This is a genomic window from Pseudomonas sp. MC6, assembly GCF_054790575.1.
The window spans coordinates 3,279,426-3,394,768 of record NZ_CP186504.1 but is presented as its reverse complement, the minus strand read 5'-3'; the positions used below and the strand labels follow the sequence as shown (position 1 = coordinate 3,394,768).

The window sequence follows — 115,343 nt, the reverse complement described above, 5'->3', positions numbered from 1 at the left end:
CACCGATGACGAGCAGCGCCGCCGTCAACAACGGCGCCGGTAACGCCCCCGATCCGAGATCAAAGGATTCAAGATCAAGAGATCGCAGCCTTCGGCAACTCCTGCATAAAACAGTGTAGGAGCTGCCGCAGGCTGCGATCTTTTGCTTTCAGTGCCGCCCGATCTCGAGCAAAAACCGGCTCAAGTCATTCGCCGTCTTCGCGGTCTTGAGCATGCGGTCTTCCTCGGCGGTGAACGCCGTCAGCCCGAATTCATCTTCCAGATGAAAGATCAGATCCTCGATATCCGCTTTTTCCAAGCCCAATTGCACCAGGCTGGTGTTGTCGTTGAATTCGCGGGTTTCCAGCAGACGCCGGATATACCGGTGCACGGCGGCACGTACGGCAGCTCTTCTCATGGCAGATTTTTCTGATGGTTGTTGTGCTTGAGTGAAGCAGACCTCAGGCGTGGCCGCGCAACCACTGGTCAATCATCGAGCGCAAATGCTCCCCGGAAAAACTGCCAAAGTGCCCGCCATGCACCGTGCGGATCGGCAACGCCTGCAAACGCCGCAGACTGGCGGCGTAATCCTCAAGATTGGAGTGGTAGGCGTCTTCGATCAGCGGCCCGTCGTAGATGATGTCGCCGCTGAACAGCGTCTCAGTCGCCGCCTCATACAGGCTGATGCCGCCTGGCGAATGCCCCGGTGTGTGCAGCACTTGCAGCGTGCGATTGCCCAGATCGAGCACATCGCCGTCCTCGACAAATCCGGTGGCCGGCGCGGCTTTGACCCGGTATTCGGCGTAGCACAACGGGCAGTCCGGATGCGCTTCAAACATGTCGTCGCCGACGAAGGCGCGGCTCAAATCGTTTTCGCCATCCGGCGCTGCAAGGATGTCCGCTTCGGCGCGATGCACCAGCCGTTCAGCAAATTCATGATGCCCGGCGATGTGGTCGAAGTGACAATGACTGGCCACCGCCACCAATGGCCGCTCGGTGATCCAGGGCAACTGCTCGCGCAGGCTCACCAGCCCCGAACCGCTGTCCAGCAACAGGTCTTTGTCGCGCCCCTGAATGTGCCACAGGTTGCAGCGGTAGAACGGTCGAATATACGGTTCATGAATAAGCCGAATGCCATCGCTCAAACTCTGCACTTCAAACCAATGATCACGCGATACGATCTTCATCAGCCATTTTCTCCAGACGTAAAAAAACGGGTGTGGCAACCGACGCCACACCCGTCGAAGAAAGCATCAAGTTGTTACATCAGAGCTTAGATCGCACTCGCCACCGTCGCCGGGCGAGGGGAGAGCAGGCTGACCACCACAAAACTCACCAGACCCACGGCCAGGCTGTAGTAGATCGGCGTGTTCGCGTCCAGACCGTCCTTGAACATGAACAGCAGTGCGGTGGCGAAACCCAGGCCCATGCTGGCGATGGCGCCGGCAGTGGTCGCGCGTTTCCAGAAGATCGCACCCATCAGCGGGATCAGCATGCCGCCCACCAACAGGTTGTAAGCGAGAGTCAGCGCACTGATCACATCGTTCACCACCAGCGCGATACCCAGCACGACGATGCCGGTGAGCAGGGTGAACAGGCGGTTGATGCCCAGGCTCGACTGTTTGCCGCCACGCAGTTTCGGCAGCAGGTCTTCAGTCAACGTGGTCGCCGCAGCGAGCAGGCCGGCGCTGGCAGTGGACATCATCGCGGCGAGTGCCGCAGCGATCACCAGACCACGGATGCCGTCCGGAAGCGACAGTTTGACGATGGCGGCGAAGGCGTTGTTGACGTTGTCCAGATCCGGGATCAGCACATGCGCAGCCATGCCGATCAGCGCGCAGGCCAGGCCGTAGACGATGCAGTAGATGCCGGCGATGCTGCCGGCGTATTGCGCGACTTTCGCGGTTTTGACGGTGAACACCCGTTGCCAGATGTCCTGACCGATCAGGATGCCGAAGAAGTAGATCATGAAGTAAGTGATGATCGTGTCCCAGCCGATGGTGGTGAAGCTGAAGGCAGTCGCCGGCAGTTTCAGCACCAGTTCGTCCCAACCGCCCACGCGGTACAGGCAGATCGGCAACAGGATGAACATCAGGCCCACGGTCTTGATGATGAACTGGACGATGTCGGTAAGGGTCAGCGACCACATGCCGCCGATCGCCGAGTAGATCACCACGACGCCACCACCGACGAGTACCGAAACCCAGAATGGCAGGTCAAACAGTACTTGCAGGACGGTGCCAATCGCCAGGATCGAGGTCACGCCGATCATCAGTGCGTAGGCCAGCATGATTGCCGCGCTCGCCGAACGGGCCATCGGATTGTAGCGTTTTTCCAGGACCTGGGTAACGGTGTAGATCTTCAGTTTCAGCAGTGGTTTGGCGAGGAACAGGTTCAGCGCGACGATGCCGCAACCCAGTGCCGCGCACAGCCAGAAACCGGAAATGCCATGCACGTAGCCCAGACGCACGGTGCCGACGGTGGACGCGCCACCGAGTACGGTCGCGGCCATGGTGCCCATGTACAGGCTTGGGCCCAGGTTACGACCGGCGACGAGAAAGTCCTCGTTGGTCTTGGCCTTGCGCATGCCGAAGTAGCCGAGCAAGAGCATGCCGGCGGCGTAGATGAGGACGACGAATAAATCCAAAGCCATGATGGCGTGTCTCCGATTGTCTTTTTTATGTTGAGGCCAAAATCATTTTCCTTGTAGAAGTGAGCCTGCTCGCGATAGCGGTCTGTCAGTCACATCTTTATTGGATGTGCTGAAGTCATCGCGAGCAGGCTCACTCCTACAGGGATCGGCGTCAGGCGGCCTGGCGCAGTTCAGGTTTTCCCACGATTTGGCTGCGGGCATCCTTCGGGCCGAACACTTCGCGCGGTTCCGGGAACAGGCTCAGCAGCGTCAGATACACCACCGAAGCCAGGCCCAGGGTCACCGGCAAACTGATGTCGATGCCGCCGGCCATTTCACCCAGCGGGCCGACGAATTGCCCCGGCAAGTTCACGAAGCACAGGCCAACCGCCGCGCTCGGGACCCAGGCGCCCAGACCACGCCAGTTCCAGCCGTGGCTGAACCAGTAGCGTCCGCCCTGTTCGCCGCGCGTGAACACTTGCAGGTCATCCGGGCAATAGAAGCCACGACGCACCAACAGGCCGATGATCATGATCACCATCCATGGCGTGGTGCAGGTGATGATCAGCACGGCGAAGGTCGACACGCTCTGCACCAGGTTCGCCGCAAAGCGCCCGATGAAGATGAAGGCAATCGACAGCACGCCGATCAGCAGCGTCGCCTTGACCCGCGACAGCACGCGCGGAAACACGCTGGACATGTCCAGCCCGGTGCCATACAGCGAGGTGGTGCCGGTGGACATGCCGCCGATCACCGCAATCAGGCACACCGGCAGGAAGAACCAGCTCGGCGACACCGCCAGCAAACCGCCCACATAGTTGTTCGCCGCGATGTAGTCCGGCGCCTTGATCGCGACGATGGTCGCTGTGGTCAGGCCGAACAGGAACGGGATGAACGTGGCGATCTGCGACAGCACCACCGCCGCCATGATCCGTTGCTTGGAAGTTTCACGCGGGATGTAGCGCGACCAGTCGCCGAGGAACGCGCCGAAGGAAATCGGGTTGCTCATCGCCACCAGCGCGGCACCGATGAACGCCGCCCAGAAGCCCGGCTGGCCGAAGCTGACGGTGCCGGCGTAATGCGCGTCGAAAGGACCGGCGAAGGCGAAGATGCCCAGCAGGAATAACAGGCTGGCGCTCCACACCGCGATCTTGTTCACCCACAGCAAAAAGCGGAAGCCGTAGATGCACACGGCCAGCACCAGAATCGCGAACAGACCGTAGGGTCCAGGCCCAGAGTCAGGTCGGTTTCCGGCAGACCGATCAGGCGTTTCGCACCACCGATCAGCGCATCCCCCGAACTCCACACCGAGAGCGAGAAAAACGCGATAGCGGTCAACAGCGACAGGAACGAACCGACGATCCGCCCGTGCACGCCGAAGTGCGCACCGGACGACACGGCATTGTTGGTGCCGTTGAGCGGACCGAACAGGCCCATCGGTGCGAGGATCAGCGAGCCGAGCAGTACGCCCAGCACAATCGCCCAGACGCCGGCCTGAAAAGACAGGCCGAACAGCACCGGGAAACTGCCGAGCACGGCGGTGGCAAAGGTATTCGAACCGCCGAAGATCATCCGGAACAAATCCGTCGGGCCTGCGCTGCGTTCGTGGTCCGGGATCTGTTCGACCCCGTGGGTTTCAATCTGCGTAAGGCTTTGGTCGTTGTTGTTGTTATTCATGATCTGCTCCGATCATAAAGGCGCGCCTCATCGTGCGTGAGGCGTCACCTGTTTGGCTAAGGGGATGGCAGCCCTTCCGGCATTGCGGACAAATGTTCGTGGCAGGCCAGCCAATGGCCTTGTTGTTCTAGGCTCGACGCTTGTTTCCTGAAAACAATCGTCTCGCGCTCCTGGCTGAAGTGTTGCTCCCCTTGCATGCGCAGCTCGGTGGCCACGTCATGGATGAAAATCGCCACGTCACCCTGCAGGCTGACGAAGGCGTTGCTCGAGGTGCACGCAAGCACCTCGAAGCCATCCTCGGCGCGCCAGCTGTCCCACAAGGCCTGATAGGCATCGCGCGACAGCAATGGCTGTTCGAGGGTGTAGAAAACGAAACTTGCATCGGCGCTGAAGGCGCCGAAATAAGCCTCGCGATCATTACGGGCGAAGGCGGACACCAGATCGGCGGCCGCTTGCAAAACCTGATCACGTTCGTTCATGACCCGATCCTCAGCGATGGACCACGCCAGGCAGTACGCAGAGCATTTCGTACAGCAGGTTGGCGGCCAGCAGCGAGGTGTTGCCGGTGGTGTCATAAGCGGGCGAGACTTCTACCAGATCGCAACCGATCAGGTCGAGGCCTTGGCAGCCACGGACGATTTCAATCGCCTGAATGGTCGTCAGACCACCGATTTCCGGGGTGCCGGTGCCCGGTGCCCAGGCCGGGTCGATGCCGTCGATGTCGAAGCTCAGATACACCGGACCACCGCCGACTTTCTCGCGCACTTCGGCCATCAGCGGCGCCAGCGACTTGTGCCAGCACTCTTCAGCCTGAACCACGCGGAAACCCTGATCGCGGCTCCAGTTGAAGTCATCAGCGGTGTAACCCTGAGCGCGCAGACCGATCTGTACGACGCGGTCGCAGTCCAGCAGACCTTCTTCGACGGCGCGACGGAAGGTGGTGCCGTGGGCGATCTTCTCGCCAAACATGTGATCGTTTACGTCAGCGTGGGCATCGATGTGCACCAGACCGACCTTGCCGTGCTTCTTGTGAATCGCCCGCAGGATCGGCAGGGTGATGGTGTGGTCACCACCCAGGGTCATCGGGATCACGTTGTGCTCGAGGATGTTGTCGTAGGCTTCTTCGATGATGCGCACGGCGTCGAGCAGATTGAAGGTGTTGATCGCCACGTCACCGATGTCGGCGACCGACAGCGAGTCGAACGGCGCAGCGCCGGTAGCCATGTTGTACGGGCGGATCATGACTGATTCGGTGCGGATGTCGCGTGGCCCGAAGCGGGTACCGGGGCGCAGGGAAGTACCGATGTCCAGTGGCACGCCAACAAAGGCAGCGTCCAGGCCGGCAGCGGTCGGTACATGGGGGAGTCGGAGCATGGTGGCGATGCCGCCGAAGCGCGGCATTTCGTTGCCGCCCAGTGGTTGGTGAAGAATCTTGTCCACGGGTAAGGCCTCATCGTCTTTGTTTTATTTATGTCGGCGCGCCGTTGAGCACAGGTTCGGGCGCCGCTGTGGGGCCGATGATGCGAAATGTAGTGAGGGGAAAGAATCGCTACGGGCAAAAACTTAGTTCAGATTTTTCTAAACTAATGGGCGAGGGGCGATTAGACTTTGTCGGGTTCGGGTCGTGTGATCGACAGGGAATCGTTGCCCTCACCCCAGCCCTCTCCCAGAGGTAGAGGGGGCCGACCGAGTTGTTGGCGGAATCTGCATCGACCTGAAAAATCAAGTCGAACTCAGGATTTGAAAGCCATAGAGATCAGCCCCCTCTCCCTCACGCCCAGAGGTAGAGGGGGCCGACCGAGTTGTTGGCGGAATCTGCATCGACCTGGAAAATCGAGTCGAACTCAGGATTTGAAAGCCATGGAGATCAGCTCCCTCTCCCTCGGGGAGAGGGCTGGGGTGAGGGGCTTTTCCCACAGACACACAGTTGCAAAGCCCGGAGCAGACATGGCCAACGCTTTACCCGACCTGAAACTGTTGCGCATCTTCGTCAGCGTCGTGCGTCATCAGGGTTTCGCCAACGCCCAACAGGAACTCAACCTGTCGACCTCGGCGATCAGCACCTACATGAGCCAGCTCGAAGCCGCGCTCGGCCTGGTGCTGTGTCATCGCGGGCGCGGCGGGTTCAGCCTGACCAGCAAGGGTGAACTGTTCCATCAGGAAACCCTGCGCCTGCTCGCCGAGCTCGAAGGTTTCGAGCAATACGCCGCCGCGCTCAAGGGCGAACTGCGTGGCACGCTCAACCTCGGCGTGATCGACTCCACCGTCAGTGACAAGGCCTTGCCGTTCGCCGAAGCCATCGGCGCCTACAGCCAGGAACACCCGGCGGTGCATTTGCATTTGTCGGTAATGAGCCCATATGAACTGCAACTCGGCGTGCAGGACAACCGCCTCGATCTGGCCATCGGTGCGTTTTCCACGCGCATGAGCGGTCTGATCTACATGCCGCTGTACCGCGAGCAGCATTGGCTGTACTGCAGCAGCCGCCATCCGTTGTTCAACGAACGGCGTATTCCCGAACAAGTCATCACCCAGCAACGCATGGTCGGACGTGGTTACTGGAGTCAGGCCGAACTGGCGCGACACGGCTTCAAACACAGCGCGGCGACGGTGGAAAGTATGGAGGCGCAGCTGATTCTGGTGCTGTCCGGCGCCTACATTGGTTACTTGCCAGAACACTACGCTCAGGCCTGGGCCGACAAGGGTGACCTGCGCGTGCTGCTGCCGGCGACCTTCGGTTATCAGGCGCCGTTTTCGATGATCATGCGTCGCGGCCGTAGCCGCGAACCGCTGATCCAGACCTTCCGTGATCTGCTCAAAGCACAGCTCAATCAGGCTTAAGACCGATGTCCAGAATTCAATGCCCGCGCTGCCTGCGCCCCCAAACCCATTGCCTGTGCCCGTTGATCCCGAGCCTCGACAGCCGCACGCGGGTATTGCTGTTGCAGCATCCGAGCGAGGTCAATCATGCGTTGAATACCGCGCGGTTGGCGGCTCTGGGGTTGAGCAATGCCGAGTTGATTGTTGGCGAAGTGTTCGAGGATTTGCCGGCGCTGCTGAACCGTCCGGGCTATCGGGCGCGGTTGTTGTTTCCCGCTGATGATGCGCAGCCGATGCAGGCTTACGGCGAGTCCGATGGACCCCTGTTGCTGGTCGTTCCGGATGGCACGTGGCGCAAGGCGCGCAAGATGTTGCACCTCAATCCGCTGCTGGCGGCGTTGCCAAGGGTGACGCTGGCCGAAGGTGGGGTGTCGCGCTATCGCTTGCGCAAAGCACCGGGGCCGGGGGCGTTGTCGACCATCGAGGCGATTGTGCAGGCGTTGCAGACGCTGGAAGCACCGACGTCATTCGAGCCGTTGCTCAAGCCGTTCGAGGCCTTGATCGAGGGGCAGATTGCGGCGATGGGGGAGGAGACGTTTCAGCGTAATCATGGCGATAGATAAGTTTTGTTTGGACTGGCGCCATCGCGAGCAGGCTCACTCCTACAGGGGAATGCATTCCAAAGGTAGGAGTGAGCCTGCTCGCGATAGCAATTGTTCAGTCAACACAGGTTATGGCGAAATTTACCGTTCGCGCATCGCCTCGGTCCGCGCTTTCAGTACCGGTTTGAGCAGGTAATCCAGAACACTTTTCTCCCCGGTAATAATGTCCACCGTCGCCACCATCCCCGGAATAATCAGCAGCGGTTTCACATCCCCGCCCAAGTGGTTTTTATCGGTACGCACCTGAATCAGATAGAAGCTGTTGCCCTTGTCATCGGTGATCGTGTCGGCACCGATCAACTCAAGCTTGGCGCTCAGCCCACCGTAAATCGTGTAGTCGTAGGCACTGAACTTGACCATGGCTTTCTGGCCCGGATGCAGGAACGCGACGTCCTGCGGCCGCACTTTGGCCTCGATCAACAGGTTGTCTTCCAGCGGTACGATTTCAACCATGTCGCTGCCCGGTTGAACCACGCCGCCGATGGTGTTGACCTTCAATTGCTTGATCACCCCATGCACCGGTGAGGTCACCGTTGTGCGGGTGACGCGGTCGTCAATGGCGATGCTGGTGGCGGTGATTTTCGACAGGTCGGTGCGTTTCTCATTCAGCTCTTTGGCAGCTTCGGAGCGGAAGGTTTGTTCCGACTCGTCGATCTTGCTGCGGATCTCGGCAATTGCCGATTCGGCGCGGGGGATAGCCAGCGTTGTCGCGTTCAATGAGCCGCGGATTTCTACGGCGCTGCGTTTGAGTCGGAGGATTTCCACCGGTGATACCGCACCGGTTTTCACCAGCGGCTCGGACATGTTCATTTCTTGCTGCAGCAACGCCAGACTTGAGCTGAACTGACCCTGCTTGGAGCGAAACTCGGCGAGTTCCTGAGTCTTCTGCCGCAGTTGTTCGCTGAGCGTGCGCTGCTCGCTGGCCAGCCGTCGCTGACGTTGTTCGTACAGCGAGCGCTCGTCTTCGGCGACTTGCGGGGCTTTGGCGATGACTTCATCGGAGAGCTTGAACGGCCGGCCCTCGGCCTCCGCCGACAGCCGTTCGACCTGCGCGGTCAACGCATAGCGATCGGCCTCGCTCTCGCCCTTGTTCGAGCGAAAGCGTGTGTCATCCAGACGCAGTAAGGTGTCGCCCTTGTTCACCATCTGCCCTTCACGAAAGAAAATCTCGGTGACGATGCCGCCCTCAAGGTTCTGGATCACCTGAATCTTGCTCGAAGGAATCGCCTTGCCTTCGCCCATGGTCACTTCTTCGAGCACAGCGAACTTGGCCCAGACCACCGCGCTGATCAGCAGCGCCGCCGCCAGCCACACGGTGATCCGCGACCAGCGCGGCGAATCCTGCAAGGATGCGCCGGCGGTTTCCGGCATGAACTCGGCTTCGGCGCTTTTGCCGAAACTGTCGAAGTAGCCGCGATCTTTGCTATCGGTGGAAGCAGACATGGGGCAACTCCTAGACTGCCGCCGAGCCAACACGGCCCTTGCGCAGTGCATCGATGACCGCTTCTTTCGGACCGTCGGCGACGACCCGGCCGTTGTCCAGCACCAGCAAGCGGTCCACCAGACTCAGCATTGAAGTGCGGTGGGTGACCAGCAGCAGTGTCTTGCCTTGCACCCAGCCGTGCAGCTTCTGCCGCAGTTGGTCTTCGCTGCTGTTGTCCATGGCACTGGTGGGTTCGTCGAGCAGCATGATCGGTGGATCGAGCAACAAGGATCGCGCCAGCAACACGGCCTGACGTTGGCCGCCGGAGAGCAATTGCCCGCGCTCGCCCACCGGACGATCGAAGCCTTGCGGGTGCTGGCGAGCGAGTTCGGTAACGCCGGTCAGTTCGGCCACTTCGAGCATGCGTGAATCGCTGATGTAGCGTGCGCCAAGGGTGAGGTTGTCGCGCAAACTGCCGGCCAGCAGCGGCAGATCGTGGGCGACGTAACCGATCTGTTGGCGCAGGTCGGCGACGTCGAGTTGGCGCAGGTCGAGGCCGTCGAGCAATAGCTGGCCTTCCTCGGGTTCATAAAAGCCCATGACCAATCGCGCTAACGTGCTTTTGCCCGACCCGCTGCGACCGATGATGCCGACCCGCTCACCGGGTTTCAGGCTGAAGCTGACATTGCTCAGCGCCGGCGCATTCTGGCCGTTGTAATGAAAGGTCACGCCGCTGACGTCCAGCGCGCCTTGCAGTTGCGTGCGTTCCAGCGGCCGTTGTTTGCCGTCGCGTTCCTGCGGCAGAGCCATCAGCGCATCGGTGCTTTTCATGGTCAGTTGCGCTTGCTGATAGCGGGTGATCAGCCCGGCAATCTGCCCCAGCGGCGCGAGCACGCGGCTGCCGAGCATATAACTGGCGACCAGCGCACCGACGCTGAGGTTGCCGGCGATGATGCTGTAAACCCCGGCGACAATCGTCGCCATACCCGAGAACTGCTGAATGAACAGGGTGCCGTTGGTGGCCAGCGCCGAGAGATTGCGTGCGTGGCTGTCGAGGCGGGTGAGGGCGCCGTGAGTGCTTTCCCATTTGTGCTGGCGCTCGCTTTCGGCGCTGCAGGCCTTGAGGGTTTCCAGGCCGCCGAGGGTTTCGATCAACACCGCCTGGCGTTCGGCACCGAGGCTCAGGCTCTTTTGCACGGTGTCACGCAGGCGCACCTGAATGATCATTGCGAAGATGATGGTGATCGGAAACGCCAGCAGCGGAATCACCACCAGCCAGCCGCCGAGCAGGCCGATCACCACCAGCATCAGCACCACGAAGGGCAGGTCGATCAGGCTGGTCAACGTCACCGCCGTGAGAAATTCACGCAGGCCCTGAAAGTCATGAATGCTCTGCGCGAAACCGCCGATGGTCGCCGGCCGTGCCTTCATCGACATACCGGTGATGCGCTCGAACAAAGTCGCGGAAAGGATCACATCGGTTTTCTTGCCGGCGGTGTCGAGCAGGTGCGCGCGCACCACCCGCAGCACCAATTCAAATCCGGTGCCGATCAGCAAACCGATCGACAACACCCACAGGGTCGAGGTGGCCTGATTCGGCACCACGCGGTCGTAGGTCTGCATGACGAACAGCGGCACCATCAGGCCTAACAGGTTGATCAGGAAACTGGCGAGAATCGCATCGCTATACAACCATTTCGACAGCTTCAGGGTGTCGCGAAACCACGCATGCACCCGTGGCACCAGCGGTGATCGCAGGTCTTCGAGTTCATGGCGCGGACGGGCGAACAAGGCCTGGCCGCTGTAGTGTTCAGTGAGTTCGTCGCGGCTGATCCATTGCTCGCCGCCATCGGCTTCGCTGGGCAGGATCAGTGCTTTGTCGTCGTCGCCGAAGCGCCGTAAAACAGCAGTGCGACCGTCGTTGAGCAGCAGCAGAATCGGCAGGTTGAGTGGCGAGATGTCTTTCAGCTCTCGGCGCAGAATACGCGCCTGCAACCCGGCCCGGGCCGCTGCGCGCGGCAGCAGGTCGAGGCTCAGGCGTTGTTTGTTCAGCGGCAGCCCGGCGCTCAGGCTGGCGCGACTGACCGTCGCGCCATGCAGTTTGCAGAGGATCAACAGACCGTCGAGTAACGGATCATCGAAGCTCAGCCGCGGATCGATCCCGGTGTGGCCGGGTTCCATGCTGGTCATATTGATCGCTCCCCTGTTACCGCTTCATTGATCGTTCCCACGCGGAGCGTGTGAACGATCAGGGCAAAGCTAACTCCTGCGTTGGTTACTTCAGCTCGGGCAGGCGCGCTTCGTTTTTCACTTCGGTCGCAGCGATCGCATCGGCTGGCAGCACCACCCGCTGTTTGCTCAGCAATTGGCCCATGTTTGCCAGCACGCGGTACATCGAATATTCCTCGGTGTAGCGGATTTCGGTGTAGCGACGGTTGGCGTTGTAGAGCTCGTTTTCACTGTCGAGCAAGTCGAGCAGGGTGCGTTGGCCGAGGCCGAACTGATCCTGATACGCGGCGCGTACGCGTTTGGTGGTTTCGGCATATTCGCGGGCGGTCGGGGTTTGTTTCTTCGCGTTGACCATAGCGTTCCAGGCCAGACGAATGTTCTCGTTGAGCTGACGCAGGGCGTTGTTACGGATGTCCATCGCCTGGTTGATCTGGTGCGCATCGGAGGCCAGGCGCGCCTTGTCGCTGCCGCCTCGGAACAGGTTGTAGTTCATCACCACACCCACGCGCCATTCGTTGTCGTGGCCTTCATCGCCCTGCACGTTGTTGTTCGCGCCGACGGCCGCTTCCGCGTCGAAGCGTGGATAGAACGGCGACTTGGCGACTTCGTACTGGCTCTCGGCCGATTGCACGTCAGCCTGGGCGGACTTCAGGTACGGGTTGTTGTCGACCATGCTCTGCTGGGCTTCACGCAATTCGGTTGGCAGTTCGCCGCGGGTCGAGGCCGGGGTTTCCAGCTCATCGGGCATGCGCCCGACCACGCTGTAGAAGTTGGCTTCGGCGTCAGACAGATCGACTTCAGCAGTGTCGAGGTTGTTCTGCGCCAGCGCTTTACGGGCGACCGATTGATCGGAGTCGGCGGTGCTGCCAACACCGCGTTCGGTGCGCAAACCGATCTGATCGTTGACGCGCAAGTGTGCCTGCAAGTTGTTGCGGGCAAGGGTCACCAGTTCGCGACGCTTGAGCACTTCGAGGTAGACCTCGATGGTGCGCAAGGCCAGATCCTGGGCGGTGCCTTGCGCGTAGTAAGCGCGCGAATTGGACACGCCTTTGGTGCGCTCGACTTCGTTGGCGGTATTGAAGCCATCGAACAGCATCTGCCGCAGGCGCAGCTCGGACTGCGTGTAATTGAGAATTTCGGTGTGGTGATTACCGAAGGCCCGGGTGTTGGTGTTGTCGCTGTAGCCACGGCCATACGCGGCGTTCAAATCGACGGACGGATAGAAGCCGCCCTTGGCGACTTTGACTTGTTCATCAGCCGACAGGCGAGCGTCCACCCGCGAGGCCAGTTCTGGGTGAGTGGCGATGGTGCTTTGAATGGCTTCGGTGAGGTTCATGGCCTGGGCTTGGGAAGTGCAAGCCATGGCCAGCAAAACCGCGCTGCAGAGGGGGGTTAGAACGCGCATGGGTGCATCTCCCTGAGTCCTGATGGTGTGTTACTGTCGCCAAATATTTGACGATATTTTTAGGTGTAAGCGTTTCACTCTTGTAACAACAGAGCTAAGAACATCCTGAAGCGTAGCTAAGAAAAAATTTTCATAAGGCTTATGCCGAAAAAAACTTATGCGCTTTGTAAAAACCGGCACATTGTTCAGCATGAAAGCCTTTGTTTTATGCGCTTTAGGGAGCGCAGGAAGGCTTGAGGAAAGTTCCACTCACTTTGCGACATACGGCGAAGTAATGCTGAAGGGGAGGGACGCGTAGCGGTTGATGAGCGACATTTTTTTGTCACTCAAGTGATTCACCACCGTTACGTAGCGTTAGTGGGCGTATGGCTTTGATCAGGATGCGGAAGTGCTTGATAGCACTGATGTTTCCGAGTAAAGCCGCCTGCGAAACGAACTGTTGAAGGTGCGAGCGTTGCCTCCAACAACCCGATTGAGCCATGGGCTGCTTCGCTTACCAGTGCCGACGGTGGTCGGCAGCGGAGGATTTCACATGGCAACGCTCATCGGTACAGTCACTAAAGTCATTGGCCAGGTTTTCGCCCAGTCAGCCGACGGCACTAAGCGCGCACTGGTTGAGGGGGATCACCTGTTTGCCGGCGATCAACTGATCGCCGGCGCAGAAGGCGCCGTCGCCGTTCATCTGCAAAATGGCCAGGAACTGACCCTCGGACGCGGCAGCAGCATGACCATGACCGGTGAACTGCTGGCGGGTCAGGCGGCGCATGTAAATGCCGCTGAGGCAGTGACCCCGAGCGACGCGCAATTGACCGACGTTGAGCAGATCCAGAAAGCCATCGCCGCCGGTGATGACCCAACTAAAAATGCTGAAGCTACTGCCGCCGGCCCGAATGCACCCGGTGGTGCGCCGGGTGAGTTGGGTGGTGGGCATAGTTTCGTCTTGCTGACGGAGGTCGGCGGCCGGGTCGACCCGATCATCGGTTTCCCCACCGCCGGGTTCGGCGGTATTCCCGAATTCCCTGAAGAACGCCACAACGCGGTGATCGACAACGGTGATGACACCCCGGCTGTCGTGGTGCCGCCACCGGTCAACAATCCGGTGACCCTCACAGGCCTGAACGTGGCTGGTGGCGAACTCAATCTCAATGAAGCCAATCTGCCTGCCGGCTCGGCGGCCAATCCTGGCGCACTCACGCAAAGCGGCAGCTTTACCGTGTCGGCGCCGGACGGTCTGACCAGCCTGAGCATCGGTGGCATCAACGTCATCGTTGGTGGCGTGCCGATCGGCTTTCCGCAATCGATCACCTCGCAACTGGGCAACACACTGACCATCACCGGTTACAACCCGGCGACTGGCGTTGTCAGCTACAGCTACACCCTCAACGGCAACGAAAGCCACGCGGCCGGTGACGGCGCGAACAATCTCAGCGAACAGTTCACGGTGATTGCCGGCGACAGCAATGGCGACACCGCGACCGGCACGCTCGACGTCAACATCACCGACGATGTGCCAAAAGCCTTTGATGACAACAATGGCACGGCGTCTGAAACGCAGCTGACACTCACTGGCAACGTGTTGACCAATGACGTGCAAGGTGCTGATCGCGTGCCAACCGGCCCGGTCACTGCCGGTACTTTTACCGGTACTTACGGCACCTTGGTGCTGAATGCCAACGGCACATACACCTACACGCTGAACACCAACGACGCCGACTTCAAAAATCTGCACGGTGGCGGTAACGGCACGGAAACCTTCGCCTACACCATCACCGATTCGGACGGTGATACCAGCACGGCGAATCTGGTGCTGCAGATCCACAACAACGACGATCCAGTGGTCATCAATGGCCTGAACGTCGAAGGCGGCGAGCTGACGGTCTACGAGAAAAACCTCAGCGACGGCAGCACACCGGATGCTACCGCGCTGACCCAGAGCGGCACGTTCACCATCACTGCACTCGATGGTGTAACGACGCTCACTGTCGGTGGCATCGCCGTCGTCACCAACGGCGTGGCCGCAGGATTCCCGCAATCAATCACCACACCCTTGGGCAGCACGCTGACCATCACCGGTTTCAACGCTACCACCGGCGTGGTCAGCTACAGCTACACCCTGGTCGACAATGAAGCGCATCCAACCGCCAACGGTGCGAACAATCTGCCTGAGCAATTCGCCGTCACCGTGGTCGATGACAACGGCAGCACTGCCAACGGCACGCTCGACGTGAACATCACCGACGACGTGCCGAAAGCCTTTGATGACAGCAATGGCACGGCGTCTGAAACGCAACTGACACTGACCGGCAACGTGCTGACCAACGATGTGCAGGGCGCCGACCGCGTGGTGACCAACGAAAGTGCCGGGCCGATCACCGCCGGTACATTCACCGGGACTTACGGCACCCTGGTGCTCAACGCCAATGGCACGTACACCTACACGCTGAACACCAACGACGCCGACTTCAAAAACCTCCATGGAGGCGGCAACGGCACGGAAACTTTCGCCTACACCATCACCGATTCAGACGGCGATACCAGCACTGCCAACCTCGTGCTGCAGATCCACAACAACGACGATCCGGTGATCATCAACGGCCTCGACGTGAATGGCGGCGAACTCACCGTCTACGAGAAAAATCTCCCTGAAGGCAGCGCGCCGGATTCCACCGCGCTGACTCAGAGCGGCACGTTTACCATCACCGCACTCGATGGCGTGACGACCCTGACTGTCGGCGGCATCGCCGTCGTCACCAACGGTGTAGCAGCAGGTTTTCCACAATCGGTCACCACGCCATTGGGCAGCACACTGACCATCACCGGTTTCAATGCCACCACCGGCGTCGTCAGCTACAGCTACACCCTGGTCGACAACGAAGCGCATCCAACCGCCAACGGCGCGAACAATCTGCCCGAGCAGTTCGCCGTCACCGTGGTCGATGATAACGGTACCACCGCTAACGGCACGCTCGACGTGAACATCGTCGACGACCTGCCCAAAGCTGTGGATGACAGCAACACCGGCACCGCATCGGAAACCCTGCTGACCCTGACCGGTAATGTCCTGACCAACGATGTGCAAGGCGCCGACCGCGTACCGACTGGGCCGGTCACTCCGGGCACTTTCACTGGGACTTACGGCACCTTGGTCCTCAACGCCAACGGCACCTACACCTACACGCTAAACACCAACGACGCCGACTTCAAAAACCTGCACGGCGGTGGCAACGGCACGGAAAACTTCGCCTACACCATTACCGATTCCGACGGCGATACCAGCACCGCCAACCTCGTCCTGCAGATCCACAACAACGACGATCCGGTGATCATCAACGGCCTCGACGTGAATGGCGGTGAACTCACCGTCTACGAGAAAAACCTCACTGACGGCAGCACGCCGGACGCCAACGCGCTGACCCAAAGCGGCACCTTCACCATCACCGCACTGGATGGTGTCACCACGCTGACTGTCGGCGGCATCGCCGTGGTCACCAACGGTGTAGCCGCAGGTTTCCCACAATCGGTCACCACGCCATTGGGCAGCACACTGACCATCACCGGTTTCAACGGCACCACCGGCGTGGTCAGCTACAGCTACACCCTGGTCGACAACGAAGCGCACCCAACCGCCAACGGCGCGAACAATCTGCCTGAGCAATTCGCCGTCACCGTGGTCGATGACAACGGCACCACCGCCAACGCGACCCTCGATGTGAACATCGTCGACGACCTGCCAAAAGCCGTGAACGATTCCAACACCGGCACCGCATCGGAAACCTTGCTGACACTGACCGGCAACGTCCTGACCAATGACGTGCAAGGCGCCGATCGCGTACCGAGCGGACCGGTAACCCCGGGCACATTCACCGGCACTTACGGTACCTTGGTCCTGAACGCCAATGGCACCTACACCTACACGCTGAACACCAACGACGCCGACTTCAAAAACCTCCACGGCGGTGGCAACGGCACGGAAAACTTCGCCTACACCATCACCGATTCGGACGGTGATACCAGCACCGCCAACCTGGTGCTGAACATTCACAACAACGACGATCAGGTCTACCTCAATGGCCTTGACGTCAACGGCGGCGAGCTGACGGTCTACGAGAAAAACCTCAGTGACGGCACCAGCCCCAACGCCCCGGCGCTGACCCAAAGCGGCACCTTCACGGTCACCGCCCTCGACGGCCTGCAAACCCTGACCGTAGGCGGTATTAGCGTGGTGACCGGTGGCGTGGCCGCAGGCTTCCCGCAATCGATCGTCACGCCGCTCGGCAGCACGTTGACCATCACCGGTTACAACCCAGCCACCGGCGTGGTCAGTTACAGCTACACCCTGGTCGACAACGAAACTCACCCGAACGCCAACGGCGCCAACAGCATCACCGAGAACTTCAATGTCGTTGCCAGCGACACCGATGGCAGCACGGCCAACGGCCAGATCAACGTCAACATCGTCGATGATTTGCCCAGCGCCCACCCTGACGCCGCATCGGTGGCGGAGGGCGGCACGGTCAGCGGCAATGTCCTGAACAACGACATCGGCGGCGCCGATGGCCCGGCCGTGACCGGTGCCGTGGTCGGCGTGCGCGCCGGCTCCGATACCTCGACCTCGGCCATCGGCGGCCTCAACAGCAACATCAATGGCACCTACGGCTACCTGACCCTGGATGCCAACGGCAACGCGGTCTACCACAGCAATCCCAACGTCGTGAACGGCCCGGGCGCAGTGGATGTGTTCACCTACACCGTGCGCGATTCCGACGGTGATGAAAGCACCACCACCATCACCATCGATGTCGCCAACAGCAAGCTGTGCGCGACCAGCGACACCGACGTCACGGTCTTCGAGAAAGCCCTCGACCTGACCAAGGACGGCGCGGATCTGGCCGCTGGTACGGTCACCGGCAGTGACCCGACCAGCACCGGCGAAACCGCGTCCGGCACCTTGGTCGGCTCGGTCACCGGTGCGGTCGGCGCCATCAGTTACGCGCTGGTCGGCAGCGCCACCGGCAACTACGGGCAGATCGTCCTCAACCCCAACGGCACATATACCTACACGCTGACCTCGCCGGCGAGCACCACGCCACATGCCGACGATGGCGCCAACACCCTGACCGAAACCTTCTCCTATCAGGCCACCGATTCACTGGGCAACATCGTCACCAGCAGCATTGTTGTCAGCATCGTCGATGACGTGCCGAAAGCCGTGAACGACAGTAACGCCAACACGGTTTCGGAAACGCAACTGACCCTGACCGGCAATGTGCTGAGCAACGATGTGCAAGGCGCCGACGTGGTCGCGACCGGACCGAATGCCGGCCCGATCACCGCCGGCACCTTCACCGGTACTTACGGCACGCTGGTGCTCAACGCCAACGGCACGTACACCTACACGCTGAACCCCAATGACGCAGACTTCAAAAACCTGCACGGCGGCGGTAACGGCACCGAGACGTTCACCTACACCCTGACCGATGCCGACGGCGATACCAGCACCGCCAATCTGGTGCTGAACATCCACAACAATGACGATCCGGTGGTGCTCAACGGCCTCGACGTCAATGGCGGCGAACTCACCGTCTACGAGAAAAACCTCGTTGATGGCACCAGTCCCAACAACCCGGCGCTGACCCAAAGCGGCACCTTTACCGTCACCGCGCTCGATGGCTTGCAAACCCTTACTGTGGGCGGCATCACCGTGGTCACCAACGGTGTCGCCGCAGGCTTCCCACAGTCGGTCGTCTCGCCGCTGGGCAGCACCTTCACCGTCACCGGTTACAACCCGGCGACCGGTGTCGTCAGTTACAGCTACACCTTGGTCGACAACGAAACCCACCCGAACGCCAACGGTGCCAACAGCCTCACCGAGAACTTCAACGTGGTGGCGACCGACACCGATGGCAGCACTGCCAATGGTCAGATCAACGTCAACATCATCGATGATCTGCCGACCGCCAAACCCGACACCGGTTCGGTGGCCGAGGGCGGAACGGTCAATGTCAGTGTGCTCGGCAATGACATCAGCGGTGCCGATGGCGCCGCCACTGTGGTCGGTGTGCGTGCCGGCAGCAACACCGGCAGCTCGGCCATCGGCGGCCTCAACAGCAACATCAATGGCAACTTCGGTTACCTGACCCTCGATGCGGCGGGCAATGCCGTCTATCACAGCAATCCGAACTCGGTGAGCCCACTGGGCGCTACCGACACTTTCACCTATACGATCCGCGACAGCGATGGCGATGAAAGCACCACGACCATCACCATCAACGTCGCCGACAGCAAACTGGTGGCCTCGGTCGATCAGGACGTGACGGTCTATGAAAAAGCCCTCGACCTGAGCAAGGACGGCGCGGATCTGGCCCCCGGTACGGTCACCGGCAGCGACCCGAGCAACACCGGTGAAACCGCGACCGGCACGCTGGTTGGTGCGGTCGCTGGCGGCACTGGCGCGATCACCTACACCCTGGTCGGCAGCGCCACGGGCACCTACGGGCAGATCCAGCTCAATGCCGACGGCACCTACACTTACACGCTGACTTCGGCGCCGAAAACCTCGCCGAGCGCCAACGACGGGGCGAACACCCTCAGCGAAAGCTTCACCTACAAAGCCACTGATGCACTGGGCAACAGCACCACCAGCACCCTTGTGGTGAACATCGTCGATGACGTACCAAAAGCGCTGCCCTCCGATCGCTCGGTGGCGGCAGTGGAGATCGATTCCAACCTGCTTATCGTGCTCGACATCTCCGGCAGTATGGCCGACGCCTCCGGTGTGCCGGGTCTGTCGCGGCTGGCGCTGGCCAAGCAGGCAATCAGCGCCTTGCTCGACAAGTACGACGACCTCGGGGATGTCAAAGTCCAGCTCGTCACGTTCAGCAGCAACGCCACTGACCGAACCTCGGTGTGGGTCGATGTGGCGACCGCCAAGACGATTCTCGCCGGCCTGACGGCGGGTGGCGGCACCAACTACGACGCCGCGGTGGCGGTGATGCAAACCGCCTTCAACACCTCGGGCAAACTCACCGGGGCGCAGAACGTCGGTTACTTCTTCTCGGACGGCAAACCCAACGAAGGCGACATCAACGCCGCTGATGAAGCCGCGCTGAAAAACTTCCTCGATGCCAACAACATCAAGAACTACGCGATCGGCCTCGGCAGCGGCGTGAGCAACGCCAACCTCGACCCGCTGGCGTATGACGGCATCAGCCACACCAACACCAACGCGGTGGTGGTCACCGATCTCAATCAACTCAACTCGGTGCTGTCCGGCACCGTACAGGGTGCGCCGGTCACCGGTTCGTTGCTGGGCGAGGGCGGCACCTTTGGCGCCGATGGCGGTTTCATCAAGTCCATCGTGGTTGACGGCACCACTTACACCTACGATCCGAAAGCCCTCAGCGGCCAAGGCTCGTTGACCCCAAGTGGCGGCATCAATCACGGCACCTTCAACACCGCCAACAACACGCTGAGCATCGCCACCAATAATGGCGGCACACTGCTGATCAACCTCGACAGCGGCGACTACACCTACACCTCGCAGAAAACCACGGCGGTGGTCATCACCGAAAACATCGGCTTCACCGTCAGCGACAATGACGGCGATCTCGCCAGCTCGACGCTGACCGTGAAAGTGATCCCTAATGCGCCGCCCGTGGCGGTCGATGACCACGTCATCACCAACGTGCTGTCGGGCAATATCGTCGTGCCGGGCGAGCTGTTGCTGGCCAATGACACCGACCCCAACGGCGATACGCTCAACGCCACGCCGACCAGTTTCAACACCGGCTGGATCTCGAAAGCGGCGGATTTCACCGGCACCGGTGCGATCAACTTCACCGGCACCAACGTCAACACCGCCGCCAACCAGAACCTGGCCAACGTGCGTAATTCGTTCAGTGCCAACGCCGCGACAATGACTGCCGTGCTGGTGGTCAGTGGCTATCTCGGTGCGGTGACCAACAGCAACGCCAACGATGAAGACCGCATCACCGTCAACCTGCGCCAGGGCGAAACACTCAACCTCGATCACAACCTGGCGGCCGGTCACGTCAGCATGGAGTACTCGATCAACGGTGGCGCCTACACAACCCTGGCTGACGGGCAAACCCTCACCGCGACGTTGGACGGGGTCTACCAGATCCACATCACCAACATCACCAATCCCAGCGGCGGCGGTAACCCCAACGCGGCGGAAAACTATCAACTGACCATGACCCTCAACTACGCCGGGGCGCATGACATCACCCCGGACTTCCACGGCACTTACACCGCCAACGACAACCATGGCGGCAGCGACACCGCCAACGTCAGCATCAGCTATCAGGACGGCCACACCCTCACCGGCACCTCGGGGGATGACGTGCTGGTGGCCGGCACTGGCGACAACATCATCAACGCTGGCGATGGCAATGATGTGCTCAGCGCAGGTTCAGGCAACAACGAACTGCACGGCGGCGCCGGTAACGACTTGCTCTACAGCGGCCCGGGCAACGATCTGCTCGACGGCGGCACTGGCAGCGACACCGCCAGCTATGCCCACGCCACCGCCGGGGTGACGGTCAACCTCGGCCTGCTCGGTGCGCAAAACACGATCGGCGCGGGGACGGACACCCTGACCGGCATCGAAAACCTCGTCGGCTCGAACTTCAACGACACCCTGACCGGCGATAACAATAACAACGTGATCAACGGCGGTCTGGGCAACGACATCCTCAACGGAGGCGGCGGTGATGACCTGCTGATTGGCGGCATGGGCAACAACACCATGACCGGTGGCGCAGGGGCCGACACCTTCCAGTGGCTCAAAGGCAACAGCGGTCATGACCTGATCACCGACTTCACCCCCGGCACCGACAAACTCGACTTGTCGCAACTGCTGCAGGGTGAAAACGGCACCACCGCTTCGCTGGATGACTACCTGCACTTCACCGTCAGTGGCAGCGGCGCCTCGGTGCTCACCAGCATCGACGTCAGCGCCATGGCCGGTGCCACGCCGAACCAGACCATTGACCTGGCCGGCGTCAACCTCGCCAGCCATTACGGCGTGACGCCGGGGGCGGGCGGGGTGGTTGCCGGGGGGCATGACACGGCAACGATCATCAGCGGGATGTTGAATGATCATTCGCTGAAGGTGGATACGGTGTAAGCGACGCCGGAAACGACAAAACCCGCCGCCCCGGTTGATGGGGCGGCGGGTTTTTTCTGTCTGATGGTATGGCATTGCTCATTCTGGCCCCTTCGCGAGCAGGCTCGCTCCCACATTGGAGTGCGGTTAACTGTGGGAGCGAGCCTGCTCGCGAAAGCGCCAGATCTGGCGCCGCATAACTCAGCGGTTGATCACGCCTGCATCAACCTGGCAACTCCAGATTATCCAGCACCCGATTCACCGCGAGCTCCCCGAGCATGATCAATTGCGCGATACCCAGCAGCGTCCTGCGCTGCGACGCGGGTATGAGGTGGGCGAAGTCATGAGCGATGGTTCTGGCTGAGGCGAGTGTTTCGCTGGCATCGGCCAGCAGTTCTTCATTTTTGAAGTCTGCGGTCACGGCGTACATCCGGCGGGTTTTTCGGGGCGGTGGGGTGGAGCCGGGTGGGCAGAGATAGTGGTCGAGGGCGCGCTCGGCGGCGTCGTTGAGCTTTTTTGAATCGAGGGATTCGTAGGGGGAGGCGAGGTCGGTTTCGGGTGGGTTGGGTGTTGGTTTGATCATGGTGAGACTCCGTGGTTGATTTGGCCGCCACGGCTCATCGCTAAACAAGTAAAGGTGGCGGCTGTACGCAGGTTAGCGATCCGGGTCACAGAAACCCCGGGTAGACCCGAAGGTCTCCCACGCACAGCCACCATGACGCCAAGTGCAGATAGACAAAGCTGCAATTGAGACTGGGGATTGAGCGTCTGTAGGGTATCGGATCGCTAAACCCGATCGCTGATTCGTCAGCGACCGACCCACAATAGAACCCGAGCCCAAGGCGCACAAGCCGGCGGATTCTGGCGTAGCTGTAGGCAATGGCGCAAGAATTTGTAGCCTGAAAGGCGTGTCTGAAGGTGTCTTTTAAACGCCTGAGTTTAAAAGGCGATTTGCGCTGACTTCAGTGACCTCTTCGCGAGCAAGCTCGCTCCCACATTTGGAATGCGTTTCCCTGTGGGAGCGAGCTTGCTCGCGAAGGGGCCAGAATTGTCACGGCATCAACCAGCGCTTTTCCCCGTGCCCGCGTCAACCGGCTACTCCAGATTATTCAGCACCCCCGGTCCGTCAGCCGATTCTCAGCACAGCAATCCGGCTGTTGGAGGTGTTGCACACATATGCTCTGCGCCCGTCAGGGCTCAAAGCGATGCCGTACGCGGTTCCTCCGCCCAATGGCAGGGTGCCAACCACTTCTTGACGTGAAAGGTCGATCACCGAGACCGAGCCGGGTAAAAAGTTCGTGACGTAGGCAAGCGTCCCTTGACTGTTAGTTACGATCGCGTAGGGGAAGCTTCCAACCGGGATGTATTTCAAAACACTCATCGATGCCGTGTCGATAACGGCAACCTCATTTTTGGAGTAGAGCACGACATATACAAAACGCTCATCGTTGCTGGAAGCCACGTGAATGGGGTTTGATCCTGAAGGCAGGCCGATTTGTCTGATCACACTGAGACTGACAGCATCGAGGATGTCCAGTCTGTCAGGGGTGCCGTTGAGTGCGACATATAGGCGTCTGCCATCGTTGCTGAAGTGCAACCATGAAGGCCTATTGTGCAGATTGGTTTCCTTGATTTTCGTCGCTGTCTTCGCGTCGTAAACATGAAGTTTTCCGTATTCCCATGTGCTGATGTACGTTTTTGAGCTATCACGGCTCACCGCCGAGACAAAGGCGAGTTCGCTGCCAACCGAGAGTCTGCGGGTGATTGCTTGCTGACCTATATCGATTTCATAAACGTTGTTGTTTCGGTTCGTGGTGTAGGCGCGTGTTCCATCGGGACTGATAGAAATAGTCTGCGGCCCAATCTCTACGGGTATGTTTCTGATGACTTGAAGTTTCTGTGTATCAATGACAGCGACAGTACTGATGGACGCAAGAGGTGCGTAAAGGTGCTTGCCGTCGGGTGTTATCACGATATCAACTGGCGCGCTGTTCATCTCTATCCAGTCAACCACGCCCGGATGTTCCACCTCTACCGTCGCCGTAGCCGTTTGCCCTTCGCTGCTGGCAGTCAACGTGTAGCTGTCTATCACGCTCGGTGTCCGCACGTCCCCGACAGTGACGATGCCCAGGCTATCAGTGGTGAATGTGCGTGAGCCGGTTCCGCCATCGCCGTAGGCAAAGCCGAGGGGAAGGGTGATCACCACGTTTTGCCCAGGCTGAGGACTGCCATTCTTCAACAGTTCGAGACTGATGTCCGTGAGCAGGCCATCCGTTACCGCTGAATAGGGTGCATCCCTGAAATTCAGGTCCAGCAGCGGTGCAGGTATCCTCACGCGTAAAATGGGAGAGGTGTGCTCCGCGCCATTGTTGTTCAGTACACACTGAAGTCTGAGAACTCTGCCTTGATGTGCCGTTAGTAACGCTTGGCTAAGGTTGAAGTTCGCGCGCAGGTTCTTGTTCAATTTAAGTGGAGCAGCCGGTGGAGTGCCAGGTAATGGGTTGAGCATCTGTAGTTCGACAACATCACCCACATTTGCCGCTTTAGCTTCAAATCGAGTGATGACTCCATTCGGATCGATCGGCACAGCGATCGGATTCTCAGACGGCACTAACACGAGAGTGCTGATCAGGTCCTTCTGGGCGAGACGAATCTCGAGCGTCTGGATTGCAGACTCCGCGAAATTGTTCAACTGATCTTCGACCGTAAACCAGGCCTGAACGGTGCCGTCGATGATGTCGATGAGGTCAGCGGTGTACAGCGTTATCGTCAGCGGCTTGGTGGGGTCGGTTACGGGTATGGGGAACCTTTTGTCGGCGATTTTCAGAGACAAGGCATCATGAAGCTCCACCGGTACATATCTGCACTCGAACTTGATTCCTTGCGCAGCCAGTTCAGGGGTCACGCCCTTGGCAATCACCTCAGGCGGAATCACCAGCTCAAGGTTGGCATGGGGGCGCTGGTGATAGAGCACACGCAAAATATCCGATGACTCCGTGTTACCACTGAGTCGTTCCACCTCGTACTGGATTTCGTTGACGCCATCTACAAACGATCCTTGGCGTGCGAAGAGTAGGACTCGTTTGCTTTCGTCACCCTCAAGGACAGTGGAACTGTCGACAAACGTCCTGTTGACATACAACTTCACCGTATCGAACGCGGCCATGGGCTGGGCTTTCCGGCGTTGCAGTGCAGACCATGGATCCACCACACACGGCAGGCGTTTTGGTTCGCCGACAAAAAGATGTCTGCCAACGCCTCCGTGGGCGAGATCAGAAGGCTCCACCGGCGTTACCAAGCCAGGTATGAAAGCCGGATACAGTTTGAGGGTTTCAATAAGTTCGTCAGACTGGATGTCTATAGCGGATTGAGAATCCATGGCGCGCTCCTGGCCATGACCGGCCGGCAAGTAGGTGTTGGGCTATCACACACCTGCCGGGGGGGGTTGCCTACTGTCATATCTGACAGGTGAGCCTTGTTTTCAGATGAATGGTCGACTTGAGTGCATCAGGATTTGTGCAAGGTTTTCTGGCGCAGGATGTAAACCGTCACCAGCACCGCACTGGTCAACATGAACCCCCGCGCCCACGGCAGTGGCACCAGGTAGCACGAGAACAGAATGCTCGCCCACATCAGCCCGATCGCGTAGACCTTGCCCTTGAGCGGTATGCCGTTGCCATCGAGGTAATCGCGGATCCATGGCCCCAGCCGGGGATGCTCGACCAGCCAATGATAGAAGCGCGGAGAGCTGCGCGCGAAACAGGCCGCGGCGAGCAGAAGGAAAGGGGTGGTGGGCAGGACGGGCAGGAAAATCCCGATCACCCCCAATGCCACGCTGAGCCAGCCGACGGCCAGCAAGAAGTAGCGCAACATCAGGGGGCGGTTGCCTATGGGGTTGTCCATAGGCCGGATCTTAGTGGTGACGTGGCTTGAGGATCGCCGGTTTTTCGTCGGGCGCCTGGCACAGCAGGTACAGCGCGGTCAGGGCTTCCGGGATCTGTACGATCATGTCGTCCATCAGGTTGGCGTCTTTGGCGATGTCTTCGAATTCTGGCTGTTCGTCGAACAGGCCCGAACCGACCATGATCGGCAGCAACATTTCGCTGACTTCTTCCTCGGCAGTTTCGAACCAGGCGGCCTCACGCAGGAACACGCCTTCCATGAAACCAATGCACCAGCCGCGCAATTCGGAATCGTCCGGCTCGTCGCCCAGATCCAGTTCGCATGGCAGTTCGAACTCTTCATCCGAGGCCAGTTGACGGGCGATGTGCGCCTTGAGGCCGATCAGGGTGGCTTCGATCTCTTCGCGCTGGGCGTCGCTGCTGTAATGCGGCTCTTCGGCGAACAGGGCGTCGATCCACTCACGCTCCGGTACGTCTTCAGCGCAGATCGACAGCGCGGTGAGGTAGCCGTGAGCGGCCACGTAATCCAGCGCCTCGTCATGCAGCTCGTCGGCGTCGAGGAAAACTTGCAGGCGGGTCAGTTGCTCAGCGAAGGACATTACGGGGCTACCTTGGGGAATAAACAATGCGGGAATTCTAGGCCTTCTTGCGCGCTCAAGCCAGCCGCATGGCAGATTTGACCTGCCATACCCTGCATACACCCTGTAGGAGCTGCCGAAGGCTGCGATCTTTTGATTTGCTTTTAATAAAGACAAGATCAAAAGATCGCAGCCTTCGGCAGCTCCTACACAGGTATCAGCGATTGTATCGACGGGTGTCGCCCTGCGCAGGGGAGGCCTCGGGTATACTGCCGCGTTTTGCGATCCCTGCCCGCATTACGCGTGTCACGTAGTGCGCTCTTACGTTTTGTTTAAGCAGCCCTGGCTGTTCTGAACCAGCCTGCGCAGGGATGTATCGGTAGATTTTTGGAGTTTTTATGCTCGAACAGGCTCAACGCGTCCTCAAGGACATCTTCGGCTACGACAGTTTCCGTGGCCGTCAGGGTGCAATCATTGAGCGCGTAGCCAGTGGCGGTGATGCGCTGGTGCTGATGCCTACCGGTGGCGGCAAGTCCCTGTGCTTTCAGGTGCCGGCGCTGTTGCGCGATGGCCTGGCGGTGGTGGTGTCGCCGCTGATCGCACTGATGGACGATCAGGTCGCCACCCTCGAAGAGCTGGGTGTGGCCGCTGCCGCGCTGAACTCCACCTTGAGCGCCGAGCAGCAGCGTGATCTGGCGGCGCGAATCAAGCGCGGTGAAGTGAAGATGTTGTATCTGGCGCCCGAGCGTCTGGTGCAGCCGCGCATGCTGTCGTTCCTGCAAGGCTTGAACATTGCGTTGTTCGCCATCGACGAAGCGCACTGCGTATCGCAATGGGGTCACGATTTCCGTCCGGAATACCTGCAACTGGGCCAGTTGGCCGAGATGTTTCCCGACGTGCCGCGCATCGCCCTGACCGCCACCGCCGACAAGCGCACCCGTGAAGAAATCGTCACCCGCCTGCACCTGCAAAATGCCGAGCGCTTCCTGTCGAGCTTCGACCGTCCGAATATCTTTTACCGCATCGTTCCCAAGGAGCAGCCGCGCAAGCAGTTGCTGGCGTTTTTGGCCGAGCGACGCAGCGATGCCGGCATCGTCTATTGCCTGTCGCGCAAGAAAGTCGAAGAAGTCGCAACGTTTCTGAGCGAGCAGGGCTTCCCGGCGCTGCCGTATCACGCCGGTTTGCCCAATGAGCTACGTGCCTTCAACCAGAAGCGCTTTCTCAACGAGGAAGGTCTGATCATGGTCGCCACTGTGGCGTTCGGCATGGGCATCGACAAGCCCAACGTGCGCTTTGTCGCCCACCTCGATCTACCGAAATCCCTTGAGGCGTATTACCAGGAAACCGGGCGCGGCGGCCGTGACGGCCTGCCGGCGGATGCGTGGATGGCCTACGGTCTGCAAGATGTGGTGATGCTCAAGCAGATGCTGCAGAACTCCGAAGGCGACGAGCGGCACAAGCGCCTGGAGCAACACAAGCTCGACGCGATGCTGTCGCTGTGCGAAGAAACCCGTTGCCGCCGTCAGACCCTGCTTGCGTACTTCGATGAAGACATGCCCGAACCGTGCGGCCATTGTGATAACTGTGTCGACGGCGTGCAGACCTGGGATGCCACCGAGCCAGCGCGTCAGGCGTTATCGGCGATTTTCCGCACGGGTCAGCGTTATGGCGTCGGTCATCTGGTTGACGTGCTGCTGGGCAAGGAAAACGAAAAAGTCCGCAGTTTTGGCCATCAACACCTGTCGGTGTACGGCGTCGGCAAGGCATTGAGCGAAAGCGAATGGCGCTCGCTGTTCCGCCAATTGGTCGCGCGCGGTCTGGCGGATGTCGACCACGAAGGCTATGGCGGTCTGCGTCTGAATGACAGTTGCCGGCCATTGCTCAAGGGCGAAGTCACGCTGGAACTGCGCCGCGACCTCAAACCGCAGGTCACCGCCAAAACTGCGAGCAAGAGCCCGGCCAGCCAACTGGTGCGTGGCGAAGAGCGCGAACAGTGGGAAGCCCTGCGCGCGCTGCGCCGCAAACTGGCCGAAGAACATGGCGTGCCGCCGTACGTCATCTTCCCCGATTCGACGTTGCTGGAAATGCTCCGCAGCCAACCGACTTCGCTGGCGGAAATGGCCCGGGTCAGCGGCGTTGGCGCGCGCAAGCTGGAACGCTATGGCGATGCCTTCCTCGAAGTGCTCGGCGGCGAGGTCGAGGCGCCGAAAGCGGTGGCCGACGTGCGCCACGAGTTGATCACTTTGGCCCGTGCGGGCATGACACCGCTGCAGATCGCCGGTCAGTTGCAGTGCTCGGAAAAGAACGTCTACACCATGCTCGCCGAGGCGATCGGCAAGCAGCAGTTGTCGCTGGAACAGGCGCTGGATTTGCCGGAAGAGCTGATGGGTGAAGTGCAGGATGCGTTCCTCGATGGTGAAGGTGAGCTGCCGTCCGTTGCCGAAGTGGCCGAGCTGTTTGCCGGGCGTGTTCCGGAGGGCGTGCTGTATTGCGTGCGGGCTGCATTGCAATCGGAATTCGAGATGTAATTTGGCCGTCGCCCCTCACCCCAACCCTCTCCCGGAGGGAGAGGGGGCCGACCGAGATGTCTTGCGCTATACATCGACCTGAGAACCCGAGTCGATTATGGGTTCAGCGCCGATTTGCCACGTCGGCGTAATTCCCGAATATCCCCCATTCAGTCCCCTCTCCCTCCGGGAGAGGGCTAGGGTGAGGGGCCTCAAGATGTAACGATTCAGTACAGACCGCCACTTGCCTATAACTGCAGCTCATGCTTAGCTGGCTAATAATTAGAAATTCTTTATTTTCAGTCTAACCGTGAGTGTTTTATGCCGTTAACCGATCAACACCGCTTTGGCATGCAACTGGCCCAGATGTCCCGTGGCTGGCGTGCCGAACTGGATCGCCGACTGGCCGGGCTGGGGTTGTCCCAGGCGCGCTGGCTGGTGCTGCTGCATCTGGCGCGTTTTGAAGACGCGCCGACCCAGCGTGAGCTGGCGCAGAGCGTCGGCGTCGAAGGTCCGACCCTTGCGCGCTTGCTCGATAGTCTGGAAAGCCAGGGCCTGGTGCAACGCCAGTCCGTGATGGAAGACCGCCGGGCGAAAAAGATCGTCCTCTGCGCACCAGCCCTGCCGTTGATCGAACAAATCGAAACCATCGCCACACAGCTGCGTCATGAGTTGTTCGAAGGCGTCGACGAAGCGGATTTGAAGGTGTGCATGCGGGTTCACGGGCATATTCTGGCCAACCTGGAAAAATCTTGAGGCACATCCACGTGCCGGATCTTTGAGAGATCGCGCTGAGCCGACTATAAGAACTACTGGGCAATATCGTGTTCGTACCGGATGTGCGAACGCATAGAAGTCGGTTTTGCTTATTTAAGGGATGCTCATGCTCGCAAGTCGGCACGTGGTACTGCGCGGTGGCGCCAAATGGTTGCTGGTCGCCGGTGTTTTCAGCTATTCGGCCTGGTCGATGGCCTTGGGGCTGGGTGATATCACTGTTCATTCAGGCCTCAATCAGCCGCTCAAGGCCGACATTGCGTTGGTCGATGTCGGCGGGCTGACGCAAAACGATCTGGCGGTGCGTCTGGCCACGGCGGATGAATTCGCCGAGGCCGGGGTCGAGCGGGTGTTCTTTCTCAACGACCTCAAGTTCATCCCGATCCTGCATGGCAATCGCCAGATGATCCGGGTGACCTCCAGCAAACCGGTCAACGAACCCTTCCTGAATTTCCTCGTGCAGCTCGATCAGCCCAATGGCCGTTTGCTGCGTGAGTACACGGTGTTGATCGATCCGCCGGGTTCACCGGGTATCGTGCCGGCCACCGATGAGCCGGATCCGCGTGCGCAATCCTCCGCGTTTCCCACTGTCGAGCCTGTCGTGGCGGCGCCACAGGCGCCTCAGGCCAAGCGCGATACCGTGCCAGCACCCACGCAGGCAACTTCGCCCGCCAACGATGCACTGGCCGAACAATTGGCGGCCAGTGTTCTGCTCAATCAGCAACAGCAGAAGACCATTGATGAACTGAGCGCAAAACTGCAGACACAGGATGTGCAGATTGCCGACGGCAAAAAGCAGATCAGTGACCTGCAAACACGCTTGGTCGAGCTGCAGAAAACGCCGCCACCGATCGTGCAAACCCCGGCACCGACTCCTGCGCCGGCTGTGGCGTCAGCGGAATCCAGCAATGACGGTTTGAACTGGCCATTGCTCGGCGGCCTGTTGCTGTTGTTGGGGGTGTTGGCCGGGTTGTTGGTACACCGTCGACGGCAGCAACAGCAACAGCAAGTTGCCGAGCCGCTGCCCCAGTTGCCGCAAGGCAATGAGGTAGACGTCGCTGAGGCAGAGAACGCCGATCCCGTCAGATCCCACGCTTCAGCCGAACACCGGGAAGAGCCGGCGGCTGGCGATGTGCTGGAGGCGGTGGGGATCTATCTGGCCTATGGCCGACTGGGCGAAGCGGCGGGTTTGCTGCGCGATGCCTTGCACAAGGAGCCTGCGCGCAGCGATATCGGTTTGCAGTTGCTTGAAGTCCTGGGGCGCCAGGGTGACAGCGCCGCGTTTGAGCAACAGGAAAGTCATTTGCGTGAGCTGGGCGTTGATGCCCAGACGTTGCAGGATGTTCGCACGCGGCACCCGAAACTGGCGGTTGCGGCACCGTTGGTCGCGGTGCCGCCCATTATTGCAGCGGCCCCGCTTGTCGCTGCTCCACCGGCACCTGAAGATGATTTCGAGCTGAATCTGGGCGAGCTGTCGATGGATTCCAGCTGGGACCTGGAAGACACTCGCCCGACTTCCGATGAGCCGCAGGCAGACACCTCGGCGCTCGGCTCCGGGCTGCAAGTCCTGCCTCAGGATTTCGAATTGCCCGAGCCCGAGTCCAGCGAAGAGGCCGAGTTGGAGTGGATCCCTGAATCGGATGCCGAGCCGCTGGATGAAGATTTTCTCAATGAGTTTGCTGATGCCAAGCCGTCACTGGCGTTGCAACCGCTGGATCTGCAGACACCAGAGCCGGTACATGACGAAAATTCCGGAAAGCTCGAACAGGCGCAGACGTGCATTGATGACGGCGATATCGACAGTGCGGTTGCGTTGCTCAATGAATTGCTCAAGGAAGGGGATGAGCCGTTGAAGCAAACGGCGAGGACGTTGCTGGCGGGGATTCGCTGAACCCCTGATCGATTTGCGGTGGATCCGATACCGCCTTCGCGAGCAGGCTCGCTCCCACATTGGAATGCGTTCCCCTGTGGGAGCGAGCCTGCTCGCGAAGACTGACCTTCAGTCAATATCAATTCCGAATCTGGATCAGAAGGTCTGCCCCAGATTCAGATAAACCGCCTGCTCATTCGCATCATTCAACCCATAACTGAAATTCAACGGCCCCAGCGGTGTGTCAAAACCGATAAACACGCTGGCGGCGTTGATGTAGCCACTGTCGAACTCATTGTCGTTGTTCCACGCCCGTCCACGCTCCAGCGAGGCACCGGCGTACAGCGGAAAATCCAGCGGCAGGTACGAGCGCGGCGTCAGACGGCGGTAATACACCGCGCGCATCAGGCTGATGTTCTGCCCGGAAATCGCGTCTTCACGGAAGCCCGACAACTGCCGCGCACCGCCGAGCAGGAAGCTTGAGGTCACCACGTTGGCATCATCCAGCGTACGCCCGTAGCGCCCGCCGAGTATCAGCGTATCCGGGCCATGGCTCATGGCCTTATCGACTTTAAAGTCCCACTGTCGATAGCGCGTGTCCGACCCCAGGCCCGGTTCAAACTGCGTCAGCGTCAGGCTGACGTCCTTGCCTTCGTGAGGGAAATACACGTTATCCAGCGAGTCGTACGAATACTTCAGCGCGTAGAAGCCTTCGTTGAAGTTTTCACTCGGCAGGTCCTGATCGCCAATCCGCACATCTGCCTTGCCCCAGGCCTCGCCAACACCGAAACGCACTTCGCCGTTGTTGCCGATCTGTCGGCCGAAGTTGAGGCCGAAACCGTAGCGCTCGACGCGATACTGCGCGATCGGGTCGTTGTCGAGTACCGCTTCAACGTTCTGCGCTTCGAACGAGGCGTACGGCGCGACGAAGTAGCGCGAGCCGACGTCCAGCGGTTGATAGAACTCGCTGTACAACTCTTGTTTGTCACCGATTTGCGCCCGAGTCAGCCATTCCGCACCGAGGCGGTTGATGCCATTGATGCGATAACTGGCGCCAAGGTTGAAGGCGCTGTCGCCGCGCATGTCGTCCGACAGATTGAGGCCGACCCGCAAGTAATCGGTGCCGCTGCGTTTGCCCCGGGCACTGATCACCAGTGTGTGATCCTGGCCTTTGTGCACCACGCGGTATTGCACCTGCTCGAAGTAGTCGAGGCCATACAAGGTGCCCATGTCCGAGTGCAATCGAGCCAGATCCAGTGGCTCGCCAATGTGCTGGCGTATGTAGTAGCGGATCACATCGTCGTCGACTTTTGAGTCGTTCTCGACGCGGATCGCGGTGATGATCGGCGTGCGCTGACCCGGCGAACGCGCGGCGTTGAGTTCGGCGTCCTGGGATTCTTTGGGTTTGAGGACGGCGAGGCGTGCGTCGAGGATTCGGGTGGCGCGGTAACCGGCGTCGATCATCTCCTGTGCCTTGCCGAAATCGGTGACACCGAACGCTGCTAGCGCGGGTTGGATCAGCACATCGGAGGATTTCAGCGCGGCCAGTTGTTCTTCAGAGTTACTGCGGGTCATCAGGGTGATCGACTGGTTCAACACATCGACCACGGTGGTCAGTTGCTTGCGGTTGCGCAGTGGTGTGCCGATATCGACAACGATGGCCACGTCGACGCCCATTTCTCGCGCGACATCCAGCGGGATATTGTCAGTCATACCGCCGTCTACCAACAGTCGGCCGTCGAGCTCGACCGGGGCGAACACCGCCGGGATCGACATGCTGGCGCGGATCACCTGGGGCAAGTGACCTTTGCGAAACACCACTTTTTCGCCATTGGAAATATCGGTGGCGACGGCGCGGAACGGGATCGGCAGTTTGTCGAAATCCCGGGTGTCGCTGGTGTGAGCCAGCAGGCTTTCCAGCAACAACGAGAGGTTCTGCCCCTGAATCACACCCAGTGGCAGACCAAGACTGCCGTCGTCACGGAAGCTGAGTTTCTGTTTCACCAGAAAGTCGCGGTCATCCTGTTTGCGTCGAAACGGTACGTCTTCACGCGGCGGGGCGTCGGACAGCGCGGCTTGCCAGTCGATGTTCAGCGCGAGTTTCTCCAGCTCATCGATCTTGTAACCTGAGGCGTACAGACCACCGACCACCGCGCCCATGCTGGTGCCGGCGATCGCATCGATCTTGATGCCTTGCTCTTCCAGCGCCTTGAGCACACCGATATGCGCCAGCCCGCGCGCGGCACCGCCGGACAGCACCAGGCCGACTTTCGGTCGTGACGCCTCACTGGCATGGACAAGCAGGGGAAGGAAACCAAGCATCAGGCAGAACAGCAGACGGCGCATTGTGAGTCTCGGGGCAAGCGTTAAAGCCGGCTATTATAGCGGCGCCCTCTGTCTCAGGAGTTCCAGCGAACATGACTGTCGCAAAAGCAGAAGTTGTCATCACCTATTGCACCCAATGCCAGTGGCTGCTGCGCGCCGCGTGGCTGGCGCAGGAGCTGCTCAGCACCTTTGCCGACGACCTCGGCAAAGTCTCGCTGGTGCCAGGCACCGGCGGGGTATTTCACATCACCTGCGCCGGCGTGCAGATCTGGGAACGCAAGGCCGACGGCGGTTTTCCCGAGGCCAAGGTCTTGAAGCAGCGGGTTCGCGATCAGATCGATCCTGACCGCGATCTTGGTCACAACGACCGCACTCAGTGAGACCCAGCCTCGGCGGCGACGGTTTTCTTGTCGGCATGGCCGGACATCCGCGCTGACACGACGATGGCAACAATGATCAACGCACCGCCGATCAACATCTTCGACGTCGGGTTTTCATTGAACAACAGCCAGGCGACGGTGATGCCGTAGACCGGCTCCAGCGCAAACACTACCGCCGCCGTGCGCGCCTTGATCACCGCCAGACTGGCAACGAACAGGCTGTGCGCGACGCCGGTACAGAACACCCCCAGCAGCGCAATCCACAGCCAGTCGAGTGCGCGCACTTCGCTCAGTTGCGGCGCTGCAACCGGGAGTAGGCACAGCGCCACCACGACGTTTTGGCACAGCGCCGCTTGCACCGCCGGAATCCGCCCGGAGCTGGCGCGGTTAGTTAGTGACAACAGCGAGAACAACAGTCCCGACAGCACCGACCAAAGCAAACCGATGGTCGCGCCGCTGCCCAGGTCGAACGCCGGGGTCACCAGAATCAGGCCGATGCTGACCAACACCACCAGCACAATTTCATTGGCACGGATGCGTTCGCGGAAAATCAGCCCTTCGAGAATCACCGTGAACGCCGGGAAACTGGCAAAGCCCAAGGTTGCGATGGCGACACCGGCGATCTTCACCGACAGGAAGAAACTCACCCAGTGCCCGGCCAGCAACACACCGCTGAGGGCCAGGCGCCGCCAGTCCATAGCCTGAAGTTTCTGCCAGCCGTGCTGTCTGGCAAAACGGGCGAAAAACGCCAGGGCGAGCACGGCGAAAGCCGCGCGACCGAAGACGATCACGGCGGGGGACGCAGCGGCGAGTTTGCCGAACACACCGGTCAGGCCAAACATCAAAGCACCGATATGCAGAGCGCCGAGGGCGGTACGCGGAGTCATTGCAATCCTTCTATCTTAAACGCGATTTCAACTGGAGGAGCAGCCTCCTGCAGCTCCTACATATTGAACCGGGTAACAGCCAGAAGTCTGTCGGCAGGCTATCGTCTTTTGTCGCCGGAATCGCGGCGAAGCTGGCCGGGCGACGAACCGAACTCGCGCAGGACGGCAGCCGAGAAGGCACTCTGCGAGCTGTAGCCGACGCGACTGGCAATCTCGCCAATCGGCAGTGCGGTGTCGCGCAGCAGTTGCACCGCCAGATGCAAGCGTCGACTGCGGATGTAATCCATCGGCGTCTGCCCGCATTCGGCCATGAACCGTGCATGCATGCGGGCATTGGACAATCCGGCGACCCGTGCCAGATCGGCGACTTGCAGCGGATAAGCGGCGTGTTGTTCGATGTGTGCATCCAGCGCGGCATAGGGCAGGCGGCGGGCGGCAACTTCGGCAGGCTGCGAGTGATTAAGACTGGCCAGCAGCAACACTGCGCCTTGTTGCGCGATCAACGGATCGCTCACCGGACTGTTCGCCAGCCAGCTGACCAACTGGTTTTGCCCGGAATCCAGCGACAGGCGCGCGGGCTGATCGAGCAAACGATGACTGGCATCGGCATGCTCGCCCAATGAGTCCGTCACCCACTGCCCATTCGGGATATCCAGCACCAGACAGCGGCTGCCGTCGGGACTGCCGCAGGCATGATGCGCACCGGACGGAATCACCACAAAACTCTGCTGACGCACCTGGCTGCCGCAACCCTCGACCTCGAAATCCAGCGCACCGGACAGCCCGAACACCAATTGCGCGTGGTCGTGGCTGTGGACGATCAGGTCGTGGGTGTACTGACGCAGGGTGAGGATCGGTCGCATGGCAGGTTGTCTCCGAAGTGATCGCCAGTCTACACCGACGCACGCGCAATGCGTTGTCACACGACTGACTCACGCTTGTCATGGTCGATTAACCGGGCAGGCGCACAGTGGCGAAAACATCGCAGAGGGTTGCCCATGACCAGCGCCGAGCTCGCCAGACCCAGTCGCAAACAACGGGTGCGAACCCTGTGGATCTCCGACGTGCATTTGGGCACGCGCGATTGCCAGGCCGAGCACTTGTCGCAATTTCTCAAGGGCTACCATGCCGACAAGATTTATCTGGTCGGCGACATCATTGACGGCTGGAAACTGCGCGGCGGCATGTACTGGCCGCAAGCGCATACCAACGTGATCCGTCGTTTGTTAACCATGAGCAAGCGCGGCACCGAGGTGATCTACGTCACCGGCAACCACGACGAATTCCTGCGGCGATATTCGAAGCTGATCCTGGGCAATATCCAGTTGGTCGACGAGGCGGTGCATGTCACCGCAGACGGTCGGCATCTGCTGGTGATTCACGGCGATCAGTTCGATGTCATCACCCGATATCACCGCTGGCTGGCCTTCCTTGGCGACTCCGCCTACGAATTCACCCTGACCCTCAATCGCTGGCTCAACCACTGGCGGGCGCGCTATGGCTACGGTTACTGGTCGCTGTCGGCGTACCTCAAGCACAAGGTGAAAACGGCGGTGAGTTTCATCAGCGACTTTGAAGAAGCCATTGCCCATGAGTGCGTGAAGCGCGAGTTGCATGGCGTGGTGTGCGGGCACATTCACCACGCCGAGATCCGCAAGGTGGGGGAGGTGGATTACCTCAATTGCGGCGATTGGGTGGAGTCGTGCACGGCGTTGATCGAGCATTGGGATGGCACGATCGAGTTGTATCGGCTGGCGGATGCGCAGGCGCGGGAGGCGGAGCTCAAGGCTGCCAAAGTCGCTGAACTCGCATAATGCTCTGGTGATTGAGAGGGCCTCATCGCGAGCAGGCTCACTCCTACAGGGGTACGCATTTCAACTGTAGGAGTGAGCCTGCTCGCGATGAACCGCGCAGCGGTTCCCGAGGATGATTACGCTGGCGAGAGTTCCTCCATCGCCGCTTTGTAAATCGAGTTCTTCGGCTGCGCAAACAACCGTTCCATCATCGGCTCAAAGAAGCTCAACGGCAGCGTGTCATAGTCAGGATCAAACGCCGCCGCATCGTATTTGGCACAGAACTCGGCGGTCGCCTGAAACTGCGGATGACCGGCGAACTGCTCACGCAGATGCCGATCCATGCCCAGATGATGAAAGAAGTAATACCCCTGAAACACCCCGTGCTTCTCGACCATCCACAGATTTTCGGCACTGACGAACGGCTTGAGAATCGCCGCAGCAATGTCCGGATGGTTATACGAGCCCAGTGTGTCGCCAATGTCATGCAGCAGTGCACAAACCACATATTCTTCGTCGCGGCCATCACGAAAGGCGCGGGTCGCGGTTTGCAGTGAGTGGGTCAGACGATCCACCGGAAAGCCGCCGAAATCGCCTTCCAGCAGTTTCAGGTGAGTCAGGATTCGCGAAGGCAGTTGTTTGGCGTAGGCACTGAAATCCGCAGCGATGATCGCCCAGTCTTCTTGGGTGCCGTCTTTCATATGGGTGAAGCGGGCATTGGCATTCATTGGCTGACCCTCATTCAGAACGCCACGCGACCCAGAATCATGTCGCGGTACATGACGAAGTCGCCGAGCAGGCTGTACAGCGGATGCTGGAAAGTCGCCGGGCGGTTCTTTTCAAAAAAGAAGTGCCCGACCCAGGCAAAACTGTAACCGGCCAGCGGCACCGCCAATAGCAGCAGCCACGCGCCTTTGGCGATGGTCATCGCCAGTATGAAAATCACCAGTGTCGTGCCGATGAAATGCAGGCGCCGACAGGTGCTGTTGCTGTGTTCGCTGAGATAATACGGATAGAACTCAGCGAAGCTGTTGAAATACTTGATGTTTTCCACGACCGCGTTCTCTGTGGTTATTGTTCTGGCGACGAGTTGTTCTGCGGGTAGCTTATTTGAGTCTAGAGTGATCATTGGCGTGGGCCAGTGACAATCGGCGCCACTTTAGTATCCTTCGCAAATCAGGCCGTAACATGCGGCCCCTCATGTAAAAGAAAAACGCCATGAGCGAACGAACGACTTCTGCAAGCTGGGCGATGGGGATTGTCAAAGCATTGGAGATGGACGGCCTGGATTGCCGGGTTCTGTTCAAGCAGCTGGGGCTTGATTACACGGCTCTGGATGATCCGGATGCGCGCTTCCCGCAAGATTCCATGACCCGCCTCTGGCAACGGGCAGTCGAGCTGTCCGGCAACCCGGCGATTGGCCTGAACATGGGCAAGGTGGTGCGACCGGCGTCGTTTCATGTCGCCGGCTATGCACTGATGTCGAGCAATACCCTGGCCGAAGGCTTCCAGCGACTGGTGCGTTATCAGCGCATCATCGCCGAGAGCGCCGATCTGAGTTTTCGGTTACTTGATGAAGGTTATGCGCTGATTCTGACGGTGCACGGCGATCATCTGCCGCCGACCCGGCAAAGTGCCGAAGCCTCGCTGGCCTGTGCACTGGGCCTGTGTGGCTGGTTGAGCGGGCGTACCCTGCATCCGGTCAAAGTCTTGGTGCAGGGCGCTGAGCCGGATGACCTGGAACCCTATAAACAAGCTTTCCACGCACCGCTGATGTTCAACGCGCCCTACGATGCGCTGATCTTCGAGCGTGCCGACATGGAAGCACCGCTGCCCACCGCCAACGAAGCCATGGCGCTGTTGCATGACCGCTTTGCCGGGGAGTATCTGGCACGGTTTTCCGAAAGCCGCGTGACCCACAAGGCTCGACAGGTGCTGTGCCGGTTGCTGCCACAAGGCGAGCCAAAGCGCGATACCGTGGCGCAAACCCTGCATTTATCGCAGCGTACCTTGCAGCGGCGCTTGCAGGAGGAGGGCACCAGTTTTCAACAGTTGCTCGATGACACCCGCCGTGAACTGGCCGAGCAGTATCTGGCGCAGCCGAGCATGACCTTGCTGGAAATCGCTTATCTGTTGGGCTTCGCCGATCCGAGCAACTTCTTTCGCGCGTTCCGCCGCTGGTTCGACACCACGCCCGGTGACTACCGGACGCGGTTGTTGCAGGCGCCGGCTGCGGTCAGTGACGCCAAAAGGCCGGAATACACAGCACAAACACCGTAATGATCTCCAGTCGACCGAGCAGCATGCCGAACGACAGGATCCACTTGGCCGCATCGGGAAGGGTGGCGAAGTTGCCCGCCGGGCCAATGGTTTCGCCAAGGCCCGGGCCGACACCGGACACGGTGCTGGCGGCACCGGTCAGTGCGGTCATCCAGTCGACACCGAGCAGCGACAGCAGCAGGGCGATCACGCAGATGGTGATGGCGAAGAAGAACGAAAACGTCAGAATCGAACGGACGATCTCTTCGTCGAGGCGGTGACCGTTGTACTTCTGCTTGATCACCGCGCGCGGGTGAATCAGCTGATTAAGGTTGGCCTTGAGCAGGATGTAGGCGACCTGGAAACGGAAAATCTTGATCCCGCCCGCTGTCGAACCGGAACAGCCGCCGACAAAGCCCAGATAGAAAAACAGCATCAGCGAGAAGTTGCCCCACAGGCTGTAGTCGCCGAGGGCGAAACCGGTGGTGGTGACTACCGAGGTCACGTTCAGTGCGACGTGGCGTAGCGCATCGAGCCAATGCAGATTGGTCGTCCACCAGTACCAGGTGCCGAGCACCAGCCAGGTCACCAGCAACATGCCGAGCAAACCCTGCACCTGCTGATCCTTGATCAACGCCTTGCGGTTGCCGCGCAGCGTCGCCACGTACAGGGTGAACGGCAGGCTGCCGAGAATCATGATGACCACCGCAACCCAGTGCACCGCCGGTTGCGTCCACTTGGCCAGCGACTGATCGGAGGTCGAGAACCCGCCGGTGGAAATCGCTGACATCGCGTGGTTGATCGCATCGAACGGGCTCATCCCGGCCCACCAGAACGCCAGGCTGCCAAGAATGGTGATGCCGACATACGCCGCGACGATCAGCCGCGCCACCATGTGCGAACGCGGCATGACCTTTTCCGAGCGGTCCGAGGATTCGGTCTGGAACAGGCGCATGCCACCGATGCGCAGCAGCGGCAGAATTGCCACCGCCATACCGATAAAGCCGATGCCGCCGATCCAGTGCAGCAACGAGCGCCACATCAGGATGCCCGGCGACATGTCGTCGAGATGATTGAGCACGGTCGAGCCGGTGGCGGTAATGCCCGACATACTTTCGAAGAACGAGTCGGTGTAGCTGATGTGCTGAGTCAGCAAGAATGGCAGCGCGGCAAAAATGCACACCACCAGCCAACTGCTGACCGTCAGCAGGTACATGTCGCGCGGGCGCAGATGAATGTGTTCGGGCCGGCCGGGAATCACCAGCGCGAGGCCGGCGACGAAGGTGATCATGCTCGCCCAGAGGAACGACGGCAGGTCGCTGGTGCGTTCAAAAATCACCAGGGTGGCCATCGGCACGACCATGGCCACGGCCAGGGTGATCAGGAAGATGCCGATGATGAAACCAATGATCCGTAAGGTCGGCAACGCCATGAAGTCCGCTCGGGCTGATGTGGGAAGGGCGCCATTCTACCCGTGGGGCAGGGCATGTAAACCGGCATCCTGTTGGCAGATAAAGCTAGAATAGCCGCACATATTTTTCAGGAGGTGGCCGATGCAGGCTCTCGACGCGTTGCTCAACCGTGTTTCCGTTCCACGACTGGTCGAACCGGCCCCCACTGCCGAGCAGCGCGAAGCTCTGTTTGGTGCCGCATTGCGCGCGCCGGATCACGGGCATTTGCAGCCGTATCGCTTTCTGACCGTCGAAGGCGCAGCGCGCGAGCAGATGGGCGAGTTGTTGGCCGAAGCGGCGCAAATGCAGGAAGGCGAGGTCACCGAAGCGATGATCGACAAGGCCCGTAACGGTCCGCTGCGTGCACCGCTGGTGGTGGTAGTGATCGCCAGATTGCAGGAACACGTTAAATATCCTAAGGCCGAGCAGTTGCTCGCGGCCGGGTGTGCGGCGCACGGGATTTTGCTGGCGGCGTATGCGCAGGGGATTGGTGCGGTTTGGCGTACGGGGGATTTGGCTTATTCGCAGCATGTGGCTAAAGGCTTGGGGCTGGCGGAGGGTGAAGAGGTGATTGCGTTTCTTTACCTTGGCACGCCGCAGAAGGAGCCTCGCGTAGCTGAAAAGGTCGACCTGACCGAGTTCGTTAGTGTCTGGCCTGGTAAAGCCTGAAGATCAAAAGCCCCTCACCCTAGCCCTCTCCCGGAGGGAGAGGGGACTGATTTGGGGGATGCTGTAGAGGTACGCCGACCTGAAAGTGCTCGGCTGAATCCAGAGTCGATAACGGTTCCGATGCATTTCGAGCTCGGAGTCGATAACGGTTCCGATGCATTTCGAACCCAGAGTCGGCGACGATTCACGTGCCTTCCGGGCCCATAATCAACTCGGTTCTTCAGGTCGATGTAGGGCGCAAGACACCTCGGTCGGCCCCCTCTCCCTCCGGGAGAGGGCTGGGGTGAGGGGCTTTTCTGGGGTGAGGGTGGCTTTTAGGGTTGCACCACCGCTCCCGGCACGAGCGGCAATTCCAGACTGGCAATAAACCCGCCCTGCGGATGATTGGCCAGCGTCAAACTCCCACCATGGCGCTCCGCCGCCCTTCGTGCAATCGCCAGGCCCAGACCATGTCCCGCCGCCGTCTGCCCCGGTGCCCGGTAAAACGGCTCGCCCAGCTGACTCAAATGTTCCGCCTGCACCCCCGGCCCATGGTCGCGCACGCTGACGATAATTTTCTCGCCCTGACGCGAAGCCTGCATTTCAATCGCCTGACCTTCAGGGTTGAAGCGCTGGGCATTGCGCAACAAGTTATCGACGGCGCGCTCGATCATGGTCGGCCAACCCTTCAGGTTCAGCTGCGGTTCGGCATCAAGACGCACGATCTGCTCGGGCGATGCAAGTTTCGCATCCTTCTGCAACGTGCCGAGCAAGGCATTCAGATCCACCTCTTCAGCACTGGCATTGTCAGCATCGACTCGCGCCAGCACCAGAATTTCACTGATCAAAGCTTCCAGCCGATCGCACTCGCGGGTCAGTCGTGGCCAGAGTTTCTCGCGTTCTTCGGGGTTGGCCCGTTCCGCCAGCGCCAAGGCAATGCGCAGCCGCGCCAACGGTGAGCGCAATTCGTGAGACACGTCGCGCAACAGCTGCCGTTGGCTGCCAATCAGGCTCTGCAGACGCGCCCCCATGCGATTGAAGTCATTAGCCAGTACACCAAATTCATCGCGACGGTTAGCCAGTTTCGCCAAGCTGTTCTGCTGATAAGTCGTCTGCCCGAGATCATGCACTGCGCCGCGCAAACGGCTGAGCGGGCGGGTGATGGAGAAGGTCACCAACAGACTGAACAAGGTCAGCACCACCAACGCGATGCCCAGTGCACTCAGCGGCCAGAGCAGGCTTTCGCGGTGCCAGGCGTCGAGTTCCGGGTGCGGGATGCGGTAGATGAACAGGTAGGTGTCACCGGTTTTTTCACTGGTGAATTCGTCGGTCAAACGTCGCCATGGCAGACGTCGGTCATCGTTGTTCTGCCGCGCTTCGAAGGCGGCGGCGCGGCGCGGGAACGTCCCACGCACCAGCGGATCGCCGCTTTCGTTGAGCACTTGGACGTCGATGTGATATTGGCGTTTGCGCTGTTCGAGGATGTCCTGGGCGGCTTCTTCGCCCTGGGCTTCGTAGGTTTGCGTCCATTCGCCGGCGAGGCTGTTGAGGCCCGGATGGCGGCTGAGGATCCACGCGTCCTGGTTGAGCATGTGCCCGAGCAGAATGGACAACCCGGCCACCAGCGCGATGGCCAGCCAGAAGCTCGCGAGAATACGCCAGAACAATGAACGCACAGAAAATCCTCAATCAAACACAAATCCCTGTAGGAACTGCCGAAGGCTGCGATCTTTTGACTTTGTTTTTTAAGATCAAGATCAAAAGATCGCAGCCTTCGGCAGCTCCTACAGGTTCCGGGTTGCAAAAGACCCGACGGGTTAACCGTCGGGTCCGGGGTCAGAACATTATTGCGCTTTTTGCGCCTGTTGCGCTTTCCACGCCTTGAACTCGGCCCATTCGGCGCGACGCTCGGCCTGTTTCTTCTGGATCTCGTCGAATTTCTTCTGTTGATCCGGTTTCAACACGGCGCGCACATCGGTCTCGGCTTTCTTGTGGTTGGCGGCCATCTCGTCTTTCATGGCTTTCTGGTCAGCCGGCGAGAGTTTTTCCAGGTACTTGTCGACCACTTGCTTACGCTCGTGCATCTGCTCGCCCATGATCTTGCGGATCTGCTCGCGCTGTTCACGAGACAGGTCGAGTTGGCTGTACGGGCCTTTGCCGTGCATGCCGTGCATGCCGTGCATCTGACCGCCGTGGCGTGGGCCGTCAAGCGGGCCACCCATCGGGCCGCCGTCTTGCGGCATGGCCATGGCGACGGTTGGCAGAGCGGCAGCGAACATCAGAGCGATAAGAGTCTTGCGCATGGTGTATCTCCTTGTCTCGTTCCCGGTACGTTCCGGATGAGTACAGATTACGGAGATCAAGGTCAGCGGCGGTCAGCACAGCGTAAAGCTTCGGTAAAGACGCTTCGGGTCCAACCTTACACATGCCCTGTGTAGGAGCTGCCGAAGGCTGCGATCTTTTGATCTTGTTTTTAAAAGACAGATCAAAAGATCGCAGCCTTCGGCAGCTCCTACAGTGGGAATGGGCGCGGTTCAGAGGCTATAGAAGTAACCGCGGCTACGCAGAGCGACGATGCGCGGGCGGCCGTCGGGGTGCGGGCCGATCTTTTTGCGCAGATTGCTGACGTGCATGTCGAGGCTGCGGTCGTACAGGGTCAGCTTGCGACCGAGGGCGATCTGCGCCAGTTCCTGTTTGTCCAGCGGCTCGCCCGGCTGTTTTAGCAGCGCTTCGAGCAGACGGCTTTCGGAAACAGTGAGGGTCAGTTCTTTCTCGTCGATGCTGACCACGCCGCGCACCGGGCTGAAACTCAGATCGCCCAGCTCAAGCTGAGTCGACACCGCCGCCGGATGGCTGCGGCGCAGTACAGCGCGCAGACGTGCGGTCAACTCGCGCGGATCGCACGGTTTGGCCAGATAATCGTCGGCGCCCAGTTCCAGGCCAAGTATACGATCCAGCGGCTCGCCGCGGGCCGAGAGCATCAGCACCGGCAGATCAGCGTGATCGTTGCGCAGTTGCTTGAGCAGTTCCAGACCGCTGCCGTCGGGCAGCATCACGTCCAGCACCACCGCCGCCGGGGCCGTTTCAGCCAGTGCCTTGCGGGCGCTCTGGCCATCGTGGCAGGCACGCACATGGAAGCCTTCCTGGCTCAGCCAGCTACTCAGGAGTTCGCACAACTCCTGGTCATCATCAATCAGTAACAGCTCGCTCATGACTCACTCAATTTAGCCATTGCCGACGTTTTCGGCTTGCTCCACTGGCAAAGATACCGCAGAGCAGCGCCAATAGCGCTACTCCGGCGCCCGTGACGAACCACTGCTGCTGATCGGTCAGCAGACGCGGCAGCGGGCTGGCCTGGGCTTCCTTGAGTTGCAGCTTGAGACGCTGGTTCTCCTGGCGCAACCGGGCAAGCTGGGCACTTTCGCGGGTGTTGTCGGCATTTTGCAGTTGTTTGCTCAATTCTTCCCGTTGCTGCTCGCTGGCCTTGAGGCGCTGTTGCAACTCGGTGATCTGGCTGCCGGCGCTTAACGACAATGGCATGGAGCTGCCGCCTTCGGTGGTTTCCTCACCATGGGCGGGTGCCATGATCGACAACGTGACCAACATCAGACACAACGGACCCTTGCGCATCGCGACACCTGTTTCCAAATGGATATTGGGCAGGTTGTCGGCAGGCAAACGAGAATAATGAGCGATTGAGAGCAGCAAGAACCAGGAAGGTTCAGTGTCAGCGGCAATGTCGCGGGTGATGAGGGGAGAAATCCCCTCATCACCGGACTTTCAAGGCAGGACTTGTTTGAACGGTTTCACGAGCACATTGGCGTAAACGCCAGCGGCAATATACGGATCGGCATCTGCCCACGCTTGCGCTGCACTCAGCGAATCGAATTCGGCGACGATCAGGCTGCCGGTGAAACCCGCTTCGCCCGGATCATTGCTGTCGACGGCCGGGTGTGGGCCGGCCAATACGATGCGGCCTTCGCCCTTGAGCGCTTGCAGGCGTTCCAGATGCGCAGGACGCGCGGTCAGGCGTGCTTCGAGCGAGTTGGCGACGTCGGTGGCAATGATTGCGTAGAGCATGTCAGTCCTCGGTTTTTGGTGTTGTTGTGGTATCGGCATCGTGCAGGTGGCGCGACAGGTAAATGCCCTGTGCGACCAGGAACACCAGAGTCATGCCCAGGCTGCCGAACACCTTGAAGTCCACCCAGTAGCTCTGGAAGGTGAAGGCGACGAACAGGTTGGCAGCGCCGCAGAACAGGAAAAAGGCGATCCAGGCGATGTTCAGGCGGGTCCAGACCGGATCCGGCAGGGTCAGCGCGTGGCCCATGATGCGTTTGATCAGCAGACGGTCACCGATGAAGTGACTGCCGATGAAGGCGACGGCGAACAGCCAGTTGACCACCGGCGCTTTCCATTTCAGGAAGGTCTCGCTATGGAAAGCCAGTGTCAGGCTGCCGAACACCAGGCAGGCGATCAGGGTCAGCCATTGGCTCTTTTCCAGCTTGCGCTGTTTGATGAACAACGCGCCATACACCACCAGGGAACTGATGATCAGCATCGCCGTGGCGCTGTAAATACCGCCTACAGTCACTTCATGGCCAGCGATGTCGACGACCCGTGGATCAAGTTTGTAAACGATGAAGAACAGCAGAAGCGGGATGAAATCGATGAATTGTTTCACAGTGAGAGCCAGAAGCTGGATGTGGCGGCATAATAACAAACATATGGGCGCGCGATAGCGCCAGCTGATTTGAGGTTACAACTCCCCGTGAATGTTGATTTGCACTGCCATAGCACGGCCTCCGATGGCGCCCTGGCGCCTGCGGTTCTGGTTGCGCGTGCGTTCGAGAACGGCGTGCGAGTCCTGGCGTTGACCGACCACGACACCCTCGAAGGCCTAGCCGAAGCGCGCGTGGCTGCCAATGAGTTGGGCATGCAACTGGTCAACGGCGTCGAATTGTCCTGTACGTGGGGCGGCGCGACCATTCATGTGTTGGGCTACGGTTTTGATGTCAATGCCGCGCCGTTGGTCGAGGCAATTGCCAAATTGCACGATGGCCGCTGGCTGCGGTCGGAAGAAATAAGCCGCAAGCTCGCCCTCAAGGGCATGCCCGGTGCCCTCGAAGGCGCCCGGCAGGTTCAGCAGGAACTGGGCGACAGCGGCAACGCCCCGGCCCGTCCGCATTTCGCCGACTGGATGGTGCGTGAAGGTTTTGTAATGGATCGCGCCGAAGCCTTCCGCAAATGGCTCGGCGCCGGCAAGCTGGGTGACGTCAAGTTGCACTGGCCGACGCTGGAAGACACCGTTGGCACACTGCGCGCCGCCGGGGCCTGGGTCAGCCTGGCGCATCCGTGGCACTACGATTTCACCCGCAGCAAGCGCCGGAAGCTGATTGCCGACTATATTCAAGCAGGCGGGCATGCGATCGAGGTGGTCAATGGCTATCAGCCTGCGGAACAGGTGGGCAGCCTGGCAATCCTTGCCCGTGAGTTCGGTCTGCTGGTCAGCGCCGGCAGTGACTTCCATGGCCCTGGCGGCTGGTCCGAGATCGGCCAGTACCGGCCGGTTCCCGAGGACCTTCCACCCCTGTGGTGTCGGTTCAAACATGACACAGATATTGCCGCCGTCTGAACAGGTAGAGAATGTGAGTCAATTTTTCCAGATTCATCCGGAAAACCCGCAAGCGCGCCTGATAAAGCAGGCGGTCGAGATCATCCGCAAGGGCGGGGTGGTGGTTTATCCCACGGACTCTTCCTACGCGATCGGTTGCCAGATCGGCGATAAAACCGCGATCGAGCGTGTTCGTCGCCTGCGTCAGCTCGATGAAAAGCACAACTTTGCGCTGATCTGCAGCGACCTGTCGCAACTGGGCAACTACGCCAAGATCGACACCGGCACCTTCCGCATTCTCAAAGCACATTTGCCGGGGCCATACACCTTCATTCTCAACGCCACCCGCGAAGTGCCGCGTCTTTTGCTGCATCCGAAGAAGCGCACCATCGGCCTGCGTGTGCCGAGCCATCCGATTGCGCTGGCGCTGCTGGCCGAACTCGGCGAGCCGCTGATGAGTGTGACCCTGATCATGCCTGGCGATGAAGACCCGCTGAGCGATCCGTACGAAATGCGCCAGTTGCTTGAGCACCAAGTGGACTTGATCGTCGATGGCGGCTTCGGCGGCATCAAGGCCTCCACGGTGATTGACTTGACTGGCGACGACCCGGAAGTGGTTCGCGTCGGTTGCGGCGATCCGACGCCGTTCATGGTCGAGGCCTGAATGTCCGCAGTGGAAACCGTTGTCGATCCCCAGGCCGGCGCTCAGCAAGAGCTGCCGTTTGCCATGGTCTATGGCCAGGCGGTCATGGAAATGCCGCTCGACCTGTACATCCCGCCGGATGCACTGGAAGTCTTTCTCGAAGCGTTTGAAGGCCCGCTTGACCTGCTGCTGTACCTGATCCGCAAACAGAACATCAACATCCTCGACATCCCGGTGGCGGAAATCACCCGTCAGTACATGGGCTATGTCGAGTTGATGCAGTCGGTGCGTCTGGAGCTGGCCGCCGAGTATCTGGTGATGGCCGCGATGCTCGCCGAGATCAAGTCGCGCATGCTCCTGCCGCGCGCCGAAACCGTCGAAGACGAAGAAGACGACCCGCGCGCCGAACTGATCCGCCGCTTGCAGGAATACGAGCGCTTCAAGGCGGCCGCCGAAGGTATCGACGGCTTGAGCCGGGTCGGTCGTGACGTGATCGTGCCCAAGCTCGACGCCCCGGAAGCCCGCGCGCGCAAGCTGTTGCCGGATGTCGCGCTGGAAGAGATTTTGATGTGCATGGCCGAAGTGCTGCGCCGTGGCGATATGTTTGAAAGCCACCAGGTCAGCCGCGAGGCATTGTCCACCCGCGAGCGCATGAGCGATGTGCTGGAACGGCTCAAGGGCGGCGGTTTTGTGCCGTTCGTCGAGTTGTTCACTGCCGAAGAGGGCAGGCTGGGTGTGGTGGTGACCTTTATGGCAATCCTTGAACTGGTCAAGGAATCCTTGGTCGAGCTGGTGCAGAATGAGCCGTTCGCCGCGATCCACGTGCGAGCCCGAGCCGAATAACGAGTCGAAACATGAACCTGACTGAACCCCGCGAGCTGGCCTCCCTGCTTGAAGCCTTTCTGTTGGCCTCGGGAAAGCCGCAATCCCTTGAGCGCCTGTTTGAACTGTTTGAAGAAGGCGAACGGCCCGAGCCTGCGGTTTTCAAGAAAGCCCTGACCCTGTTGGGCAAATCCTGCGAAGGCCGCGCGTTCGAGCTCAAAGAAGTCTCGTCGGGCTATCGCTTGCAGATTCGCGAGAAGTTTTCGCCATGGGTTGGCCGACTCTGGGAGGAACGCCCGCAGCGTTATTCCCGTGCGTTGCTGGAAACCATTGCGCTGATCGCTTATCGCCAGCCGATTACTCGGGGCGAGATCGAAGACGTGCGTGGCGTGGCGGTGAACAGCAACATCGTCAAAACCTTGCTGGAGCGCGAGTGGATTCGCGTCGTTGGTTACCGCGACGTGCCGGGCAAACCGGCGATGTTTGCCACCACCAAGATGTTTCTTGATCACTTCAACCTGAAAAATCTCGAAGACCTGCCGCCGCTGGCCGAACTGCGCGAGATGGAAACCGACCCGGTACTCGATTTCGACGACGCCCCGGTGCCGCAGGGCCTGCAGGAACTTGCCGACGCCAGCGCCGAGCCGGAGGAGGAGAAGGAAGAGACCAGTTTCCACACCTTGCTGTTGGAGCTGGACAGCATGGAGGAGGGGATCAAGACCGACTTCGACGACTTGCTGCGGGATGCGGCGGATGGTGAGGCGCCGACGCCTGAAGCAGAAATCGAGACTGAGCCTGAGCCGCAGATCGCCCAGCCAACCATCGAAGTTGAACTTGGAGCCGAGCCCGAAGCCGAACCGGACGAGGACATTCTTGGTGTCGCTGAGGCCCGCGAAAAGCTGTTGGCCGCCGTCGCCGCCCTCGAGCAACCGGCGCCAGAACCTGAACCGGAGCTAAGCGAAGAAGAAGCCGAAGCCCGCGCCCTGGCCGAAGCCATCGAAGCCGAACGCCGCGAATTCGAAGACTGAGCCGCCCTCAAAACCACCGCGATCCCCTGTAGGAGTGAGCCTGCTCGCGATAGCGGTGTATCTGCCAAGAAGATGTCGACTGACACACCGCTATCGCGAGCAGGCTCACTCCTACAGGGATTTGTGTGTTTCTGGAGACTGCGATGAGTTCCACCAAAGACCCGTGCATCAGCGTTTGCAAATTCAGCGACGACATCTGCCTCGGCTGCGGTCGCAGCAAGCGCGAAATCAAAGCCTGGAAGAAACTCGACAAGGACGACAAGCGCAGCGTACTGGCCGAAGCTGCGCTGCGCCTGATCAAACTCGGTGGCGCCGGTCGGCGGAAAAAGAAATAACTGTCGATCGATCAGCTAGTCTCTGATGCGCGACGGCGCACATCCGCGTATGATTCGCGACCCTTCGCCGATCCCTTCGGCCGAGAACCCAGATTTCAATGCTTCAGGCGCCGCCTGAACAGACCACACCGGGAGGTGCCCAGATGAGCGACATCATTCAGAAAGACGACCAGGAAATCGGCCCCGCAGGCGAAAAACTGCAGAAAGTCCTCGCCCGTATCGGCGTCGGCTCGCGCCGTGACGTGGAGTCCTGGATCAGCCAGGGCCGGATCAAGGTCAATGGCAAAGACGCCACCCTCGGTCTGCGCGTCGACATGCACGACGCCATCACCATTGATGGCAAGGTCATCAAGCGTGAAGAGGCGGCCGAATCGGTACGCCGCGTGATCATGTACAACAAATCCGATGGCGAGATCTGTACCCGTGACGATCCGGAAGGCCGTCCGACCGTGTTCGACAAGCTGCCGCGTCCGAAAGAAGGTCGCTGGATCAACATCGGTCGTCTCGACATCAACACCACCGGTCTGCTGATGTTCACCACCGATGGTGAGCTGGCCAACCGCCTGATGCACCCGTCCTACGAGATGGACCGTGAATACGCCGTGCGTGTACGCGGTGAAGTCGACGACGAAATGATCGAGCGTCTGAAAGCTGGCGTGGTGCTGGAAGACGGCCCGGCGAAGTTCACCGACATCAAACAGGCACCGGGCGGCGAAGGGTTCAACCACTGGTACCACTGCGTGGTGATGGAAGGCCGTAACCGTGAGGTTCGTCGTCTGTGGGAATCGCAAGGTCTGGTGGTCAGCCGTCTGAAGCGCGTGCGTTTCGGCCCGGTGTTCCTCAACTCCGACCTGCCGATGGGCCGCTGGCGCGAAATGAGCCAGTACGAAGTCGACATCCTCAGTGCTGAAGTCGGCCTGACGCCGGTAGCGATGCCGCAACTGAACGCCAAGAGCAAAGACAAGCTTGAGCGTATGCAGCGCAAATCGTCGCGTCCGATGGGCAAGACCGAGCGCGTACGCACGTTGCGTCCGGCTGCTGGCGCGCCGACTGGCCCACGCCCGAGCCGTGAGCCGCAGATCGAAGGCGAGCGCCCAGGTCGCAAGCCAGTTGCCGCCCGTGACGGCGAGCGCGCTCCGCGTCCGGCCAACGGTCGCACCGAGCGTGGCGAACGTGGTGCACCTGCCGGTCGTGGCACGCCTGTGGCGGATCGTCCAGCGGACACCACCAACAAGCGCCCGGCCAAGCCTGCGCCGAAGCGTCCGGGGATCAAGCTGGTTGACGGCGACAAGCCGTCGGGCAAGCGCCGTGGCGCACCGGCCGGTTCCGGTCAGCGTCCGGGTTTCGGTCGTAAAAAGCCGGAATAAGGCAGGTGTGAGCTTCTACCGGCAAGCTTCAAGCCAAAGCAGAAACGCCAATCTCAGGGTTGGCGTTTTTTTTCGTCTGGCGAAAGAGTTGTAGTGGTTGAGAGATTGCTATCGCGAGCAGGCTCACTCCTACAATTTGAAATGCGTTCCCCTGTAGGAGTGAGCCTGCTCGCGATGACGTCGGTGGCATCAACACAAAGCTTAAAGTCAGAACACAAACCGTCCATCAAACACCGGCTTGTCATCCAGCGCCAATACCCCGCCAGAAAAGATCAGATCCAGATGATGACTACCCTTGGCGCCACCACCCAACCCAAGGTGCAAACCACAATGCCGTTCCTCAAACCCGGCATTGCGCGCATACAGATCCTTCACACCTTCATTGGTACCAATCCCCAACTCCTCAATCCGCCGGTTCGACGGATTCGCATCCAAGTACTTGTTGAAATCATGCTCCAGCCCCGGCACCTCGGTGGCGATGCGGCTGATGGTCGAGTTCTCGATCCACAGTTCCAGCGGTGATTCCAGCACGCCGTATTTGCGCGCAAACGGGATGGTGCTGAGGAATGTGCCCTTGAACTTCACATGGCCGTTGATTTCCTCACTGTGAGTAGCGATCTCACCGGGCGCCAAGTCAAAGTTGCCGACACCGTTGATGTCAGTCCACTTCTTGATGCTGCTCAGCGGTGTTTCAAACCATGAGCCTTCATCGTCCTTGAAGCTCAGCGTGGTCGCTTGGGACATACGCTGGATCAAGTGGCTGTTCAGGCCGGCAATCCGCTGCGGCGTGACGCTGAAGGTGTCGTAGAAATAATCGCCGTAATCCTTGAACAGCAGCGACTTTTTCCAGTTTTCTGCCATCACGCCTTGCAGCGCGCGGACGAATTCCGGGCCGTCGGGGCGTGGGTTGGGGAGGGTGGAAGAGTCGTAGAAGAAAATGTACAGATCGCTGTCGGTGATAGCCGAGGTCAGCGCTGTGGTGCTTTCCAGGTCCAGGCGTCGGGCACTGAATTGGAAGCGTGGATGATCGCCAGCCTGTTCGGCGATGGCGCCGGTCAGCGCTTGGTAATCAGCTGTGTGGCCGAGCAATACCTTCGCCGAGTCGAGGCCGGCAAGGGCAGGGTGATGTTCGAGGTAGTAAAGGAAATGCGAGATCGCGCGGGGCTTATCCATGAGTCCTCCCTGACTGACCGTGAAGAAAGCGGCAGGCACGACCGGCCGGATCGTGCCTGCCCGGGGATGTCTTACAGAGGCCACATCGCCGTGCCGAACGGAACTACCGCATCGGCTTGCATCATTTCCACTGCTGCCTCATGGGTCGGTGCTTCAAACCATTCGTCCAGTTGCAGTTCGGTATCCAAGTCTTTTTCCAGTGCTTGCATGGTCGATCTCCTAGATGACTTTCACGGTTGTGACTGGCCGGTCGAGGTGGCCGGCAAGACGTGAAGAACCTAGTTCAGAGTTTTTTGTAATGCAAAAAATTATTCATTTAATTTTTAAATAGACTTTTTATTCTGTTTTTCAGCGTAAGTTTTCTTATTTGAAAACAAAAAACTAAATAGCGCGTTTCATTAGCAAGCTAGCGACCGTCAATTTGCAGACGTCTGACAGATATTTCTGAAATGGAAACTTTGCGTTACGCATTGTAAATAAATATTTACGAAAAACCCGGTAAACCTGAGTGAATCCAACCCGCCATGGCCGCTGTAAGGAAAACCTGCCGCAGCCTGCTCCGCCGCGGGCTGGGCAGGGCTCTGGCGCGCTTGTTTCAGCGGCGTTTGCAGGGTGATATGCGCCCCATGCCTGTCGTGCAGGTGCATAACAAGAAGGAGGCGCAATGAACGCCGTGACTGATCTCCACCTCTCTCCGTGGGACGGTTTTTTCCTCGTCCATGCCGATGGCCTGCAAAGGCCTGACTCAATTTTTGCAGCCGCTCGAGTGTCTCGAGGCGGACACACGCAATCCCGGCAACCGACACGCTGATCCAGCGGGGTCTGGCAGCAGGGGGTTAGCGGTGTACAATGCGCCGCGTTTTAACTGTGACCCTCTGCGTAATCGCGCAAATCTCAAGGCTATCCGCCTTGTTCACTCCGTTGCGCCACAAGCGTTTCGGGTTCGATTTCGTCACAGATAAAAACAAACAGGTGACGCATGACCGTTGTAAACAAGCTGAACTCCTGGTGCCTGCGCTGGGGTTTGATCGGGGCTGCCTGAAATCGCAACCTTGCAGCAACGTCTACTGAACACCATCAAACCTTGCGTGAGACCTTTTTCATGAGTGGACAACCCTCGCAATCAGGCGAGCTGAAACGCGGCCTGAAAAATCGCCATATTCAACTGATCGCCCTCGGTGGCGCGATCGGTACCGGATTGTTCCTCGGCTCGGCCGGGGTACTGAAATCCGCCGGCCCGTCGATGATCCTCGGCTACGCCATCTGCGGCTTCATCGCCTTCATGATCATGCGCCAGCTCGGCGAGATGATCGTCGAAGAGCCGGTGGCCGGTTCCTTCAGCCATTTCGCGCACAAGTACTGGGGCGGCTTTGCCGGCTTCCTGTCGGGTTGGAATTGCTGGATTCTGTACATTCTGGTGGGCATGTCGGAGCTGACTGCGGTCGGCAAATACATCCACTACTGGGCGCCGGACATCCCGACCTGGGCCTCTGCGGCAGCCTTCTTCGTGCTGATCAACGCGATCAACCTGGCCAACGTCAAAGTCTTCGGTGAAGCCGAGTTCTGGTTCGCGATCATCAAGGTCGTGGCGATCGTCGGCATGATTGCGCTCGGCAGCTACCTGCTGGTCAGCGGCAACGGCGGCCCGCAAGCGTCGGTCACTAACCTGTGGTCGCACGGCGGATTCTTCCCGAACGGGGTGAGCGGTCTGGTGATGGCCATGGCGATCATCATGTTCTCCTTCGGCGGTCTGGAAATGCTCGGTTTCACCGCCGCTGAAGCGGACAAACCGAAAACCGTGATCCCGAAAGCGATCAACCAGGTGATCTACCGGATCCTGATTTTCTACATCGGTGCACTGGTGATCCTGCTGTCGCTGACGCCATGGGACAGTCTGCTGGCAACCCTCAACGCGTCCGGCGACTCGTACAGCGGCAGCCCGTTCGTGCAAGTGTTCTCGATGCTCGGCAGCAACACCGCCGCGCACATCCTCAACTTCGTGGTCCTGACTGCTGCGTTGTCGGTGTACAACAGTGGCACCTACTGCAACAGCCGCATGCTGCTGGGCATGGCCGAGCAGGGCGATGCGCCGAAAGGTCTGGCGAAGATCGACAAGCGTGGCGTGCCGGTGCGGTCGATCCTGGCTTCGGCTGCTGTGACACTGGTTGCGGTGCTGCTCAACTACCTGATCCCCCAACACGCGCTGGAACTGCTGATGTCGCTGGTGGTTGCAACGCTGGTGATCAACTGGGCGATGATCAGCTTCTCGCACTTCAAGTTCCGTCAGCACATGAACAAGACCCAGCAGACGCCGCTGTTCAAGGCGCTGTGGTACCCGTACGGCAACTACATCTGCCTGGCGTTTGTTGCGTTCATCCTTGGTGTGATGCTGCTGATCCCGGGCATTCAGATCTCGGTGTATGCGATTCCGCTGTGGGTGGTGTTCATGTGGGTTTGCTACGTGATCAAGAACAAGCGCGGTGCGCAGCAGGCCGTGCACGCGGCAGGTGCTGCCAAGTAAGCGCTGACGCAGAAACACAAAACCCGGCCTGAGTGCCGGGTTTTTTTATGGATGCAAATGTTGAAGCGCTATTGATAGTCGGCGAAAGGATAGTCCCTGCACAGGGTTTCGACCTCTGAGCGAAACTGCGCAAGGAGCAAGGGCTCCAGGGTGTAATCCTGTTCGCCGAGCGGCGCCACCGTGTTCAGAATCCGCACGATCAAATCGACGATCTGGCGGCTGCCGTGGACATCGACCCGGCGTTGCGCCAGAGCAGCCGTGCCGATTCGAAGCCCGCTGGTGACAAGTGCCGAACGGTGATCGTCGGGTACGCGATGTCTGTTGACGATGATCCCGCAGTGCCCCAGCGCCGCCTCCGCGATAGCTCCCGTGATGCCACCCCGCAAGCGAATCAGCACCGTATGGTTTTCACTGCAGCCGCCAACCACTTCATAATCCTTGGCCTGAAACGCTTTGGCCATTTCATCGGCCGTGCTGCGGATCTGCGCCATGCAGGCGTCGAATGCTGCGGACATTGCATAACCCAGCGCTGCAGCCTTCGCAGCGATCATGTTGGCAGCAGGCGCGCCCTGCATTCGCGGGTAAACGGCTTGATCAAGCAGGCGACTGAAGGTGGTCCGCAAACCGGGAATCTTGGTGTTCGCATCAGCACCGCTGAGAATCACTCCGCCGCGAGGCCCGGCGAGTTGCTTGTGCGTGCAGGTGACGGTGACATGGGCGGCGTCGATCGGACTTGGATGGCGCCCGGTGGCGACCAGCCCGGCGATATGCGAAATGTCGGCGAGCAGGATGGCCCCGGCTTCATCGGCAATTTCGCGAAAGCGCTTGAAGTCCACTTCGCGCGAATAGGCGCTGGCGCCGCAGAGGATGACGCGTGGGCGATGGGCGAGTGCGAGCAGGCGCACTTTGTCGTAATCGATCAGACCGTCTGCTGTCGTGCCGTACTGGATCGCCTTGTAGTAGGCGCCGGAAAACGCGGCGAGGCTGCCATGCGTCAGATGACCGCCGTGTTCCACCGCCATGCCCAGCAAGGTATCGCCGGGCTCAAGCAAGGCCGTGAGCACTTGGTAAACGGCGTTCGACGCTGAGTGTGGCTGCACGTTGGCGTATTGCGCGCCGAACAGTTGCCGCGCCCGGCGGATGGCCAGCGATTCGACCAGCTCGACATTTTCGCACCCAGCGCTGTGACGCTTGCCGGACATGCCTTCTGCGGTCACGTTGACCAGCACAGAGGCGGAGGCCGCCAAGGTTCGCGGCTGGACTGCGCAGGAGGAGGAGACCAGTGAAAGCGTGTGCTGTTGACGCGTGATTTCAGCGTCGAGAATTGCCGCCAGTTCGGCGTCTTCTGCGCGAAGATCCGCCAGGCCGCGTCGCAGCAAGTCAGCCTGGTTCTTGAGCGGTTCAGTAATGACGGCCATTGCTTGATTCCTTCCCTGGTTTTGCGTGATTTGCGCATGTCCTTGCTTGCCAGATCTGTACAGGCGAATCCGTGTTTTGACCGCTGTGCGTGCAAAACTAAACCCTGTACAGGCCTCCCGGTTTTTCGTTCTTTCACTCTTGAGAATGCGACGCCGGATTGACGCATCATAGATTTTTCAGTGAGGAACGCCACAGAATTAATCAAAAAAATGAACATTCTTCAAAGAAAATGATTCTTTTTGTAGTCGCGTCGGGTGTAAAACAGGCATTGCCCGGAGCCGATTTTCAGGCCAAGGGTGGAAGTGGACAGGAACTGACGAGTCATTAGCGAGGCTGAAAGCCCCGCATGTTGGCGGAAGCAGCCTGTGAAAGCTGACTTTTTATACCGAGCCCAGGGAGGGAGAATGCTATGATCCTGCGCGGCACTGACAGGGATATAACTGCAATTTCCTACCTCACTTGTGTATGTCCGGAATGATCATTCGGGGCGTGACATTGATTGCAGTTAAAAATGGATGATAAGCATGTGATGCACAGAAGAGAAAGATCGGAGAATCTGAAGAACAACATCAAATACCTGATAAAGAGTCGCGGGGAGACGCAACTGTCCTTGTGCAACTCCAGTGGTTTGACCCGAACGACCATCTACAACATCCTTGAAGGCAAGGTGGTCAATGTCCAGCAGTCCACTGTGCGCAAGATTTCTGATTTCTTCGGGGTGTCTTACGAAGAAATAGAGACGATTGATTTTGAAGAGAAGGAAATCATCGAAAGCAGTATTTCGCCACAGGGGAACATGAATCCGGCGGCGGTGCCTGTCATCAAGGAAAGTATGCTGCTGCAAAGTCTGGATAAAAGAATTGGCGAGTTGGCCACTATTTATCCCCTGACTTACTATTTTGGCGCGTCCTTTAACCTGATTGGCGTACTTCTGGAAAATGAAATCAGTGGCATGAATGAACCCGGCGATCTATTGATCGTGCAGAAAGGAGCATCGACCAGCGACAGGGAAAAGCTGGTGTATGACAAAATCACAACGAAGTTATCTATAAGCCATGAAGGCAGCTTTGATACGGATCGTGTATGCGTGATCGGAGATGTAATCGAGGAACGATTTAATGGATTGCAGTGTTGACGTTGAAAACAGCAAGTACAAGTTGCTGGGGTTCGAAAATGGTAAAAGCCTGGCCGTCATCATGGTCATCGCGACAGGCAAAATAATTAAAATAAAGCTAAGTGAAGTTTTGAATAGTGAGATTATGGATAATCTGAATAAGATCGAAGTGAAAAACCTCTACAAGAAGTTTTACTCCCAGGGCGGAGCACTCACCGCTTACGAAATAAATGACCGCCATGAGAGTTCCTGGATGATCTATATCATCCTGAACCTGATGCTGTTCACGCTTTACATTTTCACCAGTATTGCTGCGACAAAACCGATCTACCTCGAGTATTTCGATATTGTCGTAACGCCGGGCACCTTCCTCTACCCGCTGACATTCCTGATCGTCGACTTGCTTAACGAAACGTTTGGCCTGAGGCTCGCGCGAAAAGCGATCCTGTTCGCGTTCATCAGCAACGCCGCGATTATCATTCTGCTGGCCATCACTACCCATCTTCCGGGTCTGCCGGGTTGGAAACTCGATGGCGCTTATAATGATGTTATCAGTCAGTTATCAGCAGTTCTGGTAGCGTCTTCTATATCGTTTCTGGTTTCCGAGAACATAAACTCGTACCTGTTGTGCAAGATTAAAGAGCTGACAAATTCCAGGTTTCTGTTTTTGCGAGTGTTTTTAAGCACATTGTTTGCTGTGATCATCGACAGTTTTCTGTTCTGCTATATCGCGTTTTACGGAACGATGGAAAATAGCGCGATACTGGGCATGATCTACGTTCAGATCGCAATCAAGGTAGGTTTTGCTTTCTTTAATATCTTGCCGGCCTACGGTGCAAGATCATTGTTCAAGAAGTACCTGACGGGTGCGCAAACGCAATAAAGAGAGGAGGGCGCTCACTCGGCATGCTTGAGTGAGCGCTTGTTGTTGCAGTATTACTTTAAGCCTAGTTTCTCTTTCAAGCGTTGAGTCACCTGTACTTTATTGTTCAGGAACTCATTCAAGCCTTTTGCGCGAAGATTGCAGGCATCGCAATCGGAGCATCCAGTGCCTTTGATGCCGTTGTAGCAAGTCAGTGTTTCTTCGCGAACCAGATCCAGTTGATGGTGGTAATCAGCCAAGGCCCAGGTTTCTGCCTTATTCAGCCACATCAATGGCGTATCCAGTTGCAGCTTGTAATCCATGCCTAATTCAAGGGCTTTATTCAGCGCCTTGACGAATTCATCCCGGCAATCGGGATAGCCCGAGAAGTCGGTTTCACAGACACCGGTAATGACCGTTTTGGCCTGGACTTGATAGGCATAGATAGAGGCAAGGGTCAGAAACAGAATGTTCCGTCCCGGAACGAAGGTGCTTGGCAGACTCTCGCCGGAGCTGTTAACGGTCGGGACCGGAATGTTATCGCGTGTCAGGCTGCTGATGGCCAGCTCATTGAGCAAGGACACATCCAGCGTTTTATGCACGGTCACGCCGAGCTTTTTCGACAGCTGCTGCGCCACTTCAATTTCCGCGTGATGACGCTGACCATAGTCGAACGTGATGCAGTGGACTTCATCGTAGTGGGTCAGGGCGTGGATCAAGCACGTGGTGGAGTCCTGCCCGCCGCTGAATACGATAACTGCTTTGTTGGTCATGGTTATGCTTCCTGCATTGAGGTCTTTAGGGCAAAGGGGGGAGATGATACTCGAAATGGAGATGGAGTTCGGTGCAGAGTCCAGAGGCGCTCGTGAGTCCGTGAGCGGCTATTTTAAGATGGAGTGAGGCTTCAATCCCTGAATAATAGGCATGTTAAATTGGAAGCGTTTTTAGATCGGTGCAAAAAGCAGAGGGATCTAAACAACTGGCACGGCGCCCGGTGTGGCTAGCGCCACTTGCTCACCGCACTTGTGCCCAAACACTAGATTTTCCATCGCCTCGACAAAAGTTCTGCCCTGCAACCAGAACCCGTCATGAATGAAACTCAAGGCGTAGCAGCGACCTTTTTCGTCCATCAACAGTGCAGCGTGGCCATGATGAATTTCGGCGATGTTCACCAAGGTGCTGCCCAAGCGTTGCTGCCAAGCCAAGAAGTCTTCATCTCCATACAGGTGTTCAAAGGCGCCAAACGCTACATCGCTGGTAGCGCAGTCTTCGCCTGTGCCGCAGGTGCCGACGGTCAGGTCGGCCAGTTGTTCGAGCAGAGCAGCGGCCGGATGCTCGCGCGGGACGAAATCCGGCAATGGCTCGATATGGGGCACAGGCCAACCGGCAGCCAGGAACAGTGGGTGGAGAGTCTCGGGAAGTTCGATCAGCGGGTGCATTGGGAGCGTCCAGGCTTAGGCAGCGATCTGCATTAACGGTCTTTTTTCATTGCGCTGAATCGTTTGTCGACTTCTGGTGGTACTGGGATGCCACGATTCTGAGAGGTGTCTCCATTCCTCAACCCCAGGCGCTGGCCGGCCTGGAGTCTCCATTGGTTTACCGCATGTGCATGTCGAGCTAAAGCTTTTCAATCAAACGATTAAACGCACGTGAGCAGCCTCGTTGCTTTGCATCTCTGATCATCGAATCGTGAGTGGACGGTTCAAACGTTTCGCGAACCGCTTTCTTTGCTATTTCATTGAACTGCACATTATCAAAATCACACTCTACTGTTGAAACCATATAAGAATTGCGCTTGGACCACTGGTCAAACCTTATGACGATTTTTTCATCGAAAATCAGTGCCCCATCACTTTTATCCTCGAAGAAAAAGAACACCATAAGATTCGTATCGACATGCCCCATTGATGTAGCAAATGGCTGTTTTCTCAAAAGCGATGTCAGCCTTACCCCACCTGCAATACCAAGACCTCCCCCCAAACTCTCACGCGCAAAAAAATACTGCTTGAACACTACCGTTATTTTTCTACGAAAATAAGGAACGTCGTATGCTTTCTCGAAAGAATGAAAACCATTCGGATCGCCGATCAGTTCAAAACCGGCGCTTATGAAATCCGACTCGGAAAAGCTGTCCAACCCAAAAATACTTGGCTGAAGATTACCCGATCTCTCTATGAGCAACTCAAAAAGTTGATGGAAATCAGTAGAAATCATACTAGAAGAGTTGTTGCGCCTTGATCCACGCGGAAATCATTTTCTTTATTTCATCCATCAAGGAGAGATTTCCGAATATAACAAGCTCACATCCCGCCTCTTTGTCTTGATACGAGGAAAGCTCATCAACCTCCTCGTCTAATACTATTCTAAGAATCTGGCCATTCACCTCATTTCTTACAGAAAAAATTGGATTTCCATCCATGAACGGCGTGCCGTTTGAAAAGAATGTATTGTAAAAAGGCGCCTTGAATATTTCACTAGCGACTTCGTTTTTCTGAACCTCTAGATAAAAGAATTTATAAAAATCCTGCTCTAGTTGAAAATAGCTGTCTTTGTTGCTCAGGTAGTCATCAAACATTTCTCTACTCCACAAATGCTTTGCCAGTAATTACTTCGATATCAACGCGCTCACTTTTGGTATCTTTTACCTTGAACGTCTGACTGATATGCGCATCCGCTCCGCCGCACTTAGCCGCATTGTCAATATATTTGTCCGCCTTCTTGAATGCATCCTGTCGGGCTGCGAGGTCTTTTTTATTGAGTTTTCCTTTCAACTCCTCAAGCTTTTTCTTAGCGTCGCTAGCGGTCAGAGGCGTATCTTGGTTCCATGCGACAGACTCTTCAAGCTTGGCACCTTGAGCTTGAATACGTCCTCTGTGGGCTGCCAATCCTAAAGGATCGACCCACCCCATAGGATTCGGGGCATACTGATAAATATTTATGCCACCCTCATAACTTATTGGGTCCTTACTGATGAACCGCCCAACCCCCGGATCATAGTACCGATGCCGATTGTAATGCAGCCCCGTCTCATGATCGTGATACTGCCCCTGGAACCGTATCGGGTTCATCACGCCATGCTGCCGCGCCCACTCCGAACGCTGCTCCGTCACCTGTCCCCACGCCTTGTACTGCGCGGTCCAAGCGAGGTTGCCTTGCGAGTCCGTCAACTCCTGCGGCGTACCGAGGTGATCACACTGATACCAGGCCAACGCATCAAACGGTAAAGCCGTTGCCTTGTGATTCCACACCGGGTCTTCATCGAGGCTGTATTCACCGCTGTAATCCGGCAGCCCAATCAGATCGATTGGCGCGTGCCGTACAGCCTGTGCCACAGGGACAAAAGTGCCCGGTTCGAAGACGTAGTGCACCGTGCGACCCGGTTCACCATCGCTTTGCGCTGGGCTGCTTTCCCAGGCGAGGTTGTCGCCATCCCAGCCGTACAAGGTGAAGCCGCAGCCGAGTTCGCGTTGTTTGCGCGCGTGCTCGTTTCTGTTCCAGAGGGAACCTGCTTCAGGACGTTGTTTGTAATGCGCGCGGGATTTTTTGTGCAGGCGGCGTCCCAGTGCGTCGTAGGCGAAATCCACGCTTAGGCGCGGGTCTTCGAAATGCACAAGTCGATCAAACAAATCCCACTGTAGATCGCTGCGTTGGCCGTTGTGCCAGCGCTGGATCTGGTTGCCGCGTTCGTCGTAGTCGTAGTGGGTGCCGGCGTATTCGCGCAGCAGGTTGTCGACCAGTTTGCTGCGTGGTGGGGTCAGGTCCAGTGGGCGGCGAATCTCTGTCGCCTTGTCGTCGAGCAGGTTGCCGGCCGGGTCGAAAGCGAAGGTTTCCACGCCTTGACGTGTGGTGGCGCTGAGCAGTCGGCCGACCGGATCGTAGCGATAGGCGAGCGGCCCGCGGCGGCTGTCGTTGATGTCGGTCAGTTGGCCGGCGGCGTCGTAGCTGTACTCGCGTTTGAGCAGGGTGGATTTGTCGTCGCTGCGTCCCAGCAACTGTTCCTGCAAGCGGCCGGCCGGGTCCCAGCTTTGGGTTTGCAGCAGGTGGTTGCCTTGATGGCGGGCGACTTCGCGGTGCAGGTCGTCACGCTCGTAGCCGATCAGTTCGTGTTCATCGAGGCGCAGGCCCAGCAGGTGGCCGCTGCCGTAAGTCAGCCAACTGACGCGGTGGCCGTCGGGGCGCACGCTGGCGACTCGTTGGTTGAGTACGTCGTACTCGTGCTGCCAGATCGCGACGGTGGGTTTTTCCAGGCCGAGATAATGCTGGTGTTCGCGCAGCAGATTGCCGGCCGGGTCGTGAAACCATTGCAGACGGCTGTCGGCGTTGTCGGCCAGCACCAGGTTGCCGTTGCCATCGTAGGCAAAGGTTTCGCTTTGCGACTGGTCGCCCAGAGTGGCGCGACGCTCGGTCAAGCGGCCCATCGGGTCGAAGCTCAAAGAGATGACGCGTTGGCCATTGATCGATTGCGCGAGGCGGCCGGTGAGTGGGTCGTACTGATAGCGCGTGCTGCGGCCGTCGAAACCGCGTTCCTCGAGCAGACGACCGACCGGGTCGTAGTGGAAGTGCGCTCGTTGTTCGTTTTCGTTTTCCAAAGCCGTTAACCGTCCGAGACGGTCCCAGCGATAGCGCAGGGTTTGTTCGGCTGCGTCGACACGTTCAGCGATCAAACCGGCGGCGCTGTAGCTCCACGTGGTGCAACGATCAAGTCCATCAACGTGCGCCAACAACCGACCTTCGGCGTCGCGCTCGAAGCGCTCTTCGGTCTTGTCCGGGTGCTTGATCCGCACTAGCTGGCCGGCCTTGTACTCGTACTCGGTGGCGTTTCCGGCGGCGTCGGTGAAGCAGATCATCTGCCCGAGTTCGTTGTAGTCCCAGGCGCTGGTTTTGCCCGAGCAATCGACGTACTCGACCAGTTGCCCGGCGTCGTTGTAGTCGAGGGTTTTTTCGTTGCCGTTGGCGTCCTTGATCGCGGTGGGCTGGCCGGATTTGTTGTAGGCGTATTCGGTTTTGTTGCCCAGCGGATCGAGCGCTTCGACCAGGTTGCCTTGATCGTCATAGGCGCGCTGCCACTGACCGCCCTCGGCATCGCTGATCTTGATCAGCAGATCCTGATCATCGTAGGCGTAATGCATCACCGTGTGATCGGCGCGGATGTGTTCGAGCAGGTTGCTGCGCTCATCGTAGCTGTAGCGATCAGTGCTGCCGTCGGCATTGACGCGGCGCACGATGTTCTTGGCCTCGTCGCGGAAGAACCATTCCGAACGCTCATCGGCGTAACGGATGCGGTAGGTGTAGCCAAGGATGTCGTAGTAGTGCCAAGTCTCGTTGCCGAGCGCGTCGGTGACGTAGGTCAGGCGGATGTTTTCGTCCCACTCCAGACGCGTGTCGAAACTGCCGTCGTCGGCCCATTCGCGCACGGTTTTGGCCTTGGCGCTCTGGCCATCCCACTGCAGGTTCATGCCGCGCCCGGTGCGGTCGGTGTAGCGGGTAATCAGGTGATGCTCGAACTGATACGACCAGACTGCACCGTTCTCGTCCTGCGCCTGAATCAGGTCGCCACAGGTGTCGTACTGATAGGCGCAGAGCTGGCGCAGCGGTTCGCCGTCAACGATCTGCCAGAGGCCGATAAACCGGCCGTGATCGTCGAGCATCGTGCCGAGGTGCAAATGGACTTTGGTGAAGTCGTTTTCCTGATAGGTGATCAGGTCGGAGAGCAGGGAGTGTTCGCCGTGACGATGCTCGTAATGCAGCATCACTCCGGCGCCGTTGCGCAGCGAAATGTTACTCAGCACAAAGCGCTGGCCACGGCGGACGTAGGTTTCTTTGCGTTCGAAACCACGGCACAGCAACAGCTGATCTTCGCTGTTGCGGACCAGAGTGATGTTTTCGATGGCGTCGTAGTGGAACAGGCCGACTTTAGGCAACGGATAGCTGTGGTCGCGGCCGTCGGCGCTGTAGAACGTCAGGCCATCGTCCACGCAGTCGAAACGCGTGGTGAATTCGCTGATCCAGCGAGCGCCGAGTTCGCTCTGATCGTAGGCATCGAGGCGCGAGTTGTAGGTGCGCGTCCATTCGATCGGGAAGGGGCCGGGCAGGCTGAAATCGGTATGGCTGAGGCTTTCCGAACCCAGGGCAAAGTTGATGCTGTATTCAGTGGCGCATTTACAGGGACCTTTCTCCGGATTGGGCGCGCTTTTCGCTGGGGCTTGCTTGTTGTTAACACCCAATTCGCCTTCCGCTGCCGTGTGGGTGGCCTTACCGGTCTTCTCCGTATGGACCGCGGCGTTCTGGCCATGGGCATTGCGCTTGCGCCACAGGGTCACGGCGCTGGAGAGGATCTGCAGCAGCCAGCCGATGGAGTTCTGCACATTTTTATCGTCGAGCTTGCTCAACTGCGTGCGCAGTTCCGGGCCCATCGCGCGCAGTTTGCCGGTCTCGGTGGTGATCTGTTTCTGGAGATCGTTTGGCAGCAGATTCTGCGCGACGCTGTTGACCATCCCTTTGCCTGCCGCTTTCAAGGCGCTGTTGGCGGCCGCTAAAAAGTTGTCGGCCGTCGCGAGGGGGTCGTTGAGCAGTTGGCCGCGCCCGACGCTTGCTCTTGCGCTGGCTTCCTCCAGATCACCCTTGGCATCCAGCCGGCCAAGGGCTGTTGTTTCGATACCGGTGGCAATCTCGTTGATGATTTGTTCGCCGAGCTTGCCAGCGTCCGCCAGAATCCCCGGTAACTTGCCTTTGGCTTGCTCAACAAAGTCATCGAGGGTGCCGATGATCGAGGCATTCAGGTGACCGACCAGCACCTCGATCACGGAAGTGCTGAGCAACAACTTGCCGCTGGCCCTCATCTCCTGACGTACCAGAAACAGCGTCGGCCGCAGGGTCATGCGCGCCGCTGCCATCGACGGCGGCAACGGCAAGACGCCGATCAGGTTGATGCCAAGGCTGGCCCAGGTGAGCAAGTCGCGTTGCTTGGCGTCCGACAGGGTGACAATGTCACTCAGCGCATCGACCAGTGCCATGATGTTGCCGACCACCGGCAAGAAACCGGCGTAGTTCTTGATCCGGTCAAGCGTAACCACACCATCGGTGGCGGATTGCAGCCAGGCATCGAAAGCCGCTGCACTGCTGGCGACGTCCTGAACGTCGATGGCATTGAGTGGAACGATGGCAGCTTGGGGCTCACGTTTTGCGACAGCAGTTTCAGTGGTCATTACGTCATCTCACCCGGCGACAAGGTCCGGGCTTCGCGGGCAAAAATTGAAGACCTCAACGAGCGGGCGACAACAAGCCGCCTCGCAGAGGTACGCATCAAAGTCAAAAACGGGATTAGCTGACGACAGCGCCTTTCGGGCCACTGGCGATCAGTGCGGCGCCGCAGGCGGTTTTCATGCCGTCCAGTGCGATGGGTATGCCATCGACGGTGTAGGTGCTGCTGCCCTCGGCAATCGGGAAAACCCCTTTGCACAACGGGCAGCTGACCTTGTGCCCGACCCCGGCAATCGGCTTGCCGTTGAGGTCGGTGCGGGAGAAGGCTTCGAGGACTTTGCCACCGTGAGTGGTGGAGTCGCCCAAGCGAATTGCGTCTTTCATTACGTCATTCCTTTGACCGAGGATGGCTGGCTCGGCGAGCAACCCTGTCTTTCCTGCCTGCGTTCAGCACGCGTTAGTGCCGATTTGATATCAAAATCCGTGCCAGCCACTATATGGCCATTACGCGGCAAGGGTTTGCGCCGTGTGTCTGCGGGATAAATCGATTTTTGCTGTGGGAAACCGCGTCAAAGTGCGCAAGAAGTTGCGCAGTGCTGTGCAACTTCTTGCGCACTCGGCTACAGGGCCCGTGTGACGTTGGCTGCAGGCGATTGGCGGGCGCTTTTTCGAAGGCAGGTGCGCAAGAAGTTGCGCACTTGGGCGGCTGATCGATTTCTGCCAAATCGATGGCGATTGCACTGACCTCAGCGTGAACAGGCGAAGGTCTGCAGTGGATCTTCAGCAGGTTGTGGGTCTGTTTCGCGGTATCCTGCGCGTTCTGATTACGGACGTTTTTCCATGCTGGTGATTTCCAACAACGTGCATCTGCCGGATGCCGAGATCGAACTGACCGCCATCCGCGCGCAAGGCGCCGGTGGGCAGAACGTCAACAAGGTCTCCAGCGCCATGCACTTGCGCTTCGACATACCGGCCTCGTCGTTGCCCGAGTTCTACAAGGAGCGGCTGCTGGCGCTGCGTGACAGTCGCATCACCAGCGACGGCGTGTTGATCATCAAAGCCCAGCAATACCGCACGCAGGAAGCCAACCGCGCCGATGCGCTGGAGCGTCTGGTCGAGCTGATTCTCAGCGCGACCAAAGTCGAAAAGAAACGCCGTCCGACCAAGCCGACCCTCGGCTCAAAGAAGCGCCGACTCGAATCGAAAACCAAGCGCGGCAGTATCAAGGCCGGGCGCGGCAAGGTGGATTTCTAGTCTTCGCGATACTTGGCGGTGTGCTTGTACAGATACACGCTCAGTGCCAATCCGCTTAGCGAGGCGAGGGCGGCGAAGAGGAAAATCGAGGCAAAACCGAATCCCGCCGCAATCGCCCCGGCCAATGGCCCGGTGATCCCCAGCGACAAGTCGATGAACAGCGAGTAAGCACCGACGGCTGCGCCGCGACTGGAGGCCGGCACCAGATTCACCGCTTCCACACCCAGCGCCGGGAACACCAGCGAGAAACCAAACCCGCTCAACGCCGCACCGGCCAGCGCCCAATGTGCGTCCGGCGCCAGCCACAACAGCAGCAGACCAAGGGTTTCCACCGACAGACAGGCAATCGCCACGCGAAAGCCGCCGAGGCGGTTGATCAGGTTGCCGAACAGCAGGCGCGCACCAATGAAGCTGGCACCGAACAAACTCAGGCACAGCACGGCGTTGTCCCAATGCTGGGTCGCGTAATACAGGGTGATGAAGGTGGCGATGGTGCCGAAGCCGATCGAGCCCAGCGCCAGACCGCAGCCATGGGGAAACACCTTACCGAGCACATGCATGAACGGCAGGCGTTCGCCGGCGACAATCGGTGCCGGGGTTTTTGGCCAGGCGAGCAACAGGCCCAGCGCGGCGAGCAGGATGATGCTGACGCCCATGCTCCACAGACCCAATTGGCCGACCAGCCAAACGCCGAACGGGGCGCCGACCGCCAGTGCGCCGTAACTGGCGATGCCGTTCCAGGAAATCACCTTGGCGGTGTTTGCTGCGCCAACCCGGCCTATGCCCCAGCCAATCGAGCCGGAACCCACGAGGCTTTCAGCGCTGCCCAGCACCAGACGACCGATCAACAGACTGATCAGACTGAGCATCGGCAGGTTCGGTGTCCACGCCGAAATCAGCATGAACACACCGCTCAGGCCACACCCGGCGAGGCCAATCATCACCGCGCGTTTGCTGCCCTGGTTGTCGATGATCTTGCCGGCGTACGGACGGCTGAGCAGGGTGGCGAGGTATTGCACGCTGATCACCAGACCGGCGATCACCGCGCCAAAGCCTAGATCACTGTGCACATAGCCCGGCAACACCGCGAGCGGAATGCCGATGTTCAGGTAACCGATAAAGGTGAAGAGGACGATGGAGACGACTTGCAGCGTGACCGCCAGGGGGCGCTGGGGTTCTGGCATAGAGGATGACATGGGTAACGATCCACGGGAACGGCAGATTAGATAGGCTGCTTATGATACCGGCGCGGACGGATCTGGGGCGGGAAAAGTAAAACTATTTGCCGGGAGGCTACTTCAGGATTTGGCCGGGGCAACCAGTTGTGTGGTGACCAGCGCCGCCAGGGCATTTTCTTCGCTGCCGAAACGGGCGAGCAGGGCGGCTTGTTTCTCGGGCGAGAGACGGTTCCAGATCTCGATCATTTTCTCGGTGGCGCCGATCAGGACGGCAGCTTGGCTTTCGGAGAATTCGTCGGTCATGGCGGGCTCGGGGTTCAGGCAGTGTGGAAAGCGCATGTTAGCGCTTTCCACACGGTCTGTACGACGGGTCTTACTCTTCGTTGTCGGCCGGGCGGCTCTCAACGGCTTCTTTCGGCTCGGGTTGCCCCGCGCCGGCTTGTTGCGTGGTCGTCTGCTCAGGTACGTGCAGGCTTGGGAAGGGGAGATTAGGAATCTCGTGCATGGTTGCGCTCCTCGCTAAGTCTGTTGATAGATCTGGTAGATCCGCGCTTCTTGAAAGCCTGCGCAGGATACAGCAGGAAAAATGACAATCAGACTTTTAATTCAAATTAATGCGACAGATGGCCGCAGGGGAGGGCAAAAACGAAAGGTCACCACAAAACAAATGTAGGAGCTGCCGAAGGCTGCGATCTTTTGATCCCGCTTTAGAAGCAAGATCAAAAGATCGCAGCCTTCGGCAGCTCCTACAGGGGTACTGCGGTGTTTTGATTATTTGCAGACGCTGGCGATGGCTTCGGCCAACAGGGCGAGGCGGGTGGCGTCGATACCGGCGACGTTAGCCCGGCCCGAGCTGACCATGTACACACTGTGATGCTCGCGCAGTTGTTTCACTTGCTCCGGCGACAGCCCGGTGTAAGAGAACATCCCGCGTTGCACGCCAATGTGCGCAAAGCGTTCACGCAGGCCGTGCGGCTCCAGCGCTTCGACCAGACCGCTGCGCAGTTGCGCAATCCGCAGACGCATGGCTTCCACTTCATCGGCCCAACGGGCTTTCAGTTCTGGATCGGCGAGGATGGTCGCGACCACCGCCGCACCGTGATCCGGCGGCGTCGACCACAGGTTGCGGGCAATGTTGGCCAGTTGGCTGCGGATGTCGATGAGCTTGTCGGCGGTTTTTGCGCAGACGATCAGCGCACCGGTGCGGTCGCGGTACAGGCCGAAGTTCTTCGAGCAGGAGCTGGTGATCAGCAGCTCGGGCACCTCTGCCGCGAACAAGCGGGTCGACCACGCATCCTGTTCCAGACCATCGCCAAAGCCCTGGTAGGCAAAGTCGATCAGCGGCAGCAGATTGCGCGCGCGCACCACATCGAGCACGCGCTGCCAGTCGTCATGGCTCAAGTCAAAACCGGTCGGGTTGTGGCAGCACGCGTGGAGCAGCACCACATCACCTTTCGGCACTTGGTTGAGCACCGCGAGCATGGCGTCGACGTCGAGGCGGTTGTCACTGCCCACGTATGGGTAGTGACTGACCTTGACCCCGGCCGCGGCGAAAATGGTTTCGTGGATCGGCCAGGTCGGGTTGCTCAGCCAAACGCCTTTGCCCGGCAGGCACTGGGCGATGAAGTCAGCCGCCAAACGCAGGGCACCGGTGCCGCCCGGGGTCTGGGTGGCGCCGGCACGTTGTCCGGCGATCAGCTTCGAGTCGGCGCCAAGCACCAGCTCGTTGATGACTTTGCCGAACAGCGGGTTGCCGTGGCCACCGATGTAGGTCTTGGTGTCCTGGCTTTCGACGAGGCGCGCTTCAGCGATTTTCACCGCTTCCGGGATCGGTGTCAGGCCCTGAGCGTCCTTGTAGACGCCAACGCCCAAGTCGAATTTGCGCGGGTTGCTGTCCTGCGCATACGCCTCCATCAAGCCGAGGATCGGGTCGCCGGGTACCCGGCCGATGGCGTCGAAATGCATTACTTGCGTCCTTCTGCAGTCTTGGCCACTTCGTCAGTGCGCGCGGCCATGATGAAGTCGTTGCGGTGCAGGCCTTTGATCGAGTGGCTCCACCAGGTCACGGTGACTTTGCCCCACTCGGTCAGCAGGCCCGGGTGATGACCTTCGGCCTCGGAGATTTCACCGACAGCGTTGGTGAACGCCAGCGCGTGCTTGAAGTTCTTGAACAGGAAGACCTTCTCCAGTTGCATGATGCTGTCGCGTACTTCGATGTTCCAGTCAGGGATCTGCTTGATCAGGATCGGCAGTTCTTCGTCGCTGACTTGTGGCGCATCGGCGCGGCAGGCTTCGCAGTGGGCTTGGTTCAAAGTCGACATGGTGTATTCCTGAAATCGAGTGTGTTTTTTTTATTAAAGCGTTGGAGCCGTCAATGCCGTCACGCTAAACCAAAGTGGCGGCGACTGACAGGCTCAATTGTCAGCAAAAGTCGCGGTTCACGCGGCTTTCGGTTTCGGCGGAAATTTCGGTGCGTGCAGACCTAGCTGCATGCCTTGGCGAACCATGGCCATGATGTCTTCATGGGCCACATCGAACAGACGCTTGAGGTTCGGCAGGACAAAGTACAGCGGTTGCAGGATGTCGATGCGATACGGCGTGCGCATGGCTTCGAGCGGATCGAACGCCTGATGCTCAGGCTCGTCCGACAGCGAATAAACGGTTTCTTTCGGTGAAGACAGAATGCCGCCGCCGTAGATGCGTTTGCCTTGTGGGGTGTCGACCAGACCAAACTCGATGGTCATCCAGTACAGACGCGCCAGATAAACGCGTTCTTCCTTGGTCGCCTGCAAGCCGAGCTTGCCGTAGGTGTGGGTGAATTCGGCGAAATACGGATTGGTCAGCAGCGGGCAGTGACCAAAGATCTCGTGGAAAATGTCCGGCTCTTGCAGGTAGTCCAGCTCTTCGCGGGTACGAATAAAGGTCGCGACCGGAAATTGCTTGCTGGCCAGCAGTTCAAAAAAGGTCTGGAAGGGGATCAGTGCCGGAACGCGGGCGACCTGCCAACCGGTGGTCTCGCCGAGCACTTTGTTGATCTCGCCGAGTTGCGGAATGCGGTCGTGGGGCAGACCGAGTTTTTCGATACCGTCCAGATACTCCTGGCAGGCACGCCCTTCAATCACTTTCAACTGGCGAGTGATCAGCGTGTTCCACACCGCGTGTTCTTCGGCGGGGTAGTCGATAAAACCTTGCGCATCGGGCTCGCGGGCCACGTATTGCGTCTGCTTCATACTGCTCTCCTGCTAGGGGAATTCGTTCTTGTTATGTCCAGCGATGGATTCAGAATTACCTGAGAGCGGGTTGATGTGCAGCAGGTTGAATGGCCTGTGCGTAGGAAATTTCTCTTTAATTCGTAAAGTTATCGTTACGGTTTGGCGGATATCTCGCGTTTGCAGTGATTCATGGGTTTGAAAAGGCGGTTGGCTGTCACATAATCTTGACAACTATCTGCGTGCCGCCACAGAAAAGTCTGGCGCGGTCCCCCTGTAGGAGTGAGCCTGCTCGCGATAGCGGTGTATCAGTCAGCATCAATATCAACTGACCCAAAGCCATCGCGAGCAGGCTCACTCCTACAGGTTCTTCATCGTTTATTCGGGCGATTTATATGCGCATCAAAGTCCACTGCCAGAACCGCATCGGCATCCTGCGCGACATTCTCAACCTGCTGGTGGCCTACGGCATCAACGTCGCGCGCGGTGAGGTCGGTGGCGAGCACGGCAATGCGATCTATCTGCATTGCCCGAACCTGATCAATATCCAGTTCCAGGCGCTTCGTCCAAAGTTCGAGGCGATCGCCGGGGTGTTTGGCGTCAAGCGGGTAGGGCTGATGCCCAGCGAACGACGGCACATGGAGTTGAATGCCTTGCTCGGCGCGCTGGAGTTTCCAGTGCTGTCGATCGACATGGGCGGATCGATCGTCGCTGCCAACCGCGCGGCCGCTCAGTTGCTCGGGGTGCGCGTCGATGAGGTGCCGGGTATTCCGCTGTCGCGTTACGCCGAAGATTTCGACTTGCCGGAACTGGTGCGCGCGAACAAATCGCGAATCAATGGCATGCGGGTCAAGGTCAAGGGCGACATCTTTCTGGCTGACATCGCGCCACTGCAATCAGAGCACGACGACAGCGAGGCCATGGCCGGCGCCGTGCTGACCTTGCACCGCGCCGACCGTGTCGGCGAGCGCATCTACAACGTGCGCAAGCAGGAGCTGCGTGGCTTCGACAGCATTTTCCAAAGTTCGAAAGTCATGGCCGCCGTGGTGCGTGAAGCGCGGCGTATGGCCCCGCTGGATGCGCCGCTATTGATTGAAGGCGAAACCGGCACCGGTAAGGAGTTGCTGGCGCGTGCCTGCCACCTCGCCAGTCCGCGCGGGCAGTCGCCGTTGATGGCGCTCAACTGCGCAGGCCTGCCTGAGTCGATGGCCGAGACTGAGCTGTTCGGCTATGGCCCCGGCGCCTTCGAAGGGGCGCGGGCCGAAGGCAAGCTCGGTCTGTTGGAATTGACGGCGGGCGGCACATTGTTTCTCGACGGCGTCGGCGAAATGAGTCCGCGTCTTCAAGTGAAGTTACTGCGCTTTCTGCAGGACGGTTGCTTCCGCCGGGTCGGCAGTGATGAGGAGGTTTATCTGGATGTGCGGGTGATCTGTGCCACCCAGGTGGACTTGTCCGAGCTGTGCGCGCGCGGTGAGTTTCGCCAGGATTTGTATCACCGCTTGAACGTGCTCTCCCTGCACATCCCGCCGCTGCGCGAATGCCTCGACGGCTTGACCCCGCTGGTCGAACACTTTCTCGATCAGGCCAGTCGGCAGATCGGCTGTTCGCTGCCGAAACTGGCGCCGGCGGCGATGGATCGGCTCAGTCATTACCATTGGCCGGGTAACGTGCGGCAACTGGAGAACGTGCTGTTCCAGGCGGTTTCGCTGTGCGATGGCGGCACGGTGAAGGCAGAGCATATTCGGCTGCCGGATTACGGCGTGCGTCAGCCGCTTGGCGATTTCTCGCTGGAAGGTGGCTTGGACGAAATTGTCGGGCGCTTTGAGAAAGCGGTGCTGGAGCGGTTGTATTCCGAGCATCCGAGCAGTCGGCAGTTGGGTAAGCGGCTGGGGGTATCGCATACGACGATTGCCAACAAACTGCGTGAATACGAAGTCGGCAAAGATCCTGAAGCTTAAGAGCAAAAGATCGCAGCCTTCGGCAGCTCCTACAGGAGTACGTATTTCAAATGTAGGAGCTGCGGCACGCTGCGATCTTTTGAGCCTTTGCCGCGAAGCGGCATAACACCGCCGGTTTTTCGACTTCGATACATTTCAGATTTCCCCTCGCCATCCCTCAAGTCCTTTGTTTACCGGGCCTTTGTGCGCCAGAAAAAAGTTGGTCTGCAAATTGCTTATGGCTCAGCAGTACAGCGGTGGGCGGCAAACGTCCGGCATGCAGAGGAAAGAGTGTGGACAAGTACCTTTATGTGGCAATGACCGGCGCCAGCCAGAACGCACTGGCGCAGAAGGCTCATGCCAACAACCTGGCGAACATCTCCACCAACGGTTTTCAGCGCGACCTGGAGCAGGCGCGTTCGATGCCGGTATTTGGTGACAGCTTTCCGGCGCGTGCGTTTGCCATGAGCGAACGGCCCGCCACCGACTTCACTCCGGGTTCGCTGGTACAGACCGGCCGTGACCTGGACGTCGCGGTGACCGGCAACGGTTTCATTGCCGTGCAGAACCCTAACGGTGGCGAAAGCTACGTGCGTACCGGCAGCCTCAACGTCGACGCCCTCGGCGTGCTGCGTGCCGGCAACGGCATGCCGGTGATCGGCAATGGCGGCCCGATCGCCGTGCCGCCCGAGCAGCAGATCGAAGTCGGTGAAGACGGCACCATCAGTATTCGTGCGATGGGCGAAGGCCCGCGCGTCATGGCGGAAGTTGACCGGATCAAACTGGTCAACCCGGACATCAAGAACATGAACAAGGGCCTCGACGGCTCGATCTACACCAAGGACGGCCAGCCGGCGCAGGCCGATGCCAACGTCAAACTGGTGTCGGGTTTCCTTGAGTCGAGCAATGTCAACGCCGTTGAAGAGATGACTTCGGTGCTGGCCTTGGCCAAGCAGTTCGAGTTGCACGTCAAGATGATGAATACCGCCAAAGACGACGACCAGGCCATGGCTCGGGTCTTGCAGATCAGCTAATTATCAGAACGTCGCGCCGAAAAACAGGCGCACGAGGAGAATCGAATGCTTCCGGCTCTATGGGTTGCCAAAACCGGTCTGTCCGCCCAGGACACCAACCTGACCACCATTTCCAACAACCTGGCGAACGTGTCGACCACGGGTTTCAAACGTGATCGCGCCGAGTTCCAGGACTTGCTCTATCAGATCAAACGCCAGCCAGGCGCCCAGTCGACCCAGGACAGCGAACTGCCGTCGGGTCTGCAACTGGGTACCGGTGTGCGCATCGTCGGCACCCAGAAAAACTTCACCGCCGGTAGCCTGCAAACCACCGAGCAGCCGCTGGACATGGCCATCGACGGTCGCGGTTTCTTCCAGATTCTGCAGCCGGACGGCACCACGTCCTACACCCGTGACGGTACCTTCCACCTCGATTCCAACGGCCAGATCGTTAACGCCAGCGGTTTCGCTCTGGAACCGGCCATCGTCATTCCGAACGATGCCCAGACCTTCACCGTCGGCCGTGACGGCACGGTGTCCATCACTGTCGCTGGCAACGCTGCGTCTCAGGTGATCGGCAACCTGCAAACCGCCGACTTCATCAACCCGGCCGGTCTGCAAGCCGTGGGCAACAACCTGTTCCTGGAAACCGCCGCTTCCGGCGCGCCGCAAGTCGGCACCCCGGGTCTGGCCGGTTTCGGTACCACCCTGCAGAACACCCTGGAAACCTCCAACGTCAGCACTGTTGAAGAGATGGTCAACATGATCACCACTCAGCGCGCTTACGAGATGAACTCCAAGGTGATCTCCACCGCTGACCAGATGCTCTCGTTCGTAACGCAGAATCTGTAATCAAGTCTATGAGGCGGCCATGAGGTCGCCTGCAACACCGTGAGGTAGGGTCATGAATCGCTTTGTATCTGTTCTGGCATTGAGTGGGGTCGTCTCGCTCGCGGGCTGCGTCGCCCCGACGCCCAAGCCCAATGACCCTTACTACGCCCCGGTGTTGCCGCGCACGCCGCTGCCGGCTGCGGCCAATAACGGCTCGATCTATCAGGCCGGTTTCGAGCAGAACCTGTACAGCGACCGCAAGGCTTTCCGGGTCGGTGACATCATCACCATCACCCTGAACGAGCGCACGCAGGCGAGCAAGAACGCCAACTCGCAGATGGACAAGAACAGCGACAACAAGGTCGGTCTGACCTCGTTGTTCGGTTCCAGCCTGACCACCAACAACCCGATCGGGGGCAACGACCTGAGTCTGAACGCCGGCTACAGTGCCGACCGCTCGACCAAGGGCGACGCCAAGTCCGGGCAGAGCAACAGCCTGACCGGTTCGATCACCGTGACCGTCGCTGACGTGCTGCCCAACGGCATCATCGCCGTGCGTGGCGAGAAGTGGCTGACGCTCAATACCGGTGACGAACTGGTGCGCATCGCCGGCCTGGTGCGTGCCGATGACATCGCCACGGACAACACCGTGTCGTCGACCCGGGTCGCCGATGCACGCATCACCTACTCGGGTACCGGCGCATTTGCCGATACGAGTCAGCCAGGCTGGTTCGACCGTTTCTTCCTCAGCCCGCTGTTCCCTTTCTAGGTGGCGACTTTGAATTTCAAGAGCCTCATGCTGGCTGCGGCGCTGATGTCCGCAGCCTTTGCTGCCCACGCCGAGCGGCTGAAAGATATCGCCAGCATTTCCGGCGTGCGTTCCAACCAGTTGATCGGTTACGGCCTGGTGGTCGGGCTTAACGGCACCGGCGACCAGACGACGCAGACCCCGTTCACCCTGCAGACCTTCAACAACATGCTCTCGCAGTTCGGCATCAAGGTGCCGCCGGGATCGGGCAACGTGCAGTTGAAGAACGTCGCGGCGGTGTCGATCAGTGCTGATTTGCCGGCGTTCGCCAAGCCGGGGCAGCAGGTCGACATCACGGTGTCCTCGATCGGTAACTCCAAGAGCCTGCGCGGCGGCACGCTGTTGCTGACCCCGCTCAAGGGTATCGACGGCAACGTCTACGCGGTCGCTCAGGGCAACCTGGTGGTTGGCGGTTTCGACGCCGAAGGCCGTGACGGATCGAAGATCACCGTCAACGTTCCGTCGGCCGGTCGCATCCCTGGCGGTGCCTCGGTGGAGCGTTCAGTACCGAGTGGTTTCAACCAGGGTAACAGCCTGACGCTGAACCTCAACCGTTCCGACTTCACCACCGCCAAACGTATCGTCGACAAGATCAACGACATGCTCGGCCCTGGCGTTGCGCAAGCCATCGACGGTGGTTCGATCCGCGTCACCGCACCGCTCGATCCAAGCCAGCGCGTCGACTACCTGTCGATCCTGGAAAACCTCGAAGTCGACCCGGGTCAAGCAGTTGCGAAAGTCATCATCAACTCGCGTACCGGCACCATCGTCATCGGCCAGAACGTGAAAGTGTCGCCAGCCGCCGTGACCCACGGCAGCCTGACCGTGACCATCACCGAAGACCCGATCGTCAGCCAGCCGGGCCCGTTGTCCAACGGCCAGACCGCTGTCGTGCCGCGCTCGCGGGTGAATGCCGAGCAGGAAGCCAAGCCGATGTTCAAGTTCGGCCCTGGCACCACTCTCGACGAGATCGTCCGTGCGGTGAATCAGGTCGGCGCGGCACCGGGTGACTTGATGGCGATCCTCGAAGCCTTGAAGCAGGCCGGCGCGTTGCAAGCCGACCTGATCGTGATCTGAGGCCGACCCTTATGGACATGCGCAAAAGTGGTCTGGTCAGCAGCAGCGATTCGGGTTCCTACTCGGACCTCAATCGCCTGAACCAGCTCAAGGTCGGCGACAAGAACAGCGATGCGAACCTGCGCAAAGTGGCGCAGGAATTCGAATCGCTGTTCCTCGGCGAAATGCTCAAGTCGATGCGCTCGGCGACCAACGCCTTGGGTGAAGACAATCCGCTCAACACGCCAGCGGCCAAGCAGTATCAGGAAATGTACGACCAGCAATTGGCCGTTTCCATGTCCCGCGAGGGTGGTGGTATCGGTCTGGCCGACGTGCTGATGCGCCAGATGTCGAAGAACAAACCGCTGGCACCGGGTGAGGCTGCGGCCGCGTCCGCCGCCAAGCAGGAAGAGGCCAAGGCGAAAGCTGCGGCCGTGGTCACACCGGTTGCCGCTGGCACCGTTGCCACCAACGGCCCGTTGTCGCGACTCAATGGCGAGCGTCCGTTGTGGGCATCGCGTTCGGTGAGCGCACCGAACACGCAGCTGGCTCATCGCAACGACATGGAATTGATCAATCAGCGTCGTCTGGCCTTGCCACCGAAACTGGCCGATCGTTTGCTCGCCGGGCTGGTACCGTCGGCGACGCCGGCAGCCGCCACGCAATTGCCGCAGCGCGCGACCACAGCGGCCACCACCGGCGCCGGCCCGCTGTACAACGGCGACTGGCTGGCGCGCGCCGAGGGCGAAAAGGCCTCTGGCGGGCAGATGCAGGTCTACGGTCGTGCCATGGCGCAGATTCCGCTGGCGCCGGCCAAGAAAGCCTTCAGTTCCGCCGACGAATTCGTCAACACCATGCTGCCGATGGCCAAGGAAGCGGCTGACCGTATCGGCGTCGATCCGCGTTATCTGGTGGCGCAAGCGGCGCTGGAAACTGGTTGGGGCAAGTCGGTCATGCGTGCCCAGGATGGCAGTAGCAGCCACAACCTGTTCGGCATCAAGGCGAGCAGCAACTGGAAGGGCGATTCGGCCCGCGCGATCACCAGCGAGTTCCGCGATGGCGCGATGGTCAAGGAGACGGCCGAGTTCCGTTCCTACGCCTCGTACAAGGACAGCTTCCACGATCTGGTGACTTTGCTGCAGAGCAATAATCGCTATCAAGATGTGCTGAAGTCTGCCGATAACCCAGAACAGTTTGTACGCGAGTTGCAAAAGGCCGGTTACGCCACCGACCCTAACTACGCAAGCAAGATTTCGCAGATAGCCAAGCAGATGAACAGTTTCCAAAACTACGCTGCGGCGGGTGTATCCACCACGCCTTTATAAGGCACAAGGTATAAGGTCTGAACCATGAGTTTGCTCAATATCGGGATGTCGGGACTGTCGGCCAGCCAGTCCTCTTTGGCTACGACAGGCAACAACATTGCCAACGTCGACACCGCCGGTTATTCACGTCAGCAAACCGTGCAGGGCACCAAATCCTCGCAGCAGTTCGGCACCGTGTTCATCGGTACGGGCACCACCCTGGCTGACGTGCGCCGGGTGTACAACTCGTACCTGGAAAGCCAACTGCACACCGCTACTTCGCTCGACAGTGAATCGGCTGCTTATCTGGCGCAGGCCACACCGCTGGACTCGATGCTGTCGGACACCAATACCGGCCTGACCGGCGTGCTGCAGAAATTCTTCACCACCATGCAGGGCGTCTCGACGTCGGCGACCGATGACACCTCCCGTCAATCGGTGCTGACCGGTGCGCAGGCGCTGACCAGTCGCTTCAATACCATCGCCAAACAGCTCAACGACCAGAACACCACCATCAATGGCAGCCTGGGCGACATGACGTCCCAGGTGAACAAGCTGGCCACGGCGATTGCCAACCTGAACCAGAAGATCGGCGAGATCTCCACCAGCGGTGGTGCGCCGAACGACCTGCTCGACAGCCGTAACGAAGCGGTACGCCAGCTCTCCGAACTGACCGGTGCACAGGTCGTCGAGCGTGGCACCAGTTTCGACGTCTACGTCGGCAGCGGTCAGCCGCTGGTGATCGGCAACACCACCAACACGCTGAGCATGGTCGCGAGCAAAGACGATCCGTCGCGCATGGCCATCCAGATGGATCGCGGTTCGAGCACCATCGACATCACCTCGGCGATGAGCGGTGGCGAAATCGGTGGTCTGCTGACCTATCGCAAAGAAGTCCTCGACCCGTCGCTCAACGAACTGGGGCGTGTGGCACTGGTGATCGCTGATCAGGTCAACAGTCAGCAAGCCCAGGGCATCGACAAGAACGGTGACTTCGGCGCGGCAATTTTCAACAACATCAACAGTGCCGCGCTGGTCAGTTCGCGCAGCATCGCGCAGTCGGGCAACAGCACCGGTTCGGGTAACCTCGATGTCACCATCAAGGACACCGGCAAGCTGACCACCAGCGATTATCAAGTGACGTTCACCAGCGCCACTGACTACACGGTCAAGCGCTCCGACGGCACCGACCTGGGCGCCTTCAGCACCACAACCAATCCGCCGCCAGTGATCGACGGTTTCACCCTTGCACTCAAGGGTGGTGCGTTGAGCGCCGGTGACAGCTTCAAAATCACCCCGACCCGCAATGCGGCCGCGAGCATCCAGACGGTGCTTACCGATCCGAAGAAAATCGCTGCGGCCGGTCCGTTGACCGGTGTGGCCAGCGCCAACGGTCTGGGCACTTTCACCCAGCCGACGCTGACCAGCAAGATCGATATCTACAACCCGACTGCCCAGGCTGACATGCAGGCGGCGCTGAAGAATTCGACGCCGGTGAAACTGGTGTTTGGTGCGGTTACCGGGGGCAGCCAGTCTTACACTTTCGTGGATGCCAAGGGCGGCCTCATCAGCAGCGGCACTATCGTTCCCGGTCAATCGAACGCGCTGGAACTTAAAGTCGGCATCGTCGATGCCAGCGGCAACCCGGTGCTGGACACCAGCGTCACGCCGAACGTACAGAAAACCTTCTCCGTACAGACCACCGTTGGCGGCACACCGAAGCCTGGCGAAACCTTCACCATGAACCTGACCGGTGCGGCGTCTTCGGACAACCGCAACGCGCAATCGCTGGTCGCCCTGCAAACTGCGCAGACCGTCGATACCGGTTCGGCGAGCAAGGGCATCAGCCTGACTGACGCCTACAACAAGCTGGTGACCAACGTCGGCACCAAGACCGCCCAAGGCAAGTCCGACAGCGCCGCGACCTCGGCGATTCTCGATAACGCCAAAGGCGCGCGCGATTCGCTGTCCGGGGTCAACCTGGATGAGGAAACCGGCAACCTGGTCAAATATCAGCAGTACTACACAGCGTCTTCGCAGATCATCAAAGCTGCGCAGGAAACTTTCGCCACGCTGATCAACAGCCTTTAAGGAGTCGTAATTCATGCGCATTTCCACCGCCCAGTATTACGGCACGCAAGCGTCGGACTATCAACGTAACTTCAACAAGGCTGTCGCCACCGCCAGTGAGGCGAGCAGCCTGCAGCGCATCACCAATGCGTCCGATGATCCGATCGGCGCCGGTCGTTTGCTGCAACTGGGCCAGCAGGCCGCGCTGCTGGATCAGTACGGCACTAACGTCAACAGCGCCAAGAGTGCGTTGAACGTGCAGGAATCCACGCTGGATGCCATCACCACAGCGTTGGGTCGTGCCAAAGAGCTGGCCCTGGCCGCGAACAACGGCACCGCCACCGACAAGGACCGCCAGGCTTACGCCTCGGAACTGGGCGAGATCCAGCAACAAGTGCTGGGTCTGATGAACGCCAAGGATGCCAACGGCAATTACCTGTTCTCCGGTTCGAAAACCGATACCGCGCCGTACTCGAAGAATGCCGACGGCACCTTCTCTTACAACGGTGACCAGACCACGATCAATCTGGACATCGGCGATGGGATGACCGTTGGTACCAATACCACCGGTTGGGATGCGTTCCAGCAAACCATCAACACCGGTCGCACCAACACCCAGATGACCGCTCCGGCGGTGGATGACGGTCGTGTAGTGCTGTCCAACGGTACCGTTGGCACCGCTGCAACCTACGATGCCAAGTTTACTGCCGGCCAGCCTTACACCGTGGCTTTCGTCAGCAGCACCCAGCTGAAAATCACCGATGCCCTGGGCAACGACGTGACCGCTGAGGCGAGCCAGAACGGCTTGGTCAGCAACAGCAGCGGCGCCAACCAGACCGTCAGCTTCCGTGGCGTCGACATGAAGCTGAACATCAACCTGAAGGCCGGCGACACCAACCCGGATGCCGTGATTGCCGGGCACAGCTTCCAGCTGTCGACTTCGCCGGACTCGTTCACCACCACGCGCAACCCGGGCAACCCGTCGACGACCGTCATCACCGGTTCCAGCATCACCAACCAGGCGGCCTACACCGCAGCATTCCCGCAGGGTGGCGCGGTTCTCAAGTTCACCAGCGCGACGGCTTTCGATCTGTACGCGGCGCCGGTCACGGCTGACAGCAAGCCGGTATCGTCGGGCACTGTGGCCGGTGGTAACGCGACAGCAGCGGGTGTGACCTTCGCCTTGGGCGGCACGCCGGCGGCGGGCGATCAGTTCTCGATCCAGCCGAACAATCACCAGACCCAGAACGTGCTCGACACCCTGGGCCAGATGATCACGGCGCTGAACACCCCAGTCGATGGTGATGCGGTCGCCAAGCAGAAGCTGCAGGGCGCCATGGAGGCGGGCCTGGGCAACCTCGACGCCGCAGCCAACCAGATTGGCACTTCCGTCACCACCATTGGTGCGCGCGGCCAGTCGCTGGACATGCAGACCATCACCAACTCGAGCCTGAGCACGGCGAACTCCACGACCCAAGGCTCGATCCGTGATTCGGATCCGGCCGAAGTCATGACTCGCCTGACCTTGCAGCAAACCATGCTGCAGGCCGCGCAACTGGCGTTCAGCAAGATCAGTCAGTTGGGTCTGTTCAACAAGATCTGACGGTTGGCGGGCGCGTGAGCGCCCGTTTGCCCTGTCCCTCAGTTAATGTTTTTTAGCGGTATCAGGGCTCGCTTTTCCGAGCAGGCTCGTACCGCCTGTGAGCCCGCCGTGAATTCACTCCCCCTCGTCAGCATTGCCATTCCCGCCTTCAATCCGCGCTTTTTCGAGCGGACGTTGAACAGTGCCGTGAGCCAGAACTACGGCAATCTCGACATCATTGTGTGCGATGACAGTCGTGGCGACGAGATCGAAGACATCGTCAAGTCGGTCATGGAGCAGACGGGGGCGGTGGTGCGTTACGTGCGCAATCCACGTACGTTGGGGCTGGTCGGTAACCTGAAGGTCTGCCTTGAGCAGTCCCGGGGCGAGTTCATCAAGTTCCTGTGTGACGATGACTTGCTCTATTCGGCGTGTATCGAACAGCAAGCCCATGAGATGCGCCGTGAGGAAGTCAGTCTGGTGGTGGCGCAGCGGCTGCTGTGGGATGCCAACGACATCATCCTGCCGGCACGTCTCGAAAACAGCTCGTTGTCGCCGGCCAGTGGCTTGCTCAAAGGTGATGATGTACTGAGCATCTTTGAGAAATTTCCGGTCAACGTGCTTGGCGGTTTCAGCAGCGCAATGTTCCGGCGCGCGGATGTCGCCGGACTGTTGCCGGCCCTGACCGAAGACGCTGCCTGCTTCGTCGCGACCCTGGATTTTGCCTTGTATGTCTGCCTGCTGCGGCGCGGCAACCTGGTGGTCTCCAACAATGTGCTGAGTGCCGAGCGTCTTTACCCCGAGCGTCTGAGCGCGCAGCAACCGATGAAAGACGCGGCGGAGATCGAGCGCGAGTGGATCTCGCAAATGCTCAAGGTCCGCAGCGGCGAGTCGGCGCCGGCGTCGGGCTGGGTTCGTTATGTGCCGTTGACCAAGGCTGACGAGTCGCCTCGGGTCTGGGAAGAGCTGCCGCTGAGCCGCACCCTCGGCGCCAAGCAGAGCCGTCAGGAGCTGGGGGTCGGTGTCGACAGCTTCAGTTTCGGCGAACTCTATGCGCAGTGGCTGGCAGTTCGCGTGCTGACCGAGGCGCAGCGCCAATGGCTGCCGGAAACCCTCGCGGGCTGGCCGCATCAGCCGCGCATCGTACCGATCATCATTGATGCCCAAGGCAGTCGCGATGGCCTGGAGCGCACCCTTGAGGCACTCGCCGCTCAGGATTATCCGCCGGAGCTGGTGCTGGTGTTGTCTGCGGCGTGCACCGAAGCGCAGCTGGATGGTCGGGTGTTCCACATGCCGTTGCAGGATGACGGCCTGGAGCAGATCAACACGTTGCTGCCGCAACTGGACGGCGCCGACTGGTTCTATCTGCTGCAGTCGGGTGATTGCCCGGTGGCAGCGGCGCTGCTGGTGATGGCCGATCGCATTGCGCACTCAAGTGCGCTGACGTGCCTGTACAGCGACGAAGGCAGCCTACGCGATGGCGAGTCGGCCGAGCCTGCGTTCAAGCCGGATTTCAACCTCGACCTTATGCGCAGTTACCCCTACGTCGGGCGTGCCCTGGCGTTCCAGCGCGAACGGTTTCTGGCGCTCGGCGGTTTTGCCTCGACGTTCGCTGAACTGGCGCCCCACGATGTGCTGTGGCGTATGGTTGAAAGCGATGGCCTGCAAGTGGTCGGGCACATTGCTGAAGTGTTGCTGGAGTCGAAATTCGACCTGTCGCAATGGCTCACTGATCCTGGCGTTGCGCAGCAAAGCCCGCGCATTCTCGAAGCGCATCTGCAACGTCTCGGCATCGCTCACGAAATCCGCGACGGTAACAGCGGGCTGCTCAATCGTGTCGACTATCACCATGCCCGGCGCCCATTGGTGTCGGTGGTCATTGTCACGCAGGACCAGACTGCCGCGTTGCAGCGCTGCGTCGAGACACTGCTGGAGAAGACCGCCTACACCGAGTACGAATTGCTCTTGGTCGATAACGGCTGCAAAAGCGCCGAAGCGTTGGCGTGGCTGGACGGTATGGCGCAAATGGGCAGCGAGCGGATTCGCGTGCTGAGCTATCCGCAAAAGGGCAACGCGGCAGCGGTGCACAACTTTGCCGTCAGCCAGGCGCGCGGTGAGTATGTGTTGATGCTCAATGCCTTTGCGGTGATCACCCAGAGCGATTGGCTCGACGAACTGCTCAATCATGCGCAGCGTCCTGAGGTCGGCGTGGTCGGCGCCAAGCTGTTCAACCCGGACGGAGGCGTGCTGCACGCGGGGCTGATTCTTGGCTTGAACGGGCCGGTCGGGTTGCCGTTCTATGGCCAGCCGGTGCAGTCGGAAGGGTACATGCACCGCCTGCAAGCGGTGCATGACCTGAGTGCCGTCGGCGGCGATTGCCTGATGATTCGCAAGTCGGTGTTCGAAGCCGCCGGCGGGCTGGACGAGCAGGACTTCAAGCAAACGCTCAATGTCGTGGACCTGTGTCTGCGTGTTGGCCGCGACGGTTATCTGGTGGTGTTGAACCCCCATGCCGTGCTGGCCGTGGGGGCGCGGCCGAATGCCGTGGCGACGCCTGAGGAAGAAGCGCAGCACCTTGAGGAGAGGGACACGTTTTACCAGCGCTGGCTGCCGCTGGTGGCGCGCGACCCGGCCTACAACGTCAACCTGACGTTGCAGGGCGTGGGCGCCACCAACTTCAGTCTGGAGCCGGGCCTGCGCACTGGCTGGAGTGCATTCTCCAAGGCACAGTTGCCCAACCTGCTAGTGGTGCCGATCAACGCTTCGGCCATCGGCCATTACCGCATGAGCCAGCCGATGATCGAGCTGGAAGCGGCCAACCGGGCAGAAGGGCGCATTTGCTACGGCTTGCCGTCGATCATCGATATCGAGCGTCAGTCACCCGACGTGATCGTCCTGCAAGGGCGCTACTCGGAGCACGCCATCGATGAAATTCCACCGCTGAAGAAATACTTCAATGCTCGGCGGATCTTCGAACTCGACGACTATGTCATCGACGTTCCTCACCGCAACGCGCACATCCGCAACATGCCGAGCAAGCAGGACATGGAGCGCATGGTGCGGCGTGCGATCGGGCTGTGCGATCGCGCGGTCGTATCCACCGCGCCGCTGGCCAACGTGCTGTCGGACATGCACCACGACATTCGTGTGGTGCCGAACATGCTGGCCAAGGACTTGTGGGGCCATCTGCGCAGCCAGCGTCGGACCTCGAAGAAACCACGGGTCGGCTGGGGCGGCGGCACCAGTCACCACGGTGATCTGGCGGTGATCGCCGAGGTCGTTCGTGAACTGGCCAATGAAGTCGACTGGGTGTTCTTCGGCATGTGCCCGGATGACCTGCGTCCCTACATGCATGAGTTCCATGGCGTCATCGGCCTGGACGTGTACCCGGCGAAACTGGCCAGCCTCAACCTCGATCTGGCGTTGGCGCCGCTGGAATTCCATATCTTCAACGACTGCAAGAGCAACTTGCGGCTGCTGGAATACGGCGCCTGCGGCTACCCGGTGATCTGCACCGACACCGAGGCCTATCGCGGTTACTTGCCGTGCACCCGGATCAAGACCAACTCCACGGATGAATGGCTGCAAGCGATCCGCATGCACCTGGCGGATCCGGATGCCAGTTATCGCATGGGCGATGAATTGCGTGAGGTGGTGCTGCGCGATTACGTGTTGCGTGGCGATAACCTGCGCTACTGGGAATACGGCTGGTTGGCCGATTGATCGAGCCAGGCGTGATCTAAAGAAAACAGGCGACTTTGACAGTCGCCTGTTTTTTTGCCTTTGAAAATCGTCTTCGCATCAGTTTCGATACAAATTTTTGCCGAAGCTCAAGCTTCGCGTCTTTGCAGTCGATAGCTCTTTATTCGTTTACTCATCATCCGGCAGGGATTGCACGCTTGAGCGGTCTCTCTCTCTGCCGACCGACCGCTTTCAACAACAGCGCAAGGAAGACGCAAATGTCAGTAGTAAATGGAACGAGTGAAGCGGATGTCCTGTTGGGCACCGACGGCAATGACTGGATGTGGGGCGGCGATGGCGCCGATCATTTCGTCGGTGGCGAGGGTTACGATACCGTCAGCTACAGCGACAGCCTTGAGGGCGTGAGAGTCGCAGACTTCGCCAACTACGACGGCCTGACCATTGCCTACGGTGACACCTTCACCGGCATTGAAGCGCTGCAGGGTTCGGGCTTTGATGATGTGATTTATCGTCATAAAGACTTTATGAACATCGACGGTGCTGACGGCCATGACACCGTGAGTTATCGCTACGCTTTCGATCCGGTCAACATTTTGATCGGCGGCGGCGTCAACGCTGCGGGCGACACACTGATTAATGTGGAAGAGGTTATTGGTTCCACCGATGCCGACCACTTCACCGTGAACACCAGTGGTGTGGTCGTCGCTGGCGGTGGCGGTGACGATGTCTACACGATCAACAGCGCCGGCGTGACCATCGAGGAAATCGAAGGCTACAGGGGCGGTACCGATCATGTGTTCACCAGCCTGTCCGAGTTGAGACTGAGCGCGCTCGTTGAAAACCTGACCTATACCGGCAGCGCTGACTTCGTCGGTTACGGCAATGACGAGAACAACACCATCGTCTCGGGTGCCGGCAATGATGTGCTGTTGGGTGGTGCGGGTGCCGATAACTTTGAGGGTGGCGCCGGTATCGACATCGTCAGCTACGACGACAGTACCGAAGGCTTGAGCGCTTCACTGAAATGGGGCGTGCAGAGTGGTATTGCGTTCCACGACGTTTACATCGATATCGAAGGCCTGCGCGGCAGTCAGTTCAATGACGTTATGGAAGGCGATTGGGGCGATAACATTCTTGAAGGCAGCGCGGGCGACGACCAGATTCAGGGGGGCGATGGCAACGATCACATTTATGGTGGGCTGGCCTCTGGTCTCGATGTCGGCGGTCAGTCCGATAGCCTGTCGGGTGGCGCTGGTGATGACGTTATCGTTGGTGCGGTCAATGATCTGTTCACCTGGGCCAGTGGTGACGATGGCAATGACAGCATCACGCTGGGGCGAGGGTTTGCTTTCGGCGGCGCGGGTAATGACGTGCTGACCGGCACTGGCAGCGACTACATGCTGCAGGGCGATGGCGGCAATGATGTGTTGATTCTTAACCTTGCCGGTCAGTCGAATTCCGGCGGCAGTGCGTATGGCGGGCAGGGCGATGACAGCTACGTGGTGAATACGTCTGGCCTGGTGACAATCAAGGATGAGGGGCTGGATATCAATGACACGCTGATCCTGAATACGATCGCCAATGCCAGTCAGTTGAGTGTGACCCGTATTGGCAACGATGCTTATCTGCACAGTGCCAATGACGGTAGCAGTGGTGTGCCGGATAACGGCGTGAAACTGGCGGATTGGTATGCCGGGTTCAACACCATCGAGCACCTTCAGACTGCCGATGGTCAGGCGTTTGAAGTGCCGGTGAGTGGTGATGGGTTTGCCATGTTTGGGTAGTCGTTTGCATTGTTGATCTGGGTTGTCTGGGGCTTGGCGGCCTTTGGGCCGACCATGCTCTTGGGGTTTTGGGGGGTGTATCCGTTGCTGCGGGTGTTGCTGATTAGGGTTCCGCCCTTACGGCGGGTCACTTTTCCCAGACGCCGAAAAAGTAACCAAAAAGGCTTGCTCCTGCGTGCGGCCCGCTCGCTGGGGCTCGGGGTTCCTTCGCTCCGGGATTGATCCGGGCGCAGCGCCTACGGTTTGCTTCGCTGCACCTCCTCTCGCTGTGTTTGGCTTCGCCAAACGGTCGCTGCGCTCCCACGCCCGGATCAATCCCTCCACTCAGCCTTCCGACGTCGCCCTACAGATCAAAAGCCGCAGCCGAGCTAACGCTCATCCTGTTGAGTGGTGAGGGGCGGGTGTTCCGCTTTGGTTTTGCGGTGGGGCTGCCCCTCACCCCAGCCCTCTCCCGAGGGAGAGGGAGCCGATTTGTGGGCCTTTCAAAATCTGAGTTCAACGCGGAATTGCACGTCGGCGTAACTCTCCCAGACACCTCGATCAGTCCCCTCTCCCTTTGGGAGAGGGTTAGGGTGAGGGGCTTGTGGAGCTGGCGCGTTTCCTGCAAGTCCCCTGTAAATCGCCATAAAACGAGCGCTCGCGGTCACTCCAGCGGCGCCCGGAGCGGCAAAAGGTTTAGCCAGACGGCCCGCAGCGCTCAACAAAGCCATGCGCAGCCCGCTGAAGAACAAGAGGGGAGACGATGAAGGCAGTTATTTTGGCGGGTGGCCTCGGCACGCGCATCAGTGAAGAGTCGCACCTCAAGCCCAAGCCAATGATCGAGATCGGTGGCAAGCCAATTCTCTGGCACATCATGAAGCAGTATTCCGCCCACGGAATTCACGACTTCGTGATCTGCCTTGGCTATAAGGGCTATGCGATCAAGGATTTCTTCGCCAACTACTTTCTGCACACCTCTGACGTCACCTTCAACATGCGCGAAAACCGCATGGATGTGCACCAGAACTACAGCGAACCGTGGAGCGTCACCCTCATCGACACTGGTGAAGAAACCATGACGGGTGGCCGTCTGCTGCGCGCCAGCCGTTACCTCAAGGATGAAGAGGCGTTCTGCTTCACCTACGGCGACGGCGTTTCCGATATCAACATTGCGCAACTTGTGGATTTCCATAAAGGCCACGGCCGTCTCGCGACCGTCACTGCCGTGCAACCGCCGGGTCGTTACGGCGCGCTTGAGCGTCAAGGCGATCAAGTGCTGGGTTTTACCGAAAAACCTCGCGGTGACGGTGGCTGGATCAACGGTGGCTTTTTCGTACTGTCGCCCAAAGTGCTGCCGTACATCGCCGATGACGCGACCACTTGGGAAGCCGAACCCTTGGCGCGTCTGGCCGCGGACGAACAACTGAAAGCCTTCGAACACGAAGGTTTCTGGCATCCGATGGACACCCTGCGCGACAAGAACCATCTCGAAGCGCTGTGGCAGAGCGGGGAGGCCCCATGGAAGCAATGGGCCTGAGTGCGGATTTCTGGCGCGGCAAACGCGTTCTCGTCACCGGACATACCGGTTTCAAAGGCAGTTGGCTGACCCTGTGGCTGCAAAGCCTCGGCGCGCAAGTCAGCGGCTTTTCTCTGGATCCGTCGACTGAACCGAGCCTGTTCGAACTGGCGCGCGTGCATGAAGGCATCAACGATCAGCGCGGTGATCTGCGTGATCTTGGCGCTCTGCTGGAAATCATCGCCGACACCGAGCCGGAAATCGTTCTGCACCTGGCCGCGCAGCCGTTGGTGCGCGAAGGCTATCGCGACCCGCTTGGCACTTACTCCAGCAACGTCATGGGTACGCTGAACCTGCTCGAAGCGATTCGTCAGGTCGGTTGCGTGCGCTCTTGCGTGCTGGTCACCACTGACAAGGTCTACGCCAACAAGGAATGGCTGTGGCCGTACCGCGAAGACGAAGCCCTCGGTGGTCACGACCCTTACAGCAGCAGCAAGGCCTGCTGTGAACTGCTCGCGCAATCCTATGCCGCGTCGTTTTTTCCGGCGGACAAGTACGCCGAACACGGTCTGGCCTTGGCCACTGCGCGTGCCGGCAACGTCCTCGGCGGCGGCGATTTTGCTCCTGAGCGACTGATTCCCGACGTGCTCAAAGCGTGGACTGCCGACGAGCCGGTGACCTTGCGCTACCCGCAGGCCGTGCGCCCGTGGCAGCACGCGCTGGAGCCGCTGGCCGGTTACCTGCAACTGGCCGCCGGCCTCTACGAACAAGGGCCGGAATACGCCGGTGCGTGGAACTTCGGCCCGGGCGAGGCGGACATGTGCAGCGTTGGCGAAGTGGTCGAACTGCTCGCCAGCCGCTGGCCGCAGGCGCGCGGTTTGCGCATCGAGAAAAGCGAACTGCACGAAGCCGGTCTGTTGCGTCTGGACAGCAGTCGCGCGCGGCAAGTGCTCGGCTGGCAGCCACGCTGGACCTTGCAGGCCTGCCTGACCCAGACCGTCGACTGGCACTTGGCCTGGCAGAACGGCGATGACATGCGCAGCGTCACTCTCGGTCAACTGAACCTGTACCGAGGCGCGCTGTGAGCGAGTTTTCCCTGAAGGCATTGCCGCTGGCCGGATTGTTCAGCGTCCAGCACAAACGTTTCGAAGATCAGCGCGGGCACTTCGCACGGCTGTTTTGCGAAGGCAGCCTGAGTGCGTTCGGTAGCGAATTTCATATCCGCCAGATCAACCATTCCTGCACCCGCGAGAAGGGCAGTGTGCGCGGTCTGCATTATCAGAACGCTAACGCGCCGGAAGCCAAACTGATCACCTGCCTGCGCGGTGAAGTGTGGGACGTGGCGGTGGATCTGCGTCCGGATTCCGAAACCTTTTTGCACTGGCACGCCGAACACCTGAAGGCCGGCGATGGTCGCAGCCTGTTGATCCCGGCCGGGTTCGCCCACGGTTTCCAGACGCTGAGCGAAGACGCCGAATTGCTCTACCTGCACAGCGCCGATTACGCGCCGGAGCACGAGGGCGGGCTGTCGGTGAACGATCCACGGCTGGCGATTGCCTGGCCGTTGCCTGTCAATAATTTGTCAGCGCGTGATTCCAGCCATCCCGCGCTCGATCAACACTTTGCTGGAGTGCGTCTATGAACTGCCGTGGGTGCGCCGCACCGCTGAGCCTGCCGCTGATCGACCTCGGCACCTCGCCACCGTCCAACGCCTACGTCCACGCTGATCGCCTGGAGCAGGCCGAGCAGTGGGTGCCGTTGAAGGTCGCCGTGTGTCAGCAATGCTGGCTGGTACAGACCGAGGATTACACCCGAGCCGACAGCCTGTTCGACGCCGAGTACGCCTACTTCAGTTCGTTCTCCAGCACGTGGCTGGCCCATGCCGAACGGTATGTCGCCGAGATGGTCGAGCGTTTCGGTCTGAACGCCGACAGCCGCGTAGTGGAAGTCGCCGCCAACGACGGTTACCTGCTGCAATACGTCGCTGGTCGCGGCATTGCCTGCCTGGGTGTTGAGCCGACGCGCAGCACCGCACAAGCAGCACGCGAGAAGGGCCTGGAAATCCGCGAACTGTTCTTCGGTCGCGACACCGCCGCGCAATTGAAAAGCGAAGGCTGGGGCGCCGACCTGATGGCGGCCAACAATGTGCTCGCGCATGTGCCGGACATTAACGATTTCCTCGGCGGCTTCGCGACACTGCTCAAGCCGACCGGCGTGGCCACCTTCGAATTCCCGCAACTGCTGACGCTGATGGCTGGCGCGCAGTTCGACACGCTGTATCACGAACACTATTCGTACCTGTCGCTGACCGCCGTGCAGACACTGTGCGAACGCAATGGCCTGGAAGTGTTCGACGTCAGCCAACTGACCACCCACGGTGGCTCGCTGCGCGTGTTCGTGCAGCGCAAGGACGGCCAGCGCCGCGCGGTTCAACCTGCGGTGCAGCAACAATTGCAAGCCGAACTGGATGCCGGGGTAAAAACCGCCGAGTACTATGCGACCCTCGCGCCTGCTGCCGAGCGTATCAAGCATGACTTGCTGCGCTTCCTGTTGCAGGCCAAGGCCGACGGCAAACGCGTGGTCGGTTATGGCGCGGCGGCCAAGGGCAACACCTTGCTCAACTACGCCGGGGTCAAACCGGACCTGCTGGCCTGGGTGGCTGATGCCAATCCGCACAAGCAGGGCAAGTTTATGCCGGGCAGCCGCATTCCGATCGTGGCGCCGGCGCAGATCGATATCGACAAACCGGACTACGTTTTGGTGTTGCCGTGGAACCTGCTCCACGAAGTCAGCCAGCAACTGGCGCAAGTGCGTCAGTGGGATGGCCGCTTCGTGATCGCCGTGCCTGAGTTGAGCGTTCTGTGAAGGTTCTGGTCACTGGCGCCACAGGGTTTGTCGGTCGGCATCTGGTCGCGGCGTTGCTTGCACGCGGCTGCGATGTTCGCGCCGTGGCGCGTAACGCAGAAACCGCACAAGGCATGCCGTGGATCAACAACGTCGAGTTCATCGCAGTGGATATTCACGCCGCCGATCTCGATATCCACGCGTTGACCGATGGCATCGACGCACTGGCGCACCTGGCCTGGCCGGGTTTGCCGAACTACCGGGCGCTGTTCCATTTCGAACACAACCTGATGGCCGACTATCGCTTTATCAAAAGCGCGGTCGAGGCGGGCGTGCAGCAGGTGCTGGTCACCGGCACTTGTTTCGAATACGGCATGCAAAGCGGGCCGCTCAGCGAAAGTACCGAGCCGCAGCCGAGCAATCCTTACGGTCTGGCCAAGCACACGCTACAGCTGTTTTTGCAAAATCTGCAGCAGGAACAACCGTTCACCTTGCAGTGGGCGCGCTTGTTCTATCTGCATGGCGAAGGGCAGAACCCCAACAGTCTGTTGGCCGCACTGGACCGGGCGATCGATGCCGGTGAGCCGTCGTTCAATATGTCCGCCGGCGAGCAACTGCGTGATTTTCTGCCGATTGAAAACGCTGCCGGTTACCTCGCCGCGATCCTGCAAAAAACCGACTTCAACGGCGTGATCAATTGCGCCAGCGGCCAGCCGATTTCGGTTCGCTCATTGGTCGAACAACGCCTGCGCGAACGCGGCGCGACGCTGCATCTGAACCTCGGCCACTACCCGTATCCGACCCACGAACCCCTGGCGTTCTGGGCGGTGACCGAGCGTTTGCAACAGTTACTGGGAGAGCCGCAATGACGCACGAGTTGTACCGGGTCACCGACCTGCCGGTGCTGCAGAACCGCACCTTTGCCGATGCCGCATCAGCGCAGGCCTCGGCCAGCGCCGACATGTTGTTGGTGCAGGACGAGCGCAGCGGTTTGATCTTCAATGCGGCGTTCGATGCCGACAAGCTCAGCTACGACGCCGATTACCAGAACGAGCAGGCGCATTCCGGCCAGTTCCAGAAGCACTTGAGCGACGTCGAAGGCATCATCGCCAAGCACTTCAAGGGCCAGGAGCTGATCGAAGTCGGCTGCGGCAAAGGCTATTTCCTGGAGTTGCTCAAGGGCCTCGGTTATTCGATCACCGGCATCGATCCGGCTTACGAAGGCGAAAACGCCGACGTGATCAAGGCGCCGTTCACTCGCGGCCTGGGGCTTGCGGCAGACGCCATCGTGCTGCGCCATGTGCTGGAGCATATTCAGGATCCGGTGAGCTTCCTCGCCGAAATCGCCAATGCCAATCAGGGCGGGCAGATCTACATCGAAGTGCCGTGCTTCGACTGGATTCTCGAGCACAAAGCCTGGTTCGACCTGTTCTACGAACACGTCAATTATTTCCGCCTCGATGACCTGCGGCGGATGTTCGGCACCGTGCATGAGGCCGGTCATCTGTTCGGTGGCCAATACCTGTACATCGTCGCCGACCTGTCGACGTTGCGCCTGACCCCGGATCAACCGGTGCCGCGACTGGCGCTGCCTGACGGTTTTACCGCCAGCCTCGATCGTGCGGTGCAGATCATTCAGTCCGCCCCCGAGCAGGGTTCGGCGATCTGGGGCGCCTCGTCCAAAGGCGTGATCTATTCGCTATTCCTGCAACGCGCAGGTGTCGCAGTGGATCGCGTAGTGGATATCAACCCGGCCAAGCAGGGGCGTTATCTGCCGTTGAGCGGCGCGCGGGTTTCCTCGCCGCAAGAGGCGATGGACGCGCTGCCTGAAGGTGCCCACCTGTTTGTGATGAATTCCAATTACCTCGAAGAGATCAAGCGGATGACCGGTGGACGCTACGTCTATCACGCCGTCGACAGCGCTTCGTTTCAGTGACCCTAGAGATTATTAAAATGACCGACAACAGCATCAACCAAGCCTTCGAAGCAGAGTGCCGGGAACAGATTGCCCAGCAGGGTGACGACCAGAAACTGACCGGCCTGGCCCGCGATTTCTTCAATGAATCGGCCAAGCACAAATACAGCTATCACTTCTCGTGGATGGGCCGCCCGATCATCCAGTTGCCACAAGACATGATGGCCATGCAGGAGATCATCTGGCAGGTCAAACCGGATCTGGTCATCGAGTGCGGCATCGCCCACGGCGGTTCGATCATCTACTACGCCTCGTTGCTGGAGCTGCAAGGCCACGGCGAAGTGCTGGGCATCGACCTCGACATTCGCCCGCACAACCGCGAAGCGATCGAAAGCCACCCGATGGCCAAACGCATCAAGATGATCGAAGGTTCGAGCATCGACGCCGGCATTGCCGCCCAAGTGCAGGCTGCAGCGAAAGGCAAGAAAGTCATTCTGGTCCTCGACTCCAACCACACCCACGATCACGTCCTCGAAGAGCTGCGTCTGTACGCACCGCTGGTGTCGGTCGACAGCTATTGCGTGGTGATGGACACCGTGGTTGAAGACATGCCGGCCGATTTCTTCCCGGATCGTCCATGGGGCCCGGGCGATAACCCGAAAACCGCCGTGTGGAAATACCTGGAAGAGAACCAGGATTTCGAGATCGACCAGCAGTTGCAGAACAAGCTGCTGATCACCGTGGCGCCGGACGGCTATCTGCGTCGCGTCCGTTAATTCGCAACATCACCAAGCGTTGTTTCGGCGAGTCGCCGGTTGTGGAGAGAAGTTATGCAAGGCAAGTACAGTACTGAACTGGCGCTACCGCTCAATGAGCTATTGACCGTCGTCCTGATTACTCACAATCGGCCGGCGTTTTTGCGCCGGGCGGTGAAGTATTACAGCAGCTTGCCCTGCAGAATCATGGTGCTCGATTCGACTCTGGATCGACCTGAAGGCGACTTTTCCGCTGTCGACTACCACCACGTGCCGCAGTTCGCGTACTGGGGCATGCAGGCCAAACTGGCCTATGGTGTCGAGCATCTGACCACGCCGTATATGGTGCTGGCGGCCGACGACGACTTCATCCTGCATGATTCACTGGCAGAGTCCGTTGGCTTCCTGCATGCCAACCCTGATTACGGTATGTGCCACGGCTATTGCCTGATGTACCTGTCATTGGCCCATGGCGTGAACTACTACCGCCGTGACAAGAAAGTCCAGGAAGACTATGCGTCCGAGCGGGCGCAGGATCGTGTCCTCGATTACATGCACCAGTACATCCCGCCGTTCTACGCGGTAACCCGTACTGACCTGATGAAAAACTGGCACGCGGCGTTGCCGCCGGGGACCAATTTCCAGTGGCAGGAAATTGGCCACGTCTACTACCTGCTGGCCAGTGCCAAGGCGCGCATCCTGCCGATTCCGTACGTAGTGCGCGAGATCAACTACGGTGTCTCCGAGCACAACACCGATGTGTATCACTCGCTGACCTACGTCGACGCCAAATCGGTCGCCGAACGCGAGGCGTTTGCCGAGTTCCTCGTCTCGCTGCCCACCGCTATCGAAGGGCTGGATGCCGGGCAGGCCAAGGCCTTTGCCCTGGAGAGTTTCGAGGCAATGGCCGACAGCCTGAAGTCCGGGCGGGCGCTGACTGCCGAGCTGATTATCGAGTCGACCTGGAACCAGGAACTGAAGGCGCCGGATCGTCGTTTTGGCCCGCTGCAGTATGTCGAAATGCCGTTTTACAACCAGGCATTCTTCGAACGTCTGGAACAGTTCGAGTTCATCTTGCACGCCCTGCCGGCCGGCCGCATGCAACTGGAAGGGCTGGAAGGCGTGTGGACGCGTCAGGCGCACCTGTTGCAGGCGCGCAACAACGATACAGCGGAAAGTGTGCTGGACCGGTTGTGGCAGGCGCATGATCTGAATGCGTTCAACCAGACCGTGGTCAAACGTCTGGCGGCGCAACTGGATATCGTCGGTGACGAGAGCGCCGCGCAAGCCATGCACGAGTGGATCGCCCGCCTCGAAGTGCTGACGGTCGAAGATAATCAGCCGGCCTTCGATAAGATGAAGTCCGGTCGTCTGTTGCAGTGGCTGGCGGCTCGCGCGCCGGCAATCAAGCCACTCGAGTCGATCGGCGAACATCTGGCGACTGAAGGCGGTGGTCCGCAATTCGGCATTTTCGTGCTCGACCTGGACAACGACATCGACAAGTTGCAGGTAACGCTCGACAGCCTGCTCGAAGGTCACTGCAAAGCGTTCAGGGTGGTGGTGTTCACCACCGGTGAAGCGCCGGCGGCGACGACCGCGCAAAACACCCTGCACTTTGTGCGTGTCACCCAGAGCAACGTTGTCGACAAGCTCAACCTCAGCGCTCAGCAGTCGCCAAGCGATTGGTTGCTGCTGTGTGAGGCGGGTGACCAGTTCACCAGCAGCGGCCTGTTGCGCGCCAGTCTGGAACTGATGTCCGCCGACGGTGTGCGTGCCGTTGCCACCGATGAAATCCAGCGCAAGGACAATGGCGCACTGGTTGACGTATTCCGCCCGGGCTTCAATCTGGATCTGCTGCAAAGCGTACCGTCACTGATGGCGCGCCACTGGTTGATCCGTCGCGAAGTGTTGCTCGACGCCGGTGGTTATCAGGCTGACTTCAGCAAGGCGCTGGAGTTTGACCTGTTGCTGCGCATCATCGAGCAGGGCGGCCTCGACGGCTTGGCGCACCTCGACGAGCCGTTGCTGATCACGCAGGCGGCGGAGCTGGAAGAAAACGCCCACGAACGTCAGGCGTTGCTGCGTCATCTGGGCAATCGCGGCTACAAGGCCAAGGTCACGTCGTCGGCGCCGGGCACCTGGCAGATCGATTACCGCCACAGCGAACAGCCGCTGGTATCGATTATTCTGCCGGTGATCGACGATCTGCCGGTGCTGCGCCGCTGCCTGGAAGGCGTGCTGCTCAGAACGCGTTACAGCCGTTATGAAGTGTTGCTGGCGGCAAACGCCAATCAGTCGGCAGCGGTCAACGACTGGCTGGGCACCCTGCGCCACGCCAAGGTCAATGTGCTGCGTGCCGATCAGCCACTGAGTGAGGTCGCGTTGTACAACGCCGCCAGCGAGCAGGCTCAGGGTGAGTATCTGGTGCTGTTGGCCGCTGACAGCGAAGTGGTCAATCCGAACTGGATCGATTCGTTGCTCAACCACGCCCAGCGTCCGGAAGTGGGCGTCGTCGGTGCCAAACTGGTCGACCGCGACGGCAACATCGCTCAGGCCGGTCTGATTCTTGGCCTCAATGACGGCGTGGGTTCGCCCTTCATCGGCGAAAAACACAGCGCAGACAGCTACATGCATCGTTTGACGGTCGAGCAGAATTACTCGGCCGTGTCGAAGGTGTGTCTGATGGTGCGCAAAGAGCTGTTCAACACCCTTGGCGGGCTGGATGAAGTGACGTTCGCCGAGGGTTATGCCGATGTCGATCTGTGCCTCAAGGCGGGTCAGTCCGGTTACCTCATCGTGTGGACGCCGTTGGTGCAGGTGCTGCATACCGGCGAGCTGCCACAGGCGCCGCAAGCACTGGCGGCATTGCGTGAAAAATGGAGCGGCGCTTTCGCTCAGGATTCGGCATACAACGCCAACCTGGCCCTGACCGGCAAAGGGTTCACCCTGGGTGAAAATGCCTCGATCAACTGGGCGCAGTTGCTCGCTTAAGCGTGCCGGACAGGAATCAGCATATGTTCAACGGTCAATCGATTTTCATCTCCGGCGGCACCGGTTCGTTCGGGCGCAAATTCATCGCTCGACTGCTTGAGCAATACCAGCCCAAGCGCGTGGTGGTGTTCTCGCGTGACGAGCTGAAACAGTACGAGATGCAGCAGACGTTCAACGCGCCGTGCATGCGTTACTTCATTGGTGATGTGCGTGACGCAGACCGTCTGCGTCAGGCCATGCGCGGCATCGACTACGTGGTGCATGCTGCGGCGTTGAAGCAGGTGCCGGCGGCGGAATACAACCCCACCGAATGCATTCGCACCAACGTCAATGGCGCGGAAAACATCATCGCCGCCGCCATCGATAACGGCGTGAAAAAGGTTGTGGCGCTGTCCACCGACAAGGCGGCCAGCCCGATCAATCTGTACGGCGCGACCAAGTTGCTCTCGGACAAATTGTTCGTCGCCGCCAATAACATTGCCGGCGAGCAGGAAACCCGCTTTGCCGTGGTGCGCTACGGTAATGTCGCCGGGTCGCGTGGCTCGGTGGTGCCGTTTTTCAGCAAGTTGATCGCCGACGGTGCTCAGGAGTTGCCGATCACCGACGAACGCATGACGCGGTTCTGGATCACCCTCGACCACGGCGTGCAGTTTGTCCTCGACAGCTTTGCGCGGATGCACGGTGGTGAAGTGTTCGTGCCGAAGATTCCGTCGATCCGCATTGTCGATCTGGCGCGCGGCATGGCCGAACATCTGCCACACAAGCACGTCGGCATTCGTCCCGGTGAAAAGCTCCATGAGTTGATGGTGCCGCTGGACGACGCGCGGATGACCCTTGAGTTCGAAGATCACTACACCATCCAGCCGTCGATCCGCTTCACCAGCGTCGATGTCGATTTTGCCGTCGACAAGCTTGGCGAGCAGGGGCTTGCCGTGAGTGAAGATTTCGAATATCGCTCCGACACCAATCCGCACTTTCTCTCGGTCGGGCAGATCGCCGACCTGCACGCGAAGCTCTCGACATGATTCCCTACGGTCGGCAAAGCCTCGATCAGGCAGACATCGATGCGGTCGTCGAAGTGCTGCAATCGGACTGGCTGACCCAGGGGCCGACCATCGAACGCTTCGAGCAGGCGATGGCCGAACGTTGTCAGGCGGACTTCGCCGTTGCGGTGTGCAATGCCACGGCGGCGCTGCACATTGCCTGTCTGGCCGCTGGCCTGGGTCCGGGCGATCGCTTGTGGACGACGCCAAACACTTTCCTCGCTTCGGCCAATTGCGGGCGCTATTGCGGCGCTGAGGTCGATTTCGTCGATATCGATCCGCTGACCTGGAACCTTGATGCCTTCGCCCTCGCAGCGAAGCTTGATCAGGCCGAACAGGACGGCACTTTGCCGAAAGTGCTGGTGGCGGTGGCGTTTTCCGGGCAGAGCTGCGACATGCGGCGCATTGCTGAATTGGCCGAGCGCTACAACTTCACGGTGATCGAGGATGCCTCGCACGCCGTCGGTGCCAGTTACGCCGGGCGCCCGGTCGGCTGCGGTGAATTCGCGGCGATGACCGTGTTCAGTTTTCATCCGGTGAAAATCATCACCAGTGCTGAAGGTGGCATGGTGCTAACCAACCGCCCGCATCTGGCCGAGCGCCTGCAACGTTTGCGCAGCCACGGCATGACCCGTGATCCGCAGCAAATGACCGAATCCAGTCATGGGCCGTGGTACTACCAACAGGTCGAGCTGGGTTTCAACTACCGGATTACCGATCTGCAGGCTGCGCTGGGCTTGTCTCAGTTGAACAAGCTGGACGACTTCATCGCCCGGCGTCGCGAACTGGCGGCGCGTTACGATCGTTTGCTGGCGTATTTGCCGGTGACGCTGCCCAGCCCTCAGGCGGAAGCGGAGTCGGCGTGGCATCTGTACGTGATTCGCTTGCAGACCGAGCGCATCGGCCTTAATCATCGTCAGGTTTTCGAAGGCTTGCGCGCCGCCGGGATCGGCGTAAACCTGCACTATATTCCCGTGCATTTGCAGCCCTACTATCGTGACCTGGGTTTTGCCGAGGGCGATTTTCCCGAGGCCGAACGCTATTACGCCGAGGCCATCAGCTTGCCGCTGTACCCGTTGCTGAGTGATCAGCAGCAGGATTATGTAGTCGAGCAATTGCGTCGACTGACCGAATGAATACCGCCGTGGCGGTGGGTGAGACTGAGTCATGCGTAATCTGAGCGAGCAGGAAAAGTTCTGGCAGGGTGAGTTCGGCAACCAGTACGTTGAGCGCAATATCGGCCAACCGCTGGTGGCGGCCAATCTTGCCTTGTTTGCCAAAGCGTTGAGCCGCGCCGGGCGCATTGAAAGCCTGGTGGAGCTGGGCACCAATGCCGGCAATAATTTGCAGGCGCTGCATCAGTTGCTGCCGCGCTGTGAGCTGTTTGGGGTCGAGATCAATGACAGCGCTTTTGCTCAGGCACGGGCGTTGAACATTGCGCAGATCTGGCATGGCTCGCTGTTCGATTTCCCGCGCGAGCGCCGCTACGATCTGACCCTGAGCAAAGGTGTGCTGATCCATCTGGCCCCTGAACTGTTGCCGACCGCTTATGCGCAGTTGTACGCGTTGAGCCAGCGCTATATTTTGATCGCCGAGTACTACAACCCGGCACCGGTGGAAGTGTCCTATCGCGGTAACAGCGGCAAGCTGTTCAAGCGTGATTTCGCCGGTGAAATGCTCGATCGCTACGCTGATCTGCAACTGCTGGATTACGGCTTTGTTTACCATCGTGACCCGCAGTTCCCGGCGGATGACGTCACTTGGTTCCTGATGGAAAAACGTCCTTGAGCAACGTTGCAATCATTCCGGCCCGCGGCGGCAGCAAGCGCATCCCGCGCAAGAATCTCTTGCCGTTCGACGGTGTGCCGATGATTGTCCGTTCGATCCGCACTGCGCTGGAGTCGGGCGTGTTCGATCAGGTCGTGGTCAGCACCGACGATGCCGAGATTGCCGATGTCGCGCGGGCCCATGGCGCGCAAGTGCCGTTCCTGCGCCCGGCGAAACTGGCTGACGATTTCACCGGTACGGCGGCAGTGATCGTGCATGCCTTGCAGCAGTTGCCAACCTTCGATTTCGCCTGCTGTGTGTACGCCACGGCGCCGCTGCTGCAGGCGCGCTATCTGCATCAGGGACTGGAATTACTGGAACAGCGTCGCGACAAGTCTTTTGCGTTTTCCGTGTGCAGTTTCGGTTTTCCGGTGCAGCGTGCGCTGACGCTGGACGGGCAGGGCGCGCTGACTGCGTTGTATCCCGAATTTCGTAATACCCGCTCGCAGGATCTGCCCGAAGCGTTTCAGGATGCCGGTCAGTTCTACTGGGGCCGCAGTGAGGCCTGGTTGCGTGGTGAGGTGGTTTATTCGCCGGCCAGTCTGCCGGTGATTTTGCCCCGGCACCTGGTGCAGGACATCGACACGCCCGAAGACTGGAAGCGCGCCGAATACTTGTACGCCGCGCTCAAGGCGGGCGGAGAGCTGCAATGAGAGTGCTGATTCGCGCCGACGCCTCGCCGACCATCGGCAGTGGCCATATTGCCCGTTGCCTGACGCTGGCGCGGGTGTTGCGCGGGCAGGGCAGCCATGTCGCGTTTGCCTGTCGGCAATTGCCGGGGCATCGGCTGGAGGCGCTGAACGACGAAGGGTTTGAAACCTTTGCGCTGCCTGATCGTTACCTCGCTGAAGACCCACAGCAAGCCATCGAGTCGATGCTGCCGTGGCAGGCCGATATCGACGCACTCGGTCTGCTGCTGGACGGCCATGCCGAGTTCGACTGGATCATCGTCGATCATTACGGCCTCGATCATCACTGGCAAACCGCTGCACGCCGCTGGGCACATCGCATCGCGGCGGTGGATGATCTGGCGACCCGGCGCTACAGCGTTGATCTGTTGCTCAATCAGAACTTGTCCGGCCTCAGCGAAAACTACACACCCTTGCTACCTGAGGGTTGCCGCACGTTGCTGGGCCCGCGCTACGCCATGCTGCGCGAAGAGTTCAATTGCCCGGCCATCGACATCAAACCCACGGCTCGCCGGGTACTGGTGAATTTCGGCGGCTTCGATGCGGCGATGCAGACTCATCACGCGATGCTCGCCCTCGCTGATTTCAGCGAATTGCAGGTGGACTTCGTTGCTGGCGCCGAGAACCCGGCGTGGGCGCAGATGCAGGCCTTGGCCGAGACGCGGCCGAACTGGCGCCTGCACAGCTTCGTCAGTGATTTCTACCAGCGCATGAGCGAAGCCGATCTGTTTATCGGTGCCGGCGGCGGTACCAGTTGGGAGCGTGCAGCGCTGGGGCTGCCGACGATTTGTATCGCGGTTTCGAATAACCAGCAGGTCAACGGCGAAGTCATGGCCGCAGCGGGGGCGCATGTGTTCATGGGCGCCCGTGAGCAGGTCAGTGTCGAGCAATTGCGTGACGCTGTCGGTTTTGTGGTGGGCAATCATTTTCTGCGCCAGAGCCTGGCCGAACGTTCGCGGCAATTGGTCGATGGTCGCGGCGCCGAGCGCGTTGCGGCAGCGCTGGCTGGCGCGGTGCTCAAGTTGCGCCCGGCGACGCTGGACGATGCGCAATTGTTGTTCGAGGGGCGTAATGCCGAAGCCGTGCGGCGCTGGTCGCCGCAGACTGGCGCGATCGATTGGGTGCAACACCTCAACTGGCTGACGGCAAGTTTGCGTAATCCGCAGCGCCTGCTGTTGATCGCCGAGGCAGACGATGGCGCCGTCGGTGTTGTGCGTTATGACCTGCGCGGATTTGAAGCCGAAGTCTCGATCTACTTGCTGCAAGGGCGTATCGGCCTCGGCTGGGGCAGGGCGCTGTTGACCCGTGGTCAGGCATTCGTCGCCGCGCACTGGCCACAACTGGCGGTCATCAACGCCTGCGTCCTGCCGGACAATCTGCCCTCATTGAATGTGTTTCGTGACGCCGGGTTTACCCAAGGGGCCTGCGCGTTCACCCGTGTTTTGAAGGATCACCCGCATGACTAGTTTCAAGATCGGCAACCGCTTGATCGGCGCCGATGCGCCGCCCTTCATCATTGCCGAGATGAGTGGCAACCATAACCAGTCGCTGGACGTGGCCCTGCAAATTGTCGAGGCCGCGGCCAGGGCCGGCGCGCATGCCCTGAAGCTGCAGACCTACACCGCCGAAACCATGACCCTGGACCTGGCTGAGGGCGAGTTCTTTATCAAGGATCCGGGCAGTCTGTGGGCGGGTACTTCGCTCTACGACTTGTATGAAAAAGCCCACACGCCGTGGGAATGGCATGCACCGATTTTCGCCCGTGCAAAAGAACTGGGCATGCTTGCATTCTCGACACCGTTCGATGCCACAGCGGTGGATTTTCTCGAAAGTCTTGATGTGCCGGCCTACAAGATCGCCAGTTTCGAAAACACCGACCTGCCGTTGATCCGTCGTGTGGCCGCCACCGGCAAGCCGCTGATCATCTCCACCGGCATGGCCAGCATCGCCGAGCTGGATGAAACCGTGCGTGCCGCCCGCGAGGCCGGCTGCAAGGATCTGGTGCTGCTCAAGTGCACCAGCACTTATCCGGCGACGCCGCTCAACAGCAACGTGCGCACGATTCCCCATCTGCGTGAATTGTTCGGTTGCGAAGTGGGGCTGTCCGATCACTCGATGGGCGTTGGCGTGTCGGTGGCGGCGGTGGCGCTGGGCGCGACGGTGGTGGAAAAACACTTCACCCTCGACCGTTCGGCAGGTGGCGTCGATGCGAGTTTTTCGCTGGAGCCGGCGGAAATGGCCAGTCTGGTAGTGGAAACCGAACGAGCCTGGCAGGCCTTGGGTCAGGTGCGCTATGGCGCCACCGACGCCGAACTGAAATCTGTGGTGTATCGCCGCTCGCTGTACGTTACCGCCGACATGGCCGCTGGTGACACCTTTACCGGGGACAATCTGCGGGCGATTCGCCCCGGTCTCGGACTGCCGCCCAAGCACACCGAGGCCGTCCTCGGTCGCCGCGCGCGTGCGCCGATCAAGCGCGGCACGCCGCTGGACTGGTCGCTGGTCGAATAAGCCGATCTGCACCGAATCGGCAAAATAGCGTGACCTGCGAGTCATAACGCGCATCTTCACTGTATTGTATTGATCGGGGAGATGGCGCCTGGCTCGTTTTCGATGCCAGTGATAGCCCTTTGCGCTCCCCGTGGCTGCCCGTTGTGGCGGCCGTTTTCGTTTGTCGGCGCCCCTCGAAATCCTTGCGAGCGGTGGTCTTGGGCTGTTTTTTATTGGGAAGCCGTAATGATTGGCATAAAAAGCATTGCGAGCTACGTTCCTGTAGCCGGCGTGGACAATTACGCACAAGGTGCAAAATTCGAGAAGGATGAAGAATTCATCCTTGGCAAGATCGGCTCGGCGTTCCTGCCGCGCAAAGACGCTGAACAAGAAACCTCCGATCTGTGCGTGGAAGCGGCCAATGCGCTGTTTGCCAGCAACCCTGGACTGAAACGTGAATCGATCGACGCCTTGATCGTCGTCACTCAGAACGGTGATGAAGAAGGCCTGCCGCACACCGCCGCGATCGTACAGGACAAGCTCGGTCTGCCGACCAACGTGGCGGCGTTCGACATTTCCCTGGGCTGCTCCGGTTATGTCTACGGCATCTACGCGATCAAGGGCTTCATGGAAGCCGCCGGTCTGAAGAACGGCCTGCTGATCACTGCTGACCCGTATTCGAAAATCGTCGATCCGGAAGACCGCAACACCACCATGCTGTTCGGCGATGCCGCGACCGCTACGTGGATGGGCGAAGATCCGACCTGGGCGCTGGGCAAGGCCAAGTTCGGCACTGACGGCTCAGGTGCGCCGCACTTGAAAGTCACCGATGGCGTGTTCTTCATGAACGGTCGTCAGGTCTTCAACTTCGCACTGCTCAAAGTCCCGGCACACTTGCACGAACTGCTCGATGATTCCGGTCTGAAGGCCGATGACATCGATGCGTTCTGCATTCACCAGGGCAGTGCGGCGATTGTCGATGCCGTGGCGCGGCGTTTCGAAGGCGAGCCGGAGAAGTTCATCAAGGACATGGTCGAGACCGGTAATACCGTGTCGTCGAGCATTCCGTTGCTGCTGGAAAAACACGTACTCGATTCCGACTGGCAACGTATTGCGCTGAGCGGTTTCGGTGTCGGTCTGTCGTGGGGCTCGGCGATCATCTATCGTCCTTGAGTCCGAGCAAAAACGGCGGATACAAAAATAGCGTTCAAGGTTAACCTTGAACGCTATTTTTTTGCCTGAAACGGAGCGCGAGGCGCCATGAGCGAGTTTTTCCAAGCCAATGCCGAGGTGTTGCAACGGCGCTGGCCGGCGCTGTTCGAGCGACTGATGGCTGAAGACAGTGCGGCCGTTCCAGCTCAATTGGTTGAGGGGCATGGCTCGACGCTGAGCATCAACGGCATTCAACTCACCAGCCGCCATGACCGCCTCCATGAAGCGCGGACTCAGGCGGCCAGCCTGCCAGAAAAAGCACAATTGCATGTTTATGGCACGGGCCTCGGTGATTTGCCCGGGGTGCTGCTTGAACGCGAAGGGCTGCAACGCTTGTACGTGCACATCCTTAACGGCGCGTTGTTTGCGCTGGTGGTGCAACTGCTTGATCAGCGTGAATGGCTGGACGATCCGCGCGTCGAGTTGTTTTATGCCGGTGATCACGCGGATTTTTTCACGCCGTTTTTTGCCTTGCCCGCCGAGATGCTGCTGGCCGATGACTTCAACGCGAAAGTCCGTGATCGCTTGGTCAGTGAAGTGCACCTGAGTTTCAACAATCGGGATTTCGATCCGCAGTCGCCGGAGATTCAACAGCGTTTGCAGGCGTGCCTGCCTGTACTGCTCGCCGATGCGGATGTGGCGCAGTTGTTCGGCACGTGTGTGGGTCGGGAAATCTATGTGATCGCCACCGGGCCGACACTGGAGCAGCATTACCAGCGTCTCGCTGCAATCCGCCAGCGCGCCGAACGCCCGCTATTCATCTGTGTCGACACTGCGTATCGACCGCTGCGCGAACACGGGATTGTGCCTGATCTGGTGGTGAGCATTGATCAGCGCATCAGTTTTCGTCATCTGCCCTTCGAAGAGTCCGACTGCATCCCGCTGGTGTATCTGCCGATGAGCGATCCGGCGGTGTTGAAGGCGTGGAAGGGCAAACGTTACGGTGGTTATTCCGCAAGTCCGATCTACGCGAACTTGCGTGAGCAGCATCCGCGAGCGCAGTTGCACGTTGGCGGCAGTGTGATTCACCCGGCGGTGGATCTGGCGGTAAAGATGGGGGCCGCCAGCATTACGCTGTTTGGCGCTGACTTCGCTTTTCCGATGAACAAGACCCATGCCGGCTGGAACGACGGCGAGCTGGGGCCGTCGGTGAATCAGGCGCGGCATTGGGTGCGCGATGGCCATGGCCAACGGGTCAGCACGCAACTCAATTTTCGCGGTTATCTGTGCGTGCTGGAGCGCTACATCGCTGCGCATCCACAGGTCGGGTTTCTCAACAGCAGCCGCTGCGGGGCGCTGATCGCCGGAACCGCTTTCAATCCGGAGTTTGTGCAATGAGTGCGCTGAGTGTCTGTAAGGATGAATGTCGTCAGTGCGCAGGTTTGTTTCGCCTGGGTCGCGATGTCGAGGCGGCGCTGGCGATGGTCGATGTGTTTGAAAAGGCCCAGCAATGTTTATCGTCTGCTTCTGCAGAGGTGCAGCAGATGTGGGCGCAGCTGTTACTGCAAATGCTCGCATCCCAGGAGCGCCAGGACTGGCTGGGGCTGGCTGACGCTATGGAGTATGAACTGGTGGATTTGCTGGAAAGTGTCCCGGCCTGAGTGTGCCGACAGCACTGGCCCGCAGGTTTGCGCGACAGTCGGTTTTATGACGTCATTTATTCGCGGTGGATGGACTGCTAAGTCTTTGTTTTCTCGGGGGTGGCAGGGTGATGGCAAATTTTTTTCAAAAAGCCCTCAAGCAACCTGCAAACCCGACGATAACTATTACGAAGGTTCTCTAGGCCATACCCGGCGGTTGCCAGGGCCGGAAGCCGCAGTACCCAACCAACGAGGAATTCGTCATGGCTTTAACAGTAAACACCAACACTACGTCGTTGAACGTTCAGAAAAACCTGAACCGCGCTTCCGACGCTCTGTCGACTTCGATGCAGCGCCTGTCTTCCGGCCTGAAAATCAACAGCGCTAAAGACGACGCCGCTGGCCTGCAAATCTCCAACCGTATGTCTTCCCAGATCCGCGGTAACACCCAGGCTATCCAGAACGCCAACGACGGTATCTCCGTAGCTCAGACCGCTGAAGGCGCTCTGCAAGCCACTACCGACATTCTGCAGCGTATGCGTGAACTGGCTGTTAAAGCACGTAACGGTACCAACGGCACTGCTGACCAGACCGCTACCAACGCTGAATTCGCTCAGATGTCTGACGAAATCACCCGTATCTCGGCTTCGACCAACCTGAACGGCAAAAACCTGCTGGACGGTTCGGCTGGTACTGTGACCCTGCAAGTGGGCGCAAACACCGGTTCGGCTAACCACATCGACCTGGTACTGAGCTCCAAGTTCGACGCAGTAAGCCTGTCGGTAGGCAGCGGTACTCTGTCCCTGACCGGTGCTAGCGTTTCTGGCGCTGCTACCAACATCGACAGCGCTATCACTGCAATCGACGCCGCTATCGCTGCAATCGGTTCGACTCGTGCCAGCCTGGGTGCTTCGCAAAACCGTCTGACCAGCACCATCCAGAACTTGCAGAACATCACCGAGAACACCACTGCTGCACAAGGTCGCGTACAAGATACCGACTTCGCCGCAGAGACTGCTAACCTGACCAAGCAGCAAACCCTGCAACAGGCTTCGACCTCTGTTCTGGCTCAAGCCAACCAACTGCCTTCCGCTGTACTGAAGCTGCTTCAGTAATTTCGGAATAAGTTTAAGCGGGGGAGTGTGCTTGTCGCGCTCTCTCGCTTTTTTCGTTAAGAGGTGATGGGCATGGACATGAGCGTAAAGCTTAACGTGTCTTATCCGGCTCCCAAGCCAGCGACCCCTGTTGCTGACAAGCCGTCAGAGACGCCAAAAGTTGCGAAGGCCGATGCTCCGGTTGCTGACCGCAAAAGTCAGGACACGGATGACGCCAAGTTGAAACTGGCTGTGCAGGAGATCGAGAAGTTCGTTCAATCGATCAAGCGCAATCTGGAGTTCTCGATCGATGAGCATTCCGGTAAGGTCATCGTCAAGGTGATCGCAAGCGAGACGGGTGAGGTCGTTCGACAGATTCCCTCCGCAGAAGCCCTCAAGCTGGCAGACAGCCTCGCCAATGCGAGCCACGTTCTGTTCGACGCCAAAGTCTGATAGCTGGCATGAATAATGTTTGTACGTTCTCAGGACGCGTGTAACGGTCAAAAGAATGGCAACAATCTGAAGGGAGATGCACATGGCAAGTCCAATTCTACCGGGTTCCGGACTGGGTTCCGGCCTGGACATCGGCGCGATCGTGACCGCGCTGGTCAACGCCGACAAGTCTGCCAAGCAGACGCAGATCGACACTCAGACGAAAACCAACTCGCTGAAGATTTCCGGTGTCGGTTCGCTGAAAAGCGCACTGGCGGCGTATCAGAAGGCGATGACCGACCTTAATAAAGCGTCGAGCCCGGCATTTGCCGGTTTTACCGCAACGTCGGACACACCAACGATTGTCGGTGCAACATCGGACAAAACGGCCGTACCGGGTACTTACAGCGTTGTTGTGAAGAACCTGGCCACCGGCTCGAAAGTCGCCAGTGCCGCATTTGCCGGCGGTGCCGCCAGTGCTATTCCGAGTGGTACTCTGAAAATCAGTCAGAATGGCATTGATTACAATGTTGCGATTCCGGCCAATGCCACCTTGCAGTCCACGCGGGACGCGATCAACACGGCGCAGGCCAGCAACGGTATTTCCGCCAACATCGTGACCGACAGTAGCGGTTCTTCGCGCCTGGTGCTGAGCTCGAACAAGACTGGCGCCGGCATGGACCTGCAGGTCAGCGGTATCGCGGGTCTTGAGATCGATGGCACCCAGGAAATGGGTGACAACCCGGCGGCAGGCGCTTCCGGGGCGGTCGGTAAGGTGGCCAAAGATGCCAACCTCACCATTGACGGGCTGGCTGTCAGCAGCAAGACCAACACGGTAACAGGCGCAATCAGCGGCATGACGCTGAATCTGGTGGCTGCGAGCCCTGTCGTCAACGGCACGGCAACCCCGGCGACGGTTTCGGTTGCGACCAATACCGCCGGTATCCAGACGTCGCTGCAGACGTTCATCGATTCCTACAACACCCTGAAGAAAACCGTCGACACGCTGTCCAAGGCGACGCCGGACGCCGATGGCAATCTGACCGTTTCATCGGCTTTCACCGGTGATGCGCTGCCGCGCTCGTTGATGGCTGATGTGCGTGCTCAGCTGACTGATCCAGGGGCTGGTGGCAAAGGGCAATTGTCCGTGCTGTCGCAGATGGGTGTTCTGACTGACAGTAAAACCGGTTTGCTGACGCTCGACACGGCGGTGTTCAACAAGCGTATGGAACTCCCGGGCATGGCTGGTCAGGTTCAACAGCTGTTCAGTGGTACCGACGCCAAAAATGGTTTGTTGGCACGCATGAACGCGGCGGTTGATCCGTACGTCAAGACCGGTGGCCTGCTCGATCAGCGCAGTTCCAACCTGACGAACATCACCTCGGCCCTGCAAAAGCAGCAGACGGCCCTGGACTTGCGCGTCGATAACCTGACCAAGACGCTGACGGCCAAGTACAACGCCATGGACCTGCTGGTCGGGCAGATGAAAGCAACGGCGAGTAATATCACGTCGTTCTTCAGCTCCCTGAACGCTCAGCAGTCCGCGAAGTAACAGGCAGTAACGACAAAAACCCGGCTACGCTTTATCGGCGTGCGCCGGGTTTTTGTCTTTTGAACTAAAGTTCTGTGATTCGTTGGCGATACACTGGTTATACGAGTCATTGTGGCAATGAGGTAGAACATGAATCCGATGTTAGCCCTTCGGCAGTACCAGAAAGTCGGCGCACACGCTCAGACATCCGAAGCGAGCCCGCACCGTCTGGTGCAAATGTTGATGGAAGGTGGACTGGCCCGTATCGCTCAGGCCAAAGGCGCCATCGAGCGCAAGGATATTCCTGGCAAGTGCACTTCGATCAGCAAAGCGATTGGCATTGTCAGCGGCCTGCGCGAAGGCCTCGATCTGGAGAACAGCGCAGACACCCTGGCTGATCTGGACGGGCTGTACATCTACATGATGAAGCGCCTCGCCGAGGCGAACATCAGCAGCGATCCGCGCATTCTCGATGAGGTTGCAGGCTTGCTGGGCACGGTGAAAGAAGGCTGGGATGCCATTGCTCCTGTGCCAGCTCCGCAGTTCTGAAGGAGATCGTCATGAGTCTAGTATTGCAGCGAATCGCCGATACCCGTGAAGCGTTGGTCACCGCGCTGGCCGAACGCAACTGGGAAGCCATTGGCGAGCTGGATCTGGCTTGCCGTTCCTGCATGGAAGACGTCATGGCTGAAGCTGCGCTGGATGAAGTCGCGTTGCGCGATAATCTTGAGGAGTTGCTCCATGTCTACAAGGAGCTTCTTGAGGTGGCGATGGGGGAGCGACAGGCGATAGCCAACGAGATGTCGCAGATCACCCAAGCGCAAAAGGCGGCAAAGGTTTACCATCTGTTTGGTTAATTAACCCCCAGTTAATCCAGACATGTGCGCCATAAATTTGACTGTGCACGGTTTTTTGACTTAACTAGTGGCTGTTTTCAGATTTCAGGCGTCTACAGGCACATGGTGTCCTGCAAGCGTCTCGCTTGCCCCTTATTTTGGGCATTGAGTTGACTAGGGAAGTTGCTATTGCATGTGGCGTGAAACCAAAATTCTGCTGATCGATGACGATAGCGTCCGCCGCCGCGACCTGGCGGTGATTCTAAATTTTCTTGGCGAAGAAAATTTACCCTGCGGCAGCCATGACTGGCAGCAGGCAGTCGGCTCTTTGTCGTCTAGTCGTGAGGTCATTTGCGTACTGATCGGGACCGTTAATGCTCCTGGTGCGCTTTTGGGCTTGCTAAAGACACTCTCAACCTGGGATGAGTTCCTTCCGGTTTTGTTGATGGGCGATAATTCTTCCGTCGACTTGCCTGAAGATCAGCGTCGCCGAGTGCTTTCGACCCTCGAAATGCCGCCCAGCTACAGCAAATTGCTCGACTCCCTGCACCGTGCCCAGGTCTATCGCGAGATGTATGATCAGGCCCGTGAGCGCGGTCGTCATCGCGAACCCAATCTGTTCCGTAGCCTCGTCGGCACCAGCCGTGCGATCCAGCACGTGCGCCAGATGATGCAGCAAGTGGCCGACACCGACGCCAGCGTGCTGATCCTCGGCGAGTCCGGGACCGGCAAGGAAGTGGTCGCGCGCAACCTGCATTACCATTCCAAGCGTCGCGATGCGCCATTCGTGCCGGTCAACTGCGGGGCGATCCCGGCAGAGCTGCTCGAAAGCGAATTGTTCGGTCACGAGAAGGGCGCCTTCACCGGCGCAATCACCAGTCGTGCCGGGCGTTTCGAACTGGCCAATGGCGGTACGCTGTTCCTCGATGAAATCGGCGACATGCCGCTGCCGATGCAGGTCAAGCTGCTGCGCGTCCTGCAGGAGCGCACCTTCGAGCGCGTGGGCAGCAACAAGACCCAGAGCGTCGACGTGCGCATCATCGCTGCGACGCACAAGAATCTCGAAAGCATGATCGAGATCGGCACCTTCCGCGAAGACCTCTACTATCGCCTCAACGTGTTCCCGATCGAGATGGCGCCGCTGCGTGAGCGCGTCGAAGACATTCCGTTGTTGATGAACGAACTGATCTCGCGCATGGAGCATGAGAAGCGTGGTTCGATCCGCTTCAACTCGGCGGCGATCATGTCGCTGTGCCGTCACGGCTGGCCGGGCAACGTCCGCGAGCTGGCCAACCTGGTCGAGCGCATGGCGATCATGCATCCGTACGGGGTGATCGGCGTGGTCGAACTGCCGAAGAAATTCCGCTACGTCGACGACGAAGACGAGCAAATGGTCGACAGCCTGCGCAGTGATCTCGAAGAGCGCGTGGCGATCAATGGTCATACGCCGGACTTCACCGCCAACGCCATGCTGCCGCCGGAAGGCCTGGACCTGAAGGACTATCTCGGTGGTCTGGAACAGGGGCTGATTCAACAGGCGCTGGACGATGCCAATGGCATTGTCGCGCGTGCGGCTGAACGTCTGCGTATCCGTCGTACCACCCTGGTCGAGAAGATGCGCAAGTACGGCATGAGCCGACGCGATGGAGATGAACAGGCGGAGGATTGACGCCTGTTTTTCAACTGCTTCATTTATAAGCAGTTTTTTTTAGGCACGGGTATTGCTACAGCCCTCGCAACGTTCCGTTTAACTGACGGTCAGCCAAGCGAGAAAGCACAATGCCCCACGCCCAGATGTCTTCTGCCTCCAGTCCCGAGGGGCAACCGTCCTCCGTAGAGCAGGCAAGCCGGCAGGGCCTTGAGCAGGCATTCGAGCTGTTCAGCCAAATGTCCAGCCAACTGACTGACTCTTACAGCATGCTTGAAGCGCGGGTAACCGAGCTCAAGGGTGAGCTGGCAGTGGTGAGCGCCCAGCGCATGCAGGAGCTGGCCGAAAAGGAACGCTTGGCCAACCGTCTGCAAAACCTTCTTGATCTGTTGCCCGGTGGCGTTATCGTCATCGACGGTCACGGCATTGTGCATGAGGCCAACCCGGCCGCCATCGAGTTGCTGGGGCTGCCGCTTGAAGGCGAATTATGGCGCCATGTGATTGCCCGCTGCTTCGCCCCGCGTGAAGACGATGGCCATGAAATTTCCCTGAAAAACGGTCGGCGCCTGTCGATTGCCACCCGCTCGCTGGACGCCGAGCCGGGGCAATTGGTGCTGCTCAACGACCTGACAGAAACCCGTCATCTGCAGGATCAACTGGCGCGCCACGAGCGCTTGTCCTCGTTGGGCCGTATGGTCGCTTCGCTGGCGCATCAGATCCGCACGCCGTTGTCCGCAGCGTTGCTCTACGCCAGTCATTTGACTGAGCAGGAATTGCCGGTGGCCACTCAGCAGCGCTTCGCGGGGCGCCTGAAAGAGCGCCTGCATGAGCTGGAGCACCAGGTGCGCGACATGCTGGTGTTCGCTCGCGGTGAATTGCCGCTGACCGATCGCCTCACACCCAACGCTTTGATGCAGGCGCTGCAAGCGGCGGCGCTGACCCATGTGCAGGATCTGCCAATCCGCTGGCAGTGCGACAGTCATGTCGGCGAGCTGCTGTGTAATCGCGACACGTTGGTCGGCGCGCTGTTGAATCTGATTGAAAACGCGATTCAGGCCAGTGCCGGCGACGTCCGCCTGAAAGTCCATTGCTACACCCGCGACAACAGCCTGCGCCTGTGCATCAGCGACAGTGGCAGCGGCATCGAGCCAGCCGTTCTGGCGCGGCTCGGCGAACCGTTTTTTACCACCAAAGTTACCGGTACCGGCCTCGGCCTGACCGTGGTCAAGGCTGTGGCTCGGGCACATCAGGGAGAATTGCTGCTGCGTTCGCGGGTCGGGCGCGGCACGTGCGCGCAGGTGAATCTGCCGCTGTTTTCCGCGGTACAGGGAGCTGAGTGAAAGACATGGGCATCAAGGTTTTGCTGGTCGAAGATGACCGTTCGTTGCGCGAAGCGCTGGCCGACACGCTGTTGCTGGCCGGCCACGATTATCACTCGGTCGGTTGCGCTGAAGACGCGCTGACGGCAGTAGCGCGCGAAGCGTTCAGTCTGGTAGTCAGTGACGTCAACATGCCCGGCATGGATGGTCATCAATTGCTTGCCCTGCTGCGTGCCCGCCAGCCGCAATTACCGGTGCTGCTGATGACGGCGCACGGTGCGGTCGAGCGCGCGGTCGATGCGATGCGTCAGGGGGCGGCGGACTATCTGGTCAAACCGTTCGAGCCCAAGGCTTTGCTGGATCTGGTGGCGCGGCATGCGCTGGGCAATATTGGCGTGAGCGACATTGAAGGCCCTATCGCCGTCGAGCCGGCCAGTGCGCAACTTCTCGAATTGGCCGCACGAGTGGCGCGCAGCGATTCCACGGTGCTGATCTCCGGCGAATCCGGTACGGGTAAAGAAGTGCTGGCGCGCTACATTCATCAGCAATCCCATCGCGCCAGCCAGCCGTTCATTGCGATCAACTGTGCGGCGATCCCTGACAACATGCTCGAGGCGACGCTGTTCGGTCACGAGAAGGGTTCGTTCACCGGTGCCATCGCCGCGCAGGCCGGCAAATTCGAACAGGCGGACGGCGGCACATTACTGCTCGACGAAATCTCCGAAATGCCCCTTGGCCTGCAAGCCAAACTGCTACGCGTGTTGCAGGAGCGCGAAGTCGAGCGTGTCGGTGCGCGTAAGCCGATTGCCCTGGATATTCGCGTGGTCGCCACCACTAACCGCGACTTGGCGGGCGAAGTGGCGGCGGGGCGTTTCCGTGAAGACCTTTATTACCGTTTGTCGGTTTTCCCTCTCGCGTGGCGTCCACTTCGCGAGCGCACTGCCGATATCCTGCCGCTGGCCGAAAGGTTGCTGGCCAAACACGTCAATAAAATGAAGCACGCCGCAGCGAAACTTTCGCCTGACGCACAAGCCTGCCTGATCGCGTACCCGTGGCCGGGTAATGTGCGTGAACTGGATAATGCCATTCAGCGAGCGCTGATCCTGCAGCAGGGCGGTTTGATTCAGCCACAGGATTTCTGTCTGGCAGGTCCCGTGACGTACACCGCGGTGCCCGTCGCCGCGCCGGTGTCTGCGGTGATCCGCGAGGTGGAAATCGATGCGGATTCCGCCGGTGCACTGGGTGATGACCTGCGCCGCCGGGAGTTTCAGATGATCATCGACACCCTGCGCGCCGAGCGTGGACGACGCAAGGAAGCCGCAGAAAAGCTCGGTATCAGCCCGCGTACCCTGCGCTACAAACTGGCGCAAATGCGCGATGCCGGGATGGACGTCGAAGGTTATCTGTTCGCCACCTGAGTCGTGATGAAAAAGTTGAAAACGCTTTTCTGAAAGGGGTGCCCATGAGCTGGCACCCTTGTTGCTAATACCTGTGTACCCGCCGAGTGAGTGTCAAAAAATTGCGGGCCGCCCAAGAGAGTAGACCATGAGCCAAGGTATTGAATTTAATCGGTTGATGACAGACATGAAGGCCATGAAACTGGATGCCATGTCTGCGCCGAAATCGACGACCGCTGTCCCTGAGCTGGGAGGCAGCAGCTTTTCCGACATGCTCGGTCAGGCGATCAATAAGGTCAGCGATACCCAGACCGCGTCGACTCAGTTGGCCAATGCCTTTGAAGTGGGCAAGAGCGGCGTCGATCTGACGGACGTGATGATCGCTTCGCAAAAAGCCAGTGTGTCGTTCCAGGCTCTGACCCAGGTGCGCAACAAGCTGGTTCAGGCTTATCAAGACATCATGCAGATGCCGGTTTAAGGACGAGATTGAGTCATGGCAGAAGCAGTCGCCGATAACGTTCCGGCCAAGGCCACCCCGATAGACGGCAAACCGCCGCTGTTCGGCCTGTCCTTCCTGGAAAACCTCTCCGAGATGACCATGCTGCGTCAGGTGGGCCTGTTGGTCGGCCTGGCTGCGAGCGTGGCGATTGGCTTTGCCGTGGTGCTGTGGTCGCAGCAGCCGGATTACCGTCCGTTGTACGGCAGCCTTGCCGGCATGGACGCCAAGCAGGTCATGGAAACCCTGGCCGCCGCCGACATTCCTTACAACGTCGAACCGAACTCCGGCGCCTTGCTGGTCAAGGCCGACGACCTGTCCCGTGCGCGGATGAAACTCGCGGCTGCTGGTGTCACTCCCAGCGACGGCAATATCGGTTTCGAAATCCTCGACAAGGAACAGGGGCTGGGCACCAGCCAGTTCATGGAAGCGACGCGTTATCGTCGCGGCCTCGAAGGTGAACTGGCGCGGACCATTTCCAGCCTGAACAACGTCAAGGGTGCCCGCGTGCACCTGGCGATTCCGAAAAGCTCGGTGTTCGTCCGTGACGAGCGCAAGCCAAGCGCTTCGGTGCTGATCGAGTTGTACTCCGGTCGTT

97 protein-coding genes and 1 pseudogene (2 of these 98 cut by a window edge) are annotated in these 115,343 nt (G+C 59.4%); 58 read left to right on the top strand and 40 right to left on the bottom strand.

Annotated elements, in window-relative coordinates; translation table 11 throughout:
* Nucleotides 1-43: the 3' end of a PA1414 family protein gene (locus tag ACOYXE_RS15130; RefSeq protein WP_007914492.1), read on the top strand. Its footprint begins 86 nt before the window's first position; only the last 43 of its 129 coding nucleotides appear in the window; its start codon lies beyond the left edge, outside the window; its stop codon occupies nt 41-43.
* A gap of 105 nt (nt 44-148) precedes the next feature.
* On the opposite strand, the gene ACOYXE_RS15125 is transcribed toward ACOYXE_RS15130, so the two are convergent.
* From ACOYXE_RS15125 to speB, 6 genes and pseudogenes are all read right to left on the bottom strand, one after another.
* Entirely contained in the window at nt 149-397 is a 249-nt protein-coding gene (locus ACOYXE_RS15125; protein ID WP_034153223.1) for a phosphopantetheine-containing protein, read from the bottom strand.
* A 43-nt stretch (nt 398-440) separates the two neighbouring features.
* Nucleotides 441-1,166, bottom strand: coding sequence for an MBL fold metallo-hydrolase (locus ACOYXE_RS15120; protein ID WP_160056662.1), 726 nt, complete (start codon nt 1,164-1,166; stop codon nt 441-443).
* A gap of 86 nt (nt 1,167-1,252) precedes the next feature.
* Nucleotides 1,253-2,632, bottom strand: coding sequence for a sodium:solute symporter family protein (locus tag ACOYXE_RS15115; protein WP_405122124.1), 1,380 nt, complete (start codon nt 2,630-2,632; stop codon nt 1,253-1,255).
* A gap of 151 nt (nt 2,633-2,783) precedes the next feature.
* A pseudogene (locus ACOYXE_RS15110) lies at nt 2,784-4,288 on the bottom strand (purine-cytosine permease family protein).
* Between the two features lie 56 nt (nt 4,289-4,344).
* Nucleotides 4,345-4,767 (bottom strand): YybH family protein, encoded by a 423-nt coding sequence (locus ACOYXE_RS15105; RefSeq protein WP_160056668.1) that lies wholly within the window; start codon nt 4,765-4,767, stop codon nt 4,345-4,347.
* 10 nt (nt 4,768-4,777) lie between these two features.
* On the bottom strand, nt 4,778-5,728 hold the full coding sequence (gene speB / locus ACOYXE_RS15100) for an agmatinase (protein WP_003222717.1): 951 nt from the start codon (nt 5,726-5,728) through the stop codon (nt 4,778-4,780).
* Between the two features lie 507 nt (nt 5,729-6,235).
* Between speB and ACOYXE_RS15095 the strand changes: the two genes are divergently transcribed.
* Both ACOYXE_RS15095 and ACOYXE_RS15090 read left to right on the top strand, forming a co-directional pair.
* Nucleotides 6,236-7,129: a LysR family transcriptional regulator gene (locus ACOYXE_RS15095; RefSeq protein WP_007914510.1), complete on the top strand. Its 894-nt coding sequence runs from the start codon at nt 6,236-6,238 to the stop codon at nt 7,127-7,129.
* 5 nt (nt 7,130-7,134) lie between these two features.
* The gene (locus ACOYXE_RS15090) at nt 7,135-7,731 is read left to right on the top strand and encodes a tRNA-uridine aminocarboxypropyltransferase (protein WP_460926219.1); all 597 of its coding nucleotides are present in this window, start codon (nt 7,135-7,137) and stop codon (nt 7,729-7,731) included.
* A 120-nt stretch (nt 7,732-7,851) separates the two neighbouring features.
* On the opposite strand, the gene ACOYXE_RS15085 is transcribed toward ACOYXE_RS15090, so the two are convergent.
* From ACOYXE_RS15085 to ACOYXE_RS15075, 3 genes are all read right to left on the bottom strand, one after another.
* Nucleotides 7,852-9,213, bottom strand: coding sequence for an HlyD family type I secretion periplasmic adaptor subunit (locus ACOYXE_RS15085; RefSeq protein WP_160056672.1), 1,362 nt, complete (start codon nt 9,211-9,213; stop codon nt 7,852-7,854).
* A gap of 10 nt (nt 9,214-9,223) precedes the next feature.
* Nucleotides 9,224-11,383 carry a type I secretion system permease/ATPase gene (locus ACOYXE_RS15080; protein WP_460926218.1) on the bottom strand — a complete coding sequence of 720 codons (2,160 nt, stop codon included), beginning with the start codon at nt 11,381-11,383 and terminating at the stop codon, nt 9,224-9,226.
* Between the two features lie 85 nt (nt 11,384-11,468).
* Nucleotides 11,469-12,827 (bottom strand): TolC family outer membrane protein, encoded by a 1,359-nt coding sequence (locus ACOYXE_RS15075; RefSeq protein ID WP_160056676.1) that lies wholly within the window; start codon nt 12,825-12,827, stop codon nt 11,469-11,471.
* Nucleotides 12,828-13,359: 532 nt separating this feature from the next.
* Between ACOYXE_RS15075 and ACOYXE_RS15070 the strand changes: the two genes are divergently transcribed.
* Entirely contained in the window at nt 13,360-21,975 is an 8,616-nt protein-coding gene (locus ACOYXE_RS15070; protein ID WP_460926217.1) for a retention module-containing protein, read from the top strand.
* A gap of 202 nt (nt 21,976-22,177) precedes the next feature.
* Here the strand turns inward: ACOYXE_RS15070 and ACOYXE_RS15065 are convergent, their stop codons facing one another.
* The 4 genes from ACOYXE_RS15065 to ACOYXE_RS15050 form a co-directional block, all read right to left on the bottom strand.
* Nucleotides 22,178-22,537 carry a DUF6124 family protein gene (locus tag ACOYXE_RS15065; RefSeq protein WP_460926216.1) on the bottom strand — a complete coding sequence of 120 codons (360 nt, stop codon included), beginning with the start codon at nt 22,535-22,537 and terminating at the stop codon, nt 22,178-22,180.
* A gap of 543 nt (nt 22,538-23,080) precedes the next feature.
* The gene (locus tag ACOYXE_RS15060) at nt 23,081-25,333 is read right to left on the bottom strand and encodes a beta-propeller fold lactonase family protein (RefSeq protein WP_460926215.1); all 2,253 of its coding nucleotides are present in this window, start codon (nt 25,331-25,333) and stop codon (nt 23,081-23,083) included.
* Nucleotides 25,334-25,461: 128 nt separating this feature from the next.
* Nucleotides 25,462-25,857: a YbaN family protein gene (locus ACOYXE_RS15055; protein ID WP_460926214.1), complete on the bottom strand. Its 396-nt coding sequence runs from the start codon at nt 25,855-25,857 to the stop codon at nt 25,462-25,464.
* Between the two features lie 10 nt (nt 25,858-25,867).
* Nucleotides 25,868-26,455: a UPF0149 family protein gene (locus ACOYXE_RS15050; RefSeq protein WP_016984205.1), complete on the bottom strand. Its 588-nt coding sequence runs from the start codon at nt 26,453-26,455 to the stop codon at nt 25,868-25,870.
* Between the two features lie 377 nt (nt 26,456-26,832).
* Here ACOYXE_RS15050 and recQ point away from each other — a divergent pair, with 377 nt between their 5' ends.
* The 3 genes from recQ (at nt 26,833) to ACOYXE_RS15035 (ending at nt 31,606) form a co-directional block, all read left to right on the top strand.
* On the top strand, nt 26,833-28,962 hold the full coding sequence (recQ, locus tag ACOYXE_RS15045) for a DNA helicase RecQ (RefSeq protein ID WP_160056690.1): 2,130 nt from the start codon (nt 26,833-26,835) through the stop codon (nt 28,960-28,962).
* A gap of 300 nt (nt 28,963-29,262) precedes the next feature.
* Nucleotides 29,263-29,697: a MarR family transcriptional regulator gene (locus tag ACOYXE_RS15040; protein ID WP_007962151.1), complete on the top strand. Its 435-nt coding sequence runs from the start codon at nt 29,263-29,265 to the stop codon at nt 29,695-29,697.
* Between the two features lie 127 nt (nt 29,698-29,824).
* Nucleotides 29,825-31,606 (top strand): FimV/HubP family polar landmark protein, encoded by a 1,782-nt coding sequence (locus ACOYXE_RS15035; protein ID WP_460926213.1) that lies wholly within the window; start codon nt 29,825-29,827, stop codon nt 31,604-31,606.
* 135 nt (nt 31,607-31,741) lie between these two features.
* Here the strand turns inward: ACOYXE_RS15035 and ACOYXE_RS15030 are convergent, their stop codons facing one another.
* Nucleotides 31,742-33,931 (bottom strand): patatin-like phospholipase family protein, encoded by a 2,190-nt coding sequence (locus ACOYXE_RS15030; protein ID WP_405122118.1) that lies wholly within the window; start codon nt 33,929-33,931, stop codon nt 31,742-31,744.
* A 71-nt stretch (nt 33,932-34,002) separates the two neighbouring features.
* On the opposite strand from ACOYXE_RS15030, the gene ACOYXE_RS15025 reads away from it, so the two are divergent.
* Nucleotides 34,003-34,290, top strand: a complete 288-nt coding sequence (locus ACOYXE_RS15025) for an Rdx family protein (RefSeq protein WP_016771139.1) — start codon at nt 34,003-34,005, stop codon at nt 34,288-34,290.
* Here ACOYXE_RS15025 and ACOYXE_RS15020 read toward each other — a convergent pair.
* Together ACOYXE_RS15020 and ACOYXE_RS15015 are read right to left on the bottom strand one after the other, a co-directional pair.
* Complete coding sequence (locus ACOYXE_RS15020; protein WP_160056696.1) at nt 34,284-35,177, bottom strand: DMT family transporter; 894 nt, start codon at nt 35,175-35,177, stop codon at nt 34,284-34,286. The genes ACOYXE_RS15025 and ACOYXE_RS15020 overlap by 7 nt on opposite strands.
* A 98-nt stretch (nt 35,178-35,275) precedes the next feature.
* Nucleotides 35,276-36,040: an AraC family transcriptional regulator gene (locus ACOYXE_RS15015; RefSeq protein WP_160056698.1), complete on the bottom strand. Its 765-nt coding sequence runs from the start codon at nt 36,038-36,040 to the stop codon at nt 35,276-35,278.
* A gap of 135 nt (nt 36,041-36,175) precedes the next feature.
* On the opposite strand from ACOYXE_RS15015, the gene ACOYXE_RS15010 reads away from it, so the two are divergent.
* Nucleotides 36,176-36,991 carry a UDP-2,3-diacylglucosamine diphosphatase gene (locus ACOYXE_RS15010; RefSeq protein ID WP_007919701.1) on the top strand — a complete coding sequence of 272 codons (816 nt, stop codon included), beginning with the start codon at nt 36,176-36,178 and terminating at the stop codon, nt 36,989-36,991.
* Nucleotides 36,992-37,107: 116 nt separating this feature from the next.
* Here the strand turns inward: ACOYXE_RS15010 and ACOYXE_RS15005 are convergent, their stop codons facing one another.
* Both ACOYXE_RS15005 and ACOYXE_RS15000 read right to left on the bottom strand, forming a co-directional pair.
* Nucleotides 37,108-37,698 carry an HD domain-containing protein gene (locus ACOYXE_RS15005; RefSeq protein WP_160056700.1) on the bottom strand — a complete coding sequence of 197 codons (591 nt, stop codon included), beginning with the start codon at nt 37,696-37,698 and terminating at the stop codon, nt 37,108-37,110.
* A 14-nt stretch (nt 37,699-37,712) separates the two neighbouring features.
* Complete coding sequence (locus ACOYXE_RS15000) at nt 37,713-38,024, bottom strand: Mpo1-like protein (RefSeq protein WP_460926212.1); 312 nt, start codon at nt 38,022-38,024, stop codon at nt 37,713-37,715.
* 164 nt (nt 38,025-38,188) lie between these two features.
* Here ACOYXE_RS15000 and ACOYXE_RS14995 point away from each other — a divergent pair, with 164 nt between their 5' ends.
* A complete protein-coding gene (locus tag ACOYXE_RS14995; RefSeq protein WP_202982146.1) occupies nt 38,189-39,250 on the top strand; it encodes an AraC family transcriptional regulator in 1,062 nt (353 codons plus the stop codon).
* Here the strand turns inward: ACOYXE_RS14995 and ACOYXE_RS14990 are convergent.
* Nucleotides 39,207-40,661, bottom strand: a complete 1,455-nt coding sequence (locus ACOYXE_RS14990; protein ID WP_016984216.1) for a TrkH family potassium uptake protein — start codon at nt 40,659-40,661, stop codon at nt 39,207-39,209. The two genes, ACOYXE_RS14995 and ACOYXE_RS14990, sit on opposite strands and share 44 nt — an antisense overlap.
* Before the next feature lie 121 nt (nt 40,662-40,782).
* On the opposite strand from ACOYXE_RS14990, the gene ACOYXE_RS14985 reads away from it, so the two are divergent.
* Nucleotides 40,783-41,349 carry a nitroreductase family protein gene (locus ACOYXE_RS14985; protein ID WP_160056704.1) on the top strand — a complete coding sequence of 189 codons (567 nt, stop codon included), beginning with the start codon at nt 40,783-40,785 and terminating at the stop codon, nt 41,347-41,349.
* A 314-nt stretch (nt 41,350-41,663) separates the two neighbouring features.
* On the opposite strand, the gene ACOYXE_RS14980 is transcribed toward ACOYXE_RS14985, so the two are convergent.
* The 6 genes from ACOYXE_RS14980 to ACOYXE_RS14955 all read right to left on the bottom strand — a co-directional run bounded on the left by ACOYXE_RS14980 (nt 41,664) and on the right by ACOYXE_RS14955 (nt 46,009).
* Nucleotides 41,664-43,004: a sensor histidine kinase gene (locus ACOYXE_RS14980; RefSeq protein ID WP_460926211.1), complete on the bottom strand. Its 1,341-nt coding sequence runs from the start codon at nt 43,002-43,004 to the stop codon at nt 41,664-41,666.
* Between the two features lie 168 nt (nt 43,005-43,172).
* On the bottom strand, nt 43,173-43,631 hold the full coding sequence (locus tag ACOYXE_RS14975; protein ID WP_460926210.1) for a Spy/CpxP family protein refolding chaperone: 459 nt from the start codon (nt 43,629-43,631) through the stop codon (nt 43,173-43,175).
* Nucleotides 43,632-43,862: 231 nt separating this feature from the next.
* Nucleotides 43,863-44,540 (bottom strand): response regulator transcription factor, encoded by a 678-nt coding sequence (locus ACOYXE_RS14970; protein ID WP_095050143.1) that lies wholly within the window; start codon nt 44,538-44,540, stop codon nt 43,863-43,865.
* A 7-nt stretch (nt 44,541-44,547) separates the two neighbouring features.
* Nucleotides 44,548-44,958 (bottom strand): translation initiation factor 2, encoded by a 411-nt coding sequence (locus tag ACOYXE_RS14965; RefSeq protein ID WP_460926209.1) that lies wholly within the window; start codon nt 44,956-44,958, stop codon nt 44,548-44,550.
* A 150-nt stretch (nt 44,959-45,108) separates the two neighbouring features.
* A complete protein-coding gene (locus ACOYXE_RS14960) occupies nt 45,109-45,408 on the bottom strand; it encodes a YciI family protein (RefSeq protein WP_160056708.1) in 300 nt (99 codons plus the stop codon).
* Nucleotide 45,409: 1 nt separating this feature from the next.
* Nucleotides 45,410-46,009: a septation protein A gene (locus tag ACOYXE_RS14955; protein ID WP_007919675.1), complete on the bottom strand. Its 600-nt coding sequence runs from the start codon at nt 46,007-46,009 to the stop codon at nt 45,410-45,412.
* Between the two features lie 87 nt (nt 46,010-46,096).
* Between ACOYXE_RS14955 and ACOYXE_RS14950 the strand changes: the two genes are divergently transcribed.
* The 6 genes from ACOYXE_RS14950 (at nt 46,097) to rluB (ending at nt 51,134) form a co-directional block, all read left to right on the top strand.
* Nucleotides 46,097-46,960, top strand: coding sequence for a PHP domain-containing protein (locus ACOYXE_RS14950; RefSeq protein WP_460926207.1), 864 nt, complete (start codon nt 46,097-46,099; stop codon nt 46,958-46,960).
* Between the two features lie 13 nt (nt 46,961-46,973).
* Nucleotides 46,974-47,603, top strand: coding sequence for an L-threonylcarbamoyladenylate synthase (locus ACOYXE_RS14945; protein ID WP_038363745.1), 630 nt, complete (start codon nt 46,974-46,976; stop codon nt 47,601-47,603).
* Between the two features lie 123 nt (nt 47,604-47,726).
* Complete coding sequence (locus ACOYXE_RS14940; RefSeq protein ID WP_172828192.1) at nt 47,727-48,425, top strand: segregation and condensation protein A; 699 nt, start codon at nt 47,727-47,729, stop codon at nt 48,423-48,425.
* 11 nt (nt 48,426-48,436) lie between these two features.
* A complete protein-coding gene (gene scpB / locus ACOYXE_RS14935) occupies nt 48,437-49,432 on the top strand; it encodes an SMC-Scp complex subunit ScpB (protein WP_160056712.1) in 996 nt (331 codons plus the stop codon).
* 143 nt (nt 49,433-49,575) lie between these two features.
* On the top strand, nt 49,576-49,767 hold the full coding sequence (locus tag ACOYXE_RS14930) for a DUF1289 domain-containing protein (protein ID WP_160056714.1): 192 nt from the start codon (nt 49,576-49,578) through the stop codon (nt 49,765-49,767).
* A gap of 143 nt (nt 49,768-49,910) precedes the next feature.
* A complete protein-coding gene (rluB, locus tag ACOYXE_RS14925; protein WP_460926206.1) occupies nt 49,911-51,134 on the top strand; it encodes a 23S rRNA pseudouridine(2605) synthase RluB in 1,224 nt (407 codons plus the stop codon).
* A 207-nt stretch (nt 51,135-51,341) separates the two neighbouring features.
* Here the strand turns inward: rluB and ACOYXE_RS14920 are convergent, their stop codons facing one another.
* Together ACOYXE_RS14920 and ACOYXE_RS14915 are read right to left on the bottom strand one after the other, a co-directional pair.
* The gene (locus ACOYXE_RS14920) at nt 51,342-52,307 is read right to left on the bottom strand and encodes a M29 family metallopeptidase (RefSeq protein ID WP_160056716.1); all 966 of its coding nucleotides are present in this window, start codon (nt 52,305-52,307) and stop codon (nt 51,342-51,344) included.
* Between the two features lie 71 nt (nt 52,308-52,378).
* Nucleotides 52,379-52,516 carry a hypothetical protein gene (locus ACOYXE_RS14915; protein ID WP_003222780.1) on the bottom strand — a complete coding sequence of 46 codons (138 nt, stop codon included), beginning with the start codon at nt 52,514-52,516 and terminating at the stop codon, nt 52,379-52,381.
* An 893-nt stretch (nt 52,517-53,409) separates the two neighbouring features.
* Between ACOYXE_RS14915 and ACOYXE_RS14910 the strand changes: the two genes are divergently transcribed.
* Nucleotides 53,410-54,828 (top strand): amino acid permease, encoded by a 1,419-nt coding sequence (locus ACOYXE_RS14910; protein WP_460926205.1) that lies wholly within the window; start codon nt 53,410-53,412, stop codon nt 54,826-54,828.
* 68 nt (nt 54,829-54,896) lie between these two features.
* Here the strand turns inward: ACOYXE_RS14910 and ACOYXE_RS14905 are convergent, their stop codons facing one another.
* Nucleotides 54,897-56,246 carry a serine hydroxymethyltransferase gene (locus tag ACOYXE_RS14905; protein ID WP_460926204.1) on the bottom strand — a complete coding sequence of 450 codons (1,350 nt, stop codon included), beginning with the start codon at nt 56,244-56,246 and terminating at the stop codon, nt 54,897-54,899.
* 530 nt (nt 56,247-56,776) lie between these two features.
* Between ACOYXE_RS14905 and ACOYXE_RS14900 the strand changes: the two genes are divergently transcribed.
* Nucleotides 56,777-57,382: a helix-turn-helix transcriptional regulator gene (locus tag ACOYXE_RS14900; protein ID WP_160060061.1), complete on the top strand. Its 606-nt coding sequence runs from the start codon at nt 56,777-56,779 to the stop codon at nt 57,380-57,382.
* Nucleotides 57,366-58,244: a queuosine precursor transporter gene (locus ACOYXE_RS14895; RefSeq protein ID WP_016987923.1), complete on the top strand. Its 879-nt coding sequence runs from the start codon at nt 57,366-57,368 to the stop codon at nt 58,242-58,244. Before ACOYXE_RS14900 ends, ACOYXE_RS14895 begins: the two co-directional genes overlap by 17 nt.
* Before the next feature lie 53 nt (nt 58,245-58,297).
* On the opposite strand, the gene queC is transcribed toward ACOYXE_RS14895, so the two are convergent.
* The 6 genes from queC to ACOYXE_RS14865 all read right to left on the bottom strand — a co-directional run bounded on the left by queC (nt 58,298) and on the right by ACOYXE_RS14865 (nt 65,807).
* Nucleotides 58,298-58,996, bottom strand: coding sequence for a 7-cyano-7-deazaguanine synthase QueC (gene queC / locus ACOYXE_RS14890; RefSeq protein ID WP_007919656.1), 699 nt, complete (start codon nt 58,994-58,996; stop codon nt 58,298-58,300).
* Nucleotides 58,997-59,194: 198 nt separating this feature from the next.
* Nucleotides 59,195-59,662: an SUKH-3 domain-containing protein gene (locus ACOYXE_RS14885; protein ID WP_460926203.1), complete on the bottom strand. Its 468-nt coding sequence runs from the start codon at nt 59,660-59,662 to the stop codon at nt 59,195-59,197.
* Between the two features lie 178 nt (nt 59,663-59,840).
* Nucleotides 59,841-60,437, bottom strand: a complete 597-nt coding sequence (locus tag ACOYXE_RS14880) for a hypothetical protein (protein WP_460926202.1) — start codon at nt 60,435-60,437, stop codon at nt 59,841-59,843.
* A 1-nt stretch (nt 60,438) separates the two neighbouring features.
* Nucleotides 60,439-60,798 (bottom strand): hypothetical protein, encoded by a 360-nt coding sequence (locus tag ACOYXE_RS14875; RefSeq protein ID WP_460926201.1) that lies wholly within the window; start codon nt 60,796-60,798, stop codon nt 60,439-60,441.
* A gap of 4 nt (nt 60,799-60,802) precedes the next feature.
* Nucleotides 60,803-65,428, bottom strand: a complete 4,626-nt coding sequence (locus ACOYXE_RS14870) for an RHS repeat-associated core domain-containing protein (RefSeq protein WP_460926200.1) — start codon at nt 65,426-65,428, stop codon at nt 60,803-60,805.
* Between the two features lie 115 nt (nt 65,429-65,543).
* On the bottom strand, nt 65,544-65,807 hold the full coding sequence (locus ACOYXE_RS14865) for a PAAR domain-containing protein (protein ID WP_405122107.1): 264 nt from the start codon (nt 65,805-65,807) through the stop codon (nt 65,544-65,546).
* Nucleotides 65,808-66,263: 456 nt separating this feature from the next.
* Between ACOYXE_RS14865 and arfB the strand changes: the two genes are divergently transcribed.
* Nucleotides 66,264-66,677 carry an alternative ribosome rescue aminoacyl-tRNA hydrolase ArfB gene (arfB, locus tag ACOYXE_RS14860; RefSeq protein WP_007920134.1) on the top strand — a complete coding sequence of 138 codons (414 nt, stop codon included), beginning with the start codon at nt 66,264-66,266 and terminating at the stop codon, nt 66,675-66,677.
* Here arfB and ACOYXE_RS14855 read toward each other — a convergent pair.
* From ACOYXE_RS14855 to phhA, 6 genes are all read right to left on the bottom strand, one after another.
* A complete protein-coding gene (locus ACOYXE_RS14855) occupies nt 66,674-67,861 on the bottom strand; it encodes an MFS transporter (protein WP_174244495.1) in 1,188 nt (395 codons plus the stop codon). The genes arfB and ACOYXE_RS14855 overlap by 4 nt on opposite strands.
* A 114-nt stretch (nt 67,862-67,975) precedes the next feature.
* Entirely contained in the window at nt 67,976-68,158 is a 183-nt protein-coding gene (locus ACOYXE_RS14850) for a hypothetical protein (RefSeq protein ID WP_025113527.1), read from the bottom strand.
* A gap of 70 nt (nt 68,159-68,228) precedes the next feature.
* Nucleotides 68,229-68,360, bottom strand: a complete 132-nt coding sequence (locus ACOYXE_RS14845; protein WP_016987951.1) for a hypothetical protein — start codon at nt 68,358-68,360, stop codon at nt 68,229-68,231.
* Nucleotides 68,361-68,626: 266 nt separating this feature from the next.
* Nucleotides 68,627-69,820 (bottom strand): amino acid aminotransferase, encoded by a 1,194-nt coding sequence (locus ACOYXE_RS14840; protein ID WP_460926198.1) that lies wholly within the window; start codon nt 69,818-69,820, stop codon nt 68,627-68,629.
* Entirely contained in the window at nt 69,820-70,176 is a 357-nt protein-coding gene (locus ACOYXE_RS14835) for a 4a-hydroxytetrahydrobiopterin dehydratase (RefSeq protein WP_003222798.1), read from the bottom strand. The genes ACOYXE_RS14840 and ACOYXE_RS14835 overlap by 1 nt, the downstream gene beginning before the upstream one ends.
* Nucleotides 70,177-70,293: 117 nt before the next feature.
* A complete protein-coding gene (gene phhA / locus ACOYXE_RS14830) occupies nt 70,294-71,085 on the bottom strand; it encodes a phenylalanine 4-monooxygenase (RefSeq protein WP_007920123.1) in 792 nt (263 codons plus the stop codon).
* A 374-nt stretch (nt 71,086-71,459) separates the two neighbouring features.
* On the opposite strand from phhA, the gene ACOYXE_RS14825 reads away from it, so the two are divergent.
* The 37 genes from ACOYXE_RS14825 to fliF form a co-directional block, all read left to right on the top strand.
* Nucleotides 71,460-73,022: a sigma-54-dependent phenylalanine hydroxylase transcriptional regulator PhhR gene (locus ACOYXE_RS14825; protein ID WP_007920121.1), complete on the top strand. Its 1,563-nt coding sequence runs from the start codon at nt 71,460-71,462 to the stop codon at nt 73,020-73,022.
* Between the two features lie 272 nt (nt 73,023-73,294).
* Nucleotides 73,295-74,035, top strand: coding sequence for a flagellar basal body rod protein FlgF (locus ACOYXE_RS14820; protein ID WP_038363771.1), 741 nt, complete (start codon nt 73,295-73,297; stop codon nt 74,033-74,035).
* 45 nt (nt 74,036-74,080) lie between these two features.
* Nucleotides 74,081-74,866, top strand: coding sequence for a flagellar basal-body rod protein FlgG (flgG, locus tag ACOYXE_RS14815; protein ID WP_007920118.1), 786 nt, complete (start codon nt 74,081-74,083; stop codon nt 74,864-74,866).
* A 52-nt stretch (nt 74,867-74,918) separates the two neighbouring features.
* On the top strand, nt 74,919-75,614 hold the full coding sequence (flgH, locus tag ACOYXE_RS14810) for a flagellar basal body L-ring protein FlgH (protein ID WP_038363773.1): 696 nt from the start codon (nt 74,919-74,921) through the stop codon (nt 75,612-75,614).
* 27 nt (nt 75,615-75,641) lie between these two features.
* Entirely contained in the window at nt 75,642-76,730 is a 1,089-nt protein-coding gene (locus ACOYXE_RS14805) for a flagellar basal body P-ring protein FlgI (protein ID WP_161986589.1), read from the top strand.
* Nucleotides 76,731-76,741: 11 nt separating this feature from the next.
* Entirely contained in the window at nt 76,742-78,034 is a 1,293-nt protein-coding gene (flgJ, locus tag ACOYXE_RS14800; RefSeq protein WP_405122105.1) for a flagellar assembly peptidoglycan hydrolase FlgJ, read from the top strand.
* Between the two features lie 24 nt (nt 78,035-78,058).
* The gene (flgK, locus tag ACOYXE_RS14795; RefSeq protein ID WP_160056740.1) at nt 78,059-80,104 is read left to right on the top strand and encodes a flagellar hook-associated protein FlgK; all 2,046 of its coding nucleotides are present in this window, start codon (nt 78,059-78,061) and stop codon (nt 80,102-80,104) included.
* A 13-nt stretch (nt 80,105-80,117) separates the two neighbouring features.
* Nucleotides 80,118-81,686: a flagellar hook-associated protein 3 gene (locus tag ACOYXE_RS14790; protein WP_160056742.1), complete on the top strand. Its 1,569-nt coding sequence runs from the start codon at nt 80,118-80,120 to the stop codon at nt 81,684-81,686.
* A gap of 108 nt (nt 81,687-81,794) precedes the next feature.
* Nucleotides 81,795-85,388, top strand: a complete 3,594-nt coding sequence (locus ACOYXE_RS14785; RefSeq protein ID WP_160056744.1) for a glycosyltransferase — start codon at nt 81,795-81,797, stop codon at nt 85,386-85,388.
* A 236-nt stretch (nt 85,389-85,624) separates the two neighbouring features.
* Nucleotides 85,625-87,151: a calcium-binding protein gene (locus tag ACOYXE_RS14780; protein WP_460926196.1), complete on the top strand. Its 1,527-nt coding sequence runs from the start codon at nt 85,625-85,627 to the stop codon at nt 87,149-87,151.
* A gap of 742 nt (nt 87,152-87,893) precedes the next feature.
* Nucleotides 87,894-88,667, top strand: a complete 774-nt coding sequence (gene rfbF, locus ACOYXE_RS14775) for a glucose-1-phosphate cytidylyltransferase (RefSeq protein WP_141128961.1) — start codon at nt 87,894-87,896, stop codon at nt 88,665-88,667.
* Nucleotides 88,649-89,731, top strand: a complete 1,083-nt coding sequence (gene rfbG / locus ACOYXE_RS14770; RefSeq protein WP_160056746.1) for a CDP-glucose 4,6-dehydratase — start codon at nt 88,649-88,651, stop codon at nt 89,729-89,731. Before rfbF ends, rfbG begins: the two co-directional genes overlap by 19 nt.
* Nucleotides 89,728-90,288: a dTDP-4-dehydrorhamnose 3,5-epimerase gene (gene rfbC, locus ACOYXE_RS14765; RefSeq protein WP_095122729.1), complete on the top strand. Its 561-nt coding sequence runs from the start codon at nt 89,728-89,730 to the stop codon at nt 90,286-90,288. Before rfbG ends, rfbC begins: the two co-directional genes overlap by 4 nt.
* Nucleotides 90,285-91,511, top strand: coding sequence for a class I SAM-dependent methyltransferase (locus ACOYXE_RS14760; RefSeq protein WP_160056748.1), 1,227 nt, complete (start codon nt 90,285-90,287; stop codon nt 91,509-91,511). The genes rfbC and ACOYXE_RS14760 overlap by 4 nt, the downstream gene beginning before the upstream one ends.
* Nucleotides 91,508-92,359, top strand: a complete 852-nt coding sequence (locus tag ACOYXE_RS14755; protein ID WP_405122100.1) for an NAD-dependent epimerase/dehydratase family protein — start codon at nt 91,508-91,510, stop codon at nt 92,357-92,359. The genes ACOYXE_RS14760 and ACOYXE_RS14755 overlap by 4 nt, the downstream gene beginning before the upstream one ends.
* Nucleotides 92,356-93,426, top strand: a complete 1,071-nt coding sequence (locus tag ACOYXE_RS14750) for a class I SAM-dependent methyltransferase (protein WP_160056752.1) — start codon at nt 92,356-92,358, stop codon at nt 93,424-93,426. Before ACOYXE_RS14755 ends, ACOYXE_RS14750 begins: the two co-directional genes overlap by 4 nt.
* A 17-nt stretch (nt 93,427-93,443) precedes the next feature.
* On the top strand, nt 93,444-94,181 hold the full coding sequence (locus ACOYXE_RS14745; protein WP_093439633.1) for a cephalosporin hydroxylase family protein: 738 nt from the start codon (nt 93,444-93,446) through the stop codon (nt 94,179-94,181).
* Nucleotides 94,182-94,235: 54 nt separating this feature from the next.
* Nucleotides 94,236-97,151, top strand: coding sequence for a glycosyltransferase family 2 protein (locus ACOYXE_RS14740; RefSeq protein WP_460926195.1), 2,916 nt, complete (start codon nt 94,236-94,238; stop codon nt 97,149-97,151).
* 23 nt (nt 97,152-97,174) lie between these two features.
* Nucleotides 97,175-98,176: a UDP-N-acetylglucosamine 4,6-dehydratase (inverting) gene (gene pseB / locus ACOYXE_RS14735; protein ID WP_160056756.1), complete on the top strand. Its 1,002-nt coding sequence runs from the start codon at nt 97,175-97,177 to the stop codon at nt 98,174-98,176.
* Nucleotides 98,173-99,330, top strand: a complete 1,158-nt coding sequence (gene pseC, locus ACOYXE_RS14730) for a UDP-4-amino-4,6-dideoxy-N-acetyl-beta-L-altrosamine transaminase (RefSeq protein WP_160056758.1) — start codon at nt 98,173-98,175, stop codon at nt 99,328-99,330. The genes pseB and pseC overlap by 4 nt, the downstream gene beginning before the upstream one ends.
* 31 nt (nt 99,331-99,361) lie before the next feature.
* Nucleotides 99,362-99,982 (top strand): pseudaminic acid biosynthesis-associated methylase, encoded by a 621-nt coding sequence (locus ACOYXE_RS14725; RefSeq protein WP_160056760.1) that lies wholly within the window; start codon nt 99,362-99,364, stop codon nt 99,980-99,982.
* Complete coding sequence (gene pseF / locus ACOYXE_RS14720) at nt 99,979-100,674, top strand: pseudaminic acid cytidylyltransferase (RefSeq protein WP_460926194.1); 696 nt, start codon at nt 99,979-99,981, stop codon at nt 100,672-100,674. Before ACOYXE_RS14725 ends, pseF begins: the two co-directional genes overlap by 4 nt.
* Nucleotides 100,671-102,176 (top strand): UDP-2,4-diacetamido-2,4,6-trideoxy-beta-L-altropyranose hydrolase, encoded by a 1,506-nt coding sequence (pseG, locus tag ACOYXE_RS14715; RefSeq protein WP_460926193.1) that lies wholly within the window; start codon nt 100,671-100,673, stop codon nt 102,174-102,176. Before pseF ends, pseG begins: the two co-directional genes overlap by 4 nt.
* Complete coding sequence (gene pseI / locus ACOYXE_RS14710) at nt 102,169-103,221, top strand: pseudaminic acid synthase (protein WP_160056766.1); 1,053 nt, start codon at nt 102,169-102,171, stop codon at nt 103,219-103,221. Before pseG ends, pseI begins: the two co-directional genes overlap by 8 nt.
* A gap of 225 nt (nt 103,222-103,446) precedes the next feature.
* Nucleotides 103,447-104,373 carry a ketoacyl-ACP synthase III gene (locus ACOYXE_RS14705; RefSeq protein ID WP_160056768.1) on the top strand — a complete coding sequence of 309 codons (927 nt, stop codon included), beginning with the start codon at nt 103,447-103,449 and terminating at the stop codon, nt 104,371-104,373.
* Between the two features lie 87 nt (nt 104,374-104,460).
* Complete coding sequence (locus tag ACOYXE_RS14700) at nt 104,461-105,750, top strand: motility associated factor glycosyltransferase family protein (protein WP_405122095.1); 1,290 nt, start codon at nt 104,461-104,463, stop codon at nt 105,748-105,750.
* Nucleotides 105,747-106,013 (top strand): hypothetical protein, encoded by a 267-nt coding sequence (locus ACOYXE_RS14695; protein ID WP_160056772.1) that lies wholly within the window; start codon nt 105,747-105,749, stop codon nt 106,011-106,013. The genes ACOYXE_RS14700 and ACOYXE_RS14695 overlap by 4 nt, the downstream gene beginning before the upstream one ends.
* 242 nt (nt 106,014-106,255) lie before the next feature.
* Nucleotides 106,256-107,107, top strand: a complete 852-nt coding sequence (locus tag ACOYXE_RS14690; RefSeq protein ID WP_141128976.1) for a flagellin domain-containing protein — start codon at nt 106,256-106,258, stop codon at nt 107,105-107,107.
* Nucleotides 107,108-107,179: 72 nt separating this feature from the next.
* Nucleotides 107,180-107,539: a flagellar protein FlaG gene (locus tag ACOYXE_RS14685; RefSeq protein WP_160056774.1), complete on the top strand. Its 360-nt coding sequence runs from the start codon at nt 107,180-107,182 to the stop codon at nt 107,537-107,539.
* 82 nt (nt 107,540-107,621) lie between these two features.
* Nucleotides 107,622-109,070 carry a flagellar filament capping protein FliD gene (gene fliD, locus ACOYXE_RS14680; RefSeq protein ID WP_160056776.1) on the top strand — a complete coding sequence of 483 codons (1,449 nt, stop codon included), beginning with the start codon at nt 107,622-107,624 and terminating at the stop codon, nt 109,068-109,070.
* A gap of 129 nt (nt 109,071-109,199) precedes the next feature.
* A complete protein-coding gene (gene fliS / locus ACOYXE_RS14675; protein ID WP_141128979.1) occupies nt 109,200-109,598 on the top strand; it encodes a flagellar export chaperone FliS in 399 nt (132 codons plus the stop codon).
* 11 nt (nt 109,599-109,609) lie between these two features.
* On the top strand, nt 109,610-109,906 hold the full coding sequence (locus ACOYXE_RS14670) for a hypothetical protein (protein ID WP_016984299.1): 297 nt from the start codon (nt 109,610-109,612) through the stop codon (nt 109,904-109,906).
* Between the two features lie 172 nt (nt 109,907-110,078).
* Nucleotides 110,079-111,554, top strand: coding sequence for a sigma-54 dependent transcriptional regulator (locus ACOYXE_RS14665; protein ID WP_007920053.1), 1,476 nt, complete (start codon nt 110,079-110,081; stop codon nt 111,552-111,554).
* A 125-nt stretch (nt 111,555-111,679) separates the two neighbouring features.
* On the top strand, nt 111,680-112,873 hold the full coding sequence (locus tag ACOYXE_RS14660; RefSeq protein WP_405124229.1) for a sensor histidine kinase: 1,194 nt from the start codon (nt 111,680-111,682) through the stop codon (nt 112,871-112,873).
* A gap of 5 nt (nt 112,874-112,878) precedes the next feature.
* Nucleotides 112,879-114,270, top strand: a complete 1,392-nt coding sequence (locus ACOYXE_RS14655; protein WP_405122094.1) for a sigma-54-dependent transcriptional regulator — start codon at nt 112,879-112,881, stop codon at nt 114,268-114,270.
* Between the two features lie 127 nt (nt 114,271-114,397).
* Nucleotides 114,398-114,727, top strand: a complete 330-nt coding sequence (gene fliE / locus ACOYXE_RS14650; protein ID WP_007920044.1) for a flagellar hook-basal body complex protein FliE — start codon at nt 114,398-114,400, stop codon at nt 114,725-114,727.
* Between the two features lie 15 nt (nt 114,728-114,742).
* Nucleotides 114,743-115,343 carry the 5' end (the start) of a flagellar basal-body MS-ring/collar protein FliF gene (gene fliF / locus ACOYXE_RS14645; protein WP_460926192.1) on the top strand. The gene runs 1,187 nt beyond the window's last position, so 601 of the gene's 1,788 nt are visible here — the first part of the coding sequence; it begins with the start codon at nt 114,743-114,745; its stop codon lies beyond the right edge, outside the window.

What these genes read in the sequence shown, in the direction of transcription:
- ACOYXE_RS15125 (WP_034153223.1), bottom strand. Translation starts at nt 397, where the DNA reads ATGAGAAGAGCTGCCGTACGTGCCGCCGTGCACCGGTATATCCGGCGT.
- ACOYXE_RS15120 (WP_160056662.1), bottom strand. Translation starts at nt 1,166, where the DNA reads ATGAAGATCGTATCGCGTGATCATTGGTTTGAAGTGCAGAGTTTGAGC.
- ACOYXE_RS15115 (WP_405122124.1), bottom strand. Translation starts at nt 2,632, where the DNA reads ATGGCTTTGGATTTATTCGTCGTCCTCATCTACGCCGCCGGCATGCTC.
- ACOYXE_RS15105 (WP_160056668.1), bottom strand. Translation starts at nt 4,767, where the DNA reads ATGAACGAACGTGATCAGGTTTTGCAAGCGGCCGCCGATCTGGTGTCC.
- ACOYXE_RS15095 (WP_007914510.1), top strand. Translation starts at nt 6,236, where the DNA reads ATGGCCAACGCTTTACCCGACCTGAAACTGTTGCGCATCTTCGTCAGC.
- ACOYXE_RS15090 (WP_460926219.1), top strand. Translation starts at nt 7,135, where the DNA reads ATGTCCAGAATTCAATGCCCGCGCTGCCTGCGCCCCCAAACCCATTGC.
- ACOYXE_RS15085 (WP_160056672.1), bottom strand. Translation starts at nt 9,213, where the DNA reads ATGTCTGCTTCCACCGATAGCAAAGATCGCGGCTACTTCGACAGTTTC.
- ACOYXE_RS15080 (WP_460926218.1), bottom strand. Translation starts at nt 11,383, where the DNA reads ATGACCAGCATGGAACCCGGCCACACCGGGATCGATCCGCGGCTGAGC.
- ACOYXE_RS15075 (WP_160056676.1), bottom strand. Translation starts at nt 12,827, where the DNA reads ATGCGCGTTCTAACCCCCCTCTGCAGCGCGGTTTTGCTGGCCATGGCT.
- ACOYXE_RS15070 (WP_460926217.1), top strand. Translation starts at nt 13,360, where the DNA reads ATGGCAACGCTCATCGGTACAGTCACTAAAGTCATTGGCCAGGTTTTC.
- ACOYXE_RS15065 (WP_460926216.1), bottom strand. Translation starts at nt 22,537, where the DNA reads ATGATCAAACCAACACCCAACCCACCCGAAACCGACCTCGCCTCCCCC.
- ACOYXE_RS15060 (WP_460926215.1), bottom strand. Translation starts at nt 25,333, where the DNA reads ATGGATTCTCAATCCGCTATAGACATCCAGTCTGACGAACTTATTGAA.
- ACOYXE_RS15055 (WP_460926214.1), bottom strand. Translation starts at nt 25,857, where the DNA reads ATGGACAACCCCATAGGCAACCGCCCCCTGATGTTGCGCTACTTCTTG.
- ACOYXE_RS15050 (WP_016984205.1), bottom strand. Translation starts at nt 26,455, where the DNA reads ATGTCCTTCGCTGAGCAACTGACCCGCCTGCAAGTTTTCCTCGACGCC.
- recQ (WP_160056690.1), top strand. Translation starts at nt 26,833, where the DNA reads ATGCTCGAACAGGCTCAACGCGTCCTCAAGGACATCTTCGGCTACGAC.
- ACOYXE_RS15040 (WP_007962151.1), top strand. Translation starts at nt 29,263, where the DNA reads ATGCCGTTAACCGATCAACACCGCTTTGGCATGCAACTGGCCCAGATG.
- ACOYXE_RS15035 (WP_460926213.1), top strand. Translation starts at nt 29,825, where the DNA reads ATGCTCGCAAGTCGGCACGTGGTACTGCGCGGTGGCGCCAAATGGTTG.
- ACOYXE_RS15030 (WP_405122118.1), bottom strand. Translation starts at nt 33,931, where the DNA reads ATGCGCCGTCTGCTGTTCTGCCTGATGCTTGGTTTCCTTCCCCTGCTT.
- ACOYXE_RS15025 (WP_016771139.1), top strand. Translation starts at nt 34,003, where the DNA reads ATGACTGTCGCAAAAGCAGAAGTTGTCATCACCTATTGCACCCAATGC.
- ACOYXE_RS15020 (WP_160056696.1), bottom strand. Translation starts at nt 35,177, where the DNA reads ATGACTCCGCGTACCGCCCTCGGCGCTCTGCATATCGGTGCTTTGATG.
- ACOYXE_RS15015 (WP_160056698.1), bottom strand. Translation starts at nt 36,040, where the DNA reads ATGCGACCGATCCTCACCCTGCGTCAGTACACCCACGACCTGATCGTC.
- ACOYXE_RS15010 (WP_007919701.1), top strand. Translation starts at nt 36,176, where the DNA reads ATGACCAGCGCCGAGCTCGCCAGACCCAGTCGCAAACAACGGGTGCGA.
- ACOYXE_RS15005 (WP_160056700.1), bottom strand. Translation starts at nt 37,698, where the DNA reads ATGAATGCCAATGCCCGCTTCACCCATATGAAAGACGGCACCCAAGAA.
- ACOYXE_RS14995 (WP_202982146.1), top strand. Translation starts at nt 38,189, where the DNA reads ATGAGCGAACGAACGACTTCTGCAAGCTGGGCGATGGGGATTGTCAAA.
- ACOYXE_RS14990 (WP_016984216.1), bottom strand. Translation starts at nt 40,661, where the DNA reads ATGGCGTTGCCGACCTTACGGATCATTGGTTTCATCATCGGCATCTTC.
- ACOYXE_RS14985 (WP_160056704.1), top strand. Translation starts at nt 40,783, where the DNA reads ATGCAGGCTCTCGACGCGTTGCTCAACCGTGTTTCCGTTCCACGACTG.
- ACOYXE_RS14975 (WP_460926210.1), bottom strand. Translation starts at nt 43,631, where the DNA reads ATGCGCAAGACTCTTATCGCTCTGATGTTCGCTGCCGCTCTGCCAACC.
- ACOYXE_RS14970 (WP_095050143.1), bottom strand. Translation starts at nt 44,540, where the DNA reads ATGAGCGAGCTGTTACTGATTGATGATGACCAGGAGTTGTGCGAACTC.
- ACOYXE_RS14965 (WP_460926209.1), bottom strand. Translation starts at nt 44,958, where the DNA reads ATGCGCAAGGGTCCGTTGTGTCTGATGTTGGTCACGTTGTCGATCATG.
- ACOYXE_RS14960 (WP_160056708.1), bottom strand. Translation starts at nt 45,408, where the DNA reads ATGCTCTACGCAATCATTGCCACCGACGTCGCCAACTCGCTCGAAGCA.
- scpB (WP_160056712.1), top strand. Translation starts at nt 48,437, where the DNA reads ATGAACCTGACTGAACCCCGCGAGCTGGCCTCCCTGCTTGAAGCCTTT.
- ACOYXE_RS14930 (WP_160056714.1), top strand. Translation starts at nt 49,576, where the DNA reads ATGAGTTCCACCAAAGACCCGTGCATCAGCGTTTGCAAATTCAGCGAC.
- rluB (WP_460926206.1), top strand. Translation starts at nt 49,911, where the DNA reads ATGAGCGACATCATTCAGAAAGACGACCAGGAAATCGGCCCCGCAGGC.
- ACOYXE_RS14920 (WP_160056716.1), bottom strand. Translation starts at nt 52,307, where the DNA reads ATGGATAAGCCCCGCGCGATCTCGCATTTCCTTTACTACCTCGAACAT.
- ACOYXE_RS14915 (WP_003222780.1), bottom strand. Translation starts at nt 52,516, where the DNA reads ATGCAAGCACTGGAAAAAGACTTGGATACCGAACTGCAACTGGACGAA.
- ACOYXE_RS14910 (WP_460926205.1), top strand. Translation starts at nt 53,410, where the DNA reads ATGAGTGGACAACCCTCGCAATCAGGCGAGCTGAAACGCGGCCTGAAA.
- ACOYXE_RS14905 (WP_460926204.1), bottom strand. Translation starts at nt 56,246, where the DNA reads ATGGCCGTCATTACTGAACCGCTCAAGAACCAGGCTGACTTGCTGCGA.
- ACOYXE_RS14900 (WP_160060061.1), top strand. Translation starts at nt 56,777, where the DNA reads ATGCACAGAAGAGAAAGATCGGAGAATCTGAAGAACAACATCAAATAC.
- ACOYXE_RS14895 (WP_016987923.1), top strand. Translation starts at nt 57,366, where the DNA reads ATGGATTGCAGTGTTGACGTTGAAAACAGCAAGTACAAGTTGCTGGGG.
- queC (WP_007919656.1), bottom strand. Translation starts at nt 58,996, where the DNA reads ATGACCAACAAAGCAGTTATCGTATTCAGCGGCGGGCAGGACTCCACC.
- ACOYXE_RS14885 (WP_460926203.1), bottom strand. Translation starts at nt 59,662, where the DNA reads ATGCACCCGCTGATCGAACTTCCCGAGACTCTCCACCCACTGTTCCTG.
- ACOYXE_RS14880 (WP_460926202.1), bottom strand. Translation starts at nt 60,437, where the DNA reads ATGATTTCTACTGATTTCCATCAACTTTTTGAGTTGCTCATAGAGAGA.
- ACOYXE_RS14875 (WP_460926201.1), bottom strand. Translation starts at nt 60,798, where the DNA reads ATGTTTGATGACTACCTGAGCAACAAAGACAGCTATTTTCAACTAGAG.
- ACOYXE_RS14870 (WP_460926200.1), bottom strand. Translation starts at nt 65,428, where the DNA reads ATGACCACTGAAACTGCTGTCGCAAAACGTGAGCCCCAAGCTGCCATC.
- ACOYXE_RS14865 (WP_405122107.1), bottom strand. Translation starts at nt 65,807, where the DNA reads ATGAAAGACGCAATTCGCTTGGGCGACTCCACCACTCACGGTGGCAAA.
- arfB (WP_007920134.1), top strand. Translation starts at nt 66,264, where the DNA reads ATGCTGGTGATTTCCAACAACGTGCATCTGCCGGATGCCGAGATCGAA.
- ACOYXE_RS14855 (WP_174244495.1), bottom strand. Translation starts at nt 67,861, where the DNA reads ATGCCAGAACCCCAGCGCCCCCTGGCGGTCACGCTGCAAGTCGTCTCC.
- ACOYXE_RS14850 (WP_025113527.1), bottom strand. Translation starts at nt 68,158, where the DNA reads ATGACCGACGAATTCTCCGAAAGCCAAGCTGCCGTCCTGATCGGCGCC.
- ACOYXE_RS14845 (WP_016987951.1), bottom strand. Translation starts at nt 68,360, where the DNA reads ATGCACGAGATTCCTAATCTCCCCTTCCCAAGCCTGCACGTACCTGAG.
- ACOYXE_RS14840 (WP_460926198.1), bottom strand. Translation starts at nt 69,820, where the DNA reads ATGCATTTCGACGCCATCGGCCGGGTACCCGGCGACCCGATCCTCGGC.
- ACOYXE_RS14835 (WP_003222798.1), bottom strand. Translation starts at nt 70,176, where the DNA reads ATGTCGACTTTGAACCAAGCCCACTGCGAAGCCTGCCGCGCCGATGCG.
- phhA (WP_007920123.1), bottom strand. Translation starts at nt 71,085, where the DNA reads ATGAAGCAGACGCAATACGTGGCCCGCGAGCCCGATGCGCAAGGTTTT.
- ACOYXE_RS14825 (WP_007920121.1), top strand. Translation starts at nt 71,460, where the DNA reads ATGCGCATCAAAGTCCACTGCCAGAACCGCATCGGCATCCTGCGCGAC.
- flgG (WP_007920118.1), top strand. Translation starts at nt 74,081, where the DNA reads ATGCTTCCGGCTCTATGGGTTGCCAAAACCGGTCTGTCCGCCCAGGAC.
- flgH (WP_038363773.1), top strand. Translation starts at nt 74,919, where the DNA reads ATGAATCGCTTTGTATCTGTTCTGGCATTGAGTGGGGTCGTCTCGCTC.
- ACOYXE_RS14805 (WP_161986589.1), top strand. Translation starts at nt 75,642, where the DNA reads ATGCTGGCTGCGGCGCTGATGTCCGCAGCCTTTGCTGCCCACGCCGAG.
- flgJ (WP_405122105.1), top strand. Translation starts at nt 76,742, where the DNA reads ATGGACATGCGCAAAAGTGGTCTGGTCAGCAGCAGCGATTCGGGTTCC.
- flgK (WP_160056740.1), top strand. Translation starts at nt 78,059, where the DNA reads ATGAGTTTGCTCAATATCGGGATGTCGGGACTGTCGGCCAGCCAGTCC.
- ACOYXE_RS14790 (WP_160056742.1), top strand. Translation starts at nt 80,118, where the DNA reads ATGCGCATTTCCACCGCCCAGTATTACGGCACGCAAGCGTCGGACTAT.
- ACOYXE_RS14780 (WP_460926196.1), top strand. Translation starts at nt 85,625, where the DNA reads ATGTCAGTAGTAAATGGAACGAGTGAAGCGGATGTCCTGTTGGGCACC.
- rfbF (WP_141128961.1), top strand. Translation starts at nt 87,894, where the DNA reads ATGAAGGCAGTTATTTTGGCGGGTGGCCTCGGCACGCGCATCAGTGAA.
- rfbG (WP_160056746.1), top strand. Translation starts at nt 88,649, where the DNA reads ATGGAAGCAATGGGCCTGAGTGCGGATTTCTGGCGCGGCAAACGCGTT.
- ACOYXE_RS14760 (WP_160056748.1), top strand. Translation starts at nt 90,285, where the DNA reads ATGAACTGCCGTGGGTGCGCCGCACCGCTGAGCCTGCCGCTGATCGAC.
- ACOYXE_RS14750 (WP_160056752.1), top strand. Translation starts at nt 92,356, where the DNA reads ATGACGCACGAGTTGTACCGGGTCACCGACCTGCCGGTGCTGCAGAAC.
- ACOYXE_RS14745 (WP_093439633.1), top strand. Translation starts at nt 93,444, where the DNA reads ATGACCGACAACAGCATCAACCAAGCCTTCGAAGCAGAGTGCCGGGAA.
- ACOYXE_RS14740 (WP_460926195.1), top strand. Translation starts at nt 94,236, where the DNA reads ATGCAAGGCAAGTACAGTACTGAACTGGCGCTACCGCTCAATGAGCTA.
- pseB (WP_160056756.1), top strand. Translation starts at nt 97,175, where the DNA reads ATGTTCAACGGTCAATCGATTTTCATCTCCGGCGGCACCGGTTCGTTC.
- pseC (WP_160056758.1), top strand. Translation starts at nt 98,173, where the DNA reads ATGATTCCCTACGGTCGGCAAAGCCTCGATCAGGCAGACATCGATGCG.
- ACOYXE_RS14725 (WP_160056760.1), top strand. Translation starts at nt 99,362, where the DNA reads ATGCGTAATCTGAGCGAGCAGGAAAAGTTCTGGCAGGGTGAGTTCGGC.
- pseG (WP_460926193.1), top strand. Translation starts at nt 100,671, where the DNA reads ATGAGAGTGCTGATTCGCGCCGACGCCTCGCCGACCATCGGCAGTGGC.
- pseI (WP_160056766.1), top strand. Translation starts at nt 102,169, where the DNA reads ATGACTAGTTTCAAGATCGGCAACCGCTTGATCGGCGCCGATGCGCCG.
- ACOYXE_RS14705 (WP_160056768.1), top strand. Translation starts at nt 103,447, where the DNA reads ATGATTGGCATAAAAAGCATTGCGAGCTACGTTCCTGTAGCCGGCGTG.
- ACOYXE_RS14700 (WP_405122095.1), top strand. Translation starts at nt 104,461, where the DNA reads ATGAGCGAGTTTTTCCAAGCCAATGCCGAGGTGTTGCAACGGCGCTGG.
- ACOYXE_RS14695 (WP_160056772.1), top strand. Translation starts at nt 105,747, where the DNA reads ATGAGTGCGCTGAGTGTCTGTAAGGATGAATGTCGTCAGTGCGCAGGT.
- ACOYXE_RS14690 (WP_141128976.1), top strand. Translation starts at nt 106,256, where the DNA reads ATGGCTTTAACAGTAAACACCAACACTACGTCGTTGAACGTTCAGAAA.
- ACOYXE_RS14685 (WP_160056774.1), top strand. Translation starts at nt 107,180, where the DNA reads ATGGACATGAGCGTAAAGCTTAACGTGTCTTATCCGGCTCCCAAGCCA.
- fliD (WP_160056776.1), top strand. Translation starts at nt 107,622, where the DNA reads ATGGCAAGTCCAATTCTACCGGGTTCCGGACTGGGTTCCGGCCTGGAC.
- fliS (WP_141128979.1), top strand. Translation starts at nt 109,200, where the DNA reads ATGAATCCGATGTTAGCCCTTCGGCAGTACCAGAAAGTCGGCGCACAC.
- ACOYXE_RS14670 (WP_016984299.1), top strand. Translation starts at nt 109,610, where the DNA reads ATGAGTCTAGTATTGCAGCGAATCGCCGATACCCGTGAAGCGTTGGTC.
- ACOYXE_RS14665 (WP_007920053.1), top strand. Translation starts at nt 110,079, where the DNA reads ATGTGGCGTGAAACCAAAATTCTGCTGATCGATGACGATAGCGTCCGC.
- ACOYXE_RS14660 (WP_405124229.1), top strand. Translation starts at nt 111,680, where the DNA reads ATGTCTTCTGCCTCCAGTCCCGAGGGGCAACCGTCCTCCGTAGAGCAG.
- ACOYXE_RS14655 (WP_405122094.1), top strand. Translation starts at nt 112,879, where the DNA reads ATGGGCATCAAGGTTTTGCTGGTCGAAGATGACCGTTCGTTGCGCGAA.
- fliE (WP_007920044.1), top strand. Translation starts at nt 114,398, where the DNA reads ATGAGCCAAGGTATTGAATTTAATCGGTTGATGACAGACATGAAGGCC.